This is a genomic window from Sellimonas catena (assembly GCF_027924685.1).
GTDB lineage: Bacteria > Bacillota > Clostridia > Lachnospirales > Lachnospiraceae > Sellimonas > Sellimonas catena.
This window is the reverse complement of record NZ_BSBO01000005.1, coordinates 1-115,343: the sequence shown is the minus strand read 5'-3', so window position 1 is coordinate 115,343 and position 115,343 is coordinate 1. Positions and strand designations below refer to the sequence as shown.

The window sequence follows — 115,343 nt, the reverse complement described above, 5'->3', positions numbered from 1 at the left end:
ATCCATTTTGGACACGTATTTGTGGTGCTGGGAATGCTTCTTCAGGGCGGCAGGAAAGGGGCCGTCACCGGAACAGCAGGGCTTGTCGTTTTTGACCTCCTCAATGGATATGTACAGTCCATCCCGCAGGTATTTGTGGAGACGATTGTGAAATGTCTTCTGGTGGGAGCGCTGTTCGCATGGTTCCGAAAAAGAGCAGACGGTGATCAGAAAAAGGAGTACCAGGGCGCTGTGATCTGCAGTATTGTCTACGCAGTTTTAAATATTTTCATTGAGTGGGGAATGGGAATCCTTGGACTGGTTCTCACAGGAAGCGGTATCGGCGCGGCAGTGGCAGCATCCACCGCTTCGATTCCGGCAACCGTATTCAATGCAGTCTTTATGGCTGTGGCGGTCAGCATCCTGTATCTGCCGGTGAAACGGATTTATCAGAGAGTAATGTAAAAAGAAAAGGAAGAAATCGCGGATGATTTCTTCCTTTTTTCTGTGTCTTATTTCTTTCCTGCGAATAAGAATCCCATAAACCGAATAAAGACATAGGCAACAAACAGGACTGCGATCACGGTCTCGATCGTCACCACACCGGAGAGGAAAGAGATTGGTCTGCCCATGTTCATCAGGCAGGCGGAAGCCTGTTTCATCGCGATGGCACTGATGACAAACGGGAAAGTGAAGGATGCATAGGACGGATAGAATGGAAGCTTCAGGTATGTCACTGCTTTAACAAGCGAGAACACATACAGGATTGCAGCCACGATCATCAGTCCGATGAGCAGTCCATAGGATTTTGTCTCTACCGACTGGGTATAACCTGCGATACAAAGGCTTGCAGGCGCCGCATAGATACAGATCAGCGGCTTTGCAGGTTCCGGAATTTCCTTAAAATTGATGTACCGGTATGTAACAAGAATCAGCAGTACAACAAGTGAAATCAGGCCGAACCAGAAAGCGGCCGCTCCGATGGTCAGCCGGCCGAATGCCGGAGCTGTCACTGCTGCAACTGCAATTCCTACATAAACGATAAAGTAACTTGCAAATACTTTTGGCATCTGAAGCTTCACGATAAAAATTACTGTAAAATACAGGATCATTACGATGTGAAGCAGGATTGCCAGAATCCAGATCACAAATGCTGCATTTCCGATAAAAGGATTTACATAAGTACTCAAAAGCATGAGTGCCATAGGAAAGGTAGCAGCAACACTTGTCATGATCGGATTTTTCATGTCCTCTTTGATCATGCCCGGAAACAGAATCAGTTTCAAGATAAGCAGGATCAGAAGAAGACCTGCGAGGATACCGCAGAAATAGCGGACTCCTTCGGAATAGCTCTGCAGGAGATTGCCGAGGGCGGCAAGACCAAGCATGACCCCGCTCAAAGGTACGGGTACTTTTTTGATTACATTTTTCATTGTCAGAACCTCACTTAAGCTGTCTGTTCGTCTGTGTTTGTAAGTCCGAGTTCGCGTACAACGATCTCAGCTACTTTTCCGGCACAGAGTCCGGTGAAATAGATGCACTGCTCTTTGTGTTCGCCCTTGCCCATGTCAAATTCTTTTGTCAGGACACGGCAGCATACGGAGTGTTTTCCGTTTGCTTCACGGAACCAGCTGTGAAGTTCGTTTGTCAGTTCCATACATTTTACAACCTTTGGATCCTTCGGTCCGTTTGGCTCTGTTCTTCCGAAAAGCATGCCAAGAGCAAGGATGCCACCGTTTAATGCGCCACACATACAGCCGGAACGTCCTGCTCCTACGGACATACCGGAAGACATGGCAATGACCTCCTTCGGAACATCAAGCTCGAAATTGTCTCTTACAGATGCCATAACAGCTTCGCAGCAGAAGTACCCGTTTCTATAGTAGTCCTCAGCGTCTTTGCGCACTTTGCTTACACTTACTTCATTTTTTACGTTCATTTTTTCTTCCTCCTTTGAATGTGTAACTTCTGTGGTAAAAGTATAAGGCAGAGGAAGAATGGTGAGAAATAGAAAAAGGAAATAATTGTTGAAATCAATTGAAATTGTTTATAAGAGCAGGAAAATTTAACAAAATGGAAATGAAAAACAGGAGAATATTTTGGAGAAAATTGTAGAAAAAGAAGAAAAGCAGAAGCGTTTTATTGAGGGGCATCAACTACCTGGATAGATGCCCCAGTTTAATTTCCCGCATCCAGTTCATGACATGGTTGCGGAATAATGTGACTGCTTCGCTGACAGGTTCTCCTCGCCTGGTCAGCATACAGATTTTCCACTCATAGGTATCGTCAGAAAACGGGATAAGACAAAGCCCCTGGGATTTCATGTCTTCAAAAACAAAATCGACTGTCACAGATATCCCTTTATTAGCCTTTACCATTTTATGGCAGAGACTGAAACCACTTGTTTCAAAAACGATATTTGGCTCAAACCCGGCCTTGTGGCATCTGTCTACGATCAGATGGTGGATCTTAAACTGTCCGCTTTCTATATATACCGGCTCGCCTTTCAAATCTTCGATGGTGACACTTTTTCTCCGGCTTAATGGATGGGACTCGTTGACAAGCAGACAGACAGGAAAACTTTCCATCTCCACAATGTCATAGAGATTATCGTCAAAATCAGCAATGGAAAAAGCGACATTGCCGTTTTTTTCCAGAAACAGCCGCTCTGTCTGAAGATCCGGGTATTCCCGGTAGGAAAACTGGATATCCGGATATTGTTCCTGAAATGCGATAATACAATCCGGAGTGACAAGGCGGAGAATCCCATAGGAGGAGAGCAGATCGACAATGCCGTGATTTCGCTGGCGGATATTTAACAACTCCTTTTTCAGGCTTCCGAACTCAGTGGTAACGGAAAAAGAGCGTCGGAGAAGACATTCTCCGCTTTCTGTCAGGCGGATGCCCTGAGGGGAACGGTCGATGAGCGTACAATCCAGTTCGTTTTCCATATTTTTGATGATTTTACTTAATCCCTGAGGTGTCATATACAAAAGCTTTGCTGCTTTTGTGATGCTTCCCTCACGGGCTACGGTCTGAAAGATGAAAAAATCCTGAATATCCATAGATTCAAATCTCCTTTTATCAAAACAGGCACACTGCTGTGTGCCTGTCAGATTCTGATCAGTAAATTTTAGTAGTTTTCTACTTTTCTTTCAAAATAAGCCTTCGGATGAGCACATACCGGGCAGACTTCCGGAGCCTCTTCGCCTTCGTAGATATATCCGCAGTTGTTGCATTTCCATCCAAGAGGAGCGTCTCCTTTGAAAGTATTTCCTGCTTCGAATGTAGCAAGAATCTTATTATAACGTTTCTCGTGAGCGGCCTCTACCTGGGCAACAAGCTCGAATTTTGCAGCAAGCTCATCGAATCCTTCTGCTCTTGCTTCTTCAGCCATGGTTTTGTACATTTCTGTCCACTCATAGTTTTCGCCGGCAGCAGCGTCTTTTAAATTTTCTGCTACATCACCGATGCCGTGGAACTCTTTGAACCACATTTTTGCGTGTTCTTTCTCCTGATTTGCTGTTTCTTCAAAGATATTTGCAATCTGAACATATCCGGCCTTTTTTGCCTGGGAAGCATAAAATGTGTATTTGTTTCTTGCCTGAGACTCACCGGAAAATGCAGCCATCAGGTTCTGTTCTGTTTTGGTTCCTTCGTATTTTGACATCTTTTTTTCCTCCTTTTAATGACAAATTACTTGTTATCCCTACTATAGCACAGTTAATCTGAAAGAACAATCTTTCCGCTGTGAAGCGGGGAAGGCTTTGAAAAAAGGAGACGATTCATAAGAACCGTCTCCTAAATTCCTGAATATTGGGTGTATCTTAGCTGAAGTATCTCTTGAGAAGTCCTTCGAATGCTTTTCCGTGACGAGCTTCGTCTCTTGCCATCTCATGAACTGTGTCATGGATTGCATCAAGGTTAGCAGCTTTTGCACGTTTAGCAAGGTCAAATTTACCAGCTGTAGCGCCGTTTTCAGCTTCTACTCTCATCTCAAGGTTTTTCTTTGTGCTGTCTGTAACGACTTCACCTAATAATTCTGCGAATTTAGCAGCGTGTTCTGCTTCTTCCCATGCTGCTTTCTCCCAGTATAATCCGATCTCCGGATATCCTTCTCTATGAGCAACTCTTGCCATTGCAAGGTACATACCTACTTCGGAGCATTCTCCCTCGAAGTTTGCTCTTAAATCAGCGATGATGTCTTCGCTGACACCCTGAGCAACACCTACTACGTGCTCAGCAGCCCATGTTCTTTCTCCTGCCATTTCCTGGAATTTATCTGCAGGAACATGGCACTGAGGACATTCTGCCGGCGGATTTTCTCCTTCATAAACATAACCACATACTGTACATACCCATTTTTTCATAACACATATCTCCTTTTCGTTTTTTTTTGTTTCCTTAGTTAAAAATCAGTAATAATTACTGATATCAATATAGCACTTTTCCGTGTGCTTGTCAATTCCTATTTTGGAATTCATGAATTATTTACAATTATATGGCAGCAGCTTCTGAATGCTTTTGAAGACACCGGCTGCATTTCCCATAAAATGTAATGGAGTGTGATTCCACGATGCCGTCAAATGCTTCGTTGGCAAGCTGGTCAATCTGTTTCATGCATGCCATGTTCATATCTTCCATACAACCGCATTCAGTACAGAAAAAGTGATAGTGAGGAACAGTGCGTCCGTCAAACCGGTCTGCTCCGTCTGGAGTCGATATCTTGATGATCTCTCCCATGTCAGAAAGAAGATTTAGATTCCGGTATACCGTTCCAAGACTGATATTAGGAAACTGTTCTTTGACATGGAGGTAAACCATATCCGCAGTCGGGTGCGCATTTGTATGCATCAGGTAGTCCTTAATCGATTCTCGCTGCCTGCTGTATTTCAATGCTGTCAACAAAAACCCTCCCTTCGATTAATAATGATAATAATTATTATATTTATAATAAAAAATTTCACGGATTTTGTCAAGAAAAAATATAACTGAAAGTGAATATAGAAAGGAAAGTGCCTTGACAAAAAAACGAAATATGTTAGAATACAAAACGTAATATTTGTAACAAAAATGTAATAAATACGAAAGAAAATATACATAACTATCATAAAAGGAGGATTATGCCATGCATAGTTATTTCAAAAAGGGACTGATACTGGCTGCCTTTGTCGGTATTTTCGGAGCAGGCTCCGGGATCCATGCAAAGGCCGCTGAACTTCCGGTTCAGACAGGAAATCCGGCAGTCAATGCAGATGGACTGCTCAGACAGGTACAAAAGACAGAGGATCAGGCATCTTCTATTATAATAGAAGAAACAGAAAAAAACGGAGAATTTGTTGTAAGGGAACAGAACGGGAAATACGAAGATACAGGCTTTGTTAATATTTCTTCTGATTATATTTATGTCAGAAGCGCCACATCTGATGACAGTGACTGGACCGGAAAGCTTTATCCGGGAAATGCAGTGACATTGAAGGGACCGGTTGGAGAGTGGACGGCAGTTCAGTCAGGAAATATTACCGGGTTTATCCGGTCGGAATATCTGATGGATGCAGGACAGGCGCAGCAGAAAGTGCGTCAGATGGAAGCGGAGGCGCTGAAGAACGGAACAGAGGTTACATTTTCCTACGGAGAGACAAAAGAAGAGGAGGCGGCAAGGCTTCAGGCAGAAGCAGAGCAGAGGGCAAGAGAAGAAGCCGAAAGAAAACAGGCGCAGAGGCAGGCTGTTGTGGATTATGCCTGTCAGTTTATCGGGAATCCCTATGTGTGGGGAGGGACAAGCCTGACAAACGGAGCGGACTGTTCCGGTTTTGTCCAGTCAGTCTATGCCCATTTTGGCGTTTCCCTTCCGAGGACATCCTCGGCTCAGAGAAGCGCAGGATACGAGGTCTCCTATTCCGAGGTGCAGCCGGGAGATATCATCTGTTATAATGGTCACGTCGGAATCTATGTGGGAGACGGTCAGATTGTCAACGCACAAGATCCTGCACATGGGATCGGAATTTCATCCGCAACATACACGAGTATTTTGACAGTGCGCCGGATTTTCTAAGCAGGCGCGGGGAGAAAAAATTGCGAATCGGCAAAATGCACAAATTTGTAATAAATTGTAAAAAAATGGAAAATAGGGCCAAAATCGTTTTCCACACTTAAATTATGAAAAAAGGGTAAAATAGCGTTGTTTTAAAAAGTTATCCCCACTTTCCACAGAAAAAGTTGTGAATTGTGGGGATAACTTTTGGCTTTTAAAAGAACGGATGTTTTGTAAAGAAATAATAAAATTGAGTTTTTGTCGAAAAAACCGGAAAAAAAGGTTGACTTTTTCATAATCAAACTATGATTCTGAAAGGGTAAAAAATTATAGAAAATTCTGACAATTATTTCCGGAGGAAAGGAAAGCTTTTTGGTTGCGTATTAGAAAAAAAGGTATTATAATAAGGAATACGTAAATCCAAGTAAATAAGGAGGAATTCAAAATGGCTTATCAGGTAGAAAAAACTACGACGATCGGCGAAGTTGTTAATACACATCCGGAAGTAGCTCCGATTCTTATGGAAATCGGGATGCACTGTCTTGGATGCCCGGCTTCTCAGATGGAATCTCTGGAAGAAGCAGCAATGGTTCATGGAATTGACGCCGAATTATTAGTAGAGAAAATCAATGCTTTCTTAAAAGCAAATGAATAAGCCGTAAGGCAATAGAAAAACACCGTCTGCAGGTGAGTAAATTCTGCAGACGGTGTTTTTTAGCGCTTTATTTTACAGACTGGCAAGATGCTGTACAGCTTCGCGGGAAATGATCGTCTCACAGTGCTCTTCCAGATATGCAAGAGACGCCGGAGTACTCTTTTCCAGAATACCGTATTCAGTCAGCATATTGCAGATTTTGCTGAAATCACTTTTTGAATGTCCCGACTGTGTGACAGCCAGGATAAAGAATCCATCGGACGGATCCTTATAAAGCGTATTGATACCCTGATACATTGGAGAAAGCAGATGTGCTGCCTCAATCACCCGGTCAAGGGAGCCAAATGAGAACAGACGGACTGCCGGGCGGATGACCGCTTCGGGCTTTCCGCTCTTTCCGGGAATTTCTGCAACTGCTTCTTTGACTTTATTAAGGAGCTGCAGAAACTCTTCCGCACCCTCCAGCTTGTCTGGGACAGCCTTTTTGGATGTATCTGTATCATCGAACGGAGAAGGAGCAAATTTGGAAAACCGTGTATCCAGCTCTTCCGGATCTTCTACCTTTGTAATGATGAGCACGATGGAATCCGATGATGATGGAATCGCTTCGATCATGAGCGGAATATCGTCAGCCTCAAAACCGAATTCAAAGGCTGCCTGCTGCATCATGTCATGGAAAAGTGATTTCGCTTTTTCGGTACCGTAGGCAAGCTCGCTGATCTTTAAGTGTCTGTCCTCGAGATCGGCACGTGTCAGGGTACAACGGATTTGATTTTCATTGATCTTTTCAATTTTCATATAATCACTTCCTAGCTGTAAATAATCTTATACTTACTCAATAGTAGTATAAACAAAAAATAAAATTCTGTAAATAAAATTTAGAAAAAATACTTGCATTCGCAGAAAACAGGAGTATAATATCTGAACAGAGGTAGTATTCCCGGATGACTGTGTACAGTAATAAAGGAGGGGATATTTACGAATCTATTTTCCGGTCAGCATTTCTGCATATAGTTTATGCAAAGCAGTCCTTGATTTATCTCACTAAAAGCATTTCTGCAATCAGTTCGATAGAATCAAAATAGAGCATATCACAATTATTCTCAGTTTATATTCATTTAATCACAAAAGAACCCACTAATAAATTCAGACGATTCATGATTTTGAAAAATAACGGGAACGGTGCTACCTTTTTCAGCATACGGGGTATCATAAATAATATATCACGATAAGAAACCTGTGCACTTCACAAGGGGATACTCCGGGCCGCAGTCATAGAGAAAGGTTTTTCAAAATTCTGTTTCAGATTATCAGAAAGAAAAGGGAAACAGTATGGAGAGCGATATTATAGAGGACGAGCAATACAGGAATCTGTTTGTAGAACTCTCGGAGTATGAGCGGATGGGAGTACGGATGAAAATGAACGGACATCCGGCCAGTCCGCTGCAGATTGCGTCCGCACATGCAGTGAAGGAAGAACTTTCCTATATGAGAGACTATGTGGCGGATGAGAACGGTAAAGTTAAAGAAGTCAGATTTGTGAAACTGTCAAACATAAAGTAAAAAGCGATAATCCCCCTTTACGCAGAAACAGGTAGTGAACAGAGCCGAAAATGTCAAAATTATTAATGACGTGCAGAAGAAATCTTGATATAATGTGAGCGTATACAGGAGGTATGGACATGGATGAAAGACGAGGCAAAAGGAGACCGGATGGACGGCCGGCCAGAAAAAGACAAAGGCCGGTACAGCAGCAGGATCCAAGACGCCGGAATCAGGAAAGCAGACGCCAGAAAGAGCTTGAGATGCGCCGCCAGATCCGAAGACGGAAAAAGAGAAGAAAACGCATCCTGATTCTTCTTCTGCTCTTACTTATCGCAGTGATCGCAGCAGGAATAGTATTATGGATCAGATATGGCCCGTCGAGGGAAGAAGCAGATAAAAATGAGTATTTTGGTATTACAGACACCAGCCAGGTGGGACTTGCGATCGACAATCAGATTCCAGATGTAAAGAGCATGAAAGAAGGAAGCGAAGTCTATCTGGATTTCGATTCTGTACACGATTACGTAAATCAGAGATTTTACTGGGACTCTAATGAAAACCGGCTGCTTTATACTTTACCGGACAGGACGCTCAGCATTCCGGCTGGCGCGACAGAATTTGAATCCGAAGATGGAACACAGACGAGAGACTATGAAATTGTAAAAGTGGAAAATGATACCGTTTATCTCGCGCTGGATTTTGTAAAAGAATATACGGACATGTCACTGGATGTCTATGAAAATCCGGACAGAGCAGTGATTGTAACCAACAAGGAAGAAAACCACGCCAGGGTGAGCAAAGATACCGAGGTCCGGATCCTGGGAGGTGTAAAGAGCCCAATCCTGACTGAAATCAGTAAATCAGACGACGTGGTTGTCATCGAAGAAGCCGGATCCTGGATGAAAGTGAGAACCGTGGACGGGTATATCGGCTATGTGAAATCCAATACCCTGGAAAAAGCCGAAAAACAGACACGGAAATCTGAATATGAAGAGCCGGAATATACCAATATTCAGAAAGACTACAAGATCAATCTGGCATGGCATCAGGTTACAAGCCAGGCGGCCAATGAAAATGTGGCCTCCGTCATTGCAGGAACGACAGGACTGACTACAATTTCTCCAACCTGGTTCACAATCCAGGATACAAACGGCAATATTACGTCTCTCGCAAGCAGTGCCTATGTGGATGCCGCACATCAGGCAGGGCTGGAAGTATGGGGGCTGGTTGACAACTTTACCAATCAGGTCGATACACTTGCGGTATTAAGCAACACACAGAGCAGGGCCAATATGATCAGCCAGCTGATTACCGAGGCACAAAACAGCGGACTTGACGGCATCAACGTGGACTTCGAGCAGATCACCGAGGAGATGAGCGACCACTATATTCAGTTTATCCGGGAATTATCTGTTGAGTGCAGGAAGAACCAGATCGTTCTTTCCGTGGATAACTATGTACCTGGATTTACAAGCCATTACAACAGAGAAGAACAGGGCATTGTAGCAGATTACGTGATCATCATGGGATATGACGAACACTTCGCGGGCTCTGAAGAAGCCGGCTCTGTTGCATCGATTGACTTTGTAAGAGAAGGTATCACAGAGACACTCAAAGAAGTACCAAAAGAGAAAGTCATTAACGGACTTCCGTTTTTCACGAGGCTGTGGATCGAATCATCCAGCGGCCTGACAAGCCAGGCGATCGGCATGCAGGAGGCAGAAACGGCTGTGGCCAATGCAGGCGTGACAGCATCCTGGGATGAAGAGACCCAGCAGAACTACGCAGAGTGGACTGCAGACGGAAACACGTACAAAATATGGCTTGAAGACGAACAATCCCTGGAGGCCAAGCTCAAAGTCATGCAGGAATACGATCTTGCAGGAGCAGCCGCATGGAAACTCGGATTCGAAAAATCAGGTATCTGGGAACTGATCTCCCGGTACGTGAACGGATAACAGAATACAAAAGAAAATAAAAACTGAATAACGAACAAAGAAAGACGGAGCCGCTTGCCTCGAAGCGGCTCCGTTATTTTTGTGGAGGCTGTAGGGGACGTGTTCCGGTGCACAGGTACACGACGTAAACGGCAAAAAAACGCTCGGAACCCGCATAAAATAAGGCAAAACTCGAATTTTCAGATTTTTTTCATCGGGGACAGGTTCCTTTTCATCGGAACACGTCCCCGATGAAAAGTCTATCGTACAGTCTTTATTCATATATTTGTTTTAAAGACGGGAACGGAAAGGGATTATAATATGGCGGATAAAGTGAAGTGGGTGCTGGCACTTCTGATTCTTGTTTTTGTGTTGTACGGGATACAGAAGGTGGAGAGTATAGTGACGCAGGGAGAAGTACAGGTGCAGAAGGCGGATGTAGTGATTGATGCCGGACACGGGGGGAAGGATCCGGGGAAGGTCGGTGTTAATGACGCGCTTGAAAAGGATATTAATCTTCAAATTGCAGGGAAGCTGAAGGAGGAACTGGAGGCCAGGGGGATTTCGGTTCTGATGACACGGGAAGAGGATCAGGGGCTGTATGATGAAAATGCTGATAATAAGCAGGTGCAGGATTTAAAGCGGCGGGTAGAATTGATTAATGAGACGGCCCCGGCGCTTGCGGTTAGTATTCACCAGAACAGTTATCCTTCGCCGGATGTGAGCGGTGTTCAGGTTTTTTATTATGAGCATTCGAAAGAGGGGGAAGAGATGGCCTCGGTCGTGCAGAAGCAGATGGAAAACTTGGAGGGGACAAAAAAACGGCCGGTAAAGGGCAATACGACTTACTATCTTCTGAAACGTACAGAAGTCCCGACATTGATTATTGAATGCGGATTTCTGAGTAATCAAAGCGAAGCTCAGAAACTGACGGAGGAGGATTATCAAAATTCCCTGGCCAGAGTGATTGCCGATGGTATCGAGGAATGTCTGCAGTGAAGGGTTCCGAAAAGAGGATGAGTGTGTTATAATAAAATTTATGGAAACAAGAATAGAAAAAATTGACAGAATGCAGATCGATGAAACGATCATGGAAACAGCGGGAGAAATCATAAAGCAGGGAGGCCTGGTCGCATTTCCAACGGAGACCGTTTACGGCCTGGGGGCGAATGCGCTTGATGAGGAGGCGGCGAGAAAAACATATGCGGCAAAAGGCAGACCTTCTGATAATCCACTGATTGTACATATTGCAGAGAAAGATGCACTGGATGGAATTGTGGAAGAAATTCCGGCAGGAACAAGAACGCTTGTTGATAAGTTCTGGCCGGGCCCGCTTACCTTGATTTTGAAGAAAAACGAAAGAGTACCGTACGGAACGACGGGAGGACTTGACACGGTTGCGGTGCGTATGCCGGACGACGAGATTGCGCTGCAGCTGATCCGGAAAGGCGGAGGTTATGTTTCTGCACCGAGCGCAAATACATCGGGGCGCCCGAGTCCTACGACTGCACAGCATGTTGCGGAGGATCTGGACGGAAAGATCGATATGATTCTGGATGGAGGCAGTGTCAATATTGGAGTGGAATCCACCATTCTGGATATGACCTGTGTGCCGCCGATGATTCTAAGACCGGGTGCAGTCACGAAAGAAATGCTGGAAGAGGTGATTGGTGAGGTCAGGATGGATCAGACCCTGATTTCGGAGAACAGCAGCCAGGCTCCAAAGGCTCCTGGTATGAAATACCGTCATTATGCACCGAAAGCGCAGATGATTCTGATCGAGGGGAAGCCTTCAGATACAGTTCTTGCGATCAAACAGCTCGCATATGATAAGGCGATGTTTGGGAAAAAAGAAAATGGAGAAGGATACCGGATCGGTATTATTGCTACTGCGGAGACGATGAGTCAGTATACATACGGAACCGTGAAAAGTATCGGAAGCAGGGAAAACCGTCGGACAATCACGAAAAATCTGTATGGAATTCTCAGGGAATTTGACGAAGAAGGCGTGGATATTATCTACAGTGAAGGTTTTTTCGGAGAAGCAATCGACACCGCCATTATGAATCGTCTATTAAAAGCGGCAGGCCACAAGCGGATTCCTGCCTCCGAGATTATCAAGCTGCAGGAATACCGGAAGATCATTTTTGTGAGCAAGGATGATAACTGTCGAGGCCCGATGGCAGAGCGCCTTCTGCAGAGGCAGATTCTTCTGCAGGAATATGATATTCAGTCCAGGGGCATGATCGTACTGTTTCCGGAGCCGTTAAATCCGAAAGCAGAGGAAATCATGCGGAGAAATGGTGTGGACACGACAGAGCATGAGGCCCTGCCTTTTGAGGAGAAAGATATTACTCCGGATACCCTGATTCTGACAATGGAGAAAGCGCAGAAGAGAAAAATTATTACAGAGTATGGATTCCACAGCAACATCTTCACTTTGGGTGAATATATCGGAGAAGAAAAGGAAGTGGAGTCCATGTACGGAAAGTCTCTGGAGGAATATGAGGAATCCTATATGGAGTTGGAAAATTATATGAGAAAACTGGCTAGAAAGCTGAATATGGAGGCAAAGGAAAAATGGGAAGAGTACATATAATGGACCATCCGCTGGTTCGCCATAAAATTGATTATATCCGCCGCAAAGAGGTTGGAACAAAAGAATTCCGTGAGATCATTGAGGAGATCTCCATGCTGATGTGCTATGAAGCGACAAGAGGGCTGAAACTTGCGGATGTGGAGATTGAAACGCCGATTTGCAAGATGACAGGAAAAGAGCTGGCGGGCAGAAAGCTTGCTGTTGTCCCGATACTTCGTGCCGGCCTTGGAATGGTGGAAGGAATTCTGAAGATGATTCCGGCGGCAAAGATCGGCCACATCGGTCTTTACAGAGATCCGGAGACATTGCAGCCGGTAGAATATTACTGCAAGCTGCCGTCAGACTGCGATAAAAGAGAGGTCTTCGTGGTAGATCCGATGCTTGCTACAGGCGGATCCAGTTCCGAGGCGCTCACCATGCTGAAGGAAAAAGGGGTAAAAAATATGACATTCCTCTGTATACTTGCAGCACCGGAAGGACTGGAAAAGCTTCGGGAAGATCATCCGGATGTGGACATTTATGTTGGGGCGCTTGATGAAAAGATGAATGAACATGGATATATTGTACCGGGGCTTGGAGATGCAGGAGACCGTATCTTCGGAACCAAATAGCAGGAAGGTGATAAAATGAACGCCAAGAGAAAAGATTATCTGTCCTGGGACGAATATTTTATGGGAATTGCCATGCTGTCCGGCATGCGTTCCAAAGATCCGAATACCCAGGTAGGATGCTGCATTGTGAGCCAGGATAATAAAATCCTTTCTATGGGTTATAACGGGCTGCCGAATGGTTGCTCCGATGATGAGTACCCGTGGGCCAGGGAGGGGGATGATCCGCTGGAGACCAAATATGTGTATGCGGTCCACAGCGAGTTGAATGCCATTCTGAATTATGGAGGAGGCAGCTTGAAGGGAGCCAAGATTTATGTTTCCCTGTTTCCGTGTAATGAATGTGCAAAAGCCATTATCCAGGCAGGCATTAAAGAAGTAATTTATGACTGTGACAAGTATGAGGACACCGCCTCTGTGATTGCATCAAAACGGATGATGGATTCAGCAGGAGTAAGATACTATCAGTATCACCGGACAGGCCGGGAAGTAAAGATTAAATTATAAATTCTGCTTCCTGATCAGGAAGTATCTATAAAGAGGGACATTCTGAGATTCCAGGGAATCCGGATGCCCCTCTTTATTCATTATGCGAAATACTGATGAAACTATAAAAAAACTAGATGAGTTCCTGCCCGGGGAGGACAGTACTGTCAAGTACAAACTGTCGAAAATGCTGCACGCATGGCGGCAGAAAGATGCGGCTGTCGTTTACCATAAAAAGATTTCGTTCACATGCGGGGGTATTGATCTGCAGAATCTTGAGATCCAGCTTTAAGAGTAAATCCATATAAGGTACGACTGCAATACCAAAGCCTTGTGCAGTCAGCCCGGCAATGACCTGATCCTCTTCTGTCTCGTAGGCGATCTTTGGTTCTGTGTTTATGTCGGAAAACATCTGATCAACCACGGCACGGATACCTGAGCTTTTATCAAAAAAGATCTGTGGGTAGGTAGCTGTCTCGGCCAGGTCAACAGTATGGCGGGAGGCAAGCGGATGTCCTTTTGGGACAATCAGAACAAGATCCTGCTTCTGTACCGGAACCGCTGTGAAGTTCAGTCTGTCCGGCGGCTGAGAACAGAAGACCAGGTCATATTTCCGCTTTGAAAGGCCGTCCAGAAGGCTTTGTGTCACCCCGGTATGAAAGGTAAACTGGAGATCCAGATCGGGGTGTGCTTTTAAAAAGGCAGATGCCAGACGAGGGACAAACTCGACTCCCAGCGTCCGCAGAAGTCCAAGGCGGATCAGCCCTTCGCCCCGTGCACTGCGTCGGATAGATTCCATTCCGGCATCCAGAGTAGATAATGTGTGTTCTGCGCAGTCAAGGAATTCTTCGCCAAAACGGGTGAGTGTTGTATTTCGCCCGCTTTTTTCAAAGAGGGGAACCCCAAGCTCCTGTTCAAGCTGTGCGATTGCATGGCTTAAATTTGGCTGTGAAATACAGAGCTGCGCTGCTGCTTTTGTATAATGCTGTACATGCGCCAGGGTGACAAAGTAACGTAGATAAAATAAGTTCATACAGGCACGTCCTTCCCTTCCATAACGGTATCATCTAAATCATAAAAAAATTTTATAATTTATATAAAATTATTCATTTGCGAACCATTTATCTCCATACTAAACTGAATGGATGGAAAGTGCAAGGATATCTTATGAGGAGGAAAGAAAAAATGAGGGAGAAACAGATGGAAGCTGAGAAACCGGTGTGGAGAGGAGAAGCGGCACTTGTGGCGGCTGTTATTATGAATACGTTTGGAGTAGTACTGATGTTGTATTCCGGATCCGGAATATCTGCTATCTCCAGTGTGCCGTTTGCTTTTTCGGAGGTCTTTCCGCATCTTTCACTTGGGACATGGACCTATCTGTTTCAAGGGCTTCTGATACTGAGCCTTATGATTTTGAGGAAACGCTTTGTCCCGGAATATCTTTTCAGCTTTGTGGTGGGATTCGTGTTCGGAGAATTACTGGACGTTCATGAATTATGGATTCATATTCTGCCGGAGACAACCGGTTGGCGTGTCATCTATTTTGTTGTCAGTTATCTTCTGATCAGTTTCGGAATCGCGTTGTCAAACCGATGCCGTCTTCCGATTGTGCCGACGGACCTTTTCCCGCGGGAGATGGAGCAGATTACAGGAATCACGTATTCGAAAATAAAAATTTCTTTTGATGTTATCTGTCTGGCTGTGACTGCCGGAATGACAGGAATTTTTCTGGGACATCTGGATGGATTGGGAGCCGGAACGATTCTGGCGGCATTTACAATGGGGAAAAGTGTAGGGGTAATGGGCAGCTGGATGGACCGGCATGTGCGATTTACATCATTTTTGTCAGGAGAAAAGCTCTGCCGGTATGCAGGATGATAACCGGATGAATAGAAATAATTATGCGAAAAGGGACGTTGTTTTTGACGTCCCTTTTTCGATGGACCTATGTTAATGCAGGGGTTCGTTTGGCCTGCTTGATAAGAAAACTGTATCGTTTACGGGCGGCATTCCCCTGAAAAATATAGCTGTCAATCAAATCCGGATCAGAGGCGTTTTGAAAGAGATTGTCGGCAGCTTCGATCTCCTTCCTGACAAGTGCAATCTCCGTTATAAGATCAGAATAAGAACTTCTGAGATAAACATCGGCTTCATAATGGTGATTCGTGTTTGTTGGCATGATATCCCTTCCTTCCTAAAGTTATAGTTATAGTATGTACAAAAACAGGAATAAAATACCAGTTTGGAAGAATAGAATGTACTAAAAGAAACAGGGAGTATGAGATGAAAGAAAAGGGAATCGAGATCATCATCAACTTTATTGTCCGGGCTGTTCTTGGGGCGGCTGTTATCTTTTTTGTGAATCAGTTTCTGGATTCTCAGAAAATACCGGTTGCCGTAGGATTAAATCCGTTTACTGTTTTGACAGGCGGAATCCTTGGACTTCCTGGGGTTGCGCTCCTTTATGGCATTGTATGCTGGGAAATTTTGTGAGAGTTTCACAAAGATCAGGGAAATGAAAAAAACCGGTGGACAAAACTCTTAAACCGGTCTATAATGCATATCACAAAACAAAATTCTTTTGTTTTATCCGGATCACCCGGAGTCTTATTTGAAAAGCGTCGGGAAAGCGCTTATCTATATCAGAGCCGAATCGGCTGTAATGATTCATGAACAGACAAATGATTATATGCGGAGAAGAGGAGTTGTATGTACTGCGGCTTGCAGATATGATTGCCGACAGGGAAGAGCTGGATCTTCAGGTACAGGTCTGCACCTCTTTTGAGCAGGAAGAAAGACTGGAGGAGTTTCAGGAAGCAGAACTTCTGCTGATCGGGGATGAGATTCCCTACGAGAAGAGGCAGACAAGCAGAGCTGCCAGAAGATTTGTGCTGACAAGTCAGGAAGGAGCAGAGGTGGGGGAAGAGGAGGTCCCGGTCTACAAATACCAGTCCGTCCATAAGATTTTTGCCAGGATCATGGAAGTATGCCTGGATCACGACCGTGCAGGCCTGTTTCAGGTGCCGCGCAGAGATAATCAGCGTCTGATTGTCGTTTATTCTCCTATTCACAGAATCGGGAAAACACGTTTTGCGAGGGCGCTCGGATATGAGCTGTCCAGAGATGAAGAGACACTTTATATTAATATGCAGGAATATCCCGGATGGGGAATGCACAGGGAAGAAAAGAGCGCATCTCTGGCGGATCTTCTCTATTATTCCCGCCAGGAGCAGAATCATCTGGGGCTGCGTCTGACATCTATGGTGCAGGATCAGGAAGGACTTGCTGTTCTTGATCCGATACCGGTGAGCCGGGATTTGAAAGAGGTGGCATGGGAGGACTGGAATTCTCTGATTCTTCAGATCCTGAAGAAAGGTCCGTATCAAAATATGATCCTCGATCTCAGTGAAAGTGTCCAGGGCCTGTTTGAAATTCTGAAGATGTGTGATGAGTGGTACCTTCCCTATATCGAAGACGAGGACGAAGAGCGGAAACTGGAGCAGTTTTTTGACACACTGGAACTGATGGGATGCAGGAAGCTGCGACAGAAGGCGCGGATGACAGAGATGAAGGGGGAGCCGGAAATATGTGTAAAGAAGGCATTACAGTATGATAAGAACACTGCATATGGAAAAGCTGCAGGAGCAGGTCATGGCGAAGCTGGATCTGTCGAGAGAAATCGAAGATGGCGAACTGGTCGAATTGATTTATCAGGTGCTGGAAGAGTATACCAAAGACAAGTACATTCCGCTCCGGATGAAGATGGAATTTGGTAGAGATCTGTTTAATGCATTCAGAAAGCTGGATATTCTCCAGGAACTTCTGGAGGACGAGTCGATCACTGAGATCATGATTAATGGACTGGAAAATATTTTTGTGGAAAAGGGAGGAGAGATTTATCAGTATGAAAAAAGATTTGTATCCCGGAAAAAGCTGGAAGATATCGCGCAGCAGATTGCCTCCGGCTGCAACCGGACAGTCAATGAGGCGGAACCGATCGTGGACGCAAGGCTTCCGGACGGCTCCAGGGTCAACCTGGTGCTTCCACCGGTGGCGCTCAACGGTCCGATTATTACAATCCGGAAATTCCCGAAAGAAGGAATTACGATGAAACGGCTGATTGCCTGGGGAAGTATCTCCAAAGAAGCTGCGGAATTTCTGGAAAAGCTTGTAAAGGCAAAGTACAACATGTTTATCAGCGGCGGCACCGGTTCCGGAAAGACGACATTTCTCAATGCTCTCTCCCAGTTTATACCGGAGGACGAGAGGATTATTACTATCGAGGACAACGCGGAACTGAAATTACAGTCTCTGCCCAATCTCGTAAGGCTGGAAGCCCGGAATGCCAACATGGAAGGAGAAGGAGAAATTGATATCCGTGAGTTGATCCGGACGGCACTTCGGATGCGTCCGGACCGCGTGATTGTAGGTGAGGTGCGAAGCGCAGAGACGATCGATATGCTGCAGGCTATGAATACGGGGCATGACGGTTCCTTAAGTACCGGTCATGGAAACAGTCCAAAGGATATGATAGGAAGGCTGGAAACCATGGTGCTCATGGGGATGGAGATTCCGATCGAAGCGGTACAAAGACAGATAGCATCCGGGATTGATATTATCATCCATCTTGGAAGGATGCGGGACAAGACCCGGAAGGTCCTTGAGATTCTTGAAATTACTGGATATGAGGAAGGCAGAATACAGATGCATACACTGTATGAGTTTCAGGAGAAAGGAAGCAGCCACGGGAAAGTGAGGGGAAGTCTTGTTAAAAAAGAGGAATTACAGAAAAAAGAAAAACTGCTGGCGGCAGGATATTAGAAAGGGAGAATATCTGACAGGATGCCTTGGAGCCGTGGGAGCGGCCGGGCTGACAGCGCTTTTATTCTACCGGTCCACAGTGGCGGCACTGGTACTTCTGCTCCCGGTGGGAGGAACATTTCTGTATGTCTGGGAAAAGGAAAAATTAAGAAGAAAAGAAAGAGAATTTACAAGACAGTTTCTGGATGCGCTTCAGTCGGTGTCCGCCGCCTTAAATGTGGGATATTCTCTGGAAAATTCTCTGCTGGAAGCGGGAAAGGAAATGCGGATCATGTACCGGGAGCAGGACCGGATCTTAAAGGAATGGAATTATATGATCCGGCAGATGAAGATGAATATTGGAGTAGAGCGGATCCTGGAGGAGTTTTCCGAACGGATAGATCAGGAGGATGTCAGAAATTTTGTTACGGTCACTGCGACTGTAAAAAAGAGCGGGGGAAATATGGCAAGAGTGATCCGGCAGACAATTTCTCAGATTCAGGAGAAGGAGGAGCTGAATCAGGAAATCGAAACTGTAATCTCCGCCCAAAAGATGGAGTTTCTTGTCATGGCAGTAATTCCATTTGGAATGATCGCCTATATGATGCTCAGCTTTCCGGAATTTATGGAAGTTCTTTATCAGGGAGTCCCGGGCAGGGCGGTCATGACAGGATGTCTCGTTTTATATCTGGCAGCATTTGGAACCGGGTTTCGTATGATACAGATTGAGGTGTGAGAGGATGGACATAAAAGCAATAGCAGTGACCGGAGCAGCATATTTAATTTTGCTGGTCCTGCTTTGGAAAACAGGAAAAGGGAAGATAAGAAACAGGGAAAAAAGAAAGCGGATCAGAAAGGGAATCTGGTTTTTCTTTCTTGTCAACACAATCAGCGTGGCCGTTTTTATATGGACGGGACAGGACAGGCCGGTGAAAGACGGGAAGATTGGAAGAAATCAGAAAGGCGGCGGAAGCCGGAATGAAACGGTGTTTGCGACGGTCGAGGGAGTGGATGAAGATATCCCGATTCAGATCCGGGTGGATGAGCAGGGATATACGAAAGAGGAGGCAGAAAAAATCCTTATGGACGAGGCAGAGAAGCTGGAAAAGAGAATTCTGGGAGAGAATCAGGATCTGGAGCATGTTACGTCAGATTTGAATCTGTTGACTTCTCTTCCGGATTATCCGGTATCCGTTCAATGGACGCTGGACGATTATCAGTACATAAGTATAGACGGAAGTCTTAAGGAGGAAATCCCGAAAGAAGGAATCGGGGTTCAGCTGACAGCTGTTTTAAGCTTTGATCAGGGAGCGGATGAAGCAGTAGAGCGGACGAGGGATATAACAGTGACGCTGTATCCGCCGAAGCTTCGGAATCCGGATGAGATCGTAGAAGCTCTGGAGCAGATGGTGGATTCAGAGAACGAAATCAGCAGGGAGGACGAAGCGCTGTATCTTCCGGATGAAATTGCGGGAAGAAAGGTTTCCTGGGGATACCGGTCAACCGTCAACGGGTATCAGGTGATGGGAATGGGAGTGCTGGTCTTTGTGGCGGCCGCTGCATGGAGAAGGCAGAAGGTAAATGATGCGGCAAGAGCCAGAAAAGAGCAGCTTCTCAGAGATTATCCGGAGATTCTGGAACAGTTTTCCCTGCTGATTGGTGCAGGGATGACTGTGAAAGGAGCATGGTACAAGATTGTGGAAAACTATCAGGAAAGACGGGAGACCGGGGGAAAACGGCCGGCTTATGAGGAGATGATGCGGACATGTTTTGAAATGCAGGGAGGTGTACCGGAAGGAGAAGGATATGAGAATTTCGGAAAACGGTGTCAGATACAGGAATATATGCGACTTGGACTTCTTCTTTCCCAGAATCTGAGAAAAGGAACGAGAGGTATTACAGAACTGCTCAGTCTGGAAGCAGTTCATGCCTTTGAGGACCGGAAAGCGCGGGCAAAGAGAAAGGGCGAGGAGACGGGAACGAAACTTCTCGTGCCGATGATCATGATGCTGGCAGTGGTACTGGTCATTGTTATTGTACCGGCCTTCTGGAGCATGGGAATTTGAAGGAATCCAAAGACAGGAAACAAAGGAGGTTGCAAAATGTTGTGGTTACAGATGAATGCAAGACGAATTTGGAACAGGATAGAAGAATGTCTGAAAGATGAAAGTGGAATTGGAGTGGTGGAAATCATATTGATTCTCGTTGTACTGATCGGACTTGTCATTATCTTCAAGACCCAGCTGACAGAGCTCGTTCAGACGATTTTCAATAAAATTACAAGTGAAAGCGGAAAGATTTAGAAACATGATTCCGGCCGGAAAAAAGAAAGAAGATGCACAGCTGACAGTGATGATGAGCCTTTTGATCCTGATTCTGCTGACGTTTACAGCCGGGATTTTAGAGAGTGCGTCCATTCAGACATCAAAGAATATCAGGCGGGCGGACACGGAGCGGGCGGTGGAATCATTGTTTGCGGAGTATCAGAAGGAACTTCTGGAAGAGTATGATCTTTTCGGACTGGACGGTACGTACGAGACAGGAAATTATTCGGAAGAAAGAGTATTGAACCGTATAACCGTATATGGAGCGGTTGCAGGAGAGAGTCAGGTGGAAGCCGTCCGCTTTTTGAGTGACGGAGAAGGCCGGGAGTTCGCGGATCAGGTCTGCAGATATATGGAGAACAGGTTCGGAATCGATATTATCAAGGATCTGACCGGGAAAGAAGATGAGGCGAAAAAACAGGAAGAAGAGGCCGAAAAGTATCAGCAGCAGGAAGAGGAGACAGAAAAGAAGATGGATGAGATTCTGGCATCTCACGGGACATCGGAAGGCTCTTCCGAAGGAAGCGGGGAGGAGACGGAAAATCCGCTGGGGATTTTGCAGAAGCTGAAAAGGAAAGTACTGACGGAGATTGTTCTGCCGAAAGACCGGACCATTTCACAGAAAAGTGTGGAAGGAACTCCGGGAATTTCCGGGCGGGAGAGACGGGAAGGCAAGGGAGATGTACCTGCCACAGAAGAAACGGGAAACGAAAAGTTGTATTTTATTGCCTATATTCCAGAGCATTTTGGAAGCTATATCAGTCCGGGAGAAAATCGTCCGCTGGAATACGAACAGGAATACCTGATCGGCGGAAATACAGATGACATGGAAAATCTGCAGGAAGTACTGGATAAAATCCGAAATCTCCGAATGGCACCGAATTATTTCTATCTTCAGACAGACGAGACGAAGAAGACGGAAGCAAAAGTGCTGGCCGGTGTAGTAAGTACCCTGATGGGAAATCCGGAACTGACGGATGTAGTCTGCCAGATCATCCTGATGGCCTGGGCATACGGGGAGAGCGTGATGGATCTTCGGACACTGACTGCCGGGGGAAAGGTGCCGGCGGCCAAGAGTAAAGAGACATGGAAGCTGAGTCTCTCAGGCCTGCTAAAGCTTGGGACAAAAGAAGACTCCGGAGCTAGTGAAGCCGGAGAAAGCGGATTCGGGTACGATGACTACATGAAGATGCTGTTTCTTCTGGAATCCAAAGAAACGCTGCGGCTCCGGATGCTGGATCTGATTGAATGGAATATGAAGATGCGGCTGGACTGTCCGTTTTTTCAGGCCGATGCCTGTATTACAAAACTCAGGATTCAAAGTACATGCAGACTCAGAAGAGGAATTACGTACCAATTTTCGACATATTATGCATATCAATAACAAATCTGTGAAAACAGTTCTTATTTCATATCTGACAGATCAGTCTGATATACAGAAAGGAGGTAAAGCGAGGTGCCTTTTTGTGACAACTCAGGTGATTTAAACTACATACAAACCATGGTCAACGAATTTTCAGACCCTAAAATATATAGAAAGGAGACAGATTCTGATTCGCTTCATAGATGGAAGCAGCTTTCCCCACGAAATAAGAAGTGTACCTTAAAGGCACCTGTCTTTACCTCCTTTTCTGGAGGAAGTATGACTGTGGAAGCAGCCTTTGTGGTTCCTCTTTTCCTGTTTGCGGTACTGGCCTTTTTATACTTGTTTGAGGTGATGGCAGTACAGACAAATATCCGGGCGGGGATGCAGTATGCGGGCAGAAAATATGCGGAACAGGCTTATCTGAATCCATTTGTCAGTACAGAAGAACTGGAGGAGGATATCCGGGAGGAAGTCAGCACAGAACGGCTGGAGCGTAGCATGGTAAAAGGAGGTGCTTCCGGGATTGACTGCAGCAGTTCCTACGTGGATCTTATGAATCAGATTTTGTATCTGAACACATCGTATACGGTGGAGATCCCTGTTCCGGTATTTGGAATCTTCAATGTAGAAAAAGAAGAGAGCATCCGGATAAAAGGGTGGTGCGGCTATGAATCGTCTATCCCTGTCCAGGCGGAGCAGAAGATTGTGTATGTGACAGAAAACGGGGTAGTGTATCATCAGGACTACCACTGCTCCTATCTGGATCTGTCGATCCATATGGTTCCGTACTCCAGGCTGGAGGAATTGCGAAATGCGTCGGGCGGGAAGTATTATCCTTGTGAAAGATGCGGACAAAATGTGGCAGGAATGGGAGTATATGTCACGGACTACGGAAGTAAATATCACACGTCCATGTCCTGCAGCGGTCTGAAGCGAAAGATTTACGCGGTTCCGGTTTCGGAGACAGCAGGGAAAGGAGCGTGCTCAAAGTGTGGGAAATAAAAATCTGCAATGCCTTGTTTTTAATTTTTCAGGCAGTTTGTTCGGCATATGATATCCGCATCCGTGCGGTTCCGAGATGGCTTCTGCTTTGCGGAAGCGCGCTGGCAGCGCTGACACGGCTTATAGGAATCGGAAGCGGAACCTGGATTTATGTCTGGGGTGCTCTGGCCGGCAGTGCATTTCTGATCGTCAGCAAATGTACAGATGAAGCGCTCGGGTTTGCAGACAGCTGGATGATTTTTGTACTGGGTGTGTATATGGGAATCTGGAAACTGGCAGCCGCTTTGAGCATTGCCTTTTTTGCGGCAGGGATTTGGAGTCTGGGAAAAGTAGTACTGCAAAATGGCGGATATAAAGATACATTCCCGTTTCTCCCCTTTTTGACAGCCGGATATTTGGGAGTGATCGGATGGTAGAAGAAAAATGGAGTGGCAGTTTTACTGTGGAAGCAGCAGTTCTCGTCTCGGCGGTTCTGCTTTTGACTTATGGGGTCATCATGGCGGTTTTCTACTACCATGATAAAAATATTTTAACAGGAACCGCTTATGAGACCGCGGTGATTGCGGGAAGAAAGCAGAAAAAAGAACCGCCTTTTCAGAAAGAAGAAATACAACAATTATGGAAAGAAAGAATTTCCGGAAAGATGATTCTTTTTCGGAAAGCAGAGGTAGAAGTAGAATGTCAGAAGGAGTATGTGTGGATTTCAGCTCAAGCATCGAGGAAAAGAATGAAGATTACAGTCGAAGCAAAAGTAGCACTTGTCGAGCCGGAGAGAAAGATCCGGGATATGAGGAAACTAAAAAAGGCAGCAGAAACAGGAACCTGAAAATCGGATACCGGAGAGACCTGAATACATCCTATTTTATTGTCGAATCAGACAGATTTTATCAATCGGACTATCAGCTGAAAATGCTGGCAAATAATGAAATCTGCGGACTTCTGCAGGTGAAAGGGCGTGGAGTAAACGGAAGAAGCCGGTATGAGTATGAAATCCAGGGAAAACATTCACTGGAATTTCTGACGCAGAAAGGACCGGTTACCTACGAAATGATTATAGCGATTATCGAAGATCTGCTGGCGGTTATGGAAGAAATGAGAGACTATCTGTTAAGCCCGAATCAGTTGCTGCTGGACCCGAGAAGTATTTTCTGTGAGAAAGGCCGGTATTATTTTTGCTATTATCCGGCCAATGAACAGGGAATCGCGGAAAGTTTTCATGAACTGACAGAATTTTTTGTCAGAGAGACCGATTATCAGGATCGTTCCGGGATTTATATTTCCTATGCCCTCCATAAAATGACGCTCGCGGAAAATTATCAGATCTGCCAGGTGATTGAGGAAATTTTAAATAATCAGGAAGAAGAATACGAGGATCAAGAAGCGGAAGAGGAAGATTATGAAGAAGATCTTTATGAATATGGAGATGAATATGAAGATGATGAAGAAGAGGAGCAATATGATGACTGGGGACTGGAGGAGAAACCGGTCGGGGATGTAATAAAGGAGAAAATAGGAGGCTGGGGGTTTGTGAAACGTCTATTCGGACGTGGCATGGAAGCACCTCAGGATGATATATTGAGAGAGCAACGGAATGTTGACTGCAGAAAAAAGTATTGAAAGAGCCGGCAGGTTGCGCTAGACTTAATGTATATAACAAAAAACTGCCGACAACAGGTATGTGTTACGGGAATAAGAGAGTCGGTATACGGGACATGGATCAATGCCATGTCCCGTATCGGCACAATCACTTTGGATCTCCGGAAAGCCCGGGATGTACCGGGAGAGTGATCTCAAAAGTCGTTCCAAATCCGGGGCGGGAATCCACGGATACTGTTCCATGATGTGCGAGAATGATATTCTGAACGACAGGAAGCCCCAGACCGGTTCCGGAAGATTTGGAAGTGAAAAACGGTGTAAAGATTTCCTTCAGCTGTTCTTCGGATATGCCGCAGCCGGTATCCTGAATCCGGATATGGATCTGGCTGTCATGGAACCAGGCTTTCAGATTGACGGACCCGGAACCGTGGATTGATTCCACGGCGTTTTTTAAAAGATTTAAAAGTGCCTGACGGAGTTTGACAGGATCTCCGGTGATGACAGGAAGATCTTCCAGCAGGGAAGTAAATTCAATCTCCGTATTGGCGCAGGACGCGGCGAAGGAGAGGACCAGTTTTTCCATAAAGCTCCGGAACGAAAAAGTTTCCGGATGAAGAGAGCTGCTGTTGTTAAACAGTGAAAACTCTTCCAGAAGATGCATCATGTATTCCAGATCCTGGCAAAGGGAGTCCCAGTACTCGAAGGAGCGGACCTCGGGATGCCGGGATTCGATCAGCTGCAGCGTGCCGGAAAGAAGAGTCAGGGGATTGCGGATTTCGTGGCAGATTTTGTGACGTTCCATATCCTGAGAATGGAGCAGTTTCTGAAACAGAGCAGACGCTTCAGCATCCTGATTTACATAGGATTGAAGACGCTGCATCTCATCGGATGTAAAAGACATAGGAATTTCCCACCTTTCTAAACAGTTCGATGCTTTCTAGTTTAGCACTGGTGGAGGCAATATTCAAATATCAATGTAAAGGAGTATGAGATATGAGAGACGATAATTGTATTTTCTGTAAACTTGCAAACGGAGATATTCCGACTGCGACGCTTTATGAAGATGAAGATTTCCGCGTGATTTTAGATGCAAGTCCGGCATCGAAAGGACATGCCCTGATTCTTCCGAAACAGCACTATGCAGACCTTTATGAGCTGGATGATGAGATTGCTGCAAAAGCACTTGTGCTTGCTAAAAAGATGGTGAAAAAGCTTACGCCGATTCTTGGATGCGATGGTTATAATATCGTACAGAACAATAAAGAGGCGGCAGGACAGACCGTATTCCATTTCCACATGCACCTGATTCCAAGATACAAAGGAGATAAAGTAGGTCTTGGCTGGAAAATGGGACAGCTTGATGAGGAACAGAAGAATGAGATACTTTCCAGAATCAGCGAAGAGTAAAACAGGGAATAACAAGAGGGTAAGGCGTAAGAAGCTCATATGGATGAAATACTATTTAATGATATCTATGATAAATATGTAAATATTGTCTGGAGAACAGCAAAGTATTACTCGGAAAATGAGACGGATGCCGATGAGATTACCCAACTCACTTTTGTGAATTTACTGATCAGTTATGAAAAGATCAGAAACAAGAACGCGATTGAGTCATGGCTTCGCACAACCGCTTATCGTCTGGCCTGCAGCCAGATGAGAAGGCGGAAACTGGAGATGCTGTTGGATGATGAGGGATTGGTGGCACAGATGGGCGAGGAAGTACCAGGTCCGGATGAGCTGATTTTCATGCGGAAACGCCGCAGAAAAGAAACAGAATTGACGAGTACGATGCTGGAAGAGCTGTATCAGCACAATCCAAGATGGTATGATGCAGTTGTCCGCGCGTTTGTGCTGGAAATTCCACAGAAAGAAATCGCAGAAGAGATGGGTATCCGTCTGGAGGCATTCCAGTCAATGCTGTTCAGAGCAAAGAAGTGGATGAAAACAAAATATGAGGCAGATTACAGAGAAATGAAATAATATAAAAAAACAGGTGCCGATTCGACACCTATTTTTTGATTTCAGAGTTTTTATGGAACACTATTTTTGCGAAGCCCGGACAATGAGATCAATAATTGTCTCGATCGAATTCTGCATGCCGGAATCGCTCATTGCCTTTGTATATGTATCACGATCCTGATACAGGCGGTGGACAGTATCCAGAAGAATTTCGTCTGTAAGTGATTCTTCTTCCAGGACAATGCTGAATCCCTGACGCTCAAAGGAACGGGCATTGAGGATCTGATCTCCGCGGCTGGCGTTTGCAGGAAGCGGGATCAGGATATTTGGTTTACGCAGAGCCAGAAGCTCACAGATTGCATTGGCACCGGCACGGGAAATGACAATGTCGGCCAGCGCAAAAAGATCTTTCAGTTCTTTTTGAATGTATTCAAACTGTGCATAATCTTCCACCCGGGTCAAAGACTCATCCAGCTTTCCTTTTCCACAGAGATGGATCACCTGAAAGCTTTCCAGAAGTTTTGGAAGAATGTTCCGCACAGCCTGATTAACTGCAGCAGCGCCGAGGCTTCCGCCGATCACGAGAATAACAGGCTTTTGGGAAGTGAAATGGCAGAATTTCCTTGCTGCCTCCTTATCGCCTGTAAGCAGTTCCTGCCGGATCGGTGAGCCTGTGAGCACCGCTTTGTCTGCCGGAAGATTCTTTAATGTCTCCGGGAAATTGCAGCAGATCTTTGTCGCCGACGGCATGGAAAGCTTGTTGGCGAGACCAGGCGTGATGTCTGACTCATGAATGATAGTCGGGACATGATTCCGCTTGCCGGCCATGACAACCGGTACACTGACAAAACCGCCCTTGGAAAAGATCACATCCGGCTTCAATGTCTTGATTAACTTATTTGCCTCATAAAATCCTTTTAATACACGGAACGGATCCGTAAAATTTTTCATGCTGAAATAACGGCGCAGCTTGCCGGAAGAAATCCCGTGGTATGGAATATGAAAAGGTTCGATCAGATCTTTTTCAATTCCATTATAAGACCCGATATAGTGAATGTCATATTGAAGTTCTTTCAGGCGGGGAAGAAGGGCGATGTTTGGTGTAACATGCCCGGCAGTACCGCCGCCGGTTAAAATGATACGTTTCATGGCATGCCTCCGAAAATGCTTTTATGATTATTTATATTAAACAGAATTGAAATAAAGGTCAAGTCGGAGGAAAGAAAACGCAAAAAAAGGGGGACGAAATGAAAAAAGAAGATGAACTCATGAAAGAGTTCCTGCAGGAAGAGCTGGAGAAAGAGTCAGCACGGATAAAAGAAGAAGTAGAGCAGGATCCACCTCTGACAGAATCAGGGCCGGATCCGGAACTAAAAAATAAAATATGGAAACAGGCAGAAGAAATCCGGCGGCAGAGAAAAGCATATGAAAATTTGTCAGAAGCAGATAAGGAGGCCCTGCGCCTCGGAAAAGAACTGCAGCTCCGCCGGGAAGAGAAGGCGCGGGAAGAATTCTCCGAAGAACTCGCCCCGGAGTCACTGGAACTGGCGGTAGGCGCAGAAGAAAGGCAGCCTGAAAGTCACTCCGAAATACAAACGGCACAGGGAAGCCAGACCCCAAAAGTACGCGTGAGAAAACGAAGGAAAAAGACGATCGTTGCCCTGGCCGTGGCACTTATCGCAGTGCTTGGGGTAGGGATAACGAGTTTTGGTGATGGGGGGGTTGTGATCGAGACAGTGGACAGAATACTGGGAGGGAGAAAAACAACAAATATTAACTCTGAAAGCGATGATACAGATGTTACTCAGCAGGAAGAAATCACAGAAGAAAAAGTGTTTCAAAAAATTAAAAATGAATTTGGGTTTGATGCAGTTAGATTAGTTTATAGGCCAATCGATATGGAAATGGTAGATTATACTTTAGAGCCAGAATTTTTAGCGGCTACAATTTACTATCAGTATGGGGAAAATATATTTACTTATAATATCGCTCCTGTTTATCAAAACTTTTCATTTGGCTATGATATTGAAGACACAATTATAGATGAATATATTAAAACAGTGGAAGATACAGAAATTCATGTAACAGAATATCTGATAGAAGCATCAAATCAGCAGGAATTTTCGGCAGAATTTGAATATAAGGACATTACTTATATCTTAACCGGGATCATTGAAAAAGACGAATTTGAAAAAATTTTGGAAAATCTCCACTTTTTTTGAAAAAAAGCGAAAGATTTTGGAAGTTCGTGCGTCTATATAGTAGAGGAGCAAAAATATGAAAAGAAAAAAGTTGTTGTCAAAGGCAGCGGCAATGATGACAGCGGTACTGCTTGTATTCGGAGTATCCGGCCAGATGGTAAGCGCAGCTGAGGAGAGCGCTGAGCAGATTGGGTACATTATGGTACAGCCAAGAGGAGTCTACCTTCAGAGTGGTTATTCTAAGATCACTAAACCTGGTGACGGAAAAATTACAGCAGGAGGAAGTACTACTGCACAGAAAGTTGTCTCAGAAGTTAGTATTGATGTGTTTGTAGAGCGTAAGGTAAATGGATCATGGAAACATTATACTTCGTGGACATCTACTAAAAATAATGCTATTGCAATCACGTCTTACAAGACGTTGACAGTGCCGAAAGGTTATTATTACCGTGTCAGAAGCGTACATTACGCAAACTCAGATGTGAGCAGCTCAGCAACGGGCGGTCTTTACATCTAACAGGAAGAAGAAAATTGAATATGGAATGATTTGTTTACAGGCAGAAAAGATTAAATGGTCATCGGGAGAGTTATTGAGGTTACTGCTCCATACAAAAAAATGAAAAAAGGAAGCCCTACGGCTTTACTATCTTTTAGTCCTTACATTGAGAAAACCCAAACTACTGCCCGAAAGGGCAGGAAACACCAATGGAGCAGTAGCCCCAATAGCTCTTCCGTGTCATTTCTTAACCGGCTTTCTTCGGTTAGTGCTTATGATATAGGGAACCATGCGTTTCCTATATCATAGATCTTTTCGAAAATGAACAGTAATGTTTCTATGTAGGCAAAAGAAAAGATTCCGCATGACGGGAGTGTATCCCGAACAGCGGAATCTTTTTTTGCCCTTATTTATTATTTATTAGCTAGTCCGGCCTGAAGTGCGTGAGCAAGCTGATCCGGGCAGGAGGTGCTTTTAAAGCCGCATTTAATGCCCGAGAGGCGGCGGATCGCTTCGTTCGCTTCCATGCCTTCAACAAGGCTTGCGATTCCCTGCAGATTGCCGTTGCAGCCGCCGGTGAAAACAACGTTGTGAATACGATGCTGATCGTCAAGATCAAATTCAATTTCTTTTGAACATACGCCAGTTGGCCTGTACTTCATATTGATTCCTCCGTTTCTGTTTCCCTTCCGAAAAAGAATTATAACAAAGAAAGAAAAAATATGCTAGGTATACATACAAAAATTTGTTATACTGTGAGGAAAAGGAGGTCGAAAGCATGATTGGAATTATCGGAGCAATGGAAGATGAAGTTGCAGAATTAAAGAAAAGCATGGAAATAGAAGAGGTTGTTTCGGCGGCGTCTCTTTCTTTTTGCAGAGGAAAACTTTCGGGGAAAGAAGTTGTCGTAGTAAGGAGCGGGATTGGCAAGGTCAATGCCGCAGTGTGTGCGCAGATTCTTGTGGACCGGTTTGGAGTGGATGTGATTATCAATACAGGAATCGCGGGATCTCTGGATGCAGCGATTGATATCGGAGATATTGTGATTTCAACAGACGCAGTAGAGCATGACATGGATGCAAGCACATTTGGAGATCCGGTGGGTCAGATCCCGCAGATGGATACTTTCTCGTTTCCGGCAGATGAAAAGCTGGTGAAACTGGCAAAAGAGGTCAATGAAAAGGCGAATCCGGATATCCGTACATGGACAGGAAGGATTGTAAGCGGAGACCAGTTTGTTTCTTCAAGTGAGAAGAAAGAGCAGCTGATCAGTCTTTTTGACGCAAAATGCACGGAGATGGAGGGGGCTGCGATCGCGCATACGGCTTACCTTAACAAAATTTCGTGCGTCATCATTCGGGCAATTTCGGATAAAGCTGACAACAGTGCATCGGTAGACTATCCGGCCTTTGAAGCGGCGGCAATCCGCCATAGTGTAAGGCTGATTGAGGCGCTGGTGCCGGAAATCAAGAAATAATAGAGCGAAAAAACGTCAAAAACCGCCCGGTTTTGCAGGGCGGCATAAAAAATATGTAGAACGGTTACAGAGCCTTTTTCCGTAGTTTTCAGTTATACTTGGGATAAACAAAAAAATGGAGGAGGCTCTTTTTATGTTGGAAGCAGTATGGAAACATGGGGTGTTATTTTACGCAGTCGGAGTGATGTGTATACTGGGAATCTTCAGCAAGATCATTGTAAGTCTGACACTCAGGCGACTGGTGCGGGAGGCGGGAAGGATGGGAAAAAGCCTGCACCCGCTGATGAAGCTTGTCCGGGCCAAATTTGAACATGCATGCATGGTGAGTGATAAGGTGCAGAATATCCGGGCGTTTGTGGATAAATATATGTATGAATACAAAGTACTGTGGATAAAACTGCACAGCTGGCGGCAGATGGAAAAAGCGGCGGCATGGGGCTGCCTGGTATTTGGAGCGGCAGGGGCAGCGGCAGCATACACCCAGGATGCACCTTTGGAAAATGTGGGGCAGTATGCGGCAGCCGGTATTGCGGGAGCGCTGCTTTTGTTTGCGCTCAGGATGGTCACAGATGAAAGCTACCAGCTGGAAGCGGCAAAAAACTATATGATAGAGTTCCTGGAAAATACATATGCACGTAAATATGAAAAGATAACCCGGATGGAGGAAACAGAGGAAAATTTCCGGACGGAAGAGGAAGAAAGCGTGATGGAAGAAGAAAAGTCAGAAGAAAATGCTGTTGTGTTTTCTGCAAAAGAAGAGGAAGAGAAAGTGCCATTAGAGGAAAATCTGATGGAATTTGCTCCGGAGGAAACGGAAGTCGGGGAGGAAGGCAAAGGCGAGGAAATAGAGGCGGAGCTTGTTACTTTGATGAAGGAAGAGCAGGAGAAAGCGAAAGAGGAGGAGGAACGGAAAGAAAAGCGGCGGCAGGATGAGGAAATGATACGCCAGATCCTTGCCGAGTTTTTAACTTGATTAATAGAATGCCTTTTGCTAAAATATACCTAGTAATTTATACCTATATATAATGATAGAAAGGATGGGTAAAGTGATGGCAAAGGTAACATTTGACTATTCAAAAGCAGATCTGTTTATCAAGGAACATGAAATGGAGTCTATGAAAGACATTGCACTGGCGGCGAAGGACAAGCTGCTTGCGCGCACAGGAGCAGGAAATGACTTCCTTGGATGGATCGACCTTCCGGTAGATTATGATAAAGAAGAGTTTGACAGAATTTTGAAAGCGGCTGAGAAGATCAAAGGAGATTCCGATGTGCTTCTTGTAATCGGAATCGGCGGTTCCTATCTGGGAGCAAGAGCTGCGATCGAATTTTTAAGACATAGTTTCTATAATAATATTTCCAAAGAGGCACGTAAGACGCCTGAGATCTACTTTGTAGGAAACAGCATCAGCAGCACCTATCTTCATGATCTGATTGAAGTGATCGGAGACAGAGATTTTTCTGTAAATATTATTTCTAAATCCGGTACGACTACTGAGCCGGCGATCGCGTTCCGCATTTTCAAAGAGATGCTGGAAAAGAAATACGGAAAAGAGGAAGCAGCAAAGCGTATCTACGCTACGACAGACAAGGCAAGAGGAGCACTGAAAAATCTTGCTACAGAAGAAGGATATGAGTCCTTTGTAGTTCCGGATGATGTGGGAGGACGTTTCTCTGTTCTGACAGCGGTAGGACTTCTGCCGATCGCAGCAAGCGGAGCTGACATTACAAAGCTTATGGAAGGAGCAGCATCCGGAAGAAAGGCAGCACTGGAGCTTCCATTTGAGGAAAACGATGCACTTCAGTATGCAGCAGTTAGAAATATTCTTCACGCAAAAGGAAAAGCAGTGGAAGTACTTGCAAACTATGAGCCAAGTCTCCACTATATATCCGAGTGGTGGAAACAGCTCTATGGAGAAAGCGAAGGAAAAGACCAGAAAGGTATCTTCCCGGCGTCTGTGGATCTGACAACAGATCTTCACTCCATGGGACAGTTCATCCAGGACGGAAGCCGCATCATGTACGAGACTGTACTGAATGTAGAGAAATCCAGAGAAGAAGTGATCATCGGAGAAGAACCGGTTGATCTTGACGGCCTGAACTACCTTGCAGGAAAGACCGTTGACTTTGTAAACAAGAGCGCAATGAACGGAACAGTACTTGCTCACACAGACGGTAATGTACCGAACCTGATGGTAAATATTCCGGAGCAGAATGAATTCTACCTTGGAGAACTGTTCTACTTCTTTGAATTTGCCTGCGGCGTCAGCGGATATATTCTTGGCGTAAATCCATTTAATCAGCCGGGCGTAGAGGCATACAAGAAAAATATGTTTGCCCTTCTCGGAAAACCGGGATACGAAAAAGAACGCGAAGAACTGATGAAGAGATTATAAGAATTAAAGACAGCCAGAACGGAGATGGAGTAAAAGCCTTCCGTTCTGGCTTTTCTTATTGGATTTTTCGTAACAGCTGTACCATTGGAATATTCATGTCAGGGACTCCGGCGATTTGTAAAATATATCACTCCTTATGCTTATGCAGATGGTGCCAACGTCATTCCGGCTGGGGAATTGGAACCGGAACCGGTTTTCTGGCATGATCTACGCTTTGATCGGACTTTTTGCGGCATATTGGAGATATATGAGAAAAGATATCTGCTAAATAGCAGTAAAAATTAACAAAAACCATAGTAAAAATATACAAAAAACTAACTTTTTATTATGGATTATTGTTGGATCGGATATTGACTTTTCAAATATGGAGGAGTAAAGTAAGCACGATATGAAAAAGAAAAGGAGGGAGCAAAACGGGTAGTTTATCAGAGAAATTAATGGAAGAACTGAACTGTAAAATTATGTTCACGATACCGGTCGGAGATGGGCTTCCGATCTATGAATCCGTCGTTGTGACATGGATTGTTATGGCGGTTCTTGTATTACTTTCTATTATTTTGGTGCGGAACTTAAAAGTGGAAAATCCGGGGAAAAAGCAGCTTGCTCTTGAGGCCGGATATTTATTTTTCCGCAATTTCTTTTATAATCTGCTGGGAGAGCACGGAGCACGCTATATTCCTTACATGATTACGATTGTCCTTTATATCGGACTTGCCAATATCATGGGGGTATTCGGGTTCGTCCCGCCGACAAAGGATATGGGCGTGACGATTGCGCTGGCGCTTATGAGTATCATCCTGATCGAATATTCCGGGATTCACCAGAAAGGGACAAAGGGGTGGCTGAAAAGTTTTGCTGAGCCGATTCCCATTATGCTTCCAATCAATATACTGGAGATTGGTATCCGGCCGCTTTCGCTTTGTATGCGGCTTTTCGGAAATGTATTAGGATCTTATGTGGTCATGAAGCTGGTCGAGATTATCTGTCCGATTTTGCTTCCGGTACCATTTAATCTGTATTTTGATTTTTTTGACGGATTCATTCAGGCATATGTATTTGTATTTTTAACATCCCTGTTTATCAGCGAAGCAGTTGAATAGGCAGACAGGGAACTGAGAAGAGAGAACAAGGAGGAAACAAAACGATGTCATCTTTAATTGCAATTGGAGCAGCAGTAGCAGTGTTTACAGGTATTGGTGCAGGTATCGGTATCGGCCTTGCAACAGGAAAGGCAGCTGAGTCTATCGCAAGACAGCCGGAGGCAGAGAGCAAAATCAGAAGTACACTTCTTTTAGGATGTGCGCTTGCCGAGGCAACAGCGATCTACGGTTTCGTAATCGGTCTGTTAATCATCATCTTATTAGGATAAGAGAAAGGCAGGTAGAGGCAGATGCTGACATTAAGTCCGGTTACAATCATCGGTACAATCATAAATCTGCTTGTTCTGTATTTCCTGCTGCAGCATTTCTTATTTAAGCCGATTCAGAAGATCATGGATCAAAGAGACGAGCTGATCCGCGGACAGTTAAAGGATGCGCAGGATCAGAAGGAGTCTGCCGGAAAGCTGAAAGCGCAGTATGAAGAAGCGCTTGCTTCAGCGAAAGAGGAATCCGGGCAGATCGTAGAAAGGGCCAAAACAGAGGCGGCGCTTCAGGCTGACGCAATCGTGAAGAATGCAAATGAAGAAGCGGGCCAGATTGTGGATAAGGCGAGAAAGACAATGGAAGTGGAAAGAGAGCAGGCTATGCGGGAGATGAAGTCCCAGATAGCCGATATTGCTTTGACAGCCGCTTCTAAAATTATGGGCGAGAAAAACAGCAGTGAAAGAGATTTGGCACTTTATGACCAGTTTTTAGAAGAAGCAGGTGATTCTGATGACACAGACAGCTAAAAATTATGCACAGGCATTATACGAACTTCATGTGGATGCAGAATCTGTAAAAACGGCAGAGACGATTTTAAAGGAAGTCCCTGAGGTGGGAGAAAGCCTTACAAATCCGACGATTGCTTTTCATGTAAAAGAGAAAATCATTGACCGTATTTTCCCGGAAGGGATCAGAAATTTTATCAAGGTCGTATGCAGAAATCAGAAATCGGGACTGCTTCTGGAAATGTTCGAGGCGTACCGGGAAATTGAAAGAAAAGCAAACGAGGGCCTTGAGGCCGTCTTGTTTTATGTGACGGCTCCGACAGTGGAGCAGCAGGAAAAGATGAAAACATTCCTGCGCCGGAAATTTCATGTAAAGGAAGTTGCGCTTTCTTTAAAAGAAGAGAAAAGCCTGATCGGAGGATTCATCCTTCAGGCAGGCGGACGGGAGTTCGACTGGAGTTTCAGAGGAAGATTCCGGGCGCTTTCCCGTGCTTTACAACATTAAAAGCGGAGGTGAAGTAATTGAGCACAATCAATTCAGACGAAATAATCTCCATATTGAAAGAAGAAATTCAGAATTATGATGAAATCAGCAAAGATAAGGAAGTCGGACAGGTAGTCAGTGTCGGAGACGGGATTGCCACGATTTACGGGATTGACCATGCGGCTTACGGTGAGATCGTTACATTTGAAAACGGACTGAAAGGGATGGTACAGGATATCCGCCAGAACAGCATCGGCTGTATTCTTTTCGGAGATGACCGTGAGATCGGTGAAGGAACGAAAGTATTCCGTACCGGGAAAAATGCAGGTGTTCCGGCCGGAGAAGGCTATATCGGACGTGTTGTCAACGCGCTGGGCGCGCCGATCGACGGCAAAGGGGACATTGAGGCCGGTGAATACAGACCGATCGAATATCCGGCACCGTCAATTGTTGACAGGAAATCGGTTACCGTACCGCTTGAGACAGGAATTCTTTCAATCGATTCCATGTTCCCGATCGGCCGGGGACAGCGTGAGCTGATCATCGGAGACCGTCAGACCGGAAAAACATCGATTGCGACAGACACGATTCTGAACCAGAAGGGAAAAGATGTGATCTGTATCTATGTCGCGATCGGACAGAAAGCGTCTACGATCGCAAAGCTGGTTTCCACTTTTGAGAAATATGGAGCCATGGACTATACAATGGTGGTTGCAGCGACAGCCAGTGACTGTGCGCCGCTCCAGTATATTGCGCCATATGCGGGCACAGCTCTTGCAGAATATTTTATGTATAAAGGAAAGGATGTGCTGATCGTATACGATGATCTGTCCAAGCACGCGGTAGCTTACCGTGCACTGTCACTCCTTCTGGAGAGACCGCCTGGACGTGAGGCATATCCGGGTGATGTCTTCTATTTACATTCCAGACTTCTGGAACGTTCCAGCCGTCTGAGCGATGAGGCTGGAGGCGGATCTATCACAGCGCTTCCAATCGTAGAGACACAGGCCGGAGATGTATCGGCATATATTCCGACCAATATCATTTCCATCACGGATGGACAGATTTTCCTGGAGAGCGACCTGTTCTTCTCCGGTATGCGTCCGGCTGTCAATGTCGGTCTTTCTGTATCCCGTGTTGGTGGTGCGGCACAGACGAAGGCGATGAAGAAGGCTGCCGGAAGTGTCCGTATTGATCTGGCACAGTACAGAGAGATGCAGGTATTCACCCAGTTCTCTTCTGATCTGGATGAATCTACAAAGGCACAGCTTGAATACGGGGCATGTCTGATGGAACTTTTAAAACAGCCGCTTTGCAGTCCGCTGTCCATGCAGAATCAGGTAATCACACTGTGCGCGGCTACGCATAAGAAGCTGATCGGAATTCCGCTGAAGGATTTGAAGAATTATCAGAAAGAGCTTCTTGAGTATATTGACAATGTCTATCCGGAAATCGGCCGCGAGCTTGCCGAAAAGAAGGTACTGACAGAGGAACTTGAAGAAAAGATTGTAAAAGCAGCAGAAGAATTCAGAGACAAGAGCAGGTGTTAGTATGGCAAATGCAAAAGAAATACAGGCACGTATGAAAAGTATCCAGGATACGATGAAGATCACGAATGCGATGTATATGATTTCTTCTTCCAAGATGAAGCGTGCAAAGCAGGTGCTTGCGGATACGGAGCCGTACTTTTATAATCTGCAGAACGCGGTTTCCAGAATTCTCCGCCACATGCCGGATGTGGAGCATGTGTTTTTTGATACGAGACCGGAGATACCGGCTGACGAGAGAAAGATCGGCTGCATTGTCGTGACGGCAGATAAGGGTCTTGCCGGCGCTTATAACCACAATGTCATCAAGATGACAGAAGAGATGGTTCAGGAAGAAGGTCATCACAAGCTGTATGTGCTCGGTATTGTGGGACAGCAGTATTTCCGCAAGAAAAATGTGGATATGGATGAGCAGTTCCATTACACGGTTCAGAAGCCGACCATGCACAGGGCAAGGGTGATCGCCAGAGAAGTCGTGGAAAAGTTTCTGGAGAGAGAGCTCGATGAAGTCGATATTATTTATACGGAGATGGAAAATGCAGTCAGCATGGAGACAAAGCGGGTACAGCTTCTCCCGCTGAAAAAGGCGGCATTCATGCCGAAACTTCCGGTCGATGTACAGCAGGAGATTATCCACATGGTGCCGTCCACCAAAGATGTTCTGGATCAGGTCGTACCGAACTACATTACAGGAAATATATACGGCTGTCTGGTTGAATCTTATGCCAGTGAGAATAATGCCAGAATGACTGCGATGCAGTCTTCCACGGACAATGCAAAGGAGATGCTCCGGGAGTTGTCCATTCAGTATAACCGTGCAAGGCAGGCCGCAATTACTCAGGAAATCACAGAGGTAATCGGCGGTGCGAGGGCACAAAAAAGGAAGTGATAACGATGAATAAAGGAAAGATTGTACAGGTCATGGGACCTGTTGTAGATGTTATTTTTGAAAATGGTGAGCTTCCAGCTATCAAAGATGCACTTGCCGTAGAGAACAATGGAAAGAAAAGTGTGATGGAGGTATCACAGCATATCGGAAATGATACAGTCCGCTGTATCATGCTTTCCGCAAGTGAAGGCCTCTGCCGTGACATGGAAGTGACCGCGACCGGTGCAGGGATCAAGGTTCCGGTCGGCGACAAGACACTTGGACGTCTCTTCAACGTTCTTGGCGATACGATTGACGGAGGTGAATCCCTGGAAGACGAGGAACACTGGGAAATCCACAGAAATCCTCCGACATTTGAAGAACAGAGTCCGGTTGTCGAGATTCTTGAGACCGGAATCAAAGTCATTGATCTTCTTGCACCTTATGCAAAGGGAGGAAAGATCGGTCTGTTCGGAGGAGCCGGTGTCGGAAAAACCGTGCTGATTCAGGAACTGATTCAGAATATCGCTACAGAGCACGGCGGATATTCCATATTTACCGGTGTCGGAGAACGTTCCCGTGAGGGAAATGATCTCTGGACAGAAATGAGAGAATCCGGTGTTTTAAATAAGACAGCCCTTGTGTTCGGACAGATGAACGAGCCGCCTGGATCCCGTATGCGTGTGGCGGAGACAGGTCTTACAATGGCAGAGTATTTCCGTGACAGAGAGCATCAGAACGTGCTTCTGTTTATTGATAATATTTTCCGTTTTGTGCAGGCCGGTTCTGAAGTATCCGCGCTGCTTGGCCGTATGCCGTCAGCCGTAGGATATCAGCCGACACTTGCAAACGAGATGGGTGCGCTTCAGGAACGGATCGCTTCCACAAAGAACGGTTCTGTTACATCCGTACAGGCGGTTTACGTGCCGGCGGACGACCTGACAGACCCGGCTCCGGCGACGACATTCGCCCATCTGGATGCCCAGACTGTTCTTTCCAGAAAGATTGTAGAGCAGGGAATTTATCCGGCGGTAGATCCGCTGGAATCCAGCTCCCGTATTCTGGAGGCAGATGTAGTCGGAGAGGAACATTACGAAGTGGCAAGAAAAGTTCAGGAGATCCTTCAGAAATACAAAGAACTTCAGGACATTATTGCCATCCTCGGTATGGAAGAACTCTCAGAAGAAGATAAAAAGACCGTTTTCCGCGCAAGAAAGATCCAGAGATTCCTTTCTCAGCCATTCCATGTAGCGGAAAACTTTACCGGTATTCCGGGTAAATACGTTCCGTTAAAAGAGACAATCCGCGGATTTAAGATGATTGTCAACGGCGAGATGGATGATTATCCGGAAAACGCGTTTTTCAATGTAGGTACGATCGATGATGTGATCGAGAAGGCAAAAAAGGAAGCATCCTCAGAAGAGTAAAGGAGTGGGCATATGGGCCAGCATAATACATTCGGACTGGAAATCTATGCAAGCAACCGTCAGTTTTATGTCGGAAGAGGTCAGAGCATTACCTTTCCGGTGGAAGACGGAGAAATGCAGGTATTGCCGCACCATGAGGACATGATCGCGGCAATTGTGCCGGGAGAGATGGTATTTGTAGACCCGGAGGGCAATAAGACAACTGTTGCAGTGAGCGCCGGATTTATTGAAGTGTTCAACAACCGTGTCAAGGTATTCGCCCTGACCGTAGAGCGCCCGGAGGAGATCGATATCCGCCGTGCCGAAGAGGCGAAAGAACGGGCAGAAGAGCAGCTCCGCCAGAAGAAAAGCCTGGAAGAATATAACGCCAACCAGATGGCGCTTGCAAGGGCCATGTCCAGACTTAGGGTTACATCCAGAAAGAAAATATAAGAAAAACAAAAAAGCATGCCGGGAGAGATTCTGCGGCATGCTTTTTGTCTGCCGGAGAAAAAGGGTTTCTTGCCCGGAATGCTTTCTTGTGATAAACTGGTAAAAGAAAAGAGCGGGGGCTGCTTATTATTATGAAGGAACAGAGAAAAAAGCATTTATTTACAAACAGACAGCTGGCGGCGCTTTTGATTCCGCTTGCGCTGGATCAGCTGCTGAATTCGTTTATGGGAACTGTTGATACGCTTATTGTCAGCAACATCGGATCCGCGGCCATATCAGCGGTATCCCTTGTGGACGCGATCAACATACTGATTGTGGAAGCCTTTTTTGCCCTTGCGGCCGGAGGTACCGTGATCTGTTCGCAGTATCTTGGGAGCAAAGACGTGGAAAAGGCAAATGAGGCGGCAGGCCAGCTTGTGTTCGTCACCTTCTTCCTTTCGCTGATTATGGCTGTAGTCTGCATTATTTTTCATGAACCGGTTCTTCAGCTGATTTTCGGGGAAGTCGAAAAAGAGGTTATGGATAACGCCAAAATCTATTTCCTGTTTTCGGCGGTGGCGTTCCCGTTTATTGCTCTTTATGATGACGGTGCGTCCATTCTGAGGGCGCAGGAAAACAGCCGGCTTCCGATGCAGATATCTGTCCTTGCCAATGTTTTAAATGTTGTTTTAAATCTGCTGTTCGTCTGGGGCTTTCACCTGGGAGTAGGGGGTTCCGCCTGCGCAACGATGCTTGCAAGAGCGTTTGCCATGATTGCCGTTCTTTATGAGCTGCGGAAGCCGGTCTGGGAGATTCACCTGAAACGGTACTTTTCGATCCGGCCGGACTGGGGACAGATTAAAAGAATTCTGAAGATCGGCATACCCTCCGGGATTGAAAACAGCATGTTCCAGTTCGGAAAGCTTGCCATCCAGTCCACCGTCTCCATGATGGGAACAGCCGCGATTGCGGCGCAGGGAATGACCAACACGATTGAAAATCTGAACGGAATTATGGCAATCGGAGTCGGGATCGGACTGATGACTGTGGTAGGAGAGTGCATGGGAGCCGGACGCAAGGATGAGGCGGTTTATTATGTGAAAAAACTTTCCGTGATAGGAGAAGTTGTTGTCGTAATCTCCTGCCTGCTTTTATTTGCGCTTGTGCATCCGATTACTTATTTCGGCGGGATGGAGCCTGCCAGTGCATCGATGTGTATTTTTATGGTGACCTGCATTACAATTGTCAAACCGGTGGTATGGACGCTGGCGTTTATCCCGGCATACGGGTTCCGGGCGGCGGGAGACGTCCGTTTTTCCATGGTGGTCTCCATTCTTTCCATGTGGGTTTTCAGGGTATCCCTTGTCATGGTTCTGGCAAGAGTCTTTGGAATGGGACCGATTGCGGTATGGATTGGAATGTTTACGGACTGGACGGTGCGGGCCATCGTCTTTACCGTACGTCTGAGAAGCCGAAAATGGCTGGAACACAGGGTGATCTGATGGAATTACAACAGTAATATAAAGTAGAGTGAAAAGTGAGTATTTTTGGTAATACTCACTTTTTTTCTGCAAAAAAATAAACAAATTTTATGAAAAATTACATAGAAAATGCTGGAAATTTTGAAAATATTTGTGTGAATGTTGACTTTCGCATTTTACTGTGATAAATTCTTAATATAATTTTTATAATTTGAATTCCAAAGGATTTGGGAGGTGACATCTGTGGAGAAACTAGAGATACGAAATCAAATGACAACTGAAGAGAGAAAGCTTGCTTTGGAAGCGGCCCTTCTGTTAGGATTTCAGACAGAAGCGGCAGCTTTTCCGGTTGCGGGAGTGAAAGGAGAAATTCCTGCTCCGAAAACGGAAGAGGAGCTGCAGGCATTGTATCAGCTGTCAGAGCCGGAAGTCCCGGATGGCTATAAAACGGCAGAAGGGCATCCGGAACCAATGTTTGACCTGGATTTCCGAAAGGAAAAAGGACTGGAAACAATATTTGGAAAAGGACCGTTTCTGAAGGATGAAGATTATGATTTTCTTCCGGACAGACTCGATGTGAAAATTAAGCTGCCTGAAGACGCGGATGCATCCATGATGATTGCAGCCTGCAACATTGCTTTCCGTCTCGGTATGGAGACAACGGGGTATGAAGGCGGCATCACGGCAGAGGAAGGTTACGGCGGAAATGCCATCATTCTGGAGGAAGCAGACCAGGCGGAAATGACGATGGAAGAGTCCGATGGGGTTATGAAGGTTTACCTCAAGGGAAGAGGGAAAGAGCTGGAGGAGCTTTCTTCGTTGATTTGTGAGAATTTTCCGGGAACAGGCGGATGGAAAACATTCCGTGATGTTCTGATGGATATGTGCGATGACGCGGTTCTGCGGAATGGGGATGGACAGATCGCGGCGCTTCAGATGCTGAAGCAGAAAGAGAGCGGCAGCTGCACGGTATACGGTTCGCCGGAACTTCGTGAAGATCAGAAGGCACTGTTTACAGATGTTACTTTTGAAAATTATAAAGCAGGAAAGAAAGCATATGAAAAGGTCTATGAGCTTCCGTGGGAAGTAGAGACGTTTGAGGAAATACTGGAAAAAGAGGTTTATCCGTTGATTAAAAACGGAGACAGTATCCGGATAGAGGGTGCGGTCAGTGAAGATCAGACTGTCCGCAGCCGGATGAGAACACGGATGGAAGAAAAAGCAAAAAGCCTTGGAGCAGCGGAAGTCCGGACAGAGCTGATCTGTGCATACAAGCAGGGATTTTCCTGGATCGATGAGATCGTAATTCCTGCAGTAAAGGAAAAGAAACCGGACAAAATCGAGATTTATTTCAAGCCGTTTCTGCCGGAAGGGGAAACAGAATGGCTGGATGAAAACGGGGCGACACCATCCTACCACAATCTTCAGGCGGACAACCCGGACAAATGGTATGATCTGCCGATCCGGTATCTGCAGGAGCTGTATCCGATTGAAGATGTACTTGTAAGAGAACTGGGAGTGGAAAGAGATGCGGTTGTATTTCTTCCATATGAAGGCGCGGAAGATCTTACCTACCTTTGCAAAGTATATCAGGATGAGACGCTCTGCTATGAAAATACATATAAAGCACAGTGTTCGGAACGCCCGTATCTGGATGAATATCCGCAGATGGGCAAGGTACATCCGGCAACCGGATATATCCGCGTGTGGATCAATGAGCAGGAGATGCTTTTCAGGAAGATCCGGACTGATCTGGAGGAAGTATGGGATACGTTCCAGGCAAAAGTCCTTCCGGAGTGTAAGCAGTATATTGAGGAAAAGACCGGCGGAACAGTCACAGCGGAGCAGCAGCCGTTTTTCCAGGAGCTTCTTCTGGATGTGACAGTCAGCGAACCGGATTACCGTGTAGGATGCAGAGAAGACCTGATTTCGTCGCTGGATGCTCTGCATGAGGATATGTATTTTACCGGAAGCGATTATTTTAAGAACTACGGAGTTCAGAATATCGGTGTCATGCTGGACGCGCCGGGACTGATTCTTCCATCTATTCATCAGAAAGAAGGAAGACCGGTATTCAAGGTAACCGTATTTGAAAAAGCGAAAGAAAAGCCGTGTATTGAAAAAGACGGCAAGGCAGTTGTAAGCCAGAGGATGCGTGAGGAAGTTTCCTTCAAAGTAACCGGACTTTCTGCAAAAGACGGAAAACTTTGTGTGGACATCCGGACGGCAGGTGTTTCGGATGAATTCCTGAAAGCCTACGCAGATCTTATGGAGAAGGGTGTGCTGGAAATTACCGAAGGCTGGTATAATATTTCAGCTGTCCGTTTCCTTACAGAAAGCGGCAGCGTGATTGAGGCGGCAGTTCCGGCACAGGAGCCGCCGGTCAAGGATAAATGTATTATGGACATCGATCTCCATGAGAAAGAGCTGATCGGATATGAACAGTGTATGGCGATCATAGAAGAACTGAAACATGTTCCTGGAATCGAGGTGTTCAGAACCGCAAGGTCCTACACAGGAAGAGAGCTCTATGCGATCTGGCTGAAACCGGAGCGGGAAGGATATCTTTCCATGACGAAACGTCTGACAAAGTGTCCGTCTGAAATTATCAACGCAAGGCACCATGCAAATGAGGTATCCAGTACGAACGCATCGTTCATTCTGTTAAAGAAGCTGCTGACCGATGAGACATACAGGGATCTTCCGGAGAAGCTGAATCTGATCCTTGTCCCGATGGAAAATGTAGACGGAGCGGCAATTCATTATGAGCTTCAGAAAGAGCATCCGTACTGGAAGTTCCATGTGGCAAGATTCAACGCCCTTGGTAAGGAATTCTTCCACGAACACTTCCATCAGGATACGATACATTCCGAAGCGATGGGACTGAGCAGACTGTATGAACGGTACGCGCCGGATATGATTGTGGACAATCACGGAGTGCCAAGCCATGAATGGGAGCAGCAGTTCTCGGGATATACATCCCCTTCCTACAAAGGATTCTGGCTTCCAAGATCACTTCTTTACGGATATTTCTGGTATGTGACGGATGAGGCGTACAAAGATAACTATCCGGTCAACAAGAAAATGGAAGATGTGATTGCGGACAAGATCGCAGAGGACGAGGAGATGACGGCACTCAACAAAGAGTGGAGCGCTCAGTTTGAGAAATATGCACATGCATGGATGCCGAAGCTTTTCCCGGCCAACTACTATAAAAATATGATTAACTACTGGATTCCATATGCGGCAGATCCGGCACACAAATATCCGTCGATCCGCTTCCCGTGGATTACAACCGTATCATATACAAGTGAAGTAGCTGATGAGACTGCGCAGGGTGAATATCTGAATCTGTGCGCAAGAGCTCATGTGGCACATGATGAGGTGACGATTCAGATGCTGATGGAAGCAGAACTTCTTCATGAATGCAACATGAGATGTGAAGACGGCAGTATATCTGCACGATATCGGAGACGTCGGCCGATGATCGTATACAAGTAAAAGACTCAAAAGAAAGAAGGAGGAAAATCTATGGAGTATATTAAACTGATTGGTGTCCTGATTGTAGTGCTCGGATTTGCGCTGAAACTGGATTCCATCCTTATTATCTTTTTAGCGGCAGTGACGACCGCTCTTGCAGGAGGTCTTGGAATTGACGGACTTCTTGAAACACTTGGAACAAACTTTGTAGCGAACCGAAGCATGGCAATTTTTATTATGATCCTGCTTGTAACAGGTGTACTGGAGGCGAACGGTCTGCGTGAAGCGGCTGCGGATCTGATGAGAAAAGTAAAAAGCGCTACGGCCGGAAGGCTCGTATGCGCGTATGGTATCCTCAGAGGATTCTTTGGTGCGTTTAACGTAGGATTCGGCGGTGTTGCCGGATTTATCCGTCCGGTACTTCTTCCGATGACAGAAGGTGCCATCGAGAGCCACGGACATGAGCCGAATGAGGAACATATGGAAGATATCAAAGGAATGGCATCCGGTATGGAAAATATTACATGGTTCTTCTTCCAGGTACTCTTCGTTGGAGGTGCCGGCGGTATCCTTGTACAGACGACACTGGCGTCTCTTGGATACGAGGTAGAACTTGTGGAACTGGCAATCGCGGAACTTCCGATTGCGATCATCGCACTTGTTGTGGCAAGTATCTACTACATCACAAAAGACAAGAAACTGATGAAAAAATACTATGGTTCCAGTGCGGCGAAACCGGAGAAGAAGAAATAAAGGGGGTACAGATACATGGATCTTAAGTTTATACAGATAGGTGCCGGCCCTGCCAATGTTCTTGGCGAAGCGGTGTGGATCATCATTGGTCTGATTACAATTTTTGCAGGTATCAAAAATCTGCTCGACAAAGAAAATCCGTCCAGAATCGGTACTGCGGTATTCTGGTGTTCATTTGGTATTGTTTGTGCATTCGGAACATGGCTTCCGGCGAAGGTATCCGGAGCGCTTGTTATCGTAATGTGTATGCCGCCGATTTTCAAACGTGTAAAAGTCGGAAAGACAAATGCCCCGACAAAAGAATACACAAAAGGACAGTACCAGAAGATCGGTATGAAGATCTTCATCCCTGCCCTTACTGTAGCGGTATGTTCTCTCTTATTCGCGTTATTTACAAACATAAGCTCCATGGTAGGTGTTACGGTAGGTGTTATCATCTCCATGATTATTCTGAGAGCCTACTCTTCGGATAATAAACCGAAAGTATTCCTGGAAGGATCTGAACGTTTTCTGTCCATGATGGGACCTCTGTGTATGCTTCCTCAGCTCCTTGGAGCTCTGGGCGGTATCTTCACGGAGGCCGGAGTCGGCGAAGTAATCGCCGGTATCGTAGAAAATGTAGTACCAAAAGGAAATGTCAACCTTGGTATCATCATTTTCGCAATCGGAATGGTGCTCTTCACCATGATCATGGGAAATGCTTTCGCGGCTATCACGGTTATTACCGTTGGTATCGGCGGACCATTCGTACTTGCGTACGGTGCGGATCCGGTTATCATCGGAATGCTTGCTCTGACATGCGGTTACTGTGGTACACTCTGTACACCAATGGCTGCGAACTTCAACATCGTTCCGGTGGCTATTCTGAATATGAAAGACCGCTGGGGTGTTATTAAGAATCAGGTTGTTGTGGCAGCAATCATGCTTGTAGTACAGATCTGCTACATGATTATGTTTAAATAGGTAATATAAGGACGGCACAGGGGGATGCGTGACATTGAGCGGGGAGCCCGTATTATTATTGAAAACTGGGTAAGAATAAAACCCTGGGACAAACTTTTGATTGTGACAAGCAAAGAGTACAGGGCAGAAGCGCAGGAACTCAGAAAGCAGGCAGTCAAAAGGGCCAGATCGGTGAATACACTTCTGGTAGAGAATAAAGGACGGTATGTAGGGGTGTTTTTTGACGAAAATGAAGAAATTTTTGATCCTTACACTGCGATCATCGCGGCAACGGAATATTCGCTTGTGACAACCAAAGCTGCGAAGCGCGCAATCAGCCGTCATAAGAAATTTTTGTCCCTGCCCCTTTCGACAAACAATGGAAAATCCATGCTGGAATTTGATTTCCTCATGATGGATACAAAGAAAAGCCGGCTGATGGCGGAGGTTATTATGAAATACCTCCGTCATTCGTCACGGATTCACGTAACCACTCCTGCGGGTACCGACCTGCAGATGGGGAAAAAGGGCAGAAATCCGGGGTTTTTCAACGGTGTGGTCAAAGACGGCAAAGGATATTCCTCGGCCAGTATCGAGGTTTATGTACCGATTGAGGAGACGAAGACGGAAGGCATCATGATGCTGGACGGATCACTTGGGTACATTGGGAAAGCAGAAGAAGTTACGAGAATAGAATTCCGGGAAGGGCGCATTGTAAAAATCGAAGAGACGCCGACCGGAATCCGGCTGAAAAACTATATGGAAGCTTACAAGGACAGCAGGATCTATATTGGCGGTGAATTCGGCATCGGCCTGAATTCGTACTCCCGGTGTGTGGGAGACTGCTATATCGAGGACGAGTCAGCCTATGGAACATTCCATATCGGACTCGGCCGGAATCTTGCCCTTGGAGGTGTACAGAATGCCAAAGGGCATTTTGATCTTGTATGCCTGGAACCGGATATCTATGCGGACAACAGGCAGCTGATGCAGGAAGGCAAGATTATCTTGCCGGAACCAAATGTATATTAAGGTATAAGGAGGTCAGTACAATGAAAGTATTAGTGACAGGATTCGATCCATTTGGGGGAGAAAAAGTAAATCCGGCATATGAGGCAGTGAAACTGCTTCCGGATACAATCGCAGGAGCTGAAATTATCAAAATTGAAATTCCGACCGTATTCACAAGAAGTGCAGAGGTTGTAGAAGAGGCAATTAAAAAATACGAGCCGGACATGGTACTGGATGTCGGACAGGCAGGCGGACGCTCCTGTATGACAGTAGAAAGGGTTGCGATCAACCTGAAAGAAGCAAGGATCCCGGATAACGACGGAGAACAGCCATTTGACGAACCAATCCGCGAAGACGGCGAGACTGCATACTTTTCCACACTTCCGGTAAAAGCAATGGTGGAAAACATGAGAGCCCATGGAATTCCGGCACACATTTCCTATACAGCAGGAACCTATGTATGCAATTGCATTATGTACAATGTGCTTTATCTTGCGGCGAAAAAATATCCTGGAATCCGCGCCGGATTTGTACATGTACCATTTGAAAGCGGACAGGTTGTGGACAAGGCAAACGGCACACCGTTTATGTCCCTGGAAATGATAGCAAAAGCTCTGGAATACGGCATCGAAGCCGCAGTGACAAACAAAGAAGATGTGCAGAAAGCAATGGGCGAAACACACTAAATAAAAAAGATTTCATTGGGGACGTGTTCCGGTGCGCAGGAACCCGTCCCTTATAAATTGGTAAAAAATTAATATTAGAACATATTGTAGACAAATTTTGGTGCGGTGGACAGATTGGCGTACATGAGATACAGGTAGAGTATCATGAGCATTGCATAAAATACAGCCGTCCACCCTGCGAATGCGGCAAATTTATTTTTCTTCAGTTTTCTGATAAAATCTGTAAATGCTTTCATTGATCATCACCCATCCTTTCTTACCTATATGGACTCCGTCTTCGAAGAAGTATTTTGTGTATTCCTGATCGGAGAAATCTGCTATGGAGGCATTGTACTCGGCGGCCACGGAGCGGATTTTCTGGTAGTAGTCTTCCCTTGCTTCTTTTGGGAAGCCGGTATAATCGTACCAGTATCCGTTAACCGGCATCATGACGAGCAGAGGACGGATTCCAAGATTCTGACAGACATCAAGAAAACATCTGAGATCGTCATATTCCGGCGAGGTGCTGTAACTTCCATTCAGACTCTGGTTTTTCTTTTTTTTCATGAATGGACGGACTTTCCATTTGTAGGAACTGTTGTCCATATAAAACGGATTTCCCTGATTCTGTGCCTCTCCATCTTTAATGGACTGTTTTAACAGGGAAGCAAAATCCGGATCCTGATCCGTTTTTTCTTTGGACGATGCTTTTGGAACATTGTCCTTTACCATCTGCATGACAGCGGTCTGCAGTTCTTTTTCTTTCAGGAACCTCGTGTAGATCCGGTAGTTGACACGGTCGGACATGGAAGCGTCCTGAGTGTAGAGTACACGGTTATAAAGGTCTGCACGTTCCCGGGCAGCAGGATCGACCCGAAGCAGTTCATGGGAGCGTTTGATCATGTAGTCCTTGACATTTTTGCGCAGATGGTTGTTTTTGAGCATTGCGATGTAATGGGACTCTGAAAAACGGGAGGTGAAAGCCTCCGGCTGTACACCTGCCTTCCGGAACCACTGCGGGGAAAGGAAAAGAACCGCTTCCTTTGTCTTTGCATGTTCTCCCAGCGATGCTAGTGTGATGGCATGGCTGAGAGACTGGTAATAGCCGGCACCGATCAGCATCATATGAAACTTTGTGTCTTTGAAAATCTTTCCCGGATGATAAGGTGTTTTCACGCCGTACTGAAACTCGGAAGAGCCGAATGTCAGAACTGTATTTTCATCCAGGTTTTTTAAAATAGCTTCCCTGGCCGGAAATTTTCCGTCGCCGGACCAGGAGGCGAATGCATTTCCATCGGCATATACCCTGCGCTCTGCCAGAAAATGCAGCCCGGCTGCCGAAGTCAGTGTAAGGGCAGCGGCAAGGAAAAATGCCAGTAACCGTTTCATGATGCACTCCTTGTTTCCAGATAGGTAAGGATCCGGTTTGGTGTGTTAAAGGTACTGCGGTCTACCTCGGACGGGGCGATCAGGATACCGAGTTCGTCCTCAATATCTGCAAGCAGTTCTGCAAATCCAAGCGAATCCATCAGATCGGTTTCAAACAGATCAATGTCCGGGTTGCTTTTTACAATATCATCTTCACAGATTCTTTCCAAAATTTCAAACAGTGTTTCTTTCATAGTATATTCCCTCCAAAATTATGATAATCCGAGCAGCCATACAAACTTGCCCGAAAAGATATAAAAACCAAAAATTACGAGCTGAAGTGTGATCAGCCACGACAGGAAACGGTACCACCGTTTCTGACGGTGATTTTTGTAAAAGGTTGATTTTTTCTTGTACCATTCCGTAGCGGCCAGCAGAACGCCATGATAAAGTCCGTACAGGATATAGGATGGCGTCACGCCGTGCCACAGACCCATGACAAGCATGTTGACAAGAAAACCTGCACAGGCTGCATTGAGCCTGTTTTTAAAACGCTTTTTCCGGATCGACTGAATCATAAACCGGGAAAAGAGAAAATCCCGGAACCAGTGGGACAGTGTAATATGCCAGCGGTCCCAGAACTCCTGAATGTCAATACTTTGAAACGGCCGCCGGAAATTGTCCGGAGTCCGGATGCCAAGAAGATAGCTGGTGCCGACTGCCATCAGACTGTACCCGGCAAAGTCGAAAAACAGGTAAAATCCATAGCAGTACGCATAGAAAATCACATAGTACCATGTGCGGGCACCGTCAACCATTCCCATGCCTTTAAAGAACACAGAGGCAAGAATCAGCTTGTAAATCAGTCCAAGCAGAATTTTAAATATGCCTTCTCCGGCAAGCGCCAGGTACTCTCTGCGGGGCCGGATACTGTTCAGGTCCTCCAGAAACCGCCGGCTCCGGTCGATAGGACCTGAACTAAGAGACGGAAAGAACAGCACGAAGGCTGTAAAATCAAAGACAGACATTTCGGTAATCAATCCGTCATAGGTCTCGATAATGATCTGGGCACACCGGAATGTCAAATAGGAAATTCCAAGGAACGCAAAGATGGATTCTCCCCACAGTCCGGCCAGTTTACTGAGAATCAATGGCAGAATACTCAAAAACAGTGCCAGCCTGTACACCCGGACATTCCGGTCTCTGGAAACACGCAAGGCCATGTACCCTTTTACAACAGTCAGTTCGATTATAAAAAACAGAATCAGGTAAGCTGCCTGCTCCGGTTTTGAAAAAAAGGCCAGAGCGGTAAATAAAATGGTTGCGGCAGTAGAGTACCATTTCAGCGGCTGCTCCAGAATACCGAGCAGTAATGCCGGAAGAAGAATGAGAATAAGGACACAGAAAAACTGATAATTGTCAAAAAAACTCATGAAAGCATCCCTCCCAGAGCTTTCCGGTCAGCTTTTCCGTTGGCCGTCATCGGGAGCTGGTCAAGGAAGATCACTTTTTTGGGAATCATGTAATCCGGAAGGTATTCTTTCAAATCCTGTCTGATGCGCAGCGATTCTGCAAACTCATCTTCCGGGACATCTTCCTTGACAAGGAAAGCGGTAATACTTTTTGCTTTTCCATCCCGCATATTCGCGACAGCGGCAGCGTTTTTAATACCGGGAAGCTTCAAAAGATTGCTTTCGATATCTCCGAGTTCAATCCGGTATCCGTGCAGTTTGATCTGAAGATCAATGCGTCCGCAGTAGTAAAGCATGCCATCCTTTATATAACCCTCATCTCCTGTCCGGTATCCGCGGACTGTATTTCCGTTTTTGGAGACGGTGAAAAAGACAGGTTCTGAGAGGTCCGGCCGCCGGAAATATCCCGGACTGACCGTGTTTCCGAGAATAACAATCTCGCCCCTTTCTCCATCGGTCAGACGCGCCCCTTCCGGGGAATGGATTTCAATCCATGTTCCCGGTTTTGGACGCCCGACAGGAAGCGGAATTTCCGTTTCTGTAAGTTCCGGTGTGACCTGAACTTCCGTCACTGCTACCGTGGATTCTGTCGGCCCATATGTATTCATGATGACAGCATCCGGAAACCGTCCGGCCAGCTTTTGTGCGGTCCGGTTTGTCAGCGTTTCTCCGCAGAATAAAAACAGGCTGATCTGCGGAAGCAGTGAACTGTCAAAATTCGGATCCCGAAGGCACATATCTGCGAAAGACGGCGTAGAAACCCACACGGAGGCCCGGGATGCGGCCAGTGCCGGAAGAAGGAGACGAAAATCGGACTGCTGCGATTTTGTAAGAGGATACAATGTTCCGCCGCAGGCCAGGCACGTGTACAGATCCATGACTGAAAGATCAAAAGAAAACGGTGCCTGGTTTAAAAAGATGTGTCCTTCTTTATCTTTTTTTGAGGTACCAAGGCCGACAGACCACTCCAGATAATGATTCAGACAGTCAGAAGTGATCTGAACGCCTTTCGGGCTTCCGGTACTTCCGGAAGTGAAAATCATATAAAAAAGATCTTCGCCGGAAACCGGGGACAATTGTAATTGCTCCTCCGGATATTCTTCCTGCATCAGATGTTGAATTTCTTCTTTCCTGATAAAGGAAACGGTACTGGAACTGTCCTCCGGATCTTCGCAGGCCAGTACAAAAGGCGGCTGAATGCTTTCGATGATCTGCATGGTACGGGACCATGGTACAGAAACATCGACCGGACAGTATCCTCTTCCTGATTTTACACATGCAAGAAAGCAGATGAGCATCAGCGGGCTTTTATGTCCGTAGACAGGAATCGGAGTCCTGTCATCTTTACAGAGCCTTTGAAGAGCCGCGGCAAGAAGATCAGAATATTTCCAGAGATCTCTGTAGCTTAAACGTTCTTCACCGGATATCATTGCAGCGCGGTCCGGAAAACGGACGGCTGTCTGATTGATTTCGTATAAAATGTTCATAACTTTTCCCTCCTGTAGTGCTTTACCAGTATCATAAAGAACCGCCTTGAAAAGTCAATATGATTTCGCGAACAGTAAGAAAACATTCAACAAATCTTAATAATCCTCATTTACTTTTCCACTTTTTTTGATATAATTATTCCAATGAATGGAGGAAAACATCATGTTGTCAAATCAGGTACTGCAAAGAACAATATCAGAAATAGAAAATATAGCAGGGGGTTCCTGTTCTGTGTGGGCAATGGACGGACATCGCATTGTACAGGCAGGGACAGAGAGTATGAATGCGGGCGAGAGGATTCAGGCATTTCTCGAAGAGATAAAAAAAGAAGAGATCTTTCAGGGACTCGAAGAGATCCGCACAGGATACGCCCTCTTCCTTGTGTGTGATGAGGAGAAACCTGCTTACATATTAAATATAGAAAACATGAGCGGAGAAAAGGCGGAAATTGTAGGGCGCCTCGGCGTTAAACAGATGGAGGGGCTGATACGTGCCTATAAAGAAAAGATTGACAAGAACCGTTTTCTTCAGAATCTTCTTCTTGATAATATGCTTCTTGTGGATGTTTACAACCAGGCAAAGAAGCTTCATATCGAAAACGATCAGAAGAGAGTGGTCTATCTTGTAGAGGCCAGGGCCAAAGATAATCAGATGCTTCTTGAAACGATGAAAGGAATGTACGCGTCCGGCATGAAAGATTTTGTAACTGCGGTGGATGAGGGAAGTGTGATTCTTGTCAAGGCGCTGGAAGAGACAGATGGATACCGGGAAGTGTTTGAAAGCGCCAAGAGCATCGCGGATACGGTATCTGCTGAGGCAATGGTTAATATCCGGGTGTCTTACGGTACGATGATCCACGAGTTGAAGGATGTATCAAAATCCTACAAAGAGGCCGGCATGGCACTGGATGTGGGGCGGATTTTCTATCCGGACAGGAATATTCTTGCTTATAACGAACTGGGAATAGGACGGCTGATCCATCAGCTTCCGCTCTCTCTGTGCGAGATGTTTTTGAAAGAGGTTTTCGGGGACAGGGATGTATCCGAGTTTGAGGAAGAAACACTTTCCACGGTTTACAAATTCTTCGAAAACAATCTGAATATCTCCGAGACGGCCAGACAGCTCTATATCCACAGAAATACGCTTGTGTACCGGCTGGAAAAGATTCAGAAGCTGACAGGTCTGGATGTGCGAGTGTTTGAGGACGCTCTGACATTTAAAATCGCGATGATGGTATCAGAGCATATGAAATTTATGAATCAATAAAGTTTATAAACAGGGAAAACACAGAGACAGGTATTACAGCTTGTCTCTGTTATTTTAATGTGCTAAAATGAGAAAAGTACAAAATGAAGGAGGTACTTGCCTGTATGATAAAGTTATTTAAAAATGGAGTCTACTTACTGAATGGTAAAGATATCATAGAAGACGGACCGGAAGCTGCCGAGGCGCTGAAAGCAAAGACGGGACGTGTGGTTACAAAAGAAGAGGCGGCGGCGCAGACGATCGCCTATGAAATTCTGAAAGCCCACAATGTTTCAGGAAATATGAAAAATCTGAATATCAAGTTTGACAAACTGACGTCACATGACATTACGTTTGTCGGAATCATCCAGACAGCAAGAGCGTCCGGACTTGAGCGGTTCCCGATTCCGTACGTGCTTACCAACTGCCACAACAGCCTCTGTGCTGTAGGCGGCACGATCAATGAGGATGACCATATGTTTGGACTGACCTGTGCAAAAAAATACGGCGGCGTCTATGTACCGCCTCATCAGGCTGTCATCCACCAGTATGCGAGAGAAATGCTTGCCGGAGGCGGTCAGATGATCCTGGGATCTGACAGTCATACCCGATACGGCGCTCTTGGAACAATGGCAGTAGGGGAAGGCGGACCGGAGCTTGTAAAGCAGCTTCTCAGCAAGACATATGATATCCGGATGCCGGAAGTGATTGCAGTTTATCTGGACGGAGAGCCGGTTAAAGGAGTCGGCCCGCAGGATGTTGCTCTGGCGATTATCAAAGCGGTGTTCCAGAACGGTTATGTGAATAATAAAGTGATGGAGTTTGTGGGACCTGGCGTTGAAAAGCTGAGTGCAGATTTCCGTATCGGCATTGATGTTATGACGACAGAGACGACCTGCCTCTCTTCGATCTGGAAGACGGATGACACCATCCGGGAGTTCTATGAGATCCACGGAAGAAGCGGAGACTATAAAGAGCTGAATCCTGGAGAAGCCGCTTACTATGACGGAATGGTCTATGTAGACCTTGGAAGCATCCGCCCGATGATCGCAATGCCGTTTCATCCGAGCAACGCCTACACGATCGAAGAAGTTAATGCAAACTTAAAGGATATTCTTCATGATGTGGAAGAAAAAGCAAAGGTAAGCCTTGACAATGCGGTGGAATATTCACTGCAGGATAAAATACGAAACGGAAAACTCTACGTGGAGCAGGGAATCATTGCAGGATGTGCCGGAGGCGGATTTGAGAATATCTGTGCCGCGGCGGACATTATCCGCGGGAAGAACATCGGCTCCGATGCCTTTACATTCAGTGTGTATCCGGCAAGTACTCCGATTTACATGGAACTGGTGAAAAACGGTGCTGTCGCAGATCTCCTTGCGGCAGGAACGGTTGTTAAGACAGCATTCTGCGGACCTTGCTTTGGCGCGGGGGATACTCCGGCAAATAATGCGTTCAGTATCCGTCATACGACAAGAAACTTCCCGAACAGAGAAGGATCCAAGCTTCAGAACGGTCAGATTTCCTCTGTGGCGCTGATGGATGCAAGATCCATTGCAGCAACAGCCGCCAATAAAGGATATCTGACACCGGCGACCGATCTCGATGTGGAATATAAAAATCCGACCTATCATTTTGATGCCTCCATTTATGCGAACCGTGTCTTTGACAGCCACGGAAAAGCAGATCCGGACGCAGCGATCCAGTTTGGTCCAAACATCAAGGACTGGCCGCAGATGCCGGCGCTTCCGGAAAACTTATTGTTAAAGGTTGTTTCAGAGATCCATGATCCGGTAACGACGACAGATGAGCTGATTCCGTCAGGAGAGACTTCCTCTTACCGGTCCAATCCGCTTGGACTTGCGGAGTTTGCGCTTTCCAGAAAGGATCCGGCATATGTCGGGCGTGCAAAAGAGGTGCAGAAGGCCCAGAAAGCAATCGAGGCACACACTTGTCCGCTGGAAGTACTGGAAGAACTCAAACCTGTGATGGCGAAAGTGAGAGAACAGTTCCAGAATGTGGGAGAAGGAAACCTTGGTATCGGAAGCACGATCTTTGCAGTGAAGCCGGGAGACGGATCTGCAAGAGAACAGGCGGCATCATGCCAGAAGGTGCTTGGAGGATGGGCGAACATCGCAAGCGAATATGCGACGAAGCGTTACCGCTCCAACCTGATCAACTGGGGAATGCTTCCATTTATTACAAAGGAAGACCACAAAGCCCTTCCGTTTAAAAACGGCGACTATATCTTTGTTCCGGAAATCCGCAAAGTGATTGAAGGCAAAGCAGAAGAAGTGAAAGCCTATGTTGTGGATGGCGGCCTGAAAGAGATCACGCTTCATCTTGGCGCGCTGACAGATACAGAACGGGAAATCATTATGAAAGGATGTCTCATCAATTATTATAGAGGCTGGTAAGCAGCAGAAAACCCCGTCCGGGAGCCGGACGGGGTTCATTTTTACTTTATTCTTCTCCGTTGAAGCAGTACGTACAGAGCTTGCAGGAGTCGATTCCGATGGATTCGATCAGGTCATCCAGACGGTGGTAACGAAGAGAGGTGAAATTCTGCTGACGGCAGATTTCATCCAGCATCTTCTGGTACCGGTCACTGTTCGGGTCTGCGTATTCAGCCAGGATTTCCGGGGAAGCATCTCCTTCCCAGTCGCGGATAATCCGGCGTGTAATCAGATCCAGTTCGGATTTGGATCTTGAGAAGTTCAGATACTTACATCCATATAACAACGGAGGACATGCAGGGCGTACATGCACTTCCTTGGCACCGCTCTGATAAAGGAATTCAGTAGTCTCACGCAGCTGTGTTCCACGGACAATGGAATCATCGATCAGAAGCAGCTTTCTGTCTTCGATTAAAGCCTGCACCGGAATCAATTTCATGCGGGCGATCAGATTTCTCTGACTCTGAGTGGTCGGCATGAAAGAACGCGGCCAGGTAGGTGTATATTTAATGAACGGGCGGGCATATGGGATACCGGATTCATTTGCGTAACCGATGGCATGTGCCACTCCGGAATCCGGGACGCCTGCAACGATGTCAGGAGTAACGGTTCCGGCATCTCTTTTTGCAAGAAGGCTTCCGCATTTGTAGCGCATCTCCTCTACATTGACTCCCTCATAGGAAGAAGTAGGGTATCCATAATAAACCCAGAGGAAGGAACAGATCTTCATTTTTTCAAAAGGCTGTCCGACTGTTTCCACGCTTTCAGGTGTTACATAGACGATCTCACCAGGTCCCAGTTCCTTATAATCGGTATATCCGAGATTGATATATGCGAAACTCTCAAAAGAAACACAGTATGCATCATCTTTCTTTCCGACGACAACCGGAGTGCGTCCGTAACGGTCACGTGCCGCATAGATACCTTCCGGAGTCATGACAAGCAGAGTCATGGAACCGTCCACGATCGACTGTACATAACGGATTCCTTCTACAATCGAATCCTTTTTGCAGATCAGGGAAGCAACCAGTTCTGTGGCATTAATCTGCCCGGTGCTCATCTCCTGAAAATGAGAATGTCCATCATTATAAATCATGTTCAAAAGTGAATCAAGATTATTGATCTTGCCGACTGTAGTGATAGCAAAGCTGCCAAGATGTGACTGGATCAGCAGAGGCTGCGGTTCGAAGTCGGAAATACAGCCAATACCCAGATTTCCCTTCAGCTCCTCCAGATCTTTGTCAAATTTGGTACGAAACGGGGAATTTTCAATATTATGGATTGCGCGGCTGAATCCATTCTCTCCGTGAGTTGCCATACCGCCTCTTCGTGTTCCGAGGTGAGAATGATAATCTACCCCGTAAAATAAATCAAGTACACATTCATTTTTTGAAGCTACGCCAAAAAATCCGCCCATAGTGTGTATTTCTCCTTTCCCATTCTAAAACAATCTTACATTGACAATACTAATTTAGTTTAGCACGGATGGACCGGTAAATGAAGAGGAAATTAAAAATAGATAAATGAATGAAAAATATAAATAAATCAGACAATAAGTACAATTGGAATCAAAGAATGAAATAAAATAAAAAAATGTAAAAGAAAAGTATTGACAAAATGGAGGCGGGATGCTATAGTGTAATCAATCCAAAAGAAAAGAAACCTGACGAGAAAGGGATTCTTGAAAACTGGAAGTTGTTTCACTTCCAGAATTGGAAATTTAGAAAAGGAGGGCTTTTACCATTGGACAATACGGAATTCAAAACTCAATATGTTAGTGGTGTTACAGATGAAGGTTTCCATGATGAAAGCCTTTATCAATAAATCAATCCAGTAAATAGTTGAGTATACAAAGTATATCGGAGTTGTTAGAAACTGGAATTTGTGATTGAAAGATCTGTAAGACATATTGAGGATGATACCACATCAGTCAATAGTTCAAAGAGTTAGAAGATGTGTAAAGAAACATCGCATAACCATCAGAAATTTTATTAACCATTTATTTTATATTTAATATGAGTTGATGAATGAAGACGTAGTATGCGGATATTAACAGGGGAGGAAGCCAAGGAGCAGAACCCATAAGAAGATTGAAATAAGAAAGAGAGTTTCTCTAAGTTATATGAATCTGATATATCGGCAGAAGATCCGAAAAGTCAACAAAATTAAATACATTATAAAAGGAAGTAAAAGATCTGAGATCAAAGATTACATTAGCGGAAAATTAATCAGAGACTTTGAGTTATATATCGAATATAAAATAAAAAAGGCTTTTGGGAACCGGTAGATCAAAAGAAAGATTCCTCCGGTAAGAGAATATAGAATATGAAAAAATTGAATAGTTAGAGTAGCCATTATAAGAAAAAACGTTATAATGGCTACTTTTTTTGCGTAATAGTTTTGTAATAATTAAGAAAAAAACACTCCCATTTTTTTGACATTGACAGGTTGGTATGATACACTAAGAAAATGAAAAGATATATCATTCTTGCGTATAGAAGGCTGGTAAGGAATCGCTGCAAAAGCAAGTAATTAATGAGGTGAATGACATTGGATAAATACGAGTATCGTGAAAAAACGGAACAAATGATGAAGTACGTCCAGACAAGATCCTACGACAAGGCAAAGGAGATCGCAGATACGATCGACTGGAAGCGAGTAAAAAATGCGTCAATGCTTTGTACTGTAAGTGAAATTTACGAATATACCGGGGAGTATCAGAAGAGCAGAGAGATCCTTTTTATTGCATATGACAGAAGTCCGGGGAGCAGGAAGATTGTATACCGCCTGGGGACTCTGGCGCTTCGGCTGGGGGAGACGGAGGAAGCGCTGGACTGCTATGACGAATTTGTGAGTATGGCTCCGAAGGATCCGAACCAGTACATATTAAAGTATAAGATTTTAAAGGTGCAGAACGCCCCGATTAAGGAACAGATTCATGTGCTGGAAGAATTTAAAAAAGCGGAATATATTGAAAAATGGGCATATGAGCTTGCAGAGCTTTACGATCAGGCGGGAATGACAACCGAGTGCCTCGAAGAGTGTGACGATCTGATTCTGTGGTTCAGTGACGGAGCTTTTGTACAAAAGGCGATGGAGCTGAAAATGAAATATAAACCTCTGACGCCGCAGCAACAAAAGAAATATCGAAAAGCGGGGAATGAGGAAGAATCCGGAAACCTGACTGCCGCTGTGGAAGAAGCACAGACAAGGAAGCCGGAAAAAGAAGAGCAGGTAAAGGTTGAGGAGATTCCGGCGGAAAATCAGAAAGAGGTTCAGGGAGAACCGGAAAAGACAGTAGATTTTGAGCAGGTGATTTCGATGCTTCAGGACCAGGGGAAAAGAGAAACACTGATTCTGAAAGCAGATTCTTCAAAAGCGCTGACAGGAGCCTTTCTGCTTGGAATGGCTGTCGGAGGAAATAAGACGATAACAGAAGTGAAGCAGATGTTCGAAAAAGGAGAGGGAGACGTGTACGAAACAGGCCAGATGAAAATAGAAGAGATCCTTCGTCAATGGGAAGAAAGACAAAGGAAAAATGCAGCCGTTATTGAAGAAAAACGGCGCGAAGCAGAGGCAAAAGCAGAGGAAGAAAAAGCAAAGCAGGAAACAGTTTCCAAGGATACAGCGACGATACTTTCAGAAGATATTCAAAGACTTCTCAGCGAGATGGAAGCGGAAGAAAAAGAAAGAGAAGAGGCTGTCGGCGGCACGACAGAGTCTCTTGCAAGACTTTCCGAGTCGATGAAAGATCAGACAGAAGAAGAGACAGAAACTGAAACAGAACCGGATGAATCTGTCGAAGAAGAAAGTCCTGAGGACGAGTACGCCGAAGAAGAGCACGACGAAGACGAGTACGCTGAGGAGGAGTATGACGAGGACGAGTACGCCGAAGAGGAGTATGATGAGGACGAGTATACCGAAGAGGAGTATGACGAGGACGAGTACGCCGAAGAGGAGTATGACGAGGACGAGTACGCCGAAGAAGAGTACGACGAGGACGAGTACGCCGAAGAAGAGTATGACGAGGACGAGTACGCCGAAGAAGAGTATGACGAGGACGAGTACGCTGAAGAGGAGTATGACGAGGACGAGTACGCCGAAGAGGAGTATGACGAGGACGAGTACGCTGAAGAGGAGTACGACGAGGACGAGTACGCTGAAGAGGAGTCCATGGAAGAGGAGTATGAGGACGAAGAATCCGATTTTGAAGAGGATGATTCTGACTATGAAGAAGAGGTAGAAGAGTCAGATCAGGAAGAAGAGGAAGAGGAAGCGGCGGAACAGGAGCCGGAAAAAGAAGAGGTTCTGGAAATCGAGGAACCGGATGAAGACGAAGACTCCAGATCTTCCGGCGGATCTTCCTTTGATACAGGATTTATTGTTCAGGGAAGATATGACTTGAGCGCAACAAGTGAAATCGGTCTGAAGCTTGGTTTGACAGAGGAGCAGAAAAAACTGTTCTCCTATTTTGTACCGATCCGTGGAATGAGTGAGCAGCTTGTCGATGTTCTCGAGCAGGACAGAAACTGCAGAAAGCGGTATGGAACTTCCAGAACAGGAAATATTCTTGTAATCGGACACAAAGGATCCGGTAAGACTGTACTTGCGGTTGATATTGTAAAAGCGATTCAGAAGCAGCGCAGGATGAAGCAGGGCAAGGTTGCGATTATCACCGGAGACGCACTGAATAAGAAGAACCTGATCAGTATTATCCAGAAGCTCAGCGGTGGTGCGCTGATTATTGAAAAAGCAAGTAAAATGAATGATAAAACCATTGATGAATTGACAGGATTAATGGAAGAGCAGACCGGAGAGATGCTGTTTATTCTGGAAGATGAGAGACGTCCGATGGAGAAAATGCTTTCTGAGTATCCGGACTTCCGCAGAAAATTTACTTCCCGTGTGGAACTTCCGATCTTTATCAATGATGAGCTTGTTACGTTCGGCCAGACATATGCAAAAGAAAACGGATACCGGATTGATGAAATGGGAATTCTTGCTCTTTACAGTCGTATCGATGTACTTCAGAAAGAAGACCACTTTGTGACAGTAGCTGAAGTGAAGGAGATCATGGATGACGCGATTGCCCATTCCCAGAAAGCGAATGTAAAACATCTGATGAAGAGGGTATTCGGAAAGAGCACAGATGAAACTGACAGAATTATTCTGAAAGAGGATGATTTCAAACATTAAAGATAATCGACAATAATTGTATAAAATGACGAAAAGAGTTTTGATAAAGTGAAAAACTTTGTTAAAACTCTTTCTTTTTATCCATCCCTAAAGTATAATAAACTTAGATTTTTTGTGAGAAGGTGGATAGTATGGCGAGAACAAAAAAGAAAAAACCATATGAGATAGGAGAACTGGATCAGTACTTATTTGGGCAAGGAACTCATTATGATTTATATAAAAAAATGGGATCCCATCTTGTTACGGATGGACGCAGAAAAGGTGCGTATTTTGCAGTCTGGGCGCCGAATGCGAAGGCAGTTTCGGTTGTAGGTGATTTTAACAACTGGGACAAGGATAAAAATCCGATGGTAAGAGAAGAGCCGCTTGGGATCTATACCTGCTTTATTCAGGGGATCGAAGAGGATATGATCTATAAGTACTGTATTGAGACGAAGACCGGAGACTTCCTCTACAAGGCTGATCCGTTCGCGAATTATGCGGAAGTAAGGCCTGGAACCGCTTCGAAAGTGCATGACATATCAAATCTGAAATGGAGCGACAGTGCGTGGATGGAAAAGAGGACTACCTGGAACATGGATGAGAGTCCGATGTCTATCTATGAAGCGCACATTGGTTCCTGGAAACAGCATCCGGGAGAAGAAGAGGAGCGCTTTTACAACTACCGTGAGTTTGCAGTGGAAGCTGTGAAATATATGAAAGAGATGGGATATACCCACATTGAATTGATGGGAATCGCAGAGCACCCGTATGACGGCTCCTGGGGATACCAGGTAACAGGATATTTTGCGCCGACTTCCAGATATGGAACCCCGGAAGATTTTGCGTATATGATCAACTACTTCCACAAAAATAAAATCGGGGTTATTCTGGACTGGGTACCGGCTCATTTTCCAAGAGACGCGCACGGACTTGCGGATTTTGACGGTACAGCGGTTTATGAATATGCGGATCCGAGAAAAGGTGAGCACCCTGACTGGGGTACGAAGATTTTTGACTACGGCAAGTCTGAGGTAAAAAATTTCCTGATCAGCAATGCGTTGTTCTGGATGGAACATTTCCATGTGGACGGGCTTCGTGTCGACGCAGTTGCATCGATGCTGTACCTGGATTATGGAAAGCAGGACGGTCAGTGGGTTGCCAACAAATATGGAGGTAATCAGAATCTGGAGGCGATCGAGTTTTTCAAGCATTTAAATTCGGTTGTTCTTGGACGAAATCCGGGAGCGGTCATGATTGCGGAAGAGTCTACCGCATGGCCTAAAGTGACAGGAAAACCGGAAGACGATGGACTGGGATTCAGCCTGAAATGGAACATGGGCTGGATGCACGATTTTCTGGAATATATGAAGCTGGATCCTTATTTCCGGAAAGAGCACCACAATCAGATGACATTTGCGATGACCTATGCTTACAGTGAGAAATATGTTCTTGTACTTTCACATGATGAGGTCGTCCATTTGAAGTGTTCGATGCTCAATAAGATGCCGGGACTCGGATTTGATAAATATGCGAATCTGAAAGTCGGATACGCATTTATGATGGGGCATCCGGGGAAGAAGCTTCTGTTTATGGGGCAGGATTTCGCGCAGCTTAGAGAGTGGAGTGAGGAAAGAGAGCTTGACTGGTATCTGCTGGAAGAGCCGGAGCATCAGTATCTGCAGGCGTTTACAAGAGATCTTCTGAAGCTTTACAAAAAGAACAAAGCCATGTATGAGCAGGACACTGTCGGATATGGTTTTGAGTGGGTAAATGCGAACGACGGATACAGAAGTATTTTCAGCTTTATCCGTCATTCCAGAAATAATAAAAAGAATCTGCTTTTTGTCTGCAACTTCACGCCGATGGAATGGGCGGACTACCGCGTAGGTGTGCCGCGCAGAAAGCAGTACAAGCTGATATTAAACAGTGATGAAAAACAGTATGGAGGAAAGGGCGAGGACCGGCCGCTTGTTTATAAGGCTGTGAAGCAGGAGTGCGATGGAAGACCGTATTCCTTTGCATATAAACTTCCACCATACGGTGTGGCAGTATTTGAGTTCTGATTACTGCAGTTGACAGGAAAAATGATCAGGCCCGTCTGGAAGGTGCATGAAGGCTTTGCAGGCGAGCCTGATTTTGTGTGGTTTAAAAATGGAGGGTCGATATGGAAAATTACCAGATTACACAGTGGTGCCACCGGTTTATCGAAGAACAGGTTAAGGATGGGGACTACTGTATTGATGCCACCTGTGGAAATGGACATGATACGTTGCTTTTATGCAGGCTGGCAGGCAGTGATGGACTGACAGCGGGATTTGACATCCAGGAACAGGCGGTAGAGAAGACAAAAGAACGGCTGAGGGAGGCCGGCGTGGAAGAAAAGGTCAGAATTTTCTGCTGCGGACATGAAAAGATGAGAGAACAGCTGGCAGAGGACCCGGACTGCCGAAAAATGCTGGAGAAGACGCAGGACGGTTATGGAAGTGTCTCCTGTGTTGTGTTTAACTTTGGCTATCTTCCGGGAGGGGCACATGATCTTGCCACAAAAGCGCAGACAAGTCTGGAGGCAGTTGAACAGAGTCTGGAGCTTCTGAAAAAGGGAGGAATTATCAGTCTTTGTATCTACAGCGGGAAAGACAGTGGATTTGAGGAGAAGGAAGCTTTGATGGAATATCTGAAAGGTCTTGACAGCAAAAAATATCTGGTTATAATGAGCTCATATTACAATCGTCCGAATCATCCACCGGTTCCGGGACTGATTATCCGGCTTTGATGTAGCAGAATGTGGATGATATCATATACTAACTGACAGGAGGGATGAAGATATGCAGCTTGCAGCAGGACTGTTGTTACCGTTTATAGGGACCACGCTTGGTTCGGCGTGTGTTTTTTTTATGAAAGGCCAGATGAAACCGCTTATTCAGAAGATACTTCTTGGATTTGCGTCCGGAGTGATGGTGGCGGCATCGGTATGGTCACTGTTGATTCCATCGATGGAAATGTCGGAAAACATGGGAAAATATGCGTTTATTCCGGCGGCAGCTGGATTTCTGCTTGGGATTTTCTTCCTACTTATGATGGATCAGGCGGTACCGCACCTTCACATGGGGGCGGAGAAGTCAGAGGGACCGAAATGTTCTTTAAAAAAAACAACCATGCTTGTCCTTGCCGTCACACTTCATAATATTCCGGAAGGAATGGCGGTCGGCGTGGTTTTCGCGGGGATGCTCTCGCGGAACACAGAAATTACAATGGCAGGTGCGTTTGCGCTGTCGATCGGCATTGCGATCCAGAACTTCCCGGAGGGAGCAATTATTTCCATGCCGTTAAAAAGTGAAGGAACGGGAAAGGGAAAGGCATTTTTGTACGGGATGCTTTCCGGGGCAGTGGAACCGGTGGCGGCCGGAATTACCATTCTGCTTGCGGGATTTATTACACCAGTGCTTCCGTATCTGCTGTCTTTTGCGGCCGGAGCAATGCTTTATGTTGTGGTGGAAGAATTGATCCCGGAGGCAAGCGAAGGGGAACACAGTAATATCGGAACGATCGGATTTGCAGCCGGCTTTGTGCTGATGATGATCCTGGACGTTGCGTTGGGATAATGAAAGTCCAGATGAGATCAGGAGAGAGGAGAGAATAGGATGAGACTTCGGAATATACCGGGGGCAAGAGACGTGATTGCCGGACATGAAGCGGTGATAAAGAATGAGAAGGAACAGAAAGGACACTGGGAAGAGGTCTTTGGAAATGACCATCCGGTACGTGTGGAGATCGGTATGGGGAAAGGCAGGTTCCTGATGACGATGGCGCTGGAACATCCGGAAATAAATTATATTGGAATCGAGCGATACTCCAGTGTGCTTCTGCGGGCGCTGGAGCGGATGGATGCCATGGAGGAACCGCCTTCTAACATCCGGTTTGTATGTATGGATGCGGCTGAAATAGAAGAAGTATTTGAACCGGGGGAAGTGGACCGGATCTATCTGAATTTTTCGGATCCGTGGCCAAAGGCACGTCATGCAAGGAGAAGACTGACGTCAGCCGCGTACTGGGAGAGATATGATCATATTCTGAAGCAGGACGGGGTTGTGGAGTTTAAAACGGACAATAAAGAACTGTTTGAATTTTCTCTTGAGCAGGTTCAGGAGGCCGGCTGGGAACTGAAGGCACATACTTTCGACCTGCACCATAACGAAGACCTGAACCGGGGGAATATTATGACGGAATATGAGGCAAAGTTTTCCGCCAAAGGAAATCCGATCTGCAAGCTGATTGCAGAAAGAAAAAGATAGGGGGAACGCGTAACAGAATCCTTCATCCGGCATATGATGATAGAAAAAGCAGGCAGGTGGAAAATGGGAAAAAGATGCGGAAGAAAGGTCTGCCATACGTGCAGAAGATTCTGCTACGATAATATCTGGCTGAATAAAAAGATCCGGATTCTTCAAAAATCCTGTGCAGAACTATACAGGGTATTTAATCCTGGCTGCAGGTCAGGGCGGTGTGACAAATGCAGGAGTTGACAGAGCAGAATTTCCGGAAGGAAGTACTGGAGGAGAAAAAGCCTGTACTGGTAGAGTTTTATGCAGTCTGGTGCGGGAAGTGTTCGATGATGGAAGACATATTCGGAATGGTTGCGGAAGAATTTGACGGGAAAATCAAGGCGGGGAGAGTGGAAACGGAGAGCAATCCGCTTCTTGCCGCAAGATACCGTATCCGGGCAATTCCGGCATTTCTTTTGTTTTCGGACGGGGAAGAAGTTCTGCGGATGACAGGGATGATGGAGCCTGAGGAGATGGCCGGAAGATTGAACGCTGCTGAAAATATGTTGAACAGCCGGAAGAGAAAGAGATAACCGTATCACCCGGGCGCCCTGAATTTCAGGCGTTTCACAAAAAATAAAAAAATTTTTAAATTTTGCTTGCATTTTCCTGAATAATGTAATATAATTTTTCTTGCGTTAAACAAATGGAAAATGCAAAATGTGCCATTAGCTCAGTTGGTAGAGCACCTGACTCTTAATCAGGGTGTCCAGGGTTCGAGCCCCTGATGGCGCACTTTAAATCACTGTTTTTGGAGAGGGAGATCTCTGGGGGCGGTGATTTTTTTTGTGCCAAAAGGGCGAAAGTTTGATTTGGAATAGATAGATTAGTGATGGAAAGGGAGCACGTATGAGGCAGGATGTACAAAAGATAATTCTTCAGATCAGAAGAAGGTGGAAAAAGAGAAAAACAAAAGTAATCAGCATTTTGCTTGCGATCATCTGGCTGGCTGTCATGGTTGTGCTTTTGACAAACTGGAGAATGTTTGGCAGGACGGCAAATGGAGATTCGATAAAAAGAATCGTGCAGTGGGTACTTCTCTGGCTGTTTGGTGTTGCGGGAGCAATTCTATGGCAGTTTTACTGCCTCTTTCTCAGAAAAAAGAGGAAAATCAAACGGCTCGGGGTTGGAAGCATCGTGGTACTGGCGATTGCAATGGGGACAGGAATGTTCTGGATCATGGAGTGGATTTATAATCCGCAGATGTTTACGATTCCGTACCAGTTTGTATCTCTCAGTATCTGTGTTTCAGCCGTTGTGTTCCTGATTTTTCTGCTGTTGTGCAATTCTCTTCGTCTTGCAGTGCTTTTGTGCAGTGCCATGTATTTTATTTGGACGATTGCCAGCTATTTTGTTTACGAATTCCGGGGCCTTCCGCTGCAGATTGTGGATTTCTGGATGTCGGGACGGCGACAACGGTAGCGGGTGATTATGAATATTCCATGACACTGCATATGCTGATTGTGGGTGTGATTATAGTCAGCATTGTTACTTCTTTATATACGGGGAACAAATACAAACTTGTAAAAGGAAAGAAGGCCAAAGTTCTGATCCGTGTGGCGGGTATACTCCTGCTTGTCGGAGGAATTCGCTATCTTGGATGGTCCGATCAGCCGGACAGCTGGAACGTGGTTCTGAATGGGAACCGGCCGGGAGACAGTTTTTATAATTATGGAATGCAGATGTGTGTGATCCGCGGTGCCAGAGATTCGATTGTAAAGGAACCGGAAGGATACTCGGTTGAAGAGCTGCAGCAGGTATCGGACGAGATTGAATCAGGAAATGCGGGAAGCAGCAAAAAGCCGAATATCATTGCTGTCATGGATGAAACATTTTCTGATCTGACCTGGATCAGAGATTTCCCGGTATCAGAAGAAATTATTCCATTTTATAACAGTCTGACAGAAAATACAATTAAAGGGAAGCTGCTGGTTCCGGTGCTGGGCGGAGGAACAGGAAAGACGGAGTTTGAATTCCTGACCGGAACGTCGATGCGGATGTTCAACTCGACGCCTTATGTAGTACTCGGGAAAAAACTGGATGCCTCAATGGTGGAGCCGCTCGAAAGTCAGGGATACAAAACAGCCGCGATACATCCGTTTATTCCGACAAATTATAATCGGGAAGTTGCGTATGAAGCGATGGGATTTGACCGGTTCCTGAGCTTTGATGATTTTCAGGGAGAAAGAATGGTACGGGATTTTATCTCGGACGAGGCATGTTTTGACCGGATTGAGGAAATGATAAAGGACGAGGAAGATCCACTGTTTACATTCTGCGTCACGATGCAGAATCATTCCCCGTATACAAAAGAATATGAAAATTCGATTGAACTGCTGGAGTATACCGATTCACAGGTGGAACAGTATATGTCACTGATTCATGAATCCGACCGGGCACTGCAGAAACTGATCGAAGATCTGGAAAAGTCCGATGAGCCGACGGTAGTTGTGTTTTTTGGAGATCATCTTCCGACATTGTCCGAAGATTTTTACGAGTATGTATTTGGAAAGACAGATGAGGAAATGACGTTTGAAGAAAACCAGAATTATTATCTGACCCCGTTTTTGATTTGGGCAAATTATGATATTGAGGAGCAGCAGGATGTTGTCACAAGCAGTAATTATCTCGGAGCTATGACACTGGAGACGGCTGGGGTAGAGCTTACAAAATATCAGCAGTATCTTCTTGACTTAAGAGAAAAGGTGCCGGCTTTCAGCGGAACAGCCTACTATGGACATGACGGCAGATTTCACGAGTACGGATCCGGAGGCCGGGAGGAGGAGAATCTGCCGCTTGATGACTGTATCAATTACAACAAGATTTTTGGAGAAGAGAGCCGGCTGGACGAGTTCTTTTTTCCTGAAAAACGATGAATAAGGCACAGGTTTTGTATTTTTTCCTATACAATCGCTAGGATTTGCCAAAAAGCAGGAATTGTTCCTGAAATAGTACATGAAACGCATTGACACAGATTTCACGAATCAGCTATAATAGCCCCATGAAACAGAAACAGTTGTTTCGAAACAGTATAGGGTTTATATTTGAAGGAGGATTATCAACATGAGAAAAGAATGGGAATCTTTTCGCGGAGGCATCTGGGAAAAAGAAATCAATGTAAGAGATTTCATCCAGAAAAACTACACACCGTATTTAGGTGATGACAGCTTTCTTGCAGGACCGACAGAGGATACAAAGGCACTGTGGGAGCAGGTTATGGATCTGTCCGCGCAGGAGCGCGAAAAAGGCGGAGTCCTTGATATGGACACGAAAATTATTTCTACCATTACGTCCCATGGACCGGGATATCTTGACAAAAGCAAGGAAAAGATCGTAGGCTTCCAGACAGACAAGCCGTTCAAGCGTTCCCTGCAGCCATATGGCGGTATCCGCATGGCAATCAAGGCATGCGAAGAAAATGGATACCATGTGGACCCGGCAATCGTTGAATTCTTCACTAAACATAGAAAGACACACAATGACGGAGTATTTGATGCTTATACACCGGAGATGAGAGCGTGCCGTTCCAGCCACATCATCACAGGACTTCCGGATGCATACGGACGCGGACGTATCATCGGCGACTACAGAAGAGTTGCTCTTTACGGTGTGGACAGACTGATCGAGGACAAGCAGCATCAGAAAGATACGACAAGAACAATCATGTACTCTGATGTTACAAGAGAAAGAGAAGAGCTCTCCGAACAGATTAAAGCATTAAAAGAGTTAAAAGAACTGGGACAGATCTACGGATTTGACATTTCCAGACCGGCTGAAAATGTACAGGAAGCGATTCAGTGGCTGTATTTCGGATACCTTGCTGCAATCAAGGAGCAGAACGGTGCGGCAATGTCCCTTGGACGTACTTCCACATTCCTCGATATCTATGCTGAGCGTGACCTTGCAAACGGCACATTCACAGAGGAGCAGATTCAGGAATTCATCGACCACTTCATTATGAAGCTGCGTCTTGTAAAATTTGCGAGAACACCGGAATACAATGCACTGTTCTCCGGAGACCCGACATGGGTAACAGAGTCGATCGGAGGTATGGGAATCGACGGACGTCCGATGGTTACAAAGATGTCCTACCGTTACCTTCATACATTGCAGAACCTTGGAACAGCACCGGAACCGAACCTGACCGTACTGTGGTCCACAAGACTTCCGGAAAACTTCAAGCGTTTCTGTGCGAAGACATCCATCGAGTCTTCTTCCATCCAGTATGAGAACGATGACCTGATGAGAGTGACACATGGTGATGACTACGCAATCGCATGCTGCGTATCCTCTATGCGCGTAGGTAAGGAAATGCAGTTCTTCGGAGCCCGCGCAAACCTTGCAAAATGTCTGCTTTACGCAATCAACGGTGGTGTGGACGAAATTTCCAAGAAACAGGTGGGACCGAAGTACCGTCCGATCACATCCGAATATCTGGATTACGATGAAGTAAAGAGCAAATTCAGTGACATGATGAAATGGCTTGCACAGGTATATGTCAATGCACTGAACATCATCCACTACATGCATGACAAATACTGCTACGAAAGAATTCAGATGGCTCTTCATGACAAGAAGGTAACACGCTGGTTCGCGACAGGTATTGCAGGACTTTCTGTTGTAGCTGACTCCCTGTCAGCGATTAAATACGCGAAAGTAAAAACAGTCCGTGACGAGAATGGTATTGTAGTAGATTACGAAATTGAAGGAGATTTCCCGAAATACGGAAATGATGATGACCGTGCAGATGAGATCGCATACGATATCGTGCATGAGTTTATGTCCTATGTAAAAGGAAATCACACATACCGTGGAGGTATCCCGACAACATCCATCCTTACGATCACATCCAACGTTGTATACGGAAAGAATACAGGATCTACACCGGATGGAAGAAAGGGCGGCGAGCCGTTCGCTCCGGGAGCAAACCCGATGCACCACAGAGACAGCCATGGTGCGGTAGCTTCCTTAAGCTCTGTAGCAAAACTGCCGTTTAAAGATGCTCAGGATGGTATTTCCAATACCTTCTCCATCATCCCGGGAGCACTCGGAAAAGATGACGCCATTCTTTTTGACGACATTGCTTTCGAGCTGGAGCCGGACTGCGCATGCTGCGAGCCAAATGCAACATTAGACGACGAAGAATAATAATATAAAATAAGGAGGACAATCATATGAAAATCAGTGAAGCTCAGATTGACAATCTTGTAGGTTTATTAGATGGATACGCTGAAAAAGGCGGACATCATCTGAATGTAAATGTATTCACAAAAGATACACTTCTGGATGCACAGGCTCATCCGGAAAAATATCCGCAGCTTACTGTACGTGTGTCCGGATACGCAGTAAACTTCAATAAGCTGACAAAAGAGCAGCAGGATGAGGTTATCTCCAGAACATTCCATGACGAAATGTAATCAGGGCTATATTCATTCGACAGAGAGTTTCGGGACCGTGGACGGTCCCGGAATTCGTTTTGTCATCTTTTTCCAGGGGTGTCCGATGCGATGCAAGTACTGTCATAATCCGGACACCTGGCAGCCGAACCAGGGAAATCTCATGACAGTGGAGGAACTTCTGGAAACATATCGTCATAATGAGAAGTTCTACAGAAAGGGCGGGATTACCGCGACGGGCGGTGAGCCGCTTTTACAGCTTGAGTTTCTGACAGAGCTTTTCAGGCAGGCGAAAGAGACCGGGATCCATACATGCCTGGATACATCCGGTATTGTATACAGAGAATCAAGAAAAGAAGAGTTTGAGAAGCTGTTTGCGGTTACGGATCTGGTTCTGCTGGATATTAAACACAGCCTTCCGGAAGGCCACAGGGAACTGACAGGACAGGATCAGGCTCCGGTGCTGGAGTTTGCCAGAGCACTGGAGACGGCGGGGGTACCGATGATTATACGCCACGTTGTAGTTCCTGGTATTACCGACGGGAAAGAAGAGCTGGAGACACTGGGACATCTGATCTCCGGTTTCCGAAATCTGAAAGGGCTGGAAGTGCTTCCATATCATACGATGGGGACGAAAAAGTACGAACAGCTCGGAATGAAATATCCGCTGGAAGGCGTGGAAGCCATGGATAAGACAAAAGCCCATGAAGCGAGAGAATTCCTGCTGAAAATCATAATGGAAGACAGAAAGAAAAGGACTGCAAAATAAGCCCTTTATATCAGAAAACGCCAGCTCCGGCAAGACCGGAACTGGCATTTTTTAATTAGGACCTATTTGAAATTCTGCATAGACATATTCGGTTGAAGAAGAAGCATTTTCCGTATCGATAGAATATGGTTTTTTAATTCTGTAGGATCCGCTTTCTGAGACATCATCTAGCGTACAGATAAATCTTTTTTCTTCACCTGCCGCGATAGTGTAGGCAATATCCTCATATACGATCGAAACCGGAACTTCCGTCCATTTATCATTAAGAAAGGTTTCGATCTCATAGGCTTCTCCGGTTGCGATGTCCTGTTCACTATTATTTATCATATTCACTTCTATTTGTGAACTTGAAGAAGGAATTACGTTTTCGTCCGAACAAAGTTCTAATAATACTGCCGGATTCGTTTCGCCATTATCGATGTGGGCTTTATTCGACGCACACCCATTGCATCCCAGCAAAATTACAGCCAATAAAATGAAAATCTTCATATATCCTCCTATATAAGCTCCTCGTTCTGTTCTGTCTCTGCTATCAGCGAAGAAATGATCTCTACCGCTTCCTCTTCTGTGTAGAAAAGGTCTTTATCCAGATGTTCACAGAAATCGCAGAATCCGTGGAGCAGTCCCGGTTCTGTGATGTCCAGGCAGATCAGCCGTTCCGGATTGGAAGACGGGAACATCAGGTAACCGTTCCGGTGGTTGACATACATGAACAGTTCGTTATCAAGGTCGCCGATGCTGCATTTAAGCATCCGGATTCCTCCGGTCGGACAGATCTGGAGGAATTGTCTGATCAGAGTAATACGGTCGGCAGGCTCAAACGGACGGTATACTTCCGGCGGATATTCCGGGATACGCCCTGTATCCAGAAAACGCCGAAGCCCTTCTTCTGAGAAAATGAACAGCATCCGGTGGAATGTAAAGCGTTCTCTGAGATCATGTACATAATCCTTCAGCATGGAAATCAGATAATCGCGGTTTGGAAGCTCCGGATAAATATATTTCTCAAAAAAGCAATCCGGAATGCAGTAGGTCAGACACGGAAGCATCTGAAAACAGTAGTTCTGATCACTATCTGCCCTGAGATTGTGAAAATAAGTAAGCTGGGTCGGCAGATCATTCATGGTAACACCAAAAGAAGATGTGTGCTCCAGATACTGGTCATAAATCTGATGAAAGAACCGCAGGCTCTCCTCTGTCTGAAACAGAATTCCGGAACGCATATCTCTGGAAAGAAGGAATGCGTGTCTGGATGTAAGCACAAGATAAGGGAAGAGAAGAAGCTCATTTGATGAATGAACCAGTTCCCCGTAGTAATAATAAACATTGTATTTACATGCACAGCAGTAGACCGGGAGAATCTTCTTCAGGCAGGTCAGATTATAGTTTTTCTTGTTAATTGTCAGCTGATCGCTGGAATTAAAACAGATAATATGGCTGATTGACAGGTTTTTGTTTTCATATCCCAGAGTCGGAAGAAGATTCATCAGAAAATCCGAGTCCGGCTGGATCAGAAGACGGATCTGGGGATCGTTTGTCCGGGATTCCAGAAAAAGAATATAAAACAGCTGATGGTTAATTTCATTCTGCCCGGTTATGGTAGATACACCCGGAGTATCCGGGAAACAGGATAAAGGCGCAGGGGTCGGGGTGGAATAAATTTCAGAGTATTTTTTAAAATTTTCAAATAATTCAAGAATGCTTTTCCTGCGGTAGTAGTTTTCCAGCCCGTCAACGGAAATTTTGTAGGATTCGATAAAATCATTCCGTTCGGAAGGGGTGAGCCGCAGATACTCGGCCATCAGAAGAACGGTGTCCATGTTTGCCACATGCCGTGTCCCCTTGATAATTTTATACATAAAGGAGCGCTCAATTCCGCAGAACTGCGCCATTTCATTTGATTTTATGGCTTTTGCAGCGATATGCTTCCCTAATAAATCCGAAAATATTGACATAGATTTTTCTCCTGATTTTAAAATAATGTTCTGTTATGGAACGTGTGTTAGAATTATTATAAAGAAAAGAGGATAAAAAAACCAGATGTAAATGGAAAAAAGATTGTCCAATTTTTTGTCCACTTGGAAAATCTATAGAAAGAACAGAATAAACATGCTACAATAAATTTGTCTAAAGGGAGAGAGGGAGTTAGTGATTAATAATAGTGTATACCGCAGAAATGTGGTATGATGAAAACGAATCTGGCAACAAGATTCGTTTTTTGTTGTCTGTAAATATGGAGGTAGCGATGGAAATAATTATCAGAAATGCAAAAAGAGAGGAAGCGGAAATTCTCGCTCAGATAGAAAGGGAATGTTTCCCGGAGGCGGAAGCGGCGACGGAGAAAGATATTGCGGAACGGATGGACGCGTTCCTGGACTGCTTTTTCGTGGCAGAGGCAGACGGAAAGGTAGTTGGATTTATTAATGGAGCTGTGGCAAAAGAGCCGCATCTGCCGGATGAAATGTACCATGACACCGGTCTTCATGATCCGGATGGAGACTATCAGACGGTGTTTGGCCTTGATGTGCTGCCGGAGTACCGGAGACAGGGAATTGCAGGCCGTCTTCTTGAGAGGATGATTGAACATGCGCGAGAGTGCGGCAGAAAAGGTGTCGTGCTGACATGTAAAGATCATCTGGTACATTATTATGCGGGATTTGGATTTGAAGATCACGGAGTGGCAGATTCCAGCCACGGCGGAGCCAAATGGAATGATATGCAGCTGAAATTCTGATGATGGATCAGAAGCAGAAGCGATGGAAATTTCCGGACATTTAAAGAATCCGGGAAGTGTGCTATAATCAAGGTGCCTGATAAATGCAGGATTTTTGATGAAAGGGAATGGATATGGTTTACACATGGGCGGCTGACACCGCTTTGCTGATGGATGAAAAACAGTATGAGGCTTATTACCGGCAGATTCCGAAATGGAGACAGGAAAAGGCGGACCGGATCCGGATGAGGGAAGACCGGGCGCTAAGTGTCGGTGTCTGGGCATTGTATCAGAAAGCACTTCGGGAAAGCGGGCTTTCAGAAAAAATGGTCTTTAATCTGTCTCATTCCGGACATTACGTGTTGTGTTCGATTGCGGATACGGAAACGGCGAGGACCGGATGCGATCTGGAAAAGACAGGGATTCCAAGACTGAAAGTGGCCAGGAGGTTTTTCTGCCGCTCTGAATGGGATTATATTCAGAAAAAGGCGTCTGAAGATGAGAGGAAGGAAGCGTTTTATCGTTACTGGGTTTTGAAAGAAAGCTTTATGAAGGCGACGAGACTTGGAATGAAGCTTCCTCTGGATGCATTTGCAATCCGCCTGAGTGAAGGGGAAGATCCGGTGTTGACAAAAAAGCCGGATACGATAGAAGGACGGTTTTATTTCCGGGAATATCCGGAACCGGAGAGAGGATTTTTTGCTGCTGTGTGTTCGGAAGATCCGGACATGGCAGAAAATCTGAGGTGGATGACACTGTGACAGAAAGACAGAAAGGACTGCAGAATGAAAGATCAGACAAAAGAGAAGATAAGAAAACTGGAACTTCTGATACGTTACCGGATCAGGAAGATGCACCATCCGGGAAAAGTATTTTTTGTTTCCTGCGCAACGGTTCTTGTGGCCGGATTTTTGGGCGGGGTGGCGCTCGGACGCTATGTAGAAAGCCGGCAGGCTGCGGAGACAGTACAGAAAAAAGATAACCAATATGAATCCCTTGAGAAGGAATATAATTCTGTAAAGGAGCAGGCCGAGGCTCAGAATGAAGAGACAAGGCCGTGGTACCTGATGCTTGTAAATCAGTCTCATCCGATGGAAGACGGATACGTTCCTGAACTTGCCAATATTGATGATTCCCACCAGGTTGACGCAAGAGTACTGGAGCCTTTGCAGAACATGTTGAAGGCCGCCAGTGATGAAGGGTACAGCCTTTATGTCTGCTCGGCGTACCGCTCTGTAGACAGGCAGAAAGAGCTGTTTAACGAATCAATGATTGATTATGTGAATCAGGGAATGACCTACTACGAGGCAGCTATTGAGACGGCGAAGTCGATTGCGTGGCCGGGAGAGAGTGAACATGCGACAGGTCTTGCAATGGATATTGTATCTTCGGATTATGCAGGACTGGACGAAAAGCAGGGAGAGACCGATGACCAGAAGTGGCTGATGGAGCACTGCTACGAATACGGGTTTATCCTGAGATATCCGAAAGACAAGTCGGAAGACACCGGGATCATTTATGAGCCGTGGCATTACCGCTATGTCGGAGTGGAGGCGGCACTGGCGATCCGGGATCAGGGCGTGACGCTGGAAGAATATCTGAATGAAGAATATTAAAAGATGACAGTTCTCTTGGACAGGAGGAATGCCGGATGGAATGGAGCAGACTGTTGTCCCCGAAGCGGCAGCGGACAGGGAGAAAACATAAGGAGAAAAACAGAACAGATTTAAGAAGCAGTTTTGAGAAGGATTATCACAGAATTATCGGGAGCGCCTCATTTCGGCGGCTCCAGGATAAAACACAGGTATTCCCGCTTGACCGGAGTGACTTTGTGAGAACAAGACTGACCCATTCTCTGGAAGTCTCATCTTTTGGGAAATCACTTGGACAGAATATCGGGGAGTATATCCTCGCTTACGGGAAAGATCCGGAATTTACTCCTCAGATGAAAGAGGACATCTGTAATATACTTTTATGTGCCGGACTGATCCACGATATCGGGAATCCGCCGTTCGGCCATTTTGGGGAAACGACAATCCGGGAATGGTTTGAGGAGCATCTCTCAGGGATTACATACGGCGGGAAGCCTCTGACGCAAGTTCTGACTCCAAGAATGCTGGCTGATTTTTACTACTTCGAAGGAAATGCCCAGGCGTTCCGTCTCGTGACGAAGCTCCATTATCTTGTGGATGAAACCGGAATGAATCTGACCTTTGCGCTGTTAAACACGATTGTCAAGTATCCGGTTGATTCTCTGCATGTGGATCCGTACAGTGAGAAAATCCAGCAGAAAAAGCTGGGATATTATCTGGCGGATGAAGAACTGTTTTTTAAGATCAGCAGTGAGACAGGAACCGGAAACAACCGGCACCCTCTGACTTTTATTCTGGAGGCAGCCGATGATATTGCGTACAAAACAGCGGATATCGAAGACGCTTATGTGAAAGGTTTTCTGCCGTTTTCAGCTCTTTCCAGAGAACTGGAAAAGATAGATACCGGCGAGACATTTCAGGCTTATGGACACCTGATGGATCTTTACCGCGGTGCTGTCGAAAGGCAGGAAGAAGAGCCGGAAGCCTATGCGGTCAAAAACTGGATTGTGCGGGTGCAGTCGTTCCTGATCGCCTGCGCGACAGAAGGATTCACAGAGAATTACGAGGCGATCATGTGCGGAGAGTATCAGAAGGATCTGTTTGCAGGGACAAAGGCGGAAGAGCTGATGGATGTACTCGGGCATGTTGCAGAAAAATATGTGTTTATGACCGATGAAATCTATAAAATGGAAGTGGCTGAATCGAGAATTCTTTCCTTCCTGATGGAAAAATTTGTGATGGCAGCTGTCCGGTACAGTGATCCAAAGCAGAAGATGGATTCGATTGACAGGCGGATGCTTGCTTTCATTTCGGATAATTATAAGAAAGCATATCAGCATCAGTCTCAGGGAAAAGGAGATATTGAGAAGCTGTATCTTCGGATTCTGCTTGTAACGGACTACATCTGCGGAATGACGGACAGCTACGCAAAAAGGCTGTATCAGGAGTTGACAGCGAAGATATAAAAAGAAAACACGACATAAACTGACAGGGAGGGATTGCATACGGTCTCTCCTTTTTTGAGTTCGTTTCTGGTTTCCGGTTCTTTTTCTGAAAGGACGGGCATAGTATGGAAAGGAAAAGGAAACAGGCGGGAAGCAGATTTATGAAGCGTTTTATCTGTTATCTTTATGAGTATCAGGAAGGAAGACGGATCAGAAATATCGGATTTTGTAAAGTGGAATCATCGGAGGATGGATGCACGGTCAGTATTCACGGGAAAGGCTGGGGGATGAACAGTCCGAAAAAGCTGTCACTGTATCTGTTCTGGAGAGAGAATGGAAAGTGCCTTGGGGTGTATCAGGGAGAACTTGGGAATGTCAGTCCGGCACTGAATTACAGGCTTTCCTATACGGAAGAAGATGTAGGAAGCAAAGCACGGTATGACCGCGTGGAGGGAATCATTTTATGCGGAGAGAACGGGCCGCGGTATGCTGCGGTCTGGACCGATGAGGCGGTGGATATCAGCCGGATGGAGCCGGCCGGAAAAGAAGAGATGACAGAAGAAAAGGAAGAACAGCCGGAAGAACCGAACGAGGAAGAGCCGGTGCCGGAGGAAAATGAGATGCCGGATGAGCAGGAAGAACCGGCAGGTGTTTCCTATGATGTGAGGGAGATTTTGCCTGAGGAGAGCCGGGAACTGGAAGAAAAGGAGCCGGAACCGTTCTATTTTGACGAGGAAGAGGAGGATTCGAAGCCTGAGATTGCGGAACAGGAGTGTCAGACAACGTGCCGGTTTCGCTGCACCAAAATCCAGAGACAGGATCTCTCAAGACTCATCCGAAGAGAGTGGCAGCTGGCAAACAACAGCTTTCTCCTGCACGGTTATTATAATTATCATCATCTTGCTTTTTTGCAGGAGGGAGAGAACCTCTACCTCGGAGTACCGGGAGTCTACAGCGAAAAAGAACGAAGAGCTGCACAGGCCTTCGGATTTCCTGGATTTGTAAATTATGAGGAGGAGATGCTGGATCTGCCGGAGGGAGAAAAAGAGGACCGGGCAGATTTCGGGTATTGGTGTCGACAGGTTCATCAAATTAGAGTATAATGAATAAGAAATTGCCGTGTTTCAGAGGACTTTCGATAAAAACGGCACAGAAGAATTTCAGTAAAAGACACAGGAGTATCGAAGATGGGACGCAGACGTTCAAAAGAAGAGAAAGAACAGGAAGAGAAACTTCAAAAAGAGCTTCAGGAAAAGCAGGATATCAAATACATGAAAGAAGCGGTGAAGCAGGCGAAGAAGGCTTATGCCCTGGGTGAGGTCCCGATCGGATGTGTCATCGTATATGAAGATAAGATTATCGGACGGGGATACAACCGCCGGACGATTGATAAAAATACACTGGCCCACGCGGAGCTTCAGGCGATCCGCAAGGCGAGCCGGAAGATGAATGACTGGAGACTTGAGGACTGTACGCTGTATGTCACCCTGGAACCGTGCCAGATGTGTTCCGGGGCGATTGTGCAGGCGCGGATCAGGCGGGTAGTCGTCGGATGCATGAATCCAAAGGCGGGCTGTGCAGGATCGATCATGAATCTTCTGCAGGTGCCGCAGTTTAATCATCAGGTGGAACTTACGACGGGGATCATGGGCGAAGAGTGCAGCCGGATGATGAAGACATTTTTTAAAGAATTAAGGCAAAAAAAATAGAGCAGTCATCTGCTCTTTTTTGTGCGCTGTGCGTCGAACGCATCTCCCAAGCGTTACTCTGGCAGTTAACTCAACCCAGGCACCCTCGCGGCACACGGGAGGTTCCGCTTAGTGCTGCTTCGTTCCCGACCTGACACGGTTCACGGAGTCCAGTTGCGCGAGACCCGAAGTATCAACGCCACTTTCCAGAGGCAGCCTCACAAGAATACGCCCTCGGCACAGCATCACCCCTACTATAGCGGATTGTAGGTACAGGGTACCGCTAACACCCCGGCTGCACGTTTCATAAGTTTACAGTGTTTTTGGGGAAATGTCAATAAAATCGGCAAAATAAAAAGGAGAAAATTACGTATGAAAACCATTCTCGCGGCAGTGAATGCCAAATATATCCATTCCAATCTGGCTGTCTATTCTCTAAGGGCTTATGCAAAAGACTATCTGAGTGAGACGAAGATTGCGGAATATACGATCAACCAGCAGATTGATGAGATCCTGATGGATCTGTACCGGGAGCAGCCGGAACTTCTGTGCTTTTCCTGCTATATCTGGAATCTGGATTATGTGGAGGAGCTGGTGCGGGAGATCAAAAAGATCCTGCCGGAGACGATCATCTGGCTTGGCGGTCCGGAAGTCTCCTACGATGCGAAAGAGGTGCTTCTCAGACTGCCGGAGGTTACCGGAGTGATGAAAGGGGAGGGCGAGGAGACGTTTGCCGCGCTTCTGGACTTTTATCACGGGAAAACAGAAAGGCTGGATGAGACTGCCGGAATCACGTTCCGGAAAGAGGACGGTGAGATCCGGGAGAATACATGGCGGGAAGTCATGGATTTAAGTCTTGTGCCGTTTGTATATGAGGACCTGAGCCTGTTTGAGCACAAAATTATTTATTATGAGACAAGCAGGGGATGTCCGTTCCGGTGCAGCTACTGTCTGTCCTCGGTTGATAAATGTCTCAGATTCCGGGATCTGGATCTGGTAAAACGGGAGCTTCAGTATTTCCTGGATCAGAAAGTTCCGCAGGTAAAATTTGTGGATCGGACGTTTAACTGCCGCCACGGCCATGCGAAGGAAATCTGGAAGTATCTTCTGGAACATGATAATGGAATCACCAATTTTCATTTCGAGGTGTCGGCAGATCTTCTGAATGAGGAGGAACTGGAACTGATTTCCCGGATGCGTCCGGGGCTGATTCAGCTGGAGATCGGAGTGCAGTCGACCAATCCGGATACGATCCGGGAAATCAAAAGGACGATGAATTTTGAACGGCTTTCGGAAGTGGTAAAAAAGATCAAGGCAATGGGAAATACACACCAGCATCTGGATCTGATTGCGGGGCTGCCATATGAAGGGTATGAGAGTTTTGGACAGTCATTTGACGATGTCTACGGTCTGATGCCGGATCAGCTGCAGCTTGGATTTCTGAAAGTGCTGAAGGGTTCTTATATGCAGGAGCATGCGGAGGAATACGGACTGGTATATAAAGGAAAACCGCCGTACGAAGTGCTTGGGACAAGCTGGCTTTCCTACGGAGAGATTGCACAGCTTAAAAAGATCGAAGAGATGGTGGAGGTCTATTATAACAGCGGACAGTTTGCGAATACACTGCGCTTTCTGGTAAAGGAATTTGCATCGCCGTTTCGGATGTACGAGAAACTGAGCGGCTACTATGAGGAGAAAGGACTGTTTGGCCGGAGCCACACAAGAACCGCAAGATACGAGATTCTGCTTGACTTTATCGGGGAAAACGTAAAAGGAAAGACAAAATTTTACCGGGAACTTCTGATTTATGATCTGTATCTGCGGGAAAATATCAAGAGCCGTCCGGAATTTGCAGGGGAGTCTCTGGCGGACAAGGAGTTTTTGAAAGCATTTTACGACAGGGAAGAAAAGGAGCCGGTATATCTGAAATCCTATGAAAAGACGGATAGCCGGAAACTCCGGAAGATGACCCATATCGAAGTATTTGAGTTTCAGGTGGACCGGGATATGGAGCCGGGGAAAACCGTGCTGCTGTTTGACTATCAGAACCGGAATCCATTAAATTATGAAGCGGCGGTGTTCCGGATCGGAGAAAAAGAGGAGTAAGAAAAATGAAGAAACGGACAAAGGAGATTCTGGATATTCTGGATCAGCAGTTTGGAACAGAATATAAATGTTATCTGAATTATGAGACGCCGTGGCAGCTTCTGGCGGCCACCATGCTGAGCGCGCAGTGTACGGATGCGCGGGTCAATATCGTGACGAAAGATCTGTTTCAGAAGTACACATCGCCGGGAGACATTGCGGCAGCGGATTTAAAAGAACTGGAAGAAGATATCCGGCCTACCGGATTTTACCATAACAAGGCGAAAAACCTGATTGCGTGCATGAAGGACATTCACGAAAAGTATCACGATGAGGTGCCGTCCACGCTGGAGGAGCTGACGTCGCTTGCGGGAGTAGGGCGGAAAACCGCCAATGTGATCCGGGGCAATATTTACCACGATCCAAGTGTTGTGGTAGATACCCACGTGAAACGGATTTCAAGGAGACTTGGATTTACGACAAATGAGGATCCGGAGAAGATTGAGCAGGATCTGATGAAAGAACTGCCAAAAGACCACTGGATTCTCTACAACATCCAGATTATTCAGTTTGGAAGGACGATCTGTACGGCAAGAAGTCCAAAGTGCGGGGAATGTTCCTTGCAAAAATACTGTGAAGAGTATAAAATAAAAGGAAAAGTCTGACAGGAGAAAGGATGATGGGATGAATTTCCATGATAAAAAGACACGAAGACTTGTGGCGATTGTGATTATACTGGTGATTATAGCAATGGTAGCAACGTCTATTATACCTTATCTGATTTAGGAGAAATGGTGGGAGCGCCTATGGGAGAACGGAAGAAAGAAAATCCAAAACACACGCAGAGGAGAATGAGTGCAGCACAGAAAAGAAAGTTCATGGCCCTTGCCGGGCTGGCTTTTCTATGTGCTCTTTTTGTCATTGGCATTTTTTATTCTTCTGTCTACCGTTATGTACACAGAATGGATCGGGAGCAGATTGAGCAGAATGTATTTGTTCAGGGAGTAGATGTTTCCGGTATGACAGAAAAGGAGGCGCTTGAAAAGTTAGAGGACCGGTGGACGGTTATGAAACATACGCCGGTTACACTGAAAGCAGACGGAAAGACGGCACAGGTGACAGTCTCCGAGCTTGGAATCCGGCAGGGTGATTTGGTGAGTCTTGTAAAAGAGGCGTCCGAATACGGGAAGCACGGAAATCTGTATCAGCGATACAGGAAAATACGGCAGGCAAAGAAAGAGAAAGTAGAATACGAAGACGATTATCAGATCGATGAGGAAACAGCGGAAAAAGTGCTGGAAGAGAAAACAGCAGACTTCTTTGAAGAGGCAGTGAACGCAAAGATTACAAGGGTCGGAGGCGTATTTCAGATCACCGATGAAAAAGACGGAGAGAAAGCGGCAGTTCAGGATGTTCTGGATGAGATCGTTGACAGGCTGGGCGATCTTGAGAAAGGAAAAGATGTGGAAATTGAGGTGAAATCCGAAAAGGATGAGCCGAATATCAGCCGGGACGACCTGGAAGCGGTTCAGGACGAGCTTGGCAGTGCATCTGTAGAGATCCGGAATGATGAGACGCGCCAGGAGCTTCTGACGTTGACCGGAGATCTGAACGGACAGATTGTGATGCCGGAAAAGGAACTTTCCCTTCAGAAAGTGCTGGAAGAGCATTCCGGGGAGGAGATGTCTCAGGAAGCGCTGGATCTGATGGCTACCAGCCTCTATGATGCTGCCCTGTATGCAGAGACCGGGATTTCCGAACGACATGAATCAGAAACGATTCCGGAATATGTAGACGCGGGAATGGAAGCGGTTCTCTCGGAAGAGAAGGATCTGAAAATAGAAAATACAACAGAGTCGCCTCTTTATATTGAAGCCTATATCAATGGAGATGAAGAGCTTGTCTGCACCATTTACGGGGAAGAAACCCGTGAGAAAGAGAGAAGCATTTCTTTCAAAACCGAGACGGAAGAGAAAGAGGACTCTGAGGTGGCGACTGTCTATGAGGAGGACGCTGCGCTTGCAGCCGGAAAAACCGAAGTAAAGGAGAGCGGATCGCCGGAAAGCACAGTGACTCTTTTGAAGATTGTAAAAGAAGACGGTGAAAAATCCGATGAAGAGGAAGTCGGTGCATCCGAATACGATGCGGTCAGCAGGATTGTGAGCGTCGGCACAAAGACAGACGATGAAAAAACAAAAGAAGCACTGAAAGAGGCGGTTGCCACACAGGATCAGGAGACCATCGAAAAGGCGGTCGAACAGGCAAGGAACAGTAAAGGACAGGAAAGATGAGAAAAGGGATTTTGACACAGGCTGCATATCAGCGGTCTGTATATAGAAAATTAAAAGATGATCATCCGGCACTTTCGCCTTACAGCTGGAAACGCTGTACGAAAATACCGCTTGGTGCCAAAGAACTGGTGGTTTCGGAGATTCTCATGACCGGAAGGGAGAAGGATCTTTTGGTTTATGCCGCGGCCAGGGCGGTGACGGCTGTCGCCGCGGAGGGCGGGCATCCGTTTGGGGTAAGGGTGTCCGTCCTCGTGCCGGAGCAGACAGAGGAAGACTCCATAAAGGAAATGTCGGAGATTCTAAAAGAAACGGCAAAAGAGCAGGGATTTCAGATTCTGAATATATTTACCGAAGTATGTCCTGATGCAGATGTATTTACCGTGTCGGTTACCGGATTCGGAACATGTGAAAGTACGGACGAAGAACCGGAAAAGGCATACGACGGAAAGGATCTGGTTCTTGTCAATCCGGTTGCACTCGAAGGGAGCCTTCGGGTTCTGCACGAAAAAGAGGTGGAAATCCGGGAGCGGTTTGTGCCGGTATTTTTGCAGAAACTTCTGGATTCCAGAGGGACTCTGTTTGCAGAAAAAGCAGTCAGAAAAGCAGAAGAATATCATGCGGATTTTATCAAGCCGGTGACAGACGGCGGAGTATTTGGAGCTCTGTGGGAACTGGCGGAAGAGACGAAAACGGGATACGAGGTGGATCTGAAAACATTTCCGGTCCGCCAGGATATCATCGAGATCTGCGAGCTTTTCAGACTGAATCCATATCAGATGGCATCGGGAGGATGTCTGCTTATGATCCTTGAAGATGGACGTGGTTTTGTTGAGGCTTGTAAACGGGACCAGATAATGGCGTCCGTCATCGGAAAGATGAAAGCAGGAAAGGATAAAATCATTCTCAACGGGGAGGAGAGACGGTGTACGGACCGTCCGGCTGAGGATGAGTGGTTTCGGATCTGTAAAGGAGGAAAATAAGATGAATATGAGAACGGAAATATTGCGTTACCTGGAAAAGAACAGCCGTGTGGATTTAGGGGAGCTGGCAGTGCTTCTCGGAACAGACGAGGCAACGATCGCAAATGAGATCGCGGACATGGAGAAAGAAAAGATTATCTGCGGCTACCATACATTGATTGACTGGGACAAGACAGGGGAAGAGTCTGTGACAGCCCTGATTGAAGTCCGGGTGACACCGCAGAGAGATCTGGGATTTGACCGGATTGCGGAGCGGATCTACAATTTCCCGGAAGTTACAGCGGTCTATCTTATTTCAGGAGCATATGATTTTCTGATTATTCTGGAAGGGAAGACACTCAAGGAGGTATCCCGGTTTGTTTCAGAGAAACTTTCCCCGATCGAACCGGTGCTTTCCACGGCAACCCATTTCATTTTAAAGAAATATAAGGACCACGGAACGATTCTTGCGCCTCAGAAGAAGGCAGAAAGGATGCTGGTGATGCCGTAATGAGAAATCCATTATCCGATAAGATTGTAAATATACAGCCGTCCGGTATCCGGAAGTTTTTTGATATTGTAAATGAGATGAAAGACGCGATTTCCCTGGGAGTGGGTGAGCCGGATTTTGATACTCCGTGGAGAATCCGTGAAGAGGGAATCTACTCTCTGGAAAGAGGACGGACATTCTATACATCCAATGCGGGGCTGAAAGAATTAAAAGACGAAATTTCAAAATATCTGGAGCGGAAGATTCAGGTTTCCTACGATCCGGCATCCGAGATCGTTGTGACGGTCGGAGGAAGTGAAGGAATCGACATCGCCATGCGTGCCATGCTGAATCCGGGGGATGAGGTACTGATCCCGCAGCCAAGCTATGTCTCCTATCTGCCGTGCGCAGTGCTGGCGGACGGAGTGCCGGTGGTGATTCCGCTGCAGGAGAAGAATAAATTTAAGCTGACAAGAGAAGAACTGGAAGAAAAGATTACGGATAAGACGAAGATACTTGTGCTTCCATTTCCAAACAATCCGACAGGATCCATCATGACGAAGGAGGATCTTGAGCCGATTGCAGAAGCAGTTGTGGAGCACGATCTCTTTGTAATCTCCGATGAGATTTATTCGGAGCTGACTTATGGAACGGATCATGTTTCTATTGCATCATTTCCTGGAATGAGAGAGAGAACGATTGTGATCAATGGTTTCTCCAAAGGATTTGCCATGACCGGATGGCGGCTTGGATATGCGTGCGGACCGGCTCCGATTCTGGAACAGATGTTAAAGATCCATCAGTATGCCATCATGTGCGCACCGACCAACAGCCAGTATGCGGCTGTGGAGGGACTGAGAAACTGCGAGGATGAAGTCCAGGAGATGAGAAAGGCGTATAATCAGAGAAGACGATACCTTCTGCATGAGTTTCAGCGGATGGGGCTGCAATGCTTTGAGCCGGAGGGAGCGTTCTACATGTTCCCGGGCATTCAGGAGTTCGGAATGACCTCGGAAGAATTCGCGACACGCTTTCTGGAGGAAGAGAAGGTGGCTGTCGTGCCGGGGACGGCATTTGGAGACTGCGGGGAAGGCTTCCTGCGTATTTCCTATGCGTATTCGCTGGATGACCTGAAAGTTGCGATCGGGCGTCTGGAAAACTTTATTACAAAGCTTAGAAATCAAAAGAAAGCATGATGCTGTCATATCAGGACAGCGTGTGCGGGGGGAGGAATCACATGCTGAATATTGTGCTGCATGAGCCGGAAATTCCGGCAAACACCGGAAATATAGGGCGCACCTGTGTGGCGGCGGGCGCGAGGCTTCATCTGATTGAGCCTCTTGGTTTCCGCCTGACAGAGAAAAACTTAAAACGGGCCGGGATGGACTACTGGGATCAGCTGGATGTCCGGACTTATATTGATTTTCAGGATTTTCTGGAGCAGAATCCTGGAGCCAAAATCTATATGGCCACGACGAAGGCGCACCAGATTTACACGGATGTCCGCTATGAGCCGGACTGTTACATTATGTTCGGAAAAGAAAGCGCGGGAATTCCGGAGGAAATCCTTGTCGATTATGAGGATACCTGCATCCGGATTCCCATGATCGGGGATATCCGTTCCCTGAATCTTGGCAATTCGGCGGCGATTGTTCTGTACGAAGCGCTCCGCCAGAACGGATTTGCGGGAATGAACCTGGAAGGACATCTGCACAGGCTGGACTGGAAAGAATAAACAAAAGATATCTTATTTCCGCAAAGGCGGTTCTGTCTGATACAGACTGCTTTTGCGGAATTCTAATGACACATCATGTTACAGAGGGAAGATTCTCTTTCACAAAGAACTCCAAAACAGGATAAAATTTCTGAAAATGCATATTTATAGACTGAAGTACGAAAAAAACGGTACTCTTTGAGAAAAAAATAACAATTTTGAAATAGTTTTTTTCTATTATAGACAAAATATTTAGATACAGGATGTTTCAAAAGATTCATCAATAAGTAAAATATCAGCCGAAAAAGTTACGAATCGTTTCATTTGTGCAAATTGCATTATAATAAGAAGAGAAGGAACTTTTTCATTATCGGAATTGCACATTGAAAAAATTGCAGTTTAAAATATTTTATGCTAAGATAAATCTATATGGGGCAGAGATTTATAGACAAAGGTGGTGAGAAGGTGATACAGAAAACAATTCAGGCTGTACAGGAGGCGGAAGCGAAAGCAGCTGATACCTTGAAGCAGGCCGATGACAAAGCGTCTGAGGTGCTCGCCAAAGCAAATCAGAAAGCCGGTGAATTGAAAGAGGCTGTTGTCAATGAGGCACAGGAAAGAGCAGAGAAGAGGATGGAAACATTGAAAGTAAAATTGAAAGAAGAAGAAGGGGCTTTCGATGCGGATACTCAGAAAGAAGTGGATGCCTTAAGGGCAATAGCAGATCAAAGGGAAGCGCAGGCAGTGGAGATGATTCTCAGAGAGCTGTCATGACGCTTTGCAACAAGAAAGGAGGAGTTTCCATATGTCAGTATTGCAGATGCAGCGAATCAGTATCTGCGCGTTGAAAAAAGACCGGAAGGCAATACTGGAAGAACTTCAGGAACTGGGAGTACTGGAGATCGAGACTTCCAAAGTGACGGCGGACGGACTGGACAGACCGGATACAGCTGAAGAGAAACAGAGATCTGAGAAGCAGGCTCTGATGCTGGATCAGGCGCTAGATGTACTGCAGGAATATGCTCCGGAAAAAACTTCGATTTTTGCCTCCCTGGAGGGGAAGAAACTGGTGGCAAGAGACAGCTTTTTGGCTGCTGTCAAAGAGAGAGAAGCGATTCTTGAGTCTGCCGGGAAAATTCTTTCTTTAAAGAAAAAGGAGGCGGAAAACAAAGCCGAGATCGTGAAACTGCAGACACAGAAGGAAGCGCTCACACCGTGGCTGGCACTGGATATTCCGATGAACTGTGAGGGGACTAAAAAGACCAGAATTTTTATCGGCAGTATCGGAAGTGTTATGACGCAGGAGGAGATCCTGACCAGAATTGCACAGACGGCACCTGATCTGTCTACGGTAGATGTCGAGATTATTTCTGCAGACAAAGATCAGACCTGCCTGACGGCGGTATGTCTGAGAACCGAAGCCGACAGACTGGAAGAAGCACTCAGAGCTTCCGGCTTTTCCAGACCGGCACAGTCCTGGGAGAAGATTCCGGCACAGGAGCTGGAAGAAATCGAAAAGAAAATGGAGAAGGTCCGGAGTAATATTGCGGGGATCCAGGAAGAGATCAGATCGATGGCGGATCTCAGAGAGAACCTGAAGATGCTTTCGGATTATTGCAGGACAAGAGCACAGAGATATGAAGCTCTTGCAAAGATTCCGCAGACACAGAAGACATTTCTTGTCAGCGGATATGTGGCAGCCAAGAATGCGAAAAAGCTGGCTCAGAGACTGGAGCGTCAATTTACGCTCTCTGTAGAGATTGAGGAGCTTGCAGAGGATGAAGAGGCGCCTGTACAGCTGGAAAACGGAAAGGCGGCAGCTTCGGTGGAAGGTGTTCTCGAGGCATTTGGACTTCCGGGAAAGGGAGAAGTGGATCCGACCAGAATTATGTTTGTGTTTTATGTGTTTCTGTTTGGAATGATGCTTTCCGACGCTGCGTATGGGCTGATTGTGTTCGTAGCCTGTGCGGTTCTTTTAAAGAAGTTTCCAAGAATGTCCGAAAGTATGGCGAAATCACTCAGAATGTTTATGTACTGTGGAATTTCTACAATCGTATGGGGCGTTCTGTTTGGAGGATATTTTGGAAATATTGTAGATATTGTATCTGAAAAGTTTTTTGGAGTAACAGTGACGGTACCGGCGGTATGGTTCATGCCGCTGAATGATCCGATGAAACTGCTTGTATTCTCCATGTTGTTTGGGTTGATTCATCTGTTTACAGGTCTTGGAATCAAAGGATACATGTGTCTGAGGGACAAGCGCTACATGGACTTTTTCTGTGATGTGGTTTTGTGGTACTGCCTGCTTGTCGGACTGATTCTGATGTTGCTTCCAAGCAGTATTTTTGCATCCATTGCACAGGCGCATATTGTACTGCCGGAGCCGGTGAATCTGCTTGCAAAAGTACTTGCCATTGCCGGAGCGGCAGGAATCGTACTGATGTCCGGGCGCGGAAGAAAGAATCCTGCGCTTCGGCTGGCACTTGGAGCCTATGATCTGTACAACATTACAGGGTGGCTCAGTGATGTTTTATCCTATTCCCGTCTGCTGGCACTGGGACTTGCCACGGGAGTTATTGCTTCTGTTGTAAACCAGATGGCGGGCATGCTTGGAAACGGCATTATCGGAATTATCGGATTTATTTTAATTTTTATCGTAGGTCATACGTTAAATCTTGGGATTAATCTTCTGGGTGCGTATGTGCATACAAACAGGCTGCAGTTCGTAGAGTTCTTCGGGAAGTTTTATGACGGCGGCGGAAGAGCATTTGCACCGTTTCATTCAGACACAAAATATATGGATATTATGAAGGAGGAAGAATTGTAATGAGTATTTTTGAAAATTTAGGGCTTGTTTATGCGTTATTAGGTGCTGCGCTGGCAGTTATTTTAGCAGGTATGGGTTCTGCGTATGGAGTAGGTATTGCCGGACAGGCAGCGTCCGGAGTTGTGACGGAAGATCCGTCAAAGTTCGCAAAGGTTCTGATTATTCAGCTTCTGCCTGGTACACAGGGAATTTACGGTCTGCTTGTTGCGTTCATTACACTTTCCAAGATCGGTCTTCTCGGAGGAAGTCCGGCAGATCTTGATGTGAGAACAGGGCTGCTGATACTGATTGCCTGCCTGCCGGTTGCGCTCGTAGGACTTGTTTCCGCAAAACATCAGGGAAGAACTGCAGTGGCTGCAATCGGAATTGTGGCAAAGAAACCGGAGCAGTTCGGTAAAGCCATGCTGTTCCCGGCAATGGTTGAGACTTACGCGATCCTTTCACTTTTGATTTCCTTCCTTGCTGTTACAGCAATTCAGGTATAGTATCAGGACAAAATCTAAAAGTAAAGGAGAGCTTAAGAATGACTGGATTAGATAAAATGATCAGCCAGATTCTGGAAGAAGCGGATGCCGCAGCATCACAGAAAGAAGCGGACGCCGCATCACGTGCTGAAGCGATCCTTTCGGAAGCAGAAAAAGAGGCGGAGATCCTGAAGACGGAGATTGAAGAAAAATCTGAAAAAGAACTTGCAGGATATGAGAGCCGCCACCGCCTGGCCGATGAGCAGAAGAGGCGAACAGCCCTTCTTTTGGCGAAGCAGGAGATTATTTCCGATACAATCGAAAAGGCATATCAGAAATTCTGCTCGATGGAGACAGAAGCCTATTTTGAAGTGATTGCAAAAATGATTAGAAAATTTGCGCTTCCGAAGGAAGGAGAGATACTGTTTTCCGAAAAAGACCTTGGAAGGATGCCGGAAGGATTTCGGGCGGAAATCGCCCGGGCAGCAAAAGAAAAGGGCGGCAGTCTTACTGTTTCCGGTGAGACAAGACGGATGGAAGGCGGTTTTGTCCTTGTATATGGAGGAGTTGAGGAAAACTGCTCTTTCAGGGCGCTTTTTGATTCCAGAAAGGATGAGCTGCAGGATAAGGTTAATAGATTATTATTTTTTTAGACAGCGCAATTCCGCGAGAAGGAGGATTTAACCAATGGCAAAAAATCAATACACCTATGCGGTTGCGCGGATCAGGTCAATGGAAGTATCGCTGTTTTCCCAGGCGGATATTGAACAGCTCCTTGCGTGCAGGGATGAAAAACAATGTCTGCAGCTTCTTCAGGAGAAGGGGTGGGGAAATGCGGACACACCATCTGATGCTGAAGCGATATTGACATGTGAACGGGAAAAGACCTGGGCGGAAGTCGGCGGTATGATCGATAATATGTCCGTGTTTGACGTACTGTCTTACCCGGATCTTTTTCACAATCTGAAGGCTGCGATTAAAATGGTAGCTTCCGGAACAGAGATTCCGGGTATTTTCATCAGCGGGACGAGAATTCCTGCCAGAGAGATACTGGACAGTGTAAAAAACAAAGAATTCGAAAAGCTGCCCGATTACATGGCGGGGGCTGCCAGAGAAGCGTATGAGACACTTCTGCATACGCAGGATGGACAGCTTTGTGACATCATGATTGACAGGGCGGCTCTTGAGGCCGTCTATCAGGCAGGGAAAAACGCAGAGGATGACATTATCCGGGAATATGCCGAGTCCACTGTCGCGGTGGCGGATATTAAAATCGCGGTACGTTCACAGAAAACCGCAAAAAGTCTGGAATTTATGAAAAATGCGATGGCAGAGTGCGGAAGTCTGGATGTCGATGCGCTCTGCAGGGCAGCGCTTGGCGGAGTAGATACAATTGCAGAATATCTGGAAGGCACAGCATATAAAGGAGGAGCGCAGGCACTGAGAGAGTCGGCTTCCGCTTTTGAATGCTGGTGCGACAACCGGATTATCGAAACGATCCGCCCGCAGTTATACAACCCGTTTACAATCGGACCGGTTGTTGCGTATGTGCTTGCGCGGGAAAATGAAATAAAAACGGTGAGGATCATACTGACCGGAAAGCAAAATGAACTTCCGGAAGAATCCATCCGGGAAAGGGTAAGGGAGATGTATGTATAAGATAGCAGTATTAGGCGATTATGACAGCATTTACGGTTTTGCGGCCCTGGGTCTTGACATCTGTCCCGTAAACAGCCCGGAGGAGGCAAAGAAGACATTTGTACAGCTGGCGGAGGCAAAGACAGGTATCATCTATGTGACCGAAGCTCTGGCAGCTGTCTTGAAACACGAAATAGACAGATATAAGGACGCAATTGTGCCGACTGTGATCCAGATTCCTGGAATCAGCGGAAACACGGGCGCCGGAATCGAAGGGGTAAAGAAGTCTGTAGAGCAGGCCGTAGGCTCCGATATTCTGTTTGGTGGTAATTAGGAAAGCAGGTGATTGTCGAAATGAGTAAGGGAACGATAAAGAAAGTGGCAGGGCCGCTGGTTATCGCTGAAGGAATGCGTGACGCCAACATGTTTGACGTGGTTCGTGTAAGTGATCAGCGATTAATCGGAGAGATCATCGAAATCCACGGTGATCAGGCCTCTGTACAGGTTTATGAAGAAACGGCGGGACTGAAACCGGGCGAACCGGTAGAGTCCATGGATGTGCCGATGTCCGTAGAGCTTGGACCTGGACTGATCACAAGCATCTACGACGGTATCCAGCGTCCGCTTGATGATATTATGAAAGTGACAGGCGGAAACAGCCTGAAACGCGGAGTTGAAGTTCCATCCCTGAAACGGGACAAGAAATGGGAGTTCGTTCCGGTAGCTAAAGTAGGAGACGAAGTTGAGGGCGGAGACGTGCTCGGAACTGTTCAGGAGACCATTGTCGTACAGCAGAAGATCATGGTACCTCCGAATGTAAAAGGAACAGTAAAAGAGATCCGTTCCGGTTCTTTCACTGTCGAAGAAGTGGTTGCGGTACTTTCCACTCCGGAAGGAGACAAAGAGCTTACCATGATGCAGAAATGGCCGGTAAGACGTGGACGTCCGTATCAGAAGAAACTTGCTCCTGAGATGCCGCTGATCACAGGACAGCGTGTTATCGATACATTCTTCCCGATTGCAAAAGGCGGTGTGGCTGCGGTTCCGGGACCATTCGGAAGTGGAAAAACAGTTATTCAGCATCAGCTTGCAAAATGGGCGGAAGCAGATATTGTCGTATATATCGGATGTGGAGAGCGTGGAAACGAGATGACCGACGTTCTGAACGAATTCCCGGAACTGAAGGACCCGAAGACAGGCGAGTCCCTGATGGAGAGAACCGTTCTGATCGCCAACACATCGGATATGCCGGTTGCAGCGCGTGAGGCATCCATTTATACAGGAATTACGATCGCGGAATATTTCCGCGATATGGGATATTCCGTAGCTTTGATGGCAGACTCCACATCCCGGTGGGCAGAGGCGCTCCGTGAGATGTCCGGACGTCTGGAAGAAATGCCTGGTGAAGAAGGATATCCGGCTTACCTCGGAAGCCGTCTGGCGCAGTTCTATGAGCGTGCAGGACATGTGGTTTCTCTTGGAAAAGACGGACGAGAGGGGGCTCTTTCCGTAATCGGAGCCGTATCGCCTCCGGGTGGTGATATTTCCGAACCGGTATCCCAGGCAACCCTTCGTATCGTAAAGGTATTCTGGGGACTGGATTCCAACCTGGCTTACAAGAGACATTTCCCGGCGATCAACTGGCTGACCAGTTATTCGCTGTATCTGCAGGATATGGAAAAATGGTTCAACGAAGAAGTAGCTGCGGACTGGATGGATAACCGTCAGAAGATGATGGGACTCCTTCAGGATGAAGCAGAACTTGACGAAATCGTTAAGATGGTAGGTATGGATGCACTGTCACCGTCCGACCGTCTGAAGATGGAGGCCGCACGGTCCATCCGTGAGGACTTCCTGCACCAGAACTCCTTCCATGAGATTGACACGTATTCTTCTTTGAAGAAGCAGTATCTCATGATGAAACTTGTGCTTGCGTTCTACGAAGAGTCTTCCAGGGCTCTTTCCGAAGGAGCATCCATGAACAAGCTGATCGGCATGCCGGTACGCGAGCAGATCGGACGTTTTAAATATACTCACGAAGATGAGCTGGATGATGCTTATCAGAAAGTGACAGAAGAGCTTACAGCAGAAGTAGCGGACACATTCGGAAAGGAGGACTTCTAAATGCCAAAAGAATATAGAACAATTCAGGAAGTTGCCGGACCGCTTATGATGGTCCGCGGGGTAGAAGGCGTTGCATACGACGAGCTGGGCGAAATTGAACTTGTAAACGGTGAAACCCGCCGGTGCAAGGTTCTGGAAGTAGATGGAGATACCGTACTTGTACAGCTGTTTGAAAGTGCGACAGGAATCAACCTTTCCAACAGCAAGGTACGTTTCCTTGGAAGAAGCATGGAGCTTGGTGTATCAGAAGACATGCTCGGCCGTGTCTTTGACGGACTGGGACGTCCGATCGACGGCGGGCCGGAAATCCTTCCGGAAGAGAGACTGGATGTTAATGGTCTCCCGATGAACCCGGCGGCGAGAAGTTATCCGGAAGAGTTTATCCAGACAGGAGTTTCCGCAATTGACGGATTGAACACTCTTGTCCGTGGACAGAAACTTCCGATTTTCTCGGCATCCGGACTTCCGCACGCGCAGCTTGCCGCACAGATCGCAAGACAGGCAAAAGTGCGGGGCACCGATGAACCGTTCGCCGTTGTATTCGCGGCAATGGGTATCACATTCGAAGAATCCAACTTCTTTGTGGAAAGCTTCCGGGAGACAGGAGCTCTGGACCGTACGGTTCTGTTCGTCAACCTTGCAAATGACCCGGCTATCGAACGTATTTCCACGCCGAAGATGGCGCTGACAGCAGCAGAGTACCTTGCGTTTGAGAAAAACATGCACGTACTTGTTATTCTGACGGATATCACAAACTACGCGGACGCGCTCCGTGAAGTATCCGCAGCCCGTAAAGAAGTTCCGGGCCGCCGTGGCTATCCGGGATATATGTATACAGACCTTGCATCCATGTATGAAAGAGCAGGACGTCAGAAAGGAAAGAGCGGAAGTATCACGATGATTCCGATCCTGACCATGCCGGAAGATGACAAGACCCATCCAATCCCGGACCTTACCGGATATATTACAGAGGGCCAGATCATCCTGAGCCGTGATCTTTATCGTAAGGGCGTTCAGCCGCCGATCGATGTACTGCCGTCTCTGTCCCGTCTGAAAGACAAGGGAATCGGTGAAGGAAAAACCCGTGCGGATCATTCCAACACGATGAACCAGCTCTTTGCGGCGTATGCACGTGGAAAAGAAGCGAAAGAACTCATGGTCATCCTCGGTGAAGCAGCGCTGACGGAAATTGACCTGATCTACGCAAAGTTTGCAGATGCATTTGAGAAGGAATACGTTTCCCAGGGATACGGAACAGACCGTTCTATCGAGGAGACACTGGAAATCGGATGGAAGCTGCTCTCTATTTTACCGAGAAGCGAGCTGAAACGTATCGATGATAAATATCTGGATCAGTATTATGGCAAATAGAAATGGGGGTGAACTGGCTTGGCATCTACACAGGTAACACCAACCCGTATGGAGCTGACGAGGCTGAAGAAAAAGCTGGTAACTGCGACAAGAGGCCATAAGCTCTTGAAAGATAAACGTGATGAGCTGATGCGTCAGTTCCTTGATCTGGTCAGGGAAAATATGGCGCTTAGAGAAAAAGTGGAAGCCGGAATCAAGGCGGCAAACAAAAACTTTGTAATCGCAAGAGCCGGTATGTCCGGCGAGGTTCTGAAAACTGCTTTGATGATGCCGAAACAGTCGGTGGAACTTCAGGTGGGAGAGCGGAACGTCATGAGTGTGGACATCCCTGTTTTTGAAACAAAGACAAGGACCGCCGATGCAAATGATATCTACTCATACGGCTTTGCCTTTACGTCCAGCGATCTGGACGGAGCTGTAAAGTCACTTGCCGATATTCTTCCGGATATGTTAAAGCTGGCAGAAACCGAAAAGGCATGCCAGCTGATGGCATCGGAGATTGAGAAGACAAGACGGCGTGTCAATGCGCTGGAACATGTCATCATTCCGGAGACACAGGACAATATCCGTTATATCACGATGAAGCTGGATGAAAATGAGAGAAGTTCTCAGATCCGGCTGATGAAAGTAAAAGACATGATGCTGGAAGATGCGCATCATTATAAAGAGCGCCAGGCATAGACGGCGTGATAATGTATCAGGCAGATGAAGGAAACTGTTTCTTGACAACATTTCCGTATCTGCCTGTACTGTTTTGGGACAGATATTTGGATCTGCCTAAAAGGCCAGATAGAGAACAAGAAGGAAGAAAAGATTACAGATGGTAAAGATCATGATATATTTTCCTTTTTGCTCCGGATATCCGGATGAAATCTGCCGGTAGGAAATCAGACTGGCCATGGAGGCAATCAATGTGCCAAGGCCGCCAAGGTTCGTTCCGATGATCAGCTCGGAAATACGGGATGTGTAATTCGAGAGCAGCATGGCAGCCGGAACATTGCTGATGACCTGGCTTGCGAGAATGCTGACCGGCCGTTCGTGATTCTCGAGCACAGAACGGATAAAGATGCGCAGACTTTCAAAATGATCGATATTTCCCACAAAAATAAAAAAGAATACAAAAGTCAAAAGCAGCGCATAATCAATTTTTGCAAACAAGTTCCTCTTTCGAAAGAAAAGAGGGGCGGCAACAAGAATCAGAAGTGCCCGGTCTGGCAGAAAGCCGGCGACAGAACACAGGCAGAAAAGGAAAAGGATCCCGAAAAACAGAAGATCTTTTCTGCCGGGAAACGAGGACTTTCCGACCTGAATACTGATTGATCCGCGTTCTGTTCCAAAGAAGGAAAAGAGAGCCAGAAGCACGGCCGCAAGTGCGGTAAAAGGCAGCATCAGCCATAAAAATTCCGGAAGACTCATTCCGGAAAGGGAATACAGGTAGAGGTTCTGCGGATTTCCGATCGGGGTGAACATGCTTCCCAGATTTGCAGCGATTGTCATCAGGACAGTCAGATAACAGATCCTGGATTCCATCTGGCCCATTTTCAGGATCAGAATACCGAACGGGACGAACGTAATCAAGGATACATCGTTGGTAATGAACATGCTGCTCAGAAAGCATAAAAATACGAGGGTAAGCGCAAGCCCTCTCCTGGAAGAAGTCCTGTTTAAAAGCAGCCCTCCGATATAGAGGAAAAAGCCTGCTTCCCTTAAACCTTCCACAATCAGCATCAGGCAGAAAAGTAAAATCAAAGTATGAAAATCGATATAGCCAAGATATGCAGGCCCGGGAGGCGTGATCAGGCAGGACAGAAGAGCCAGACACAGAGATACCAGCAGAACAATATCATTTTTAAATAAACAGATGATTTTTCTTATCATTTCTCAACATTCCTTTCGTGCGTTTTTTGCACCATTGAGATTATAGCAGAAGTGAGTCGAAACGTCACCATTTTTGAAAGGAAACCGGACGGATTTGAAAAAATAAAAGAAAACAAGGAGGCAAGCTGCAAAATTCCAGTTTTTGCATATGGTAAAGTAGATTATATCAGACAGGAAGTGCGAAAAATATGGAACATAAACTACCTTATTATATGGCCTATCCGATGGATTTAAAGGAATACGGTGAGGAAAAAAGAGACCGTCGTGATGTGGAATACATGAAGAGCATGTATCCGATGTCCGCAAAGAAAATCCTGCCGTATGTGGAAGAAGAGTGTGACCGGATGGAATATGAGGGAAGTATGATCTATGACGAATACCCGGACCGTCTGCTTCTCTATCTGATGGCAGGCCGGATTTATGACAGAATGAAAGAAGGGGAGAAGAAGGAAATTGCCATGGAGATTGAAAAAGAGCAGGTGGAAACACAGGAGCTTAAACGGAAGAAAAAGGACAGGGAAGAGACTCTCATGGATCTGGTCCAGATTCTTCTGTATCAGGAAATTGTGCAAAGAAGATGTAGGCATCGCAGAAATTGCAGGCATTATTATTAAATTTTTCGTCAGGATACAGGGTTTACGCAAAGTTTAAACCATGATAAAATATGAATGGAAATACAAATCGATACCGTTTTTTCTAAAAATGAAGAATGCGGCACGAGAAGAGAGGAAGGCAGATGAAGAAAAATCTCATTTTCATAGGTATGCCGGCATCTGGAAAAAGTACGATCGGTGTTGTGACAGCAAAGCGTCTGGGATATCGGTTTATCGATACAGATCTTATGATACAGGAGCAGGAAGGGAAGCTGCTCAGGGAGATTATTGAAGAAAGAGGAACGGATGGATTTCTGGAGATCGAAAATCAGGTTAATGCGTCTGTGCAGGCAGAAAAAGCGGTGATCGCACCGGGTGGGAGTGTCGTGTACTGCGAAAACGCGATGGAGCATTACAAAGAGATAGGGACGATTGTGTATCTGCACGTTCCGTATACAGAGATCGAGGCACGGATCCAAAATGCAAGAAACCGCGGTGTTGTGCTGAAGGAAGGACAGACGCTGCGGGAACTGTACGATGAACGCTGCAGACTTTTTGAACAGTATGCAGATGTCCGTATCAATGAAGACGGTTTATCGATGGGAGAGACGGTTGAAAAAGTACTTGCTGTTCTCAGTGATATCAGGGGAGAAAACTGAGGATAAATAGTCCGGTCTGTCTGCATCTCCGGCAGTCGGCACAAAAAGGAACGAGAAATAAAAGTTTTACAAACAGAAAATTTGTGCTATACTAATCCGGTAAGAGTGTTCTTTGTTAAATTTATATGAACATTAGTTAAAATTTAGATAGATCAGGACGAAATTACGGATACGATTAAATAGTAGTCGAGGTGTGATATGGAGCAGTATATTATTAAGGGAGGGACTCCTCTTGTTGGCGAAGTTGTCATAGGGGGAGCCAAAAACGCGGCGCTTGCAATTCTTGCAGCTGCAATTATGACGGATGAGACAGTACACATTGATAATCTTCCGGATGTGAATGATATCAATGTTTTATTAGAAGCAATGGAAGGTATCGGTGCGCAGATCAAGAGAATTGACCGTCATACGGTACAGATCAGCGGTGGAGCGGTGCATGATTTTAATATTGATTATGACTATATCAAGAAGATTCGAGCTTCCTATTATCTTTTAGGAGCCCTTCTCGGTAAGTATAAGCACGCGGAGGTGGCACTTCCGGGCGGGTGCAATATCGGAAGCAGACCGATCGATCAGCATTTGAAGGGATTCCGTGCCCTTGGAGCGGAAGTGGAGATTGAGCACGGAAAGATTCTTGCCGATGCGGACAGACTTGTGGGAAGCCATATTTATTTTGACGTTGTCAGCGTAGGAGCTACGATCAATGTGATGATGGCAGCTTCGATGGCAGAGGGTATGACGATTCTTGAAAATGTGGCAAAAGAGCCGCATGTAGTAGATGTTGCCAACTTCCTGAACAGCATGGGAGCTAATATCAGAGGCGCAGGTACGGATGTGATCAAGATCAAAGGTGTAAGCAGACTTCACGGGGCGGAGTATTCTATTATTCCGGATCAGATTGAGGCAGGTACCTTTATGTTTGGAGCAGCCGTGACAAAGGGCGACGTGACAGTACTCAATGTGATTCCGAAGCATCTGGAAGCGACCATTGCAAAGCTTGTAGAGATCGGATGCGAAGTGGAAGAGTTTGATGACGCTGTGCGTGTAGTTTCAAAAGGGAAACTGCGTCATACACAGGTGAAGACCCTTCCTTATCCGGGATTCCCGACAGACATGCAGCCGCAGATGGGAGTTGCGCTGGCATTGTGCGAAGGAACAAGTACGATTACAGAAAGCATTTTTGAAAACCGGTTTAAATATCTGGATGAGCTTGCGCGCATGGGAGCGGTTTCCAAGATTGAGGGAAATTCAGCGACAATCGAGGGCGTGGAGCGGTTCTCCGGAGCCAGAGTGAGCGCGCCGGATCTGAGAGCCGGAGCTGCGCTGGTGCTTGCAGGACTGGCTGCGGACGGTATTACGATTGTGGATGATATTGTCTACATTCAGCGAGGATATGAACGGTTTGAAGAGAAATTAAGAGAGCTCGGCGCTGAAATTGAGAAGGTTTCAAGCGAAAAAGAGATCCAGAAATTTAAACTGAAAGTCAGCTGAAAACAGTACGTGAGGAGTGGGGTGCGGAGATACCGTATCCCTGCTTTTGTTAAAAAACTCTTGACAGGATTATATGATGGTGATATGATTCCGTACAGTGACAAGTAAATCAAGTTATATTTTCTCTTATTCAGAGTGGTGGAGATACATAGGATCTGAGAAGCCACGGCAACCCCGGTCACGGAAGGTGCCAGCCTGAGCGAGTAATCGAACAATAAGAGGATTGATATATGATGTATATATAACAGTCCGCTTATGGTGGGCTGCTTTTTTATTGCGCATTAATATGTTTTAGTGCAGCAGAAAAGCCCGCCAGAGAAAACAGACAGTATATGAGAGAAAAGGAAAGGCAGGAAAAGATGGAAAAATTATTATTTACTTCTGAATCAGTAACAGAAGGTCATCCGGACAAAGTCTGTGACGCGATTTCTGACGCGATTCTGGATGCTTTGATGGAGCAGGATCCGATGAGCCGTGTGGCATGTGAGACATGTACAACGACAGGTCTTGTAATGGTTATGGGTGAGATTACAACCAACGGATATGTAGATATCCAGAAGATCGTGCGCGACACGGTAAGAGAGATCGGATATACAAGAGGAAAATTCGGATTTGACGCGGACACATGCGGTGTTCTGGTAGCTATTGATGAGCAGTCATCCGATATTGCAATGGGCGTTGATAAAGCGCTGGAAGCAAAAGAAAACAAGATGTCCGATGAGGAGATCGAAGCGATCGGTGCCGGTGATCAGGGTATGATGTTCGGATATGCGTCCAATGAGACAGAAGAGTATATGCCGTATCCGATTTCCCTTGCGCACAAACTCACAAAGCAGCTTGCAAAGGTGAGAAAGGACGGAACACTCCCGTATCTTCGCCCGGATGGAAAAGCCCAGGTGACAGTAGAGTATAATGAAGAAGGAAAGCCGGGACGTCTGGAGGCAGTGGTACTGTCCACACAGCATGATCCTGCAGTCACACAGGAGCAGATCCATGAAGATATCAAAAAACATGTATTTGATCCGATTCTCGATGAAAAGATGATCGATGAGAATACGAAGTTCTTCATCAATCCGACAGGACGTTTCGTTATCGGCGGACCGCACGGTGACAGTGGATTGACAGGACGTAAGATCATCGTAGACAGCTATGGCGGAATGGCACGTCACGGCGGCGGCGCATTCTCGGGAAAGGACTGCACAAAGGTAGACCGTTCGGGAGCATATGCAGCACGTTATGTAGCAAAGAACATAGTGGCAGCAGGCCTTGCGGATAAATGTGAAGTACAGCTTTCCTACGCAATCGGAGTTGCTCAGCCAACTTCCGTGTGGGTAGATACCTTTGGGACAGGAAAACTTTCCGATGAAGCGCTGGTAAAAATGATCCGTGAAAACTTCGATTTAAGACCGGCAGGAATCATCAAAATGCTTGACCTCAGAAGACCGATCTACAAACAGACAGCAGCATACGGACACTTCGGACGTAACGATCTGGATCTTCCTTGGGAGAAGCTTGATAAGGTGGAAACACTGAAAAAGTATTTATAAAAACTTTAGAAAATTTTAGGGGCGCCTATAGTGGAGGCGCCCTTTTTCGTGATATACTGTACCTGTGATCAGAGCAGAGAAAGCAGAGAGGAAGAACTGTTTTGAAATTGAAGACAAAATTGATTATTTCATTCGTAATCATTACGATTCTGCCGGCGGTTTTGACCGGCTTTGCTGTATGGGGTGTGGCGAACTATCATATTAAAGCCATCGAACGTACCTATGGGATTTCAGGTGAGGAGTACCGGGACTTTAAGCAGTCGATCGGTACATTGAATCAAATTCCGGAAGTTCACGAATTTCTCAGCACCATGATCATTGGTGTGATCCTGATTCTTGCCCTTACGGCAATGCTGATGATTCTCTGGATTTACGGCAGCCTTCTGCGGCCGATTGAGAAGATGGAGATCGCGGTAAAGAGCATCACGGAAGGAGAGCTGGATTTTGAGCTTCATCCAGAAAAAGACGACGAGATCGGGCAGCTGTGCAAGGACATTGAGGAAATGCGAAAAAGGCTGAAGGAGAATGCGGAAGAAAAGCTGAAAAATGATAAAGACAACAAAGAATTGATCAGTAATATTTCCCATGACCTGAAGACACCGATTACAGCAATCAAAGGATATGTGGAAGGGATTATGGATGGAGTGGCAGATACGCCGGAGAAAATGGACCGTTATATCAAAACGATCTACAACAAGGCAAATGAGATGAACACACTGATTAACGAGCTGACGTTCTACACAAAGATTGATACAAACCGGATTCCATACAATTTCGCCCCCGTCCGGGTCAATGACTATTTTAATGACTGTGCGGAGAATCTGTCTTCCGAACTCACAAATCAGGGCGTGGAATTTGGATATTTTAATTATGTTGAAGACGATGTCAAGATTATTGCGGATGCCGAGCAGCTGATGCGTGTTGTCAATAATATTATCAGTAATTCCCTGAAATATATGGACAAACAGCAGCCGCGGATCAACCTGAGGGTCAAAGATGTGGGCGACTTTATCCAGGTGGAGCTGGAGGATAACGGAAAAGGAATCGACGCGAAGGATCTGCCATATATTTTTGACCGCTTTTACCGGACGGATGCTTCCAGAAATTCATCCAAAGGCGGGAGCGGAATCGGGCTTTCCATTGTAAAAAAAATTATTGAAGAACACGGCGGAAAAATCTGGGCCACAAGCAGACCGGGCACAGGGACGGTAATGTACTTTGTCATCCGAAAATATCAGGAGGTACCAATTTATGAGTAAGATTTTTATTATAGAAGATGAAGAAGCGATCGCGGATCTGGAGAAAGACTATCTGGAACTCAGTGGATTTGAGGTAGAGGTGGAAAATGACGGAAACGCAGGACTGAAAAAGGCACTGGAAGAAGACTTTGATCTTCTGATTCTGGATCTCATGCTTCCAGGAGTAGACGGATTTGAGATCTGCAGGAAAGTACGGGACGAAAAAGATGTGCCGATTATCATGGTATCCGCAAAGAAAGATGATATTGATAAAATCCGGGGACTAGGTCTTGGCGCAGATGACTATATGACAAAACCATTCAGTCCGAGCGAACTGGTAGCCAGAGTCAAGGCACATCTTGCAAGATATGAACGACTGATTGGAAGCCACGCGGAAGAAAATAAAATCATCGAAATCCGTGGACTGAAGATTGACACCACAGCAAGACGCGTGTGGGTTAACGGAGAAGAAAAAGCATTTACGACGAAAGAATTCGATCTCCTCGCATTCCTGGCGAGCCATCCAAACCATGTATACACCAAGGATGAACTCTTCAGCGAAATCTGGGACATGGAATCGATCGGAGACATTGCGACCGTTACAGTACATATCAAAAAAATCCGCGAAAAGATCGAGTACGACACATCCAAGCCACAGTATATTGAAACCATCTGGGGAGTTGGATACCGCTTTAAAGTATAGTGAATTGTTTTTAAATTTTTGGGGACGTGTTCCGATGCAACGGAACACGTCCCCAAAATTGTGTGCTTCCGGGAATTCGCAGAAAACGGGGTTGACAGGGTGTTTCGATTATAATACTCTTAAAGCTGATAATAAAATTTTTATACATTTCAGGTTAAATAATTAATATAGTAAGGGGATCATATGAGCGGAAAGAAAAGGAAACGCAGAAGGAGAAGAACGGGGAGACTGGCGCTTGGAATCGGATGTATGCTTTTGTCGGCAGGTGCGTTTGCTGCAGTGATCTATTTTAGCAATGCAGGGCGTGATGAGGCGGAGCAGGAGGGTGCTTCGCAGCAGACAAAAGAAGATTCGGCTACACGGGAAGAAGAGACAAAGACACAGGACAGTGAGATTGATCAGAAGCTGGAGGAACTGACGCTGCAGGAGAAGATTGCGCAGATGTTTATGATCACACCGGATGCTCTGACAGGTGTTCAGGGAACATGGAATCCGGGAGAGGTGACGGAAACAGCCTATAAGGAGCGGCCGGTGGGCGGTCTGATCATGATGGAAAATAATCTGGTCTCTCAGGATCAGATCAAGACGTGGAATGATACGATTACAGGATTTTCCAAAGAGGTGGTCGGAGTGGAGCCGTTCCTTTCCGTGGATGAAGAGGGCGGAACAGTAGCACGGATTGCGGGAAATGCGGCTCTTGGCATTGAGAATGTAGGAAATATGTCAGAGATTGGTGCATCCGGGGACAGTCAGAAGGCGTATGATGCGGGCGAGACGATCGGAACGTATCTGACAGAGCTTGGCTTTAATATGGATTTTGCTCCGATGGCGGATGTCTGGACAAACCAGGAAAATACGATTGCGCAGTACCGGGCATTCGGATCGGATCCTGAGACAGTGTCAGAGATGGTATCCGAGGCGATAAAGGGATTCCACAGCCAGGGGATTTATACAGTGGCCAAGCATTTCCCGGGACACGGAGGAACGAGCGGGGATTCCCATGAGGGGACGGTGTATTTAAACAGCACGAAGGAAGAGCTGGAATCGTGCGAGTTCCTTCCATTTCAGGCTGCGATTGATGCGGACACAGAGTTTGTAATGGTTGGGCATATTTCTCTTCCGAATATTCTGGAGGATGATACACCGGCTTCTCTGTCCGAAGAAGTAGTGACAGAGATGCTGAGGAATGATCTGGGATTTGACGGGATCGTGATTACGGACGCTATGAATATGGGAGCAATTACAAATGACTATACATCTGCTGAGGCAGCGGTACAGGCTGTTCAGGCGGGAGTTGACATGATTCTGATGCCGCAGAATTTTGAGGATGCATATCAGGGAATTTTGAGCGCAGTAAATTCCGGCACAATATCGGAAGACCGGATCGATGAATCCGTAAGACGGATTCTGGAAGTGAAAATGGGAGAATCAGGAGAGAGCGCGTCATGATTACAAGTACAGCAAATCAGAAAATCAAGCGGATACTGAAGCTGCAGAAAAAGGCAAAAGCAAGAAATGAGGAAGGAATCTTTATCGTAGAGGGGATCCGGATGATGAAGGAAGCGCCGGAAAGCCGGATCAAAGAGCTGTATATTTCAGAGACATTTCTGCAAAAATATCCGGATCTGCCGGAACATTTAAAAAAGAAAGCGGAGATGGTAAGTGATACAGTGTTTGCCCACATGTCGGATACAAAAACGCCGCAGGGAATTCTCGGGGTGATTCGGAGAATGTCCTGGACGATGGACGAGCTTCTTCACGGAGAAGACGGAAGGGCACCTTTTCTGATGGTGCTGGATCATCTGCAGGACCCGGGAAATCTGGGAACGATTTTTCGGACGGCGGAGGGTGCCGGGGTGACAGGAGTGATCCTTGGTTCGAACTGCGCGGATCTTTATCAGCCCAAAGTCATCCGGTCCACGATGGGATCGATTTACCGGATGAGAGCAGTTTGTGTAGATGATATGAAAGAGACTGTTCGCTTTCTAAAACAACATGGAATTCACACGTATGCGGCACATCTGGATGACAGCCGTTTCTATGATGAGGAAGATTATACAAAACCGACGGCATTTCTTATTGGAAATGAGGGAAATGGTCTTCCGGAAGAGATATGTGCTGAGGCGGAGCATAAAATCAAGATTCCGATGCATGGTCAGGTAGAGTCTTTAAATGCGGCCATGGCAGCGGGAATTCTGATGTATGAGGTCTGCAGGCAGAGAAGAAAATAGAACAGACAGTGAAGGAAGACAGACGATCGGCGGGTGAGAGTTTTCGGTTTGATTATGAGGAGGAGCAGGATTTTGGGTCCTGCTTCTTGACGTTGAGCGTATTGACAATGTAAATACAAAAATGTAAAATAGAATACGGGAGGTGCAGAACAATGGCGAAGACATTTTTACAGGTACGGACAGATGAGAGAGACAAAGAGCAGGCCAGTGTGATTCTGGAAGAGCTCGGAACGAATCTGTCTTCTGTAGTGAATATGCTGTTGAAACAGATCATCATGACAAAAAGTATTCCGTTTGAAGTAAAAATGCCGCAGGCTTACACAGAACAGGAAAAGGCAGAAGAAGTCAAAGTTTCCATGGAGATGGAAAGGCTGACATTGACAGAAGAAGACCTGGAGCTGTTGAACAAGTACCGGAAAGCGGCAGACAAAGACAAATTCAGGGAGGAGATCCTGGCAGAATACGCGGAGGCATAAATGAGTGATACGATTTACTGTTATCCGGATTCGGACGTACTGATCAACAAGATGGACATCCGGGATCAGGCGAAACTGGAAGAGGCTGAGAGACGGCTAACAATGTTTCGCATGAGCGATTTGCTGGATGTTCCCGTGAAAGGTGATTTTGATTTGGATCACCTAAAGAGCATTCACAGATACCTGTTCCAGGATCTCTATTCCTGGGCAGGGGAGATCCGTACGGTTGATATTTCCAAATCGGCCGTCTTTTGCAAAGCACGTTTTATTGAGGGGCAGGCCGATGAACTGTTCGGAAAATTGAAAGAGGAGCATTACCTTGCAGGGCTTCCGAAAGAGCGGATTGTCAGACGTCTTGCCTATTATTTTTCCGAAATTAATGCGCTGCACCCGTTTCGGGAAGGTAATGGAAGGACACAGAGAGAGTTTATCCGGGAGCTTGCGCTGAAAAGAGGTTATGTAATCCGGTTTGCGCGGGTTTCCAGAGATGAGATGATGGAGGCGAGCAAGGAGTCTTTCCTGTGCAGATATGAAAAAATGGAGGCACTGTTCTGGAAGGCAGTGCAGTAAATGATAAAGGTAAAAAGGACTGCCCGGCAGAGAGAAAGATATTTCTGCCGGGCGGTCTTTTTGCAGTTATAGTTTTTTCGACAGATATAGTATGAGATCATCGTCGTTACAGCAGTCTGTATAAGGTTCACAGATATGATCTCCATACCAGACGCCGCTTCCGTCCGGAATGTATCCGCGTTTGATGTACATTCTCTGGGCGCTTCCATAGCCGCTGTGAAGCCCGACACCAAGATAGACTGTATCGGCAAATCCGGCAGCAATCTGTTCTGCGGTATCCATCAGAAGAGAGCCGATCCCATGGTTCCGGTATTTTTTCAGGACACCAAAATCAACCAGTTCCGGCAGCCCTTTTCCTGCAAAGGCGCCCCGGTCAGAATCCGGGTAGATGCTGATATAACCGGCTGTCTGCCCCTGGTATTCGGCAGCCAGTGCCACGGCTTTTCCCTCTGCCTGATCCTGAAGACGCATGTCATATTTTTCGCGGGTCACATGGTCGCCCTGGAACTGTTCTTCCTCTGCAAGAATCTGCGCATCATCCGGGACCAGCGTCCGGATCCGGATGATACCGTCATCATAATAAATCATAATACTCCTCCCTGCGCATTTGATAATCTGATTTTATCATACTATTGTGAGTTTATCACCGAAAAATCTGAAAAATGTGTTATGATAATAATAAATAAAGAGGACAAACAAAAAGGAGGCGTATGATATGAAACTGAAAGATAAAGTTGCATTGATTACCGGAGGGAGCCGCGGAATCGGATTTGCTACGGCAAAACGGTTTCTGGAAGAAGGGGCAAAAGTAATTGTAGCCGCCAGCAGGCAGGAGACGGCGGATAAAGCAGTTGCCAGGTTAAAAGAGAGCATTCCGGGGGCTTCCGTGGAAGGAATCTGTCCGGATCTTTCCAGTCTGGAATCTGTGCGTGAAGCTGTAAAAGGCATACATGACACATATGGACGAATCGATATTCTTGTCAATAATGCGGGAGTTTCGGACAGCGTACCGTTTACAGAATATACGGAAGACTTGTTCGACAAGGTTATGAATCTGAACGTGAAGGGCGTGTTTAATGCATCCAGAGCAGTTGTGGATTATATGGTGGAGCAGGGCGAAGGAGTGATATTATCCACCTCATCGATGGTAAGTATCTCCGGACAGGCAGCAGGAGTAGCCTATCCGACTTCCAAGTTTGCGGTAAATGGGATGACGATTTCACTGGCACGGGAACTTGGCCCGAGAGGAATCCGCGTCAATGCGGTGGCACCGGGAATTACGGAGACGGATATGATGAAAGCGGTACCGAAAGAAGTGATTGATCCGTTGATTGCGCAGATTCCGCTCCGCCGTCTCGGGCAGCCGGAAGATATTGCCAACGCATTTGTATTTCTGGCATCAGAGGAAGCATCCTATATTACAGGAGTGATTCTGAGTGTAGACGGCATGAGCAGGGCATAGAGATGCTGATCTTGAAAAAGCGATTGTTTTAAATCAAAGCCGGCGGGAAACGAAATTCCCGGCGGCTTTGTCTGCGCATTTGCCGAAGAATGCAGATGAAAAGAGGAATTGCAGATTGCGAAAAAAAGCTGGATTTTTTTACCGATATGGATTATACTAAAAACAGTAATTATTATTTTTATCAGACATAACCGGAGGTTAGAGAATGAAAGCACTGAAACTAAGGGAGAATTTTTACTGGACAGGAATTGTAGATGCCGATCTGCGTGTATTTGACATTATCATGTACACAGAATTTGGAACAACATACAATTCTTACGTTCTGAAAACAGGGGACAAGACCATCCTCTTCGAAACTGCAAAAGAGAAATTTTTCGATGATTATCTGGAAAAACTCAAAGAAATTACCGATGTGGAGAGCATTGACTATCTTGTTGTAGAGCACACCGAGCCGGACCATGCAGGCAGTGTGGAGCGGCTTCTGGATCTGAACCCGGGCATGAAAATCATCGCTACAGGCTGCGCCCTTGGATTTCTGAAAGAGATCGTAAACAGAGACTTTACCGGAATTCCGGCGAGAGACAACATGACAATGAAGATCGGAGACCGTACGCTCCGTTTCCTCTTTGTACCGAACCTGCACTGGCCGGATACCATGTATACTTATATTGAAGAAGAACAGATTCTTGTTACCTGTGATTCATTCGGATCCCATTACGGATTTGACGATGTCCTGCTGAGCAAGGTGACAGACTGGGAAGGCTATATGAGAGCCACGAAGTATTATTACGATAATATTATCGGGCCGTTCAAGCCGTTCATGTTAAAAGCACTGGAAAGAGTGCGCGAGCTGGATATTTCCATGATCTGCACCGGACACGGACCGGTTATCGATGATAAGATTGACTTTATTCTGAATACCTACGAAGAGTGGAGCACAGTAGTCAATCCAAATCCGAAGAAAACGGTGATCATGCCATATGTCAGCGCCTACGGATATACCAAATCCCTGGCGGAAAAGATTGCAGAAGGAATCCGTGCAAGCGGGGATATCGATGTGCGGGCCTATGATATGGTAGAGGCTGATCAGGCAAAAGTACTTGAAGAGCTTGGATTTGCGGACGGTATTCTGTTCGGGTCTCCAACAATCGTCGGAGAAGCCCTGAAACCGATCTGGGATCTTACAACTTCCATCTTTGCGGGAACACACGGCGGAAAACTTGCCAGCGCATTCGGAAGCTATGGATGGAGCGGAGAGGCTGTGCCGCATCTGATCGAAAGATTGAAACAGCTGAATATGAAGGTGACAGAAGGATTCCGTGTACGGTTTAAACCAGACGAAAATCAGCTTCAGGATGCCTTTGATTACGGATTTAACTTCGGATGCCTTCTTCAGGAAAAAGAGAATCCAAAGAAGAAAAAAGGAGCAAGGACACTGGTAAAATGTCTTGTCTGCGGCGCTGTTTTTGATTCCTCCATTGACATCTGCCCGGTTTGTGGAGTAGGACCGGAAAACTTTGTGGAAGTGGAGGCGGAAGAGAACGAATTTTCCAATGACACAAAGAATTTCTATATCATTCTCGGAAACGGAGCAGCAGGCCACTATGCAGCAGAAGCGATCCGGAAGAGAGACCGTACCGGAACCATTACAATGATTTCCAATGAACCTTACCGGACCTACAACCGTCCGATGCTGACTAAATCCATCATGGCAGGTCTGAATGAAGAACAGATTGCGGTGGAAGACGCATCCTGGTACGAAGAAAATCATATTTACCAGATTCTTGGACACGAAGTAGTCAAAATCGATCCGGAAGCAAAAGAAGTACATCTGGATGACGGAAGCAAATATCATTATACAAAACTGATTTATGCACTGGGATCCGAATGTTTCATTCCGCCGATCAAAGGAGCGGACAAAGACGGAGTCATTGCAATCCGGAGGCTTTCCGATACAAAGAAAGTAGCAGAGAAATTAAAAGAGACAAAACACGCAGTTGTCATCGGCGGAGGCGTTCTCGGCCTGGAGGCGGCATGGGAACTCAAAAAATCCAGATGCGAAGTGACAGTGCTGGAACTGGCACCGGTACTGATGGGACGCCAGCTTGATAAAACGGCAGGAGAAATGCTCAAGAAGATCAGCGAAGGACAGGGAATCCAGATCCACACCGGCGTACAGATCGAAGCCATCGAAGGCGGCGAAAAAGCAGAAGGCGTACGCCTCGCTGACGGCACCGTGATCCCGGCTGAACTCGTTATCGTATCCTGCGGCGTAAGAGCAAACACCGCACTTGCAAAAGAAGCAGGCATTGAGACAGACCGAGCAGTGATTGTCAACGAGAAGATGGAAACAAACATTCCGGATATCTACGCATGCGGAGACTGCGCACAGTACGAAGGCATCAATTACGCCATCTGGCCGCAGGCAGTAGAAGAAGGAAAAACAGCCGGAGCACAGGCGGCAGGAGACGACAACACCTACAGCACCGTACCGGCAGCATTAAGCTTCCACGGCATGAACACCGCCCTCTTCGCAGCAGGCGATAACGGACAAAATCCGGACCTCATCTACAAAACCGTAGAATACAAAGACGAAGGAAAAAAACAGTACCAGAAATACTACTTCCTCAACAACCGCCTCTGCGGCGTCATCCTCATCGGAGACACCAGCCGCATGGCAGAAATGACCGAAGCATTAAAACATCACAGACAGTATAAAGAAATAATTAAATAATGCTAATTTTGGGGACGTGTTCCGATGCACCGGAACACGTCCCCAAAAAAATAACCAAAAAAACATCAAATCAACTTCTTTTTTTTGAATATAATGATGCATAGTATGATGATGAGAATGCAGAGTATGACGACGTTTCCATAGCCGTTGTCGAGCCCCGGCATGTTTTTGAAGTTCATTCCAAACCATCCGGTGATGAGGGTGAGCGGGAAGAAGATGGTGGAAATTACGGTCAGGAACTGCATGTTGTTGTTCTGCCGGGCATCGATCTGGGACTGGTAGGCTTCTTTAATCTGCTGTGCGTAATCCAACAGATGGTTTGTTTTACTCAGCAGCCGGTCGGCCCGGTCTCCGATCGTGCCAAAATACTTGAGATGCTTCTTGATAAAAAAGCCATTTTCATTCTCTTCAAGTGCGCGTCCAAGATCCATGATTTCATCATAATAGCTGCGGAATGTGAGCAGTTCGCGCCGCAGGGGAATCAGTTCGTGCTGAAAGTTTTTTACTTTTTCCTGTATGACATCCTCTTCCATTTGAAACAGTCGTTTTTCATAATTGCTCAGAATTTCCGGATCCAGACTGATAAACTCAGAAATATAATTATAGAGGAACCGTTCTTTTGTCTCCCCCTGATGTGCTTTCTTCTGCTGTATTCGATATATCAGCCGGTCGGAGAATCCATCATCATCTACGATTACGATATTATGACGATTGACAAAGAGGTAAATGCGGTATCTGCTTCCGAGGACATCTGCCAGTTTGGGAATGCAGAAAGTGCTTACGAGACATTCCTGCTGGGTTTCCAGTTTGCAGAACCGGATTTTGGATAAGGAAATTTCATTTTCATATATGATATTTGCCTGCTCCAGAATATCCGGAGCATGTTTGGAGTCTGTTACAAATATTGCAGGCTCCCGCGCTGTTTCCCATTCGGAAAATGGAATGGGAAGGAGTTGTTCTCCATATTGATAAATCATAAAATCACCTGTATTTCCTGTTTTGTTGTTTGATTATAAAAGTAACCTGTAAATAAAGTGCAAATATTATGTTAGATCTGTGTAAATCATTCCGAATCCTGATCCGGCTGCGGGCGATGGCTCCGGTCTGCCATGGCCTTGATGGATGAGGCGTACTCGGAAGGTGTCATTCCGGTTACCTTTTTAAACTGCCTGGAAAAATAGTGGATGGAGGTGTAACCGAGTTTTTCTGATATCTGTGTAAAATTCATCTGTTCGGTGCGTATCAGTTCCTTTGCAGCTTCGATCTTCATATTGGAAAAGTATTCGATGATGCCAAGACCGGATTTTTTGCTGAATATTTTCTGGAGCTGAGATCTTCCGATCAGATTGTCTTTGCAGATTGTTTCGATCGTGACCCTTCCGGAGAGGTGCTGGCCGAGGTAGGCAACGACCCGGTTAAAGACCTCTGTATCGATATTTTCTTTCATGGTCTTGTCCGGCTTGTCCGGCTTTTCTTCTGCCGGGGTGGAAAGATCGGAATATTTCCGGTAGAAATAGATCATCAGTTCCTCCAGATAAAGCTGAATCAGCTGGCCGGAAGCAGGAGGCTGAGAAGACTTTGGACGGAGCACTGTCTGATATGGATCGTCAAGCCGGCCCTCCAGAAAATTGCCGGCTTCTGTAATGATCCGGGCGAGCAGGCTCCTGGCAAAATCGTCGGTTCGTAAAATCTTTTTCCGGAAAAAGTTCATTATCGGGCTTTTTGAGGAAAAGGAGATAACGATCAGATTTGGCGCAATGCTTCCATTTGCCTTTACCCAGTGAAATTCATTCGGCTCGTGAAAAGCAATGTCCCCCTTTTTCAGTGTGTAGATCTGATCACCGGCGCCGATGGTGACTTCCCCTTTATCCACACAGACAAATTCCCAGAAATTATGAGATTCTCCAGGAAAAGAAAAAGTACTCATGTATTCAAAATAATGAAGGGAAAATAACTGGTCAATAAGCAGTTCTTTTCGAAAAGAAATTCCTTTATATGTCATCGCATCCATCGCCTTTCTAATTATCATACGCTATCGGTTTCTTCTTGTCTCCATCATAGCCCATTCCGGTATAAAATGTCAAAGCAAAAATGCAGATTGTACAAATGAAATCAAATATCAGACAAAGATTTTTCCTCGGTTTTATCATACAATGATGTCAGAAACAAAAAGCGTGAAGAGGAACGGAAAAGTTCTGAAAAAAATAAGGAGGTTTCGGATATGAAAAAACCAGTTTTAGTAATTATGGCAGCAGGAATGGGAAGCAGATACGGCGGATTAAAGCAGATCGACCCTGTTGATAAAGAAGGACACATTATCATGGATTTCTCTATCTTTGATGCGAAGCGTGCAGGATTTGAGAAAGTCGTATTTATTATTAAAAAAGAGAACGAAGCTGATTTTAAAGAGGCAGTAGGAAAGAGAATGGAAGAGATCATGGATGTTGCGTATGTATTCCAGGATCTGAATAACATTCCGGAGGGCTTCGAGGTGCCGGAAGGACGCGTGAAACCTTGGGGTACTGCACATGCTGTTTTAAGCGCCATCGATGAAGTGGACGGACCGTTCGCGGTTATCAATGCGGACGACTACTACGGACGCCATGCGTTTGAAGTGATTTACAACTATCTGACAACACACGAAGATGACGATAAATACCGTTACACGATGGTTGGTTACCGTCTGAAAAATACAGTTACAGACAATGGCCACGTGGCACGAGGAATCTGCGAGCTGGATGAGAACAAACAGCTTGTTGCAATTAATGAAAGAACACGCATCGAGAAGAGAGACGGAGGCATCGCCTACTCTGAAGATGATGGGGAAACATGGGTATCTGTAGATCCGGACACACTTGTATCCATGAATATGTGGGGATTCACAAGAAGTATTCTGGACGAGATCAAGGCAGGATTCCCGGCATTCCTTGAGAGTGGCCTGAAAGAAAACCCGATGAAGTGCGAATACTTCCTCCCGGCTGTTGTAAGCAAACTGCTTGGAGAAGAACGTGCAACAGTAACTGTTCTGGAATCGGAAGACAAATGGTACGGTGTAACTTATAAGGAAGACAAACCGGTTGTTGTAGCTGCCATTCAGGCACTTAAAGACGCAGGAGTATATCCGCAGAAATTATGGGAGGACAAATAGAGATGGCGCGTGTAAATAAAGTACAGATCGATGAAGCGATTGCAAATTTTCAATACGAAGGAATGCTGATTGATGAAAGACCGTACGGAAACGGACATATCAATGATACATTTCTTCTGACATTTGAGATTGCAGAGATGGGAAAGATCAAAGTGATTCTTCAGAGAATGAATAAAGAAGTATTCACAGACCCGGTAGCTCTGATGGAAAATATTATCGGAGTAACATCCTATCTGAGAAAGAAGATCATTGAAAACGGCGGAGATCCGGACAGAGAGACACTTAATGTTATTCCGGCCGTAGACGGTAAGCCGTACTTTGTTGACTATAAAGGAGAATACTGGCGTTCCTACAAATTTATCACAGATGCTTCCAGCTACGATCAGGTAGAAAAACCGGAAGACTTTTACCAGAGTGCATATGCATTCGGAAACTTCCAGAGACTTCTGGCAGATTATCCGGCAGACAGCCTGCATGAGACAATCAAAGGCTTCCATGATACAAAAGCAAGATTTGAAACATTTAAAAGGGCGGTAGCAGCGGATGTCTGCGGACGCGCAAAATATGTACAGGATGAAATCAATTTTGTTCTGGAACATGAGGACGTGGCAAATGTATTCGGAGAACTTCTGGAAAAGGGAGAAATTCCGCTTCGTGTTACACATAATGATACAAAGTTAAATAACGTTATGATTGACAACCTGACCGGAAAGGGCATCTGCGTCATCGACCTTGATACAGTAATGCCGGGTCTTGCGATGCATGACTTTGGTGATTCCATTCGTTTTGGTGCAAGTACAGCGGCAGAGGATGAACAGGATTTAAGCAAAGTATCCTGTGATATGAATCTGTTCGACGTATATGTAAACGGATATCTGGAAGGATGCGGCGGCAAGCTTACTCCAAGAGAAGTTGAGCTGCTTCCGATGGGTGCCAAAGTGATGACATTCGAGTGCGGTATGCGGTTCCTGACAGACTATCTCGAAGGCGATCATTATTTCAAGATCCACAGAGAAAACCACAATCTGGACAGATGCAGAACACAGTTTACACTGGTCAAGGATATGGAAGCAAAGTGGGATACAATGAACGAAATCGTGAAAAAGTATCAAA

At 46.0% G+C, this 115,343-nt stretch carries 114 protein-coding genes, 1 tRNA gene, 1 other RNA gene and 1 riboswitch (1 of these 117 running past the window's edge); of the genes, 92 read left to right on the top strand and 24 right to left on the bottom strand.

Annotated elements, in window-relative coordinates; all coding sequences use genetic code 11:
* Positions 1-444 carry the 3' portion of an ECF transporter S component gene (locus tag Selli1_RS03900; protein WP_281845525.1) on the top strand. 114 nt of this gene lie to the left of the window's left edge, so 444 of the gene's 558 nt are visible here — the last part of the coding sequence; its start codon lies off the left edge, out of view; the stop codon is at positions 442-444.
* Positions 445-491: 47 nt separating this feature from the next.
* Here the strand turns inward: Selli1_RS03900 and Selli1_RS03895 are convergent, their stop codons facing one another.
* From Selli1_RS03895 to Selli1_RS03870, 6 genes are all read right to left on the bottom strand, one after another.
* The gene (locus Selli1_RS03895; protein WP_281845526.1) at positions 492-1,412 is read right to left on the bottom strand and encodes a TDT family transporter; all 921 of its coding nucleotides are present in this window, start codon (positions 1,410-1,412) and stop codon (positions 492-494) included.
* A 14-nt stretch (positions 1,413-1,426) separates the two neighbouring features.
* Complete coding sequence (locus Selli1_RS03890; RefSeq protein WP_087251887.1) at positions 1,427-1,918, bottom strand: C-GCAxxG-C-C family protein; 492 nt, start codon at positions 1,916-1,918, stop codon at positions 1,427-1,429.
* 217 nt (positions 1,919-2,135) lie between these two features.
* Positions 2,136-3,044 carry a LysR family transcriptional regulator gene (locus Selli1_RS03885; RefSeq protein WP_281845527.1) on the bottom strand — a complete coding sequence of 303 codons (909 nt, stop codon included), beginning with the start codon at positions 3,042-3,044 and terminating at the stop codon, positions 2,136-2,138.
* Between the two features lie 68 nt (positions 3,045-3,112).
* Positions 3,113-3,649: a rubrerythrin gene (rbr, locus tag Selli1_RS03880; RefSeq protein ID WP_087251885.1), complete on the bottom strand. Its 537-nt coding sequence runs from the start codon at positions 3,647-3,649 to the stop codon at positions 3,113-3,115.
* 157 nt (positions 3,650-3,806) lie between these two features.
* Positions 3,807-4,349, bottom strand: a complete 543-nt coding sequence (locus Selli1_RS03875; protein ID WP_087166548.1) for an NADH peroxidase — start codon at positions 4,347-4,349, stop codon at positions 3,807-3,809.
* Between the two features lie 127 nt (positions 4,350-4,476).
* On the bottom strand, positions 4,477-4,884 hold the full coding sequence (locus Selli1_RS03870; RefSeq protein WP_087251884.1) for a Fur family transcriptional regulator: 408 nt from the start codon (positions 4,882-4,884) through the stop codon (positions 4,477-4,479).
* Between the two features lie 223 nt (positions 4,885-5,107).
* Here Selli1_RS03870 and Selli1_RS03865 point away from each other — a divergent pair, with 223 nt between their 5' ends.
* Both Selli1_RS03865 and Selli1_RS03860 read left to right on the top strand, forming a co-directional pair.
* Positions 5,108-6,034, top strand: coding sequence for a C40 family peptidase (locus tag Selli1_RS03865; RefSeq protein WP_281845528.1), 927 nt, complete (start codon positions 5,108-5,110; stop codon positions 6,032-6,034).
* A 424-nt stretch (positions 6,035-6,458) separates the two neighbouring features.
* Positions 6,459-6,668: a DUF1858 domain-containing protein gene (locus Selli1_RS03860; protein ID WP_024733889.1), complete on the top strand. Its 210-nt coding sequence runs from the start codon at positions 6,459-6,461 to the stop codon at positions 6,666-6,668.
* 72 nt (positions 6,669-6,740) lie between these two features.
* Here the strand turns inward: Selli1_RS03860 and Selli1_RS03855 are convergent, their stop codons facing one another.
* On the bottom strand, positions 6,741-7,466 hold the full coding sequence (locus Selli1_RS03855) for an adaptor protein MecA (protein ID WP_087251881.1): 726 nt from the start codon (positions 7,464-7,466) through the stop codon (positions 6,741-6,743).
* 534 nt (positions 7,467-8,000) lie between these two features.
* On the opposite strand from Selli1_RS03855, the gene Selli1_RS03850 reads away from it, so the two are divergent.
* From Selli1_RS03850 to Selli1_RS03825, 6 genes are all read left to right on the top strand, one after another.
* Positions 8,001-8,231 (top strand): hypothetical protein, encoded by a 231-nt coding sequence (locus Selli1_RS03850; protein ID WP_087166553.1) that lies wholly within the window; start codon positions 8,001-8,003, stop codon positions 8,229-8,231.
* A gap of 119 nt (positions 8,232-8,350) precedes the next feature.
* Positions 8,351-10,171 (top strand): glycosyl hydrolase family 18 protein, encoded by a 1,821-nt coding sequence (locus Selli1_RS03845; protein ID WP_242960048.1) that lies wholly within the window; start codon positions 8,351-8,353, stop codon positions 10,169-10,171.
* Positions 10,172-10,471: 300 nt separating this feature from the next.
* Complete coding sequence (locus tag Selli1_RS03840) at positions 10,472-11,149, top strand: N-acetylmuramoyl-L-alanine amidase (protein ID WP_281872355.1); 678 nt, start codon at positions 10,472-10,474, stop codon at positions 11,147-11,149.
* A gap of 40 nt (positions 11,150-11,189) precedes the next feature.
* Entirely contained in the window at positions 11,190-12,749 is a 1,560-nt protein-coding gene (locus Selli1_RS03835; protein ID WP_087166910.1) for an L-threonylcarbamoyladenylate synthase, read from the top strand.
* Complete coding sequence (gene upp, locus Selli1_RS03830) at positions 12,731-13,360, top strand: uracil phosphoribosyltransferase (RefSeq protein ID WP_281872353.1); 630 nt, start codon at positions 12,731-12,733, stop codon at positions 13,358-13,360. Before Selli1_RS03835 ends, upp begins: the two co-directional genes overlap by 19 nt.
* A 15-nt stretch (positions 13,361-13,375) precedes the next feature.
* Positions 13,376-13,864, top strand: a complete 489-nt coding sequence (locus tag Selli1_RS03825) for a deoxycytidylate deaminase (RefSeq protein ID WP_087166557.1) — start codon at positions 13,376-13,378, stop codon at positions 13,862-13,864.
* Between the two features lie 112 nt (positions 13,865-13,976).
* Here the strand turns inward: Selli1_RS03825 and Selli1_RS03820 are convergent, their stop codons facing one another.
* Positions 13,977-14,876: a LysR family transcriptional regulator gene (locus tag Selli1_RS03820; protein WP_281872352.1), complete on the bottom strand. Its 900-nt coding sequence runs from the start codon at positions 14,874-14,876 to the stop codon at positions 13,977-13,979.
* Between the two features lie 152 nt (positions 14,877-15,028).
* On the opposite strand from Selli1_RS03820, the gene Selli1_RS03815 reads away from it, so the two are divergent.
* Entirely contained in the window at positions 15,029-15,721 is a 693-nt protein-coding gene (locus Selli1_RS03815; RefSeq protein ID WP_281872351.1) for a DUF6198 family protein, read from the top strand.
* A 67-nt stretch (positions 15,722-15,788) separates the two neighbouring features.
* Here the strand turns inward: Selli1_RS03815 and Selli1_RS03810 are convergent, their stop codons facing one another.
* Positions 15,789-16,022, bottom strand: a complete 234-nt coding sequence (locus tag Selli1_RS03810; protein WP_087166559.1) for a YaaL family protein — start codon at positions 16,020-16,022, stop codon at positions 15,789-15,791.
* A 104-nt stretch (positions 16,023-16,126) separates the two neighbouring features.
* On the opposite strand from Selli1_RS03810, the gene Selli1_RS03805 reads away from it, so the two are divergent.
* The 11 genes from Selli1_RS03805 (at position 16,127) to Selli1_RS03755 (ending at position 24,952) form a co-directional block, all read left to right on the top strand.
* Positions 16,127-16,336 (top strand): pro-sigmaK processing inhibitor BofA family protein, encoded by a 210-nt coding sequence (locus tag Selli1_RS03805; protein WP_087166560.1) that lies wholly within the window; start codon positions 16,127-16,129, stop codon positions 16,334-16,336.
* A gap of 176 nt (positions 16,337-16,512) precedes the next feature.
* A complete protein-coding gene (locus tag Selli1_RS03800; RefSeq protein WP_242958839.1) occupies positions 16,513-17,619 on the top strand; it encodes a P-loop NTPase family protein in 1,107 nt (368 codons plus the stop codon).
* The gene (locus Selli1_RS03795; RefSeq protein ID WP_242958858.1) at positions 17,504-18,664 is read left to right on the top strand and encodes a TadA family conjugal transfer-associated ATPase; all 1,161 of its coding nucleotides are present in this window, start codon (positions 17,504-17,506) and stop codon (positions 18,662-18,664) included. Before Selli1_RS03800 ends, Selli1_RS03795 begins: the two co-directional genes overlap by 116 nt.
* Positions 18,609-19,379: a type II secretion system F family protein gene (locus tag Selli1_RS03790; RefSeq protein WP_281872350.1), complete on the top strand. Its 771-nt coding sequence runs from the start codon at positions 18,609-18,611 to the stop codon at positions 19,377-19,379. The genes Selli1_RS03795 and Selli1_RS03790 overlap by 56 nt, the downstream gene beginning before the upstream one ends.
* Before the next feature lie 4 nt (positions 19,380-19,383).
* Complete coding sequence (locus tag Selli1_RS03785) at positions 19,384-20,709, top strand: type II secretion system F family protein (RefSeq protein ID WP_281872349.1); 1,326 nt, start codon at positions 19,384-19,386, stop codon at positions 20,707-20,709.
* Between the two features lie 36 nt (positions 20,710-20,745).
* A complete protein-coding gene (locus Selli1_RS03780; protein WP_330616860.1) occupies positions 20,746-20,946 on the top strand; it encodes a Flp1 family type IVb pilin in 201 nt (66 codons plus the stop codon).
* A gap of 4 nt (positions 20,947-20,950) precedes the next feature.
* Positions 20,951-22,351 (top strand): DUF5702 domain-containing protein, encoded by a 1,401-nt coding sequence (locus tag Selli1_RS03775; RefSeq protein ID WP_204864339.1) that lies wholly within the window; start codon positions 20,951-20,953, stop codon positions 22,349-22,351.
* Between the two features lie 258 nt (positions 22,352-22,609).
* Positions 22,610-23,335 carry a pilus assembly protein gene (locus Selli1_RS03770; RefSeq protein WP_281872348.1) on the top strand — a complete coding sequence of 242 codons (726 nt, stop codon included), beginning with the start codon at positions 22,610-22,612 and terminating at the stop codon, positions 23,333-23,335.
* Positions 23,323-23,751 (top strand): prepilin peptidase, encoded by a 429-nt coding sequence (locus Selli1_RS03765; RefSeq protein WP_162610109.1) that lies wholly within the window; start codon positions 23,323-23,325, stop codon positions 23,749-23,751. The genes Selli1_RS03770 and Selli1_RS03765 overlap by 13 nt, the downstream gene beginning before the upstream one ends.
* Positions 23,745-24,161 (top strand): TadE family protein, encoded by a 417-nt coding sequence (locus tag Selli1_RS03760; RefSeq protein WP_087166567.1) that lies wholly within the window; start codon positions 23,745-23,747, stop codon positions 24,159-24,161. Before Selli1_RS03765 ends, Selli1_RS03760 begins: the two co-directional genes overlap by 7 nt.
* The gene (locus Selli1_RS03755) at positions 24,050-24,952 is read left to right on the top strand and encodes a DUF6382 domain-containing protein (RefSeq protein WP_242958855.1); all 903 of its coding nucleotides are present in this window, start codon (positions 24,050-24,052) and stop codon (positions 24,950-24,952) included. The genes Selli1_RS03760 and Selli1_RS03755 overlap by 112 nt, the downstream gene beginning before the upstream one ends.
* A gap of 127 nt (positions 24,953-25,079) precedes the next feature.
* On the opposite strand, the gene Selli1_RS03750 is transcribed toward Selli1_RS03755, so the two are convergent.
* A complete protein-coding gene (locus Selli1_RS03750; RefSeq protein WP_191433433.1) occupies positions 25,080-25,832 on the bottom strand; it encodes a sensor histidine kinase in 753 nt (250 codons plus the stop codon).
* A gap of 92 nt (positions 25,833-25,924) precedes the next feature.
* On the opposite strand from Selli1_RS03750, the gene Selli1_RS03745 reads away from it, so the two are divergent.
* On the top strand, positions 25,925-26,338 hold the full coding sequence (locus tag Selli1_RS03745) for an HIT family protein (RefSeq protein ID WP_087166570.1): 414 nt from the start codon (positions 25,925-25,927) through the stop codon (positions 26,336-26,338).
* 39 nt (positions 26,339-26,377) lie between these two features.
* Positions 26,378-26,914, top strand: a complete 537-nt coding sequence (locus Selli1_RS03740) for an RNA polymerase sigma factor (protein WP_281872347.1) — start codon at positions 26,378-26,380, stop codon at positions 26,912-26,914.
* Positions 26,915-26,974: 60 nt separating this feature from the next.
* Here Selli1_RS03740 and Selli1_RS03735 read toward each other — a convergent pair whose 3' ends face one another.
* Positions 26,975-28,042 carry an undecaprenyldiphospho-muramoylpentapeptide beta-N-acetylglucosaminyltransferase gene (locus Selli1_RS03735; protein WP_281872345.1) on the bottom strand — a complete coding sequence of 356 codons (1,068 nt, stop codon included), beginning with the start codon at positions 28,040-28,042 and terminating at the stop codon, positions 26,975-26,977.
* A gap of 284 nt (positions 28,043-28,326) precedes the next feature.
* On the opposite strand from Selli1_RS03735, the gene Selli1_RS03730 reads away from it, so the two are divergent.
* A complete protein-coding gene (locus Selli1_RS03730; protein WP_281872343.1) occupies positions 28,327-29,115 on the top strand; it encodes a DUF4367 domain-containing protein in 789 nt (262 codons plus the stop codon).
* 55 nt (positions 29,116-29,170) lie between these two features.
* Positions 29,171-29,611: a DUF6147 family protein gene (locus Selli1_RS03725; protein WP_281872341.1), complete on the top strand. Its 441-nt coding sequence runs from the start codon at positions 29,171-29,173 to the stop codon at positions 29,609-29,611.
* Positions 29,612-30,003: 392 nt separating this feature from the next.
* Here Selli1_RS03725 and Selli1_RS03720 read toward each other — a convergent pair whose 3' ends face one another.
* Positions 30,004-30,252, bottom strand: coding sequence for a TIGR03905 family TSCPD domain-containing protein (locus Selli1_RS03720; RefSeq protein WP_281872339.1), 249 nt, complete (start codon positions 30,250-30,252; stop codon positions 30,004-30,006).
* A gap of 116 nt (positions 30,253-30,368) precedes the next feature.
* Here Selli1_RS03720 and Selli1_RS03715 point away from each other — a divergent pair, with 116 nt between their 5' ends.
* The 17 genes from Selli1_RS03715 (at position 30,369) to pcp (ending at position 48,423) form a co-directional block, all read left to right on the top strand.
* Positions 30,369-31,067 carry a 5'-methylthioadenosine/adenosylhomocysteine nucleosidase gene (locus Selli1_RS03715; protein WP_118637151.1) on the top strand — a complete coding sequence of 233 codons (699 nt, stop codon included), beginning with the start codon at positions 30,369-30,371 and terminating at the stop codon, positions 31,065-31,067.
* 133 nt (positions 31,068-31,200) lie between these two features.
* On the top strand, positions 31,201-32,040 hold the full coding sequence (locus tag Selli1_RS03710; protein ID WP_281872337.1) for a hypothetical protein: 840 nt from the start codon (positions 31,201-31,203) through the stop codon (positions 32,038-32,040).
* A gap of 73 nt (positions 32,041-32,113) precedes the next feature.
* The gene (locus Selli1_RS03705; RefSeq protein ID WP_281872335.1) at positions 32,114-33,463 is read left to right on the top strand and encodes a glucose-6-phosphate isomerase; all 1,350 of its coding nucleotides are present in this window, start codon (positions 32,114-32,116) and stop codon (positions 33,461-33,463) included.
* 437 nt (positions 33,464-33,900) lie between these two features.
* Entirely contained in the window at positions 33,901-34,563 is a 663-nt protein-coding gene (locus tag Selli1_RS03700; RefSeq protein ID WP_087166578.1) for a F0F1 ATP synthase subunit A, read from the top strand.
* Between the two features lie 44 nt (positions 34,564-34,607).
* Complete coding sequence (gene atpE, locus Selli1_RS03695) at positions 34,608-34,832, top strand: ATP synthase F0 subunit C (protein WP_087166579.1); 225 nt, start codon at positions 34,608-34,610, stop codon at positions 34,830-34,832.
* Positions 34,833-34,853: 21 nt separating this feature from the next.
* Complete coding sequence (gene atpF, locus Selli1_RS03690; protein WP_087166580.1) at positions 34,854-35,354, top strand: F0F1 ATP synthase subunit B; 501 nt, start codon at positions 34,854-34,856, stop codon at positions 35,352-35,354.
* Positions 35,338-35,838 (top strand): ATP synthase F1 subunit delta, encoded by a 501-nt coding sequence (gene atpH / locus Selli1_RS03685; protein WP_118637147.1) that lies wholly within the window; start codon positions 35,338-35,340, stop codon positions 35,836-35,838. The genes atpF and atpH overlap by 17 nt, the downstream gene beginning before the upstream one ends.
* Positions 35,839-35,855: 17 nt before the next feature.
* Positions 35,856-37,367: a F0F1 ATP synthase subunit alpha gene (gene atpA, locus Selli1_RS03680; RefSeq protein ID WP_118637145.1), complete on the top strand. Its 1,512-nt coding sequence runs from the start codon at positions 35,856-35,858 to the stop codon at positions 37,365-37,367.
* Position 37,368: 1 nt separating this feature from the next.
* On the top strand, positions 37,369-38,253 hold the full coding sequence (gene atpG / locus Selli1_RS03675; protein ID WP_087166583.1) for an ATP synthase F1 subunit gamma: 885 nt from the start codon (positions 37,369-37,371) through the stop codon (positions 38,251-38,253).
* A 5-nt stretch (positions 38,254-38,258) separates the two neighbouring features.
* The gene (gene atpD / locus Selli1_RS03670; protein WP_087166584.1) at positions 38,259-39,659 is read left to right on the top strand and encodes a F0F1 ATP synthase subunit beta; all 1,401 of its coding nucleotides are present in this window, start codon (positions 38,259-38,261) and stop codon (positions 39,657-39,659) included.
* A 12-nt stretch (positions 39,660-39,671) separates the two neighbouring features.
* Complete coding sequence (gene atpC, locus Selli1_RS03665; RefSeq protein ID WP_087166585.1) at positions 39,672-40,091, top strand: ATP synthase F1 subunit epsilon; 420 nt, start codon at positions 39,672-39,674, stop codon at positions 40,089-40,091.
* A 131-nt stretch (positions 40,092-40,222) separates the two neighbouring features.
* A complete protein-coding gene (locus tag Selli1_RS03660) occupies positions 40,223-41,572 on the top strand; it encodes an MATE family efflux transporter (protein ID WP_087166586.1) in 1,350 nt (449 codons plus the stop codon).
* A 222-nt stretch (positions 41,573-41,794) separates the two neighbouring features.
* Positions 41,795-45,052 (top strand): M14 family metallopeptidase, encoded by a 3,258-nt coding sequence (locus Selli1_RS03655; protein ID WP_281845536.1) that lies wholly within the window; start codon positions 41,795-41,797, stop codon positions 45,050-45,052.
* Between the two features lie 30 nt (positions 45,053-45,082).
* Positions 45,083-45,784: a DUF969 domain-containing protein gene (locus tag Selli1_RS03650; protein ID WP_087166587.1), complete on the top strand. Its 702-nt coding sequence runs from the start codon at positions 45,083-45,085 to the stop codon at positions 45,782-45,784.
* 15 nt (positions 45,785-45,799) lie between these two features.
* Positions 45,800-46,747: a DUF979 domain-containing protein gene (locus Selli1_RS03645; protein ID WP_087166588.1), complete on the top strand. Its 948-nt coding sequence runs from the start codon at positions 45,800-45,802 to the stop codon at positions 46,745-46,747.
* 24 nt (positions 46,748-46,771) lie between these two features.
* Entirely contained in the window at positions 46,772-47,758 is a 987-nt protein-coding gene (locus Selli1_RS03640) for a 2,5-dihydroxypyridine 5,6-dioxygenase NicX family protein (RefSeq protein WP_087166589.1), read from the top strand.
* A 20-nt stretch (positions 47,759-47,778) separates the two neighbouring features.
* Complete coding sequence (pcp, locus tag Selli1_RS03635; protein WP_087166590.1) at positions 47,779-48,423, top strand: pyroglutamyl-peptidase I; 645 nt, start codon at positions 47,779-47,781, stop codon at positions 48,421-48,423.
* 192 nt (positions 48,424-48,615) lie between these two features.
* Here the strand turns inward: pcp and dltD are convergent, their stop codons facing one another.
* Genes dltD through dltA form a run of 4 tightly spaced genes read right to left on the bottom strand, consistent with a single transcriptional unit; the run spans position 48,616 to position 52,729 of the window.
* Complete coding sequence (dltD, locus tag Selli1_RS03630; RefSeq protein WP_281872331.1) at positions 48,616-49,791, bottom strand: D-alanyl-lipoteichoic acid biosynthesis protein DltD; 1,176 nt, start codon at positions 49,789-49,791, stop codon at positions 48,616-48,618.
* On the bottom strand, positions 49,788-50,024 hold the full coding sequence (dltC, locus tag Selli1_RS03625; RefSeq protein ID WP_087166592.1) for a D-alanine--poly(phosphoribitol) ligase subunit DltC: 237 nt from the start codon (positions 50,022-50,024) through the stop codon (positions 49,788-49,790). Before dltC ends, dltD begins: the two co-directional genes overlap by 4 nt.
* Before the next feature lie 18 nt (positions 50,025-50,042).
* Positions 50,043-51,203 (bottom strand): D-alanyl-lipoteichoic acid biosynthesis protein DltB, encoded by a 1,161-nt coding sequence (gene dltB, locus Selli1_RS03620; RefSeq protein ID WP_191426628.1) that lies wholly within the window; start codon positions 51,201-51,203, stop codon positions 50,043-50,045.
* Complete coding sequence (gene dltA, locus Selli1_RS03615) at positions 51,200-52,729, bottom strand: D-alanine--poly(phosphoribitol) ligase subunit DltA (protein WP_281872327.1); 1,530 nt, start codon at positions 52,727-52,729, stop codon at positions 51,200-51,202. The genes dltB and dltA overlap by 4 nt, the downstream gene beginning before the upstream one ends.
* 163 nt (positions 52,730-52,892) lie before the next feature.
* On the opposite strand from dltA, the gene Selli1_RS03610 reads away from it, so the two are divergent.
* Positions 52,893-53,996, top strand: coding sequence for a PucR family transcriptional regulator (locus Selli1_RS03610; RefSeq protein WP_087166595.1), 1,104 nt, complete (start codon positions 52,893-52,895; stop codon positions 53,994-53,996).
* A gap of 104 nt (positions 53,997-54,100) precedes the next feature.
* Complete coding sequence (locus Selli1_RS03605) at positions 54,101-56,395, top strand: hydratase (protein ID WP_087251862.1); 2,295 nt, start codon at positions 54,101-54,103, stop codon at positions 56,393-56,395.
* A 46-nt stretch (positions 56,396-56,441) separates the two neighbouring features.
* On the opposite strand, the gene Selli1_RS03600 is transcribed toward Selli1_RS03605, so the two are convergent.
* Positions 56,442-57,851, bottom strand: coding sequence for an amidophosphoribosyltransferase (locus Selli1_RS03600; protein ID WP_087166597.1), 1,410 nt, complete (start codon positions 57,849-57,851; stop codon positions 56,442-56,444).
* Between the two features lie 1,133 nt (positions 57,852-58,984).
* Here Selli1_RS03600 and Selli1_RS03595 point away from each other — a divergent pair.
* The 12 genes from Selli1_RS03595 to pflA all read left to right on the top strand — a co-directional run bounded on the left by Selli1_RS03595 (position 58,985) and on the right by pflA (position 72,099).
* The gene (locus Selli1_RS03595; protein ID WP_405594913.1) at positions 58,985-61,630 is read left to right on the top strand and encodes a hypothetical protein; all 2,646 of its coding nucleotides are present in this window, start codon (positions 58,985-58,987) and stop codon (positions 61,628-61,630) included.
* 131 nt (positions 61,631-61,761) lie between these two features.
* Positions 61,762-63,675 carry a 1,4-alpha-glucan branching protein GlgB gene (gene glgB / locus Selli1_RS03590; RefSeq protein ID WP_087166600.1) on the top strand — a complete coding sequence of 638 codons (1,914 nt, stop codon included), beginning with the start codon at positions 61,762-61,764 and terminating at the stop codon, positions 63,673-63,675.
* A 101-nt stretch (positions 63,676-63,776) separates the two neighbouring features.
* The gene (gene mnmM, locus Selli1_RS03585) at positions 63,777-64,385 is read left to right on the top strand and encodes a tRNA 5-(aminomethyl)-2-thiouridylate-methyltransferase MnmM (protein ID WP_138372597.1); all 609 of its coding nucleotides are present in this window, start codon (positions 63,777-63,779) and stop codon (positions 64,383-64,385) included.
* Between the two features lie 52 nt (positions 64,386-64,437).
* Positions 64,438-65,214, top strand: a complete 777-nt coding sequence (locus Selli1_RS03580; protein WP_087166602.1) for a ZIP family metal transporter — start codon at positions 64,438-64,440, stop codon at positions 65,212-65,214.
* A 39-nt stretch (positions 65,215-65,253) separates the two neighbouring features.
* Positions 65,254-65,904: a tRNA (guanosine(46)-N7)-methyltransferase TrmB gene (gene trmB, locus Selli1_RS03575; RefSeq protein WP_087251857.1), complete on the top strand. Its 651-nt coding sequence runs from the start codon at positions 65,254-65,256 to the stop codon at positions 65,902-65,904.
* Between the two features lie 218 nt (positions 65,905-66,122).
* A complete protein-coding gene (locus Selli1_RS03570; RefSeq protein ID WP_087166605.1) occupies positions 66,123-66,467 on the top strand; it encodes a thioredoxin family protein in 345 nt (114 codons plus the stop codon).
* Positions 66,468-66,596: 129 nt separating this feature from the next.
* Positions 66,597-66,669: transfer RNA gene (locus Selli1_RS03565), tRNA-Lys, on the top strand.
* A gap of 114 nt (positions 66,670-66,783) precedes the next feature.
* On the top strand, positions 66,784-67,356 hold the full coding sequence (locus Selli1_RS03560) for a hypothetical protein (protein ID WP_281872323.1): 573 nt from the start codon (positions 66,784-66,786) through the stop codon (positions 67,354-67,356).
* Positions 67,357-67,376: 20 nt separating this feature from the next.
* Positions 67,377-68,810, top strand: coding sequence for an LTA synthase family protein (locus Selli1_RS03555; RefSeq protein WP_281872321.1), 1,434 nt, complete (start codon positions 67,377-67,379; stop codon positions 68,808-68,810).
* A 187-nt stretch (positions 68,811-68,997) separates the two neighbouring features.
* Positions 68,998-71,082 carry a formate C-acetyltransferase gene (gene pflB / locus Selli1_RS03550; RefSeq protein ID WP_087166607.1) on the top strand — a complete coding sequence of 695 codons (2,085 nt, stop codon included), beginning with the start codon at positions 68,998-69,000 and terminating at the stop codon, positions 71,080-71,082.
* A gap of 26 nt (positions 71,083-71,108) precedes the next feature.
* Complete coding sequence (gene grcA3 / locus Selli1_RS03545; RefSeq protein WP_024734038.1) at positions 71,109-71,351, top strand: autonomous glycyl radical cofactor GrcA3; 243 nt, start codon at positions 71,109-71,111, stop codon at positions 71,349-71,351.
* On the top strand, positions 71,314-72,099 hold the full coding sequence (pflA, locus tag Selli1_RS03540; RefSeq protein ID WP_243128470.1) for a pyruvate formate-lyase-activating protein: 786 nt from the start codon (positions 71,314-71,316) through the stop codon (positions 72,097-72,099). The genes grcA3 and pflA overlap by 38 nt, the downstream gene beginning before the upstream one ends.
* Before the next feature lie 51 nt (positions 72,100-72,150).
* Here the strand turns inward: pflA and Selli1_RS03535 are convergent, their stop codons facing one another.
* Positions 72,151-72,588, bottom strand: coding sequence for an immunoglobulin-like domain-containing protein (locus tag Selli1_RS03535; RefSeq protein WP_281872318.1), 438 nt, complete (start codon positions 72,586-72,588; stop codon positions 72,151-72,153).
* A gap of 8 nt (positions 72,589-72,596) precedes the next feature.
* On the bottom strand, positions 72,597-74,054 hold the full coding sequence (locus Selli1_RS03530; protein ID WP_281872316.1) for an XRE family transcriptional regulator: 1,458 nt from the start codon (positions 74,052-74,054) through the stop codon (positions 72,597-72,599).
* A 290-nt stretch (positions 74,055-74,344) separates the two neighbouring features.
* Here Selli1_RS03530 and Selli1_RS03525 point away from each other — a divergent pair, with 290 nt between their 5' ends.
* The 6 genes from Selli1_RS03525 (at position 74,345) to tadA (ending at position 79,558) form a co-directional block, all read left to right on the top strand.
* Positions 74,345-74,833 (top strand): GNAT family N-acetyltransferase, encoded by a 489-nt coding sequence (locus Selli1_RS03525; RefSeq protein WP_087166610.1) that lies wholly within the window; start codon positions 74,345-74,347, stop codon positions 74,831-74,833.
* A 113-nt stretch (positions 74,834-74,946) separates the two neighbouring features.
* Complete coding sequence (locus Selli1_RS03520) at positions 74,947-75,573, top strand: 4'-phosphopantetheinyl transferase family protein (RefSeq protein ID WP_158099173.1); 627 nt, start codon at positions 74,947-74,949, stop codon at positions 75,571-75,573.
* 24 nt (positions 75,574-75,597) lie between these two features.
* Entirely contained in the window at positions 75,598-76,428 is an 831-nt protein-coding gene (locus tag Selli1_RS03515; RefSeq protein WP_087166612.1) for a M15 family metallopeptidase, read from the top strand.
* Positions 76,429-76,463: 35 nt separating this feature from the next.
* Complete coding sequence (locus Selli1_RS03510) at positions 76,464-77,870, top strand: deoxyguanosinetriphosphate triphosphohydrolase (RefSeq protein WP_087251851.1); 1,407 nt, start codon at positions 76,464-76,466, stop codon at positions 77,868-77,870.
* Positions 77,871-77,974: 104 nt separating this feature from the next.
* Positions 77,975-78,952, top strand: a complete 978-nt coding sequence (locus Selli1_RS03505) for a DUF6128 domain-containing protein (protein WP_281872312.1) — start codon at positions 77,975-77,977, stop codon at positions 78,950-78,952.
* Positions 78,953-79,036: 84 nt separating this feature from the next.
* Entirely contained in the window at positions 79,037-79,558 is a 522-nt protein-coding gene (gene tadA / locus Selli1_RS03500) for a tRNA adenosine(34) deaminase TadA (RefSeq protein ID WP_087251849.1), read from the top strand.
* Between the two features lie 19 nt (positions 79,559-79,577).
* On the opposite strand, the gene ffs is transcribed toward tadA, so the two are convergent.
* An RNA gene (gene ffs / locus Selli1_RS03495) (signal recognition particle sRNA large type) lies at positions 79,578-79,840 on the bottom strand.
* A 69-nt stretch (positions 79,841-79,909) separates the two neighbouring features.
* On the opposite strand from ffs, the gene Selli1_RS03490 reads away from it, so the two are divergent.
* The 16 genes from Selli1_RS03490 (at position 79,910) to Selli1_RS03415 (ending at position 96,181) form a co-directional block, all read left to right on the top strand.
* On the top strand, positions 79,910-81,643 hold the full coding sequence (locus Selli1_RS03490; RefSeq protein WP_281872310.1) for a B12-binding domain-containing radical SAM protein: 1,734 nt from the start codon (positions 79,910-79,912) through the stop codon (positions 81,641-81,643).
* A 5-nt stretch (positions 81,644-81,648) separates the two neighbouring features.
* Entirely contained in the window at positions 81,649-82,287 is a 639-nt protein-coding gene (nth, locus tag Selli1_RS03485) for an endonuclease III (RefSeq protein ID WP_087251847.1), read from the top strand.
* A gap of 141 nt (positions 82,288-82,428) precedes the next feature.
* Positions 82,429-83,913 (top strand): peptidoglycan binding domain-containing protein, encoded by a 1,485-nt coding sequence (locus Selli1_RS03480; RefSeq protein ID WP_281872308.1) that lies wholly within the window; start codon positions 82,429-82,431, stop codon positions 83,911-83,913.
* On the top strand, positions 83,910-84,893 hold the full coding sequence (locus tag Selli1_RS03475; protein WP_087166619.1) for an AIR synthase-related protein: 984 nt from the start codon (positions 83,910-83,912) through the stop codon (positions 84,891-84,893). Before Selli1_RS03480 ends, Selli1_RS03475 begins: the two co-directional genes overlap by 4 nt.
* A 7-nt stretch (positions 84,894-84,900) precedes the next feature.
* Positions 84,901-85,383 (top strand): Lrp/AsnC family transcriptional regulator, encoded by a 483-nt coding sequence (locus Selli1_RS03470; protein ID WP_087166914.1) that lies wholly within the window; start codon positions 84,901-84,903, stop codon positions 85,381-85,383.
* A complete protein-coding gene (locus Selli1_RS03465) occupies positions 85,383-86,558 on the top strand; it encodes an aminotransferase class I/II-fold pyridoxal phosphate-dependent enzyme (protein WP_191437078.1) in 1,176 nt (391 codons plus the stop codon). The genes Selli1_RS03470 and Selli1_RS03465 overlap by 1 nt, the downstream gene beginning before the upstream one ends.
* A gap of 41 nt (positions 86,559-86,599) precedes the next feature.
* The gene (locus Selli1_RS03460) at positions 86,600-87,097 is read left to right on the top strand and encodes a tRNA (cytidine(34)-2'-O)-methyltransferase (RefSeq protein WP_087166621.1); all 498 of its coding nucleotides are present in this window, start codon (positions 86,600-86,602) and stop codon (positions 87,095-87,097) included.
* 444 nt (positions 87,098-87,541) lie between these two features.
* Complete coding sequence (locus Selli1_RS03455) at positions 87,542-87,850, top strand: ATP synthase subunit B family protein (RefSeq protein WP_087166622.1); 309 nt, start codon at positions 87,542-87,544, stop codon at positions 87,848-87,850.
* Between the two features lie 31 nt (positions 87,851-87,881).
* Entirely contained in the window at positions 87,882-89,903 is a 2,022-nt protein-coding gene (locus Selli1_RS03450) for a V-type ATP synthase subunit I (protein ID WP_281845551.1), read from the top strand.
* Complete coding sequence (locus Selli1_RS03445; protein ID WP_281872305.1) at positions 89,903-90,388, top strand: V-type ATP synthase subunit K; 486 nt, start codon at positions 89,903-89,905, stop codon at positions 90,386-90,388. Before Selli1_RS03450 ends, Selli1_RS03445 begins: the two co-directional genes overlap by 1 nt.
* A 38-nt stretch (positions 90,389-90,426) precedes the next feature.
* Positions 90,427-91,020, top strand: coding sequence for a V-type ATP synthase subunit E (locus Selli1_RS03440; protein WP_087166625.1), 594 nt, complete (start codon positions 90,427-90,429; stop codon positions 91,018-91,020).
* Positions 91,021-91,054: 34 nt separating this feature from the next.
* The gene (locus Selli1_RS03435) at positions 91,055-92,026 is read left to right on the top strand and encodes a V0D/AC39 family V-type ATPase subunit (protein WP_281845552.1); all 972 of its coding nucleotides are present in this window, start codon (positions 91,055-91,057) and stop codon (positions 92,024-92,026) included.
* Positions 92,019-92,339 carry a V-type ATP synthase subunit F gene (locus Selli1_RS03430; protein ID WP_087166627.1) on the top strand — a complete coding sequence of 107 codons (321 nt, stop codon included), beginning with the start codon at positions 92,019-92,021 and terminating at the stop codon, positions 92,337-92,339. The genes Selli1_RS03435 and Selli1_RS03430 overlap by 8 nt, the downstream gene beginning before the upstream one ends.
* A 20-nt stretch (positions 92,340-92,359) precedes the next feature.
* Positions 92,360-94,129, top strand: coding sequence for a V-type ATP synthase subunit A (locus Selli1_RS03425; RefSeq protein WP_087166628.1), 1,770 nt, complete (start codon positions 92,360-92,362; stop codon positions 94,127-94,129).
* Positions 94,130-95,500, top strand: coding sequence for a V-type ATP synthase subunit B (locus Selli1_RS03420; protein ID WP_087166629.1), 1,371 nt, complete (start codon positions 94,130-94,132; stop codon positions 95,498-95,500).
* Between the two features lie 18 nt (positions 95,501-95,518).
* Positions 95,519-96,181 carry a V-type ATP synthase subunit D gene (locus Selli1_RS03415; protein ID WP_087166630.1) on the top strand — a complete coding sequence of 221 codons (663 nt, stop codon included), beginning with the start codon at positions 95,519-95,521 and terminating at the stop codon, positions 96,179-96,181.
* Between the two features lie 96 nt (positions 96,182-96,277).
* On the opposite strand, the gene Selli1_RS03410 is transcribed toward Selli1_RS03415, so the two are convergent.
* Positions 96,278-97,378, bottom strand: a complete 1,101-nt coding sequence (locus Selli1_RS03410) for an SLC13 family permease (protein ID WP_087166631.1) — start codon at positions 97,376-97,378, stop codon at positions 96,278-96,280.
* A 188-nt stretch (positions 97,379-97,566) separates the two neighbouring features.
* Between Selli1_RS03410 and Selli1_RS03405 the strand changes: the two genes are divergently transcribed.
* The 10 genes from Selli1_RS03405 to Selli1_RS03360 all read left to right on the top strand — a co-directional run bounded on the left by Selli1_RS03405 (position 97,567) and on the right by Selli1_RS03360 (position 106,886).
* Positions 97,567-97,992 carry a hypothetical protein gene (locus tag Selli1_RS03405; RefSeq protein ID WP_087166632.1) on the top strand — a complete coding sequence of 142 codons (426 nt, stop codon included), beginning with the start codon at positions 97,567-97,569 and terminating at the stop codon, positions 97,990-97,992.
* A gap of 122 nt (positions 97,993-98,114) precedes the next feature.
* A complete protein-coding gene (locus Selli1_RS03400) occupies positions 98,115-98,630 on the top strand; it encodes a shikimate kinase (RefSeq protein ID WP_087166633.1) in 516 nt (171 codons plus the stop codon).
* Positions 98,631-98,828: 198 nt separating this feature from the next.
* On the top strand, positions 98,829-100,121 hold the full coding sequence (locus Selli1_RS03395; RefSeq protein ID WP_087166634.1) for a UDP-N-acetylglucosamine 1-carboxyvinyltransferase: 1,293 nt from the start codon (positions 98,829-98,831) through the stop codon (positions 100,119-100,121).
* Positions 100,122-100,244: 123 nt separating this feature from the next.
* Positions 100,245-100,342: riboswitch (SAM riboswitch) on the top strand.
* 138 nt (positions 100,343-100,480) lie between these two features.
* The gene (gene metK, locus Selli1_RS03390; RefSeq protein WP_204864032.1) at positions 100,481-101,668 is read left to right on the top strand and encodes a methionine adenosyltransferase; all 1,188 of its coding nucleotides are present in this window, start codon (positions 100,481-100,483) and stop codon (positions 101,666-101,668) included.
* A gap of 101 nt (positions 101,669-101,769) precedes the next feature.
* On the top strand, positions 101,770-102,927 hold the full coding sequence (locus Selli1_RS03385) for a sensor histidine kinase (RefSeq protein WP_087166635.1): 1,158 nt from the start codon (positions 101,770-101,772) through the stop codon (positions 102,925-102,927).
* Positions 102,920-103,609, top strand: coding sequence for a response regulator transcription factor (locus Selli1_RS03380; RefSeq protein ID WP_087166636.1), 690 nt, complete (start codon positions 102,920-102,922; stop codon positions 103,607-103,609). The genes Selli1_RS03385 and Selli1_RS03380 overlap by 8 nt, the downstream gene beginning before the upstream one ends.
* Positions 103,610-103,792: 183 nt before the next feature.
* Entirely contained in the window at positions 103,793-105,058 is a 1,266-nt protein-coding gene (locus Selli1_RS03375; RefSeq protein WP_281844159.1) for a glycoside hydrolase family 3 protein, read from the top strand.
* Entirely contained in the window at positions 105,055-105,840 is a 786-nt protein-coding gene (locus tag Selli1_RS03370; protein ID WP_281844160.1) for a TrmH family RNA methyltransferase, read from the top strand. The genes Selli1_RS03375 and Selli1_RS03370 overlap by 4 nt, the downstream gene beginning before the upstream one ends.
* Positions 105,841-105,992: 152 nt before the next feature.
* On the top strand, positions 105,993-106,316 hold the full coding sequence (locus Selli1_RS03365) for a type II toxin-antitoxin system RelB/DinJ family antitoxin (RefSeq protein ID WP_281844161.1): 324 nt from the start codon (positions 105,993-105,995) through the stop codon (positions 106,314-106,316).
* Positions 106,317-106,886, top strand: coding sequence for a Fic/DOC family protein (locus Selli1_RS03360; RefSeq protein WP_087166640.1), 570 nt, complete (start codon positions 106,317-106,319; stop codon positions 106,884-106,886). It begins immediately after the preceding gene.
* 66 nt (positions 106,887-106,952) lie between these two features.
* Here Selli1_RS03360 and Selli1_RS03355 read toward each other — a convergent pair whose 3' ends face one another.
* Positions 106,953-107,474 (bottom strand): GNAT family N-acetyltransferase, encoded by a 522-nt coding sequence (locus Selli1_RS03355; protein WP_281872302.1) that lies wholly within the window; start codon positions 107,472-107,474, stop codon positions 106,953-106,955.
* Between the two features lie 127 nt (positions 107,475-107,601).
* Between Selli1_RS03355 and Selli1_RS03350 the strand changes: the two genes are divergently transcribed.
* Positions 107,602-108,348, top strand: coding sequence for an SDR family NAD(P)-dependent oxidoreductase (locus Selli1_RS03350; protein WP_281872300.1), 747 nt, complete (start codon positions 107,602-107,604; stop codon positions 108,346-108,348).
* Between the two features lie 205 nt (positions 108,349-108,553).
* Positions 108,554-111,082, top strand: a complete 2,529-nt coding sequence (locus tag Selli1_RS03345) for an FAD-dependent oxidoreductase (protein ID WP_087166643.1) — start codon at positions 108,554-108,556, stop codon at positions 111,080-111,082.
* 65 nt (positions 111,083-111,147) lie between these two features.
* Here Selli1_RS03345 and Selli1_RS03340 read toward each other — a convergent pair whose 3' ends face one another.
* Together Selli1_RS03340 and Selli1_RS03335 are read right to left on the bottom strand one after the other, a co-directional pair.
* Positions 111,148-112,059: a magnesium transporter CorA family protein gene (locus tag Selli1_RS03340; protein ID WP_138372624.1), complete on the bottom strand. Its 912-nt coding sequence runs from the start codon at positions 112,057-112,059 to the stop codon at positions 111,148-111,150.
* A gap of 86 nt (positions 112,060-112,145) precedes the next feature.
* Positions 112,146-113,084, bottom strand: coding sequence for an AraC family transcriptional regulator (locus Selli1_RS03335; RefSeq protein WP_087251836.1), 939 nt, complete (start codon positions 113,082-113,084; stop codon positions 112,146-112,148).
* A gap of 219 nt (positions 113,085-113,303) precedes the next feature.
* Here Selli1_RS03335 and Selli1_RS03330 point away from each other — a divergent pair, with 219 nt between their 5' ends.
* On the top strand, positions 113,304-114,230 hold the full coding sequence (locus Selli1_RS03330) for a nucleotidyltransferase family protein (RefSeq protein WP_087166645.1): 927 nt from the start codon (positions 113,304-113,306) through the stop codon (positions 114,228-114,230).
* A 2-nt stretch (positions 114,231-114,232) separates the two neighbouring features.
* Positions 114,233-115,343: phosphotransferase enzyme family protein (locus Selli1_RS03325; protein WP_281872297.1), on the top strand; the 1,111-nt coding region annotated here is incomplete at its 3' end.

Excerpts from the sequence above, each read along its gene's own strand:
- Selli1_RS03895 (WP_281845526.1), bottom strand. The coding sequence starts at position 1,412 with ATGAAAAATGTAATCAAAAAAGTACCCGTACCTTTGAGCGGGGTCATG.
- Selli1_RS03890 (WP_087251887.1), bottom strand. The coding sequence starts at position 1,918 with ATGAACGTAAAAAATGAAGTAAGTGTAAGCAAAGTGCGCAAAGACGCT.
- Selli1_RS03885 (WP_281845527.1), bottom strand. The coding sequence starts at position 3,044 with ATGGATATTCAGGATTTTTTCATCTTTCAGACCGTAGCCCGTGAGGGA.
- rbr (WP_087251885.1), bottom strand. The coding sequence starts at position 3,649 with ATGTCAAAATACGAAGGAACCAAAACAGAACAGAACCTGATGGCTGCA.
- Selli1_RS03875 (WP_087166548.1), bottom strand. The coding sequence starts at position 4,349 with ATGAAAAAATGGGTATGTACAGTATGTGGTTATGTTTATGAAGGAGAA.
- Selli1_RS03865 (WP_281845528.1), top strand. The coding sequence starts at position 5,108 with ATGCATAGTTATTTCAAAAAGGGACTGATACTGGCTGCCTTTGTCGGT.
- Selli1_RS03860 (WP_024733889.1), top strand. The coding sequence starts at position 6,459 with ATGGCTTATCAGGTAGAAAAAACTACGACGATCGGCGAAGTTGTTAAT.
- Selli1_RS03855 (WP_087251881.1), bottom strand. The coding sequence starts at position 7,466 with ATGAAAATTGAAAAGATCAATGAAAATCAAATCCGTTGTACCCTGACA.
- Selli1_RS03850 (WP_087166553.1), top strand. The coding sequence starts at position 8,001 with ATGGAGAGCGATATTATAGAGGACGAGCAATACAGGAATCTGTTTGTA.
- Selli1_RS03845 (WP_242960048.1), top strand. The coding sequence starts at position 8,351 with ATGGATGAAAGACGAGGCAAAAGGAGACCGGATGGACGGCCGGCCAGA.
- Selli1_RS03840 (WP_281872355.1), top strand. The coding sequence starts at position 10,472 with ATGGCGGATAAAGTGAAGTGGGTGCTGGCACTTCTGATTCTTGTTTTT.
- Selli1_RS03835 (WP_087166910.1), top strand. The coding sequence starts at position 11,190 with ATGGAAACAAGAATAGAAAAAATTGACAGAATGCAGATCGATGAAACG.
- upp (WP_281872353.1), top strand. The coding sequence starts at position 12,731 with ATGGGAAGAGTACATATAATGGACCATCCGCTGGTTCGCCATAAAATT.
- Selli1_RS03825 (WP_087166557.1), top strand. The coding sequence starts at position 13,376 with ATGAACGCCAAGAGAAAAGATTATCTGTCCTGGGACGAATATTTTATG.
- Selli1_RS03820 (WP_281872352.1), bottom strand. The coding sequence starts at position 14,876 with ATGAACTTATTTTATCTACGTTACTTTGTCACCCTGGCGCATGTACAG.
- Selli1_RS03815 (WP_281872351.1), top strand. The coding sequence starts at position 15,029 with ATGAGGGAGAAACAGATGGAAGCTGAGAAACCGGTGTGGAGAGGAGAA.
- Selli1_RS03810 (WP_087166559.1), bottom strand. The coding sequence starts at position 16,022 with ATGCCAACAAACACGAATCACCATTATGAAGCCGATGTTTATCTCAGA.
- Selli1_RS03805 (WP_087166560.1), top strand. The coding sequence starts at position 16,127 with ATGAAAGAAAAGGGAATCGAGATCATCATCAACTTTATTGTCCGGGCT.
- Selli1_RS03800 (WP_242958839.1), top strand. The coding sequence starts at position 16,513 with ATGAACAGACAAATGATTATATGCGGAGAAGAGGAGTTGTATGTACTG.
- Selli1_RS03785 (WP_281872349.1), top strand. The coding sequence starts at position 19,384 with ATGGACATAAAAGCAATAGCAGTGACCGGAGCAGCATATTTAATTTTG.
- Selli1_RS03780 (WP_330616860.1), top strand. The coding sequence starts at position 20,746 with ATGTTGTGGTTACAGATGAATGCAAGACGAATTTGGAACAGGATAGAA.
- Selli1_RS03775 (WP_204864339.1), top strand. The coding sequence starts at position 20,951 with ATGATTCCGGCCGGAAAAAAGAAAGAAGATGCACAGCTGACAGTGATG.
- Selli1_RS03770 (WP_281872348.1), top strand. The coding sequence starts at position 22,610 with ATGACTGTGGAAGCAGCCTTTGTGGTTCCTCTTTTCCTGTTTGCGGTA.
- Selli1_RS03760 (WP_087166567.1), top strand. The coding sequence starts at position 23,745 with ATGGTAGAAGAAAAATGGAGTGGCAGTTTTACTGTGGAAGCAGCAGTT.
- Selli1_RS03750 (WP_191433433.1), bottom strand. The coding sequence starts at position 25,832 with ATGTCTTTTACATCCGATGAGATGCAGCGTCTTCAATCCTATGTAAAT.
- Selli1_RS03745 (WP_087166570.1), top strand. The coding sequence starts at position 25,925 with ATGAGAGACGATAATTGTATTTTCTGTAAACTTGCAAACGGAGATATT.
- Selli1_RS03740 (WP_281872347.1), top strand. The coding sequence starts at position 26,378 with ATGGATGAAATACTATTTAATGATATCTATGATAAATATGTAAATATT.
- Selli1_RS03735 (WP_281872345.1), bottom strand. The coding sequence starts at position 28,042 with ATGAAACGTATCATTTTAACCGGCGGCGGTACTGCCGGGCATGTTACA.
- Selli1_RS03725 (WP_281872341.1), top strand. The coding sequence starts at position 29,171 with ATGAAAAGAAAAAAGTTGTTGTCAAAGGCAGCGGCAATGATGACAGCG.
- Selli1_RS03720 (WP_281872339.1), bottom strand. The coding sequence starts at position 30,252 with ATGAAGTACAGGCCAACTGGCGTATGTTCAAAAGAAATTGAATTTGAT.
- Selli1_RS03715 (WP_118637151.1), top strand. The coding sequence starts at position 30,369 with ATGATTGGAATTATCGGAGCAATGGAAGATGAAGTTGCAGAATTAAAG.
- Selli1_RS03710 (WP_281872337.1), top strand. The coding sequence starts at position 31,201 with ATGTTGGAAGCAGTATGGAAACATGGGGTGTTATTTTACGCAGTCGGA.
- Selli1_RS03700 (WP_087166578.1), top strand. The coding sequence starts at position 33,901 with ATGGAAGAACTGAACTGTAAAATTATGTTCACGATACCGGTCGGAGAT.
- atpE (WP_087166579.1), top strand. The coding sequence starts at position 34,608 with ATGTCATCTTTAATTGCAATTGGAGCAGCAGTAGCAGTGTTTACAGGT.
- atpF (WP_087166580.1), top strand. The coding sequence starts at position 34,854 with ATGCTGACATTAAGTCCGGTTACAATCATCGGTACAATCATAAATCTG.
- atpH (WP_118637147.1), top strand. The coding sequence starts at position 35,338 with ATGACACAGACAGCTAAAAATTATGCACAGGCATTATACGAACTTCAT.
- atpG (WP_087166583.1), top strand. The coding sequence starts at position 37,369 with ATGGCAAATGCAAAAGAAATACAGGCACGTATGAAAAGTATCCAGGAT.
- atpD (WP_087166584.1), top strand. The coding sequence starts at position 38,259 with ATGAATAAAGGAAAGATTGTACAGGTCATGGGACCTGTTGTAGATGTT.
- atpC (WP_087166585.1), top strand. The coding sequence starts at position 39,672 with ATGGGCCAGCATAATACATTCGGACTGGAAATCTATGCAAGCAACCGT.
- Selli1_RS03660 (WP_087166586.1), top strand. The coding sequence starts at position 40,223 with ATGAAGGAACAGAGAAAAAAGCATTTATTTACAAACAGACAGCTGGCG.
- Selli1_RS03650 (WP_087166587.1), top strand. The coding sequence starts at position 45,083 with ATGGAGTATATTAAACTGATTGGTGTCCTGATTGTAGTGCTCGGATTT.
- Selli1_RS03645 (WP_087166588.1), top strand. The coding sequence starts at position 45,800 with ATGGATCTTAAGTTTATACAGATAGGTGCCGGCCCTGCCAATGTTCTT.
- Selli1_RS03640 (WP_087166589.1), top strand. The coding sequence starts at position 46,772 with ATGCGTGACATTGAGCGGGGAGCCCGTATTATTATTGAAAACTGGGTA.
- pcp (WP_087166590.1), top strand. The coding sequence starts at position 47,779 with ATGAAAGTATTAGTGACAGGATTCGATCCATTTGGGGGAGAAAAAGTA.
- dltD (WP_281872331.1), bottom strand. The coding sequence starts at position 49,791 with ATGAAACGGTTACTGGCATTTTTCCTTGCCGCTGCCCTTACACTGACT.
- dltC (WP_087166592.1), bottom strand. The coding sequence starts at position 50,024 with ATGAAAGAAACACTGTTTGAAATTTTGGAAAGAATCTGTGAAGATGAT.
- dltB (WP_191426628.1), bottom strand. The coding sequence starts at position 51,203 with ATGAGTTTTTTTGACAATTATCAGTTTTTCTGTGTCCTTATTCTCATT.
- dltA (WP_281872327.1), bottom strand. The coding sequence starts at position 52,729 with ATGAACATTTTATACGAAATCAATCAGACAGCCGTCCGTTTTCCGGAC.
- Selli1_RS03610 (WP_087166595.1), top strand. The coding sequence starts at position 52,893 with ATGTTGTCAAATCAGGTACTGCAAAGAACAATATCAGAAATAGAAAAT.
- Selli1_RS03605 (WP_087251862.1), top strand. The coding sequence starts at position 54,101 with ATGATAAAGTTATTTAAAAATGGAGTCTACTTACTGAATGGTAAAGAT.
- Selli1_RS03600 (WP_087166597.1), bottom strand. The coding sequence starts at position 57,851 with ATGGGCGGATTTTTTGGCGTAGCTTCAAAAAATGAATGTGTACTTGAT.
- glgB (WP_087166600.1), top strand. The coding sequence starts at position 61,762 with ATGGCGAGAACAAAAAAGAAAAAACCATATGAGATAGGAGAACTGGAT.
- mnmM (WP_138372597.1), top strand. The coding sequence starts at position 63,777 with ATGGAAAATTACCAGATTACACAGTGGTGCCACCGGTTTATCGAAGAA.
- Selli1_RS03580 (WP_087166602.1), top strand. The coding sequence starts at position 64,438 with ATGCAGCTTGCAGCAGGACTGTTGTTACCGTTTATAGGGACCACGCTT.
- trmB (WP_087251857.1), top strand. The coding sequence starts at position 65,254 with ATGAGACTTCGGAATATACCGGGGGCAAGAGACGTGATTGCCGGACAT.
- Selli1_RS03570 (WP_087166605.1), top strand. The coding sequence starts at position 66,123 with ATGCAGGAGTTGACAGAGCAGAATTTCCGGAAGGAAGTACTGGAGGAG.
- Selli1_RS03560 (WP_281872323.1), top strand. The coding sequence starts at position 66,784 with ATGAGGCAGGATGTACAAAAGATAATTCTTCAGATCAGAAGAAGGTGG.
- Selli1_RS03555 (WP_281872321.1), top strand. The coding sequence starts at position 67,377 with ATGACACTGCATATGCTGATTGTGGGTGTGATTATAGTCAGCATTGTT.
- pflB (WP_087166607.1), top strand. The coding sequence starts at position 68,998 with ATGAGAAAAGAATGGGAATCTTTTCGCGGAGGCATCTGGGAAAAAGAA.
- grcA3 (WP_024734038.1), top strand. The coding sequence starts at position 71,109 with ATGAAAATCAGTGAAGCTCAGATTGACAATCTTGTAGGTTTATTAGAT.
- pflA (WP_243128470.1), top strand. The coding sequence starts at position 71,314 with ATGAGGTTATCTCCAGAACATTCCATGACGAAATGTAATCAGGGCTAT.
- Selli1_RS03535 (WP_281872318.1), bottom strand. The coding sequence starts at position 72,588 with ATGAAGATTTTCATTTTATTGGCTGTAATTTTGCTGGGATGCAATGGG.
- Selli1_RS03530 (WP_281872316.1), bottom strand. The coding sequence starts at position 74,054 with ATGTCAATATTTTCGGATTTATTAGGGAAGCATATCGCTGCAAAAGCC.
- Selli1_RS03525 (WP_087166610.1), top strand. The coding sequence starts at position 74,345 with ATGGAAATAATTATCAGAAATGCAAAAAGAGAGGAAGCGGAAATTCTC.
- Selli1_RS03520 (WP_158099173.1), top strand. The coding sequence starts at position 74,947 with ATGGTTTACACATGGGCGGCTGACACCGCTTTGCTGATGGATGAAAAA.
- Selli1_RS03515 (WP_087166612.1), top strand. The coding sequence starts at position 75,598 with ATGAAAGATCAGACAAAAGAGAAGATAAGAAAACTGGAACTTCTGATA.
- Selli1_RS03510 (WP_087251851.1), top strand. The coding sequence starts at position 76,464 with ATGGAATGGAGCAGACTGTTGTCCCCGAAGCGGCAGCGGACAGGGAGA.
- Selli1_RS03505 (WP_281872312.1), top strand. The coding sequence starts at position 77,975 with ATGGAAAGGAAAAGGAAACAGGCGGGAAGCAGATTTATGAAGCGTTTT.
- tadA (WP_087251849.1), top strand. The coding sequence starts at position 79,037 with ATGGGACGCAGACGTTCAAAAGAAGAGAAAGAACAGGAAGAGAAACTT.
- Selli1_RS03490 (WP_281872310.1), top strand. The coding sequence starts at position 79,910 with ATGAAAACCATTCTCGCGGCAGTGAATGCCAAATATATCCATTCCAAT.
- nth (WP_087251847.1), top strand. The coding sequence starts at position 81,649 with ATGAAGAAACGGACAAAGGAGATTCTGGATATTCTGGATCAGCAGTTT.
- Selli1_RS03480 (WP_281872308.1), top strand. The coding sequence starts at position 82,429 with ATGGGAGAACGGAAGAAAGAAAATCCAAAACACACGCAGAGGAGAATG.
- Selli1_RS03475 (WP_087166619.1), top strand. The coding sequence starts at position 83,910 with ATGAGAAAAGGGATTTTGACACAGGCTGCATATCAGCGGTCTGTATAT.
- Selli1_RS03470 (WP_087166914.1), top strand. The coding sequence starts at position 84,901 with ATGAGAACGGAAATATTGCGTTACCTGGAAAAGAACAGCCGTGTGGAT.
- Selli1_RS03465 (WP_191437078.1), top strand. The coding sequence starts at position 85,383 with ATGAGAAATCCATTATCCGATAAGATTGTAAATATACAGCCGTCCGGT.
- Selli1_RS03460 (WP_087166621.1), top strand. The coding sequence starts at position 86,600 with ATGCTGAATATTGTGCTGCATGAGCCGGAAATTCCGGCAAACACCGGA.
- Selli1_RS03450 (WP_281845551.1), top strand. The coding sequence starts at position 87,882 with ATGTCAGTATTGCAGATGCAGCGAATCAGTATCTGCGCGTTGAAAAAA.
- Selli1_RS03445 (WP_281872305.1), top strand. The coding sequence starts at position 89,903 with ATGAGTATTTTTGAAAATTTAGGGCTTGTTTATGCGTTATTAGGTGCT.
- Selli1_RS03440 (WP_087166625.1), top strand. The coding sequence starts at position 90,427 with ATGACTGGATTAGATAAAATGATCAGCCAGATTCTGGAAGAAGCGGAT.
- Selli1_RS03435 (WP_281845552.1), top strand. The coding sequence starts at position 91,055 with ATGGCAAAAAATCAATACACCTATGCGGTTGCGCGGATCAGGTCAATG.
- Selli1_RS03430 (WP_087166627.1), top strand. The coding sequence starts at position 92,019 with ATGTATAAGATAGCAGTATTAGGCGATTATGACAGCATTTACGGTTTT.
- Selli1_RS03425 (WP_087166628.1), top strand. The coding sequence starts at position 92,360 with ATGAGTAAGGGAACGATAAAGAAAGTGGCAGGGCCGCTGGTTATCGCT.
- Selli1_RS03420 (WP_087166629.1), top strand. The coding sequence starts at position 94,130 with ATGCCAAAAGAATATAGAACAATTCAGGAAGTTGCCGGACCGCTTATG.
- Selli1_RS03410 (WP_087166631.1), bottom strand. The coding sequence starts at position 97,378 with ATGATAAGAAAAATCATCTGTTTATTTAAAAATGATATTGTTCTGCTG.
- Selli1_RS03405 (WP_087166632.1), top strand. The coding sequence starts at position 97,567 with ATGGAACATAAACTACCTTATTATATGGCCTATCCGATGGATTTAAAG.
- Selli1_RS03400 (WP_087166633.1), top strand. The coding sequence starts at position 98,115 with ATGAAGAAAAATCTCATTTTCATAGGTATGCCGGCATCTGGAAAAAGT.
- Selli1_RS03395 (WP_087166634.1), top strand. The coding sequence starts at position 98,829 with ATGGAGCAGTATATTATTAAGGGAGGGACTCCTCTTGTTGGCGAAGTT.
- metK (WP_204864032.1), top strand. The coding sequence starts at position 100,481 with ATGGAAAAATTATTATTTACTTCTGAATCAGTAACAGAAGGTCATCCG.
- Selli1_RS03380 (WP_087166636.1), top strand. The coding sequence starts at position 102,920 with ATGAGTAAGATTTTTATTATAGAAGATGAAGAAGCGATCGCGGATCTG.
- Selli1_RS03375 (WP_281844159.1), top strand. The coding sequence starts at position 103,793 with ATGAGCGGAAAGAAAAGGAAACGCAGAAGGAGAAGAACGGGGAGACTG.
- Selli1_RS03370 (WP_281844160.1), top strand. The coding sequence starts at position 105,055 with ATGATTACAAGTACAGCAAATCAGAAAATCAAGCGGATACTGAAGCTG.
- Selli1_RS03365 (WP_281844161.1), top strand. The coding sequence starts at position 105,993 with ATGGCGAAGACATTTTTACAGGTACGGACAGATGAGAGAGACAAAGAG.
- Selli1_RS03360 (WP_087166640.1), top strand. The coding sequence starts at position 106,317 with ATGAGTGATACGATTTACTGTTATCCGGATTCGGACGTACTGATCAAC.
- Selli1_RS03355 (WP_281872302.1), bottom strand. The coding sequence starts at position 107,474 with ATGATTTATTATGATGACGGTATCATCCGGATCCGGACGCTGGTCCCG.
- Selli1_RS03350 (WP_281872300.1), top strand. The coding sequence starts at position 107,602 with ATGAAACTGAAAGATAAAGTTGCATTGATTACCGGAGGGAGCCGCGGA.
- Selli1_RS03345 (WP_087166643.1), top strand. The coding sequence starts at position 108,554 with ATGAAAGCACTGAAACTAAGGGAGAATTTTTACTGGACAGGAATTGTA.
- Selli1_RS03340 (WP_138372624.1), bottom strand. The coding sequence starts at position 112,059 with ATGATTTATCAATATGGAGAACAACTCCTTCCCATTCCATTTTCCGAA.
- Selli1_RS03335 (WP_087251836.1), bottom strand. The coding sequence starts at position 113,084 with ATGACATATAAAGGAATTTCTTTTCGAAAAGAACTGCTTATTGACCAG.
- Selli1_RS03330 (WP_087166645.1), top strand. The coding sequence starts at position 113,304 with ATGAAAAAACCAGTTTTAGTAATTATGGCAGCAGGAATGGGAAGCAGA.